The sequence below is a fragment of the uncultured Shimia sp. genome, assembly GCF_947498095.1.
In the GTDB taxonomy this organism is placed as follows: domain Bacteria; phylum Pseudomonadota; class Alphaproteobacteria; order Rhodobacterales; family Rhodobacteraceae; genus Shimia.
In genome coordinates, this window is record NZ_CANMJE010000003.1 from 169,102 (window position 1) to 283,205 (window position 114,104).

General features: G+C 57.2%; 103 protein-coding genes (2 of these 103 only partly in view). 62 read left to right on the plus strand and 41 right to left on the minus strand.

Annotated features, from left to right (window positions below; translation table 11 throughout):
* A protein-coding gene (locus Q0932_RS07095; protein WP_299350867.1) for an aspartate aminotransferase family protein crosses the window boundary here: on the plus strand, positions 1-267 show its 3' end. Its footprint begins 1,107 nt before the window's first position; 267 of the gene's 1,374 nt are visible here — the last part of the coding sequence; its start codon lies beyond the left edge, outside the window; its stop codon occupies positions 265-267.
* Positions 268-341: 74 nt separating this feature from the next.
* Positions 342-1,310 (plus strand): agmatinase, encoded by a 969-nt coding sequence (gene speB / locus Q0932_RS07100; protein ID WP_299350869.1) that lies wholly within the window; start codon positions 342-344, stop codon positions 1,308-1,310.
* A 24-nt stretch (positions 1,311-1,334) separates the two neighbouring features.
* On the opposite strand, the gene Q0932_RS07105 is transcribed toward speB, so the two are convergent.
* The 6 genes from Q0932_RS07105 to Q0932_RS07130 form a co-directional block, all read right to left on the minus strand.
* Positions 1,335-2,195 (minus strand): alpha/beta hydrolase, encoded by an 861-nt coding sequence (locus Q0932_RS07105; protein WP_299350871.1) that lies wholly within the window; start codon positions 2,193-2,195, stop codon positions 1,335-1,337.
* Positions 2,192-3,265: a branched-chain amino acid ABC transporter permease gene (locus Q0932_RS07110; protein WP_299350873.1), complete on the minus strand. Its 1,074-nt coding sequence runs from the start codon at positions 3,263-3,265 to the stop codon at positions 2,192-2,194. Before Q0932_RS07110 ends, Q0932_RS07105 begins: the two co-directional genes overlap by 4 nt.
* Positions 3,266-3,275: 10 nt before the next feature.
* Positions 3,276-4,268 carry a branched-chain amino acid ABC transporter permease gene (locus tag Q0932_RS07115; protein WP_299350875.1) on the minus strand — a complete coding sequence of 331 codons (993 nt, stop codon included), beginning with the start codon at positions 4,266-4,268 and terminating at the stop codon, positions 3,276-3,278.
* A 13-nt stretch (positions 4,269-4,281) separates the two neighbouring features.
* Positions 4,282-4,986 carry an ABC transporter ATP-binding protein gene (locus Q0932_RS07120; RefSeq protein ID WP_299350877.1) on the minus strand — a complete coding sequence of 235 codons (705 nt, stop codon included), beginning with the start codon at positions 4,984-4,986 and terminating at the stop codon, positions 4,282-4,284.
* Complete coding sequence (locus Q0932_RS07125) at positions 4,983-5,753, minus strand: ABC transporter ATP-binding protein (protein ID WP_299350879.1); 771 nt, start codon at positions 5,751-5,753, stop codon at positions 4,983-4,985. Before Q0932_RS07125 ends, Q0932_RS07120 begins: the two co-directional genes overlap by 4 nt.
* A 72-nt stretch (positions 5,754-5,825) precedes the next feature.
* Positions 5,826-7,022 (minus strand): substrate-binding domain-containing protein, encoded by a 1,197-nt coding sequence (locus tag Q0932_RS07130; protein WP_299350881.1) that lies wholly within the window; start codon positions 7,020-7,022, stop codon positions 5,826-5,828.
* Positions 7,023-7,131: 109 nt separating this feature from the next.
* On the opposite strand from Q0932_RS07130, the gene Q0932_RS07135 reads away from it, so the two are divergent.
* From Q0932_RS07135 to ureG, 9 genes are all read left to right on the plus strand, one after another.
* The gene (locus tag Q0932_RS07135) at positions 7,132-7,725 is read left to right on the plus strand and encodes a LuxR C-terminal-related transcriptional regulator (protein ID WP_299350882.1); all 594 of its coding nucleotides are present in this window, start codon (positions 7,132-7,134) and stop codon (positions 7,723-7,725) included.
* Between the two features lie 291 nt (positions 7,726-8,016).
* Entirely contained in the window at positions 8,017-8,784 is a 768-nt protein-coding gene (locus tag Q0932_RS07140) for an urease accessory protein UreD (protein ID WP_299350884.1), read from the plus strand.
* Between the two features lies 1 nt (position 8,785).
* Positions 8,786-9,088: an urease subunit gamma gene (locus Q0932_RS07145; protein WP_299350886.1), complete on the plus strand. Its 303-nt coding sequence runs from the start codon at positions 8,786-8,788 to the stop codon at positions 9,086-9,088.
* 14 nt (positions 9,089-9,102) lie between these two features.
* On the plus strand, positions 9,103-9,270 hold the full coding sequence (locus Q0932_RS07150) for a hypothetical protein (RefSeq protein ID WP_299350887.1): 168 nt from the start codon (positions 9,103-9,105) through the stop codon (positions 9,268-9,270).
* Positions 9,267-9,599, plus strand: a complete 333-nt coding sequence (locus Q0932_RS07155) for an urease subunit beta (RefSeq protein ID WP_299350889.1) — start codon at positions 9,267-9,269, stop codon at positions 9,597-9,599. The genes Q0932_RS07150 and Q0932_RS07155 overlap by 4 nt, the downstream gene beginning before the upstream one ends.
* Positions 9,574-11,334, plus strand: coding sequence for an urease subunit alpha (gene ureC, locus Q0932_RS07160; RefSeq protein ID WP_299350890.1), 1,761 nt, complete (start codon positions 9,574-9,576; stop codon positions 11,332-11,334). The genes Q0932_RS07155 and ureC overlap by 26 nt, the downstream gene beginning before the upstream one ends.
* A gap of 9 nt (positions 11,335-11,343) precedes the next feature.
* On the plus strand, positions 11,344-11,796 hold the full coding sequence (locus tag Q0932_RS07165) for an urease accessory protein UreE (protein WP_299350892.1): 453 nt from the start codon (positions 11,344-11,346) through the stop codon (positions 11,794-11,796).
* The gene (locus Q0932_RS07170) at positions 11,780-12,427 is read left to right on the plus strand and encodes an urease accessory UreF family protein (RefSeq protein WP_299350894.1); all 648 of its coding nucleotides are present in this window, start codon (positions 11,780-11,782) and stop codon (positions 12,425-12,427) included. The genes Q0932_RS07165 and Q0932_RS07170 overlap by 17 nt, the downstream gene beginning before the upstream one ends.
* Positions 12,424-13,044 carry an urease accessory protein UreG gene (gene ureG, locus Q0932_RS07175; RefSeq protein ID WP_299350896.1) on the plus strand — a complete coding sequence of 207 codons (621 nt, stop codon included), beginning with the start codon at positions 12,424-12,426 and terminating at the stop codon, positions 13,042-13,044. Before Q0932_RS07170 ends, ureG begins: the two co-directional genes overlap by 4 nt.
* A gap of 27 nt (positions 13,045-13,071) precedes the next feature.
* Here the strand turns inward: ureG and Q0932_RS07180 are convergent, their stop codons facing one another.
* Positions 13,072-15,597, minus strand: a complete 2,526-nt coding sequence (locus Q0932_RS07180) for an FtsX-like permease family protein (protein ID WP_299350897.1) — start codon at positions 15,595-15,597, stop codon at positions 13,072-13,074.
* Positions 15,594-16,277, minus strand: a complete 684-nt coding sequence (locus tag Q0932_RS07185) for an ABC transporter ATP-binding protein (protein ID WP_299350899.1) — start codon at positions 16,275-16,277, stop codon at positions 15,594-15,596. The genes Q0932_RS07180 and Q0932_RS07185 overlap by 4 nt, the downstream gene beginning before the upstream one ends.
* A 15-nt stretch (positions 16,278-16,292) precedes the next feature.
* On the opposite strand from Q0932_RS07185, the gene Q0932_RS07190 reads away from it, so the two are divergent.
* Both Q0932_RS07190 and Q0932_RS07195 read left to right on the plus strand, forming a co-directional pair.
* On the plus strand, positions 16,293-16,958 hold the full coding sequence (locus Q0932_RS07190; protein WP_299350901.1) for an arylesterase: 666 nt from the start codon (positions 16,293-16,295) through the stop codon (positions 16,956-16,958).
* Between the two features lie 48 nt (positions 16,959-17,006).
* Complete coding sequence (locus tag Q0932_RS07195) at positions 17,007-17,618, plus strand: SOS response-associated peptidase (protein WP_299350903.1); 612 nt, start codon at positions 17,007-17,009, stop codon at positions 17,616-17,618.
* Positions 17,619-17,674: 56 nt separating this feature from the next.
* Here Q0932_RS07195 and Q0932_RS07200 read toward each other — a convergent pair whose 3' ends face one another.
* A complete protein-coding gene (locus tag Q0932_RS07200; RefSeq protein WP_299350905.1) occupies positions 17,675-17,881 on the minus strand; it encodes a cold-shock protein in 207 nt (68 codons plus the stop codon).
* Positions 17,882-18,186: 305 nt separating this feature from the next.
* Here Q0932_RS07200 and Q0932_RS07205 point away from each other — a divergent pair, with 305 nt between their 5' ends.
* The 3 genes from Q0932_RS07205 to preA are packed head-to-tail and all read left to right on the plus strand — an operon-like array spanning position 18,187 to position 21,174.
* On the plus strand, positions 18,187-19,506 hold the full coding sequence (locus tag Q0932_RS07205) for an NAD(P)-dependent oxidoreductase (protein ID WP_299350907.1): 1,320 nt from the start codon (positions 18,187-18,189) through the stop codon (positions 19,504-19,506).
* Entirely contained in the window at positions 19,503-19,853 is a 351-nt protein-coding gene (locus tag Q0932_RS07210) for a hypothetical protein (RefSeq protein ID WP_299350908.1), read from the plus strand. Before Q0932_RS07205 ends, Q0932_RS07210 begins: the two co-directional genes overlap by 4 nt.
* A gap of 16 nt (positions 19,854-19,869) precedes the next feature.
* Complete coding sequence (preA, locus tag Q0932_RS07215; protein WP_299350910.1) at positions 19,870-21,174, plus strand: NAD-dependent dihydropyrimidine dehydrogenase subunit PreA; 1,305 nt, start codon at positions 19,870-19,872, stop codon at positions 21,172-21,174.
* 246 nt (positions 21,175-21,420) lie between these two features.
* Here the strand turns inward: preA and Q0932_RS07220 are convergent, their stop codons facing one another.
* Complete coding sequence (locus Q0932_RS07220; RefSeq protein ID WP_299350911.1) at positions 21,421-22,878, minus strand: pyridoxal-dependent decarboxylase; 1,458 nt, start codon at positions 22,876-22,878, stop codon at positions 21,421-21,423.
* 310 nt (positions 22,879-23,188) lie between these two features.
* On the opposite strand from Q0932_RS07220, the gene Q0932_RS07225 reads away from it, so the two are divergent.
* Positions 23,189-24,106, plus strand: a complete 918-nt coding sequence (locus Q0932_RS07225; protein ID WP_299350912.1) for a DMT family transporter — start codon at positions 23,189-23,191, stop codon at positions 24,104-24,106.
* Between the two features lie 125 nt (positions 24,107-24,231).
* Here the strand turns inward: Q0932_RS07225 and Q0932_RS07230 are convergent, their stop codons facing one another.
* Positions 24,232-24,855: a TetR family transcriptional regulator C-terminal domain-containing protein gene (locus Q0932_RS07230; RefSeq protein ID WP_299350913.1), complete on the minus strand. Its 624-nt coding sequence runs from the start codon at positions 24,853-24,855 to the stop codon at positions 24,232-24,234.
* Between the two features lie 59 nt (positions 24,856-24,914).
* Positions 24,915-25,547: a TetR/AcrR family transcriptional regulator gene (locus tag Q0932_RS07235; RefSeq protein ID WP_299350915.1), complete on the minus strand. Its 633-nt coding sequence runs from the start codon at positions 25,545-25,547 to the stop codon at positions 24,915-24,917.
* A gap of 134 nt (positions 25,548-25,681) precedes the next feature.
* On the opposite strand from Q0932_RS07235, the gene Q0932_RS07240 reads away from it, so the two are divergent.
* From Q0932_RS07240 to Q0932_RS07270, 7 genes are all read left to right on the plus strand, one after another.
* Entirely contained in the window at positions 25,682-26,932 is a 1,251-nt protein-coding gene (locus Q0932_RS07240) for a Zn-dependent hydrolase (protein ID WP_299350917.1), read from the plus strand.
* An 83-nt stretch (positions 26,933-27,015) separates the two neighbouring features.
* Positions 27,016-28,473 carry a dihydropyrimidinase gene (gene hydA / locus Q0932_RS07245; RefSeq protein ID WP_299350919.1) on the plus strand — a complete coding sequence of 486 codons (1,458 nt, stop codon included), beginning with the start codon at positions 27,016-27,018 and terminating at the stop codon, positions 28,471-28,473.
* A gap of 1 nt (position 28,474) precedes the next feature.
* Positions 28,475-29,173 carry an SDR family oxidoreductase gene (locus Q0932_RS07250; protein WP_299350921.1) on the plus strand — a complete coding sequence of 233 codons (699 nt, stop codon included), beginning with the start codon at positions 28,475-28,477 and terminating at the stop codon, positions 29,171-29,173.
* The gene (locus tag Q0932_RS07255) at positions 29,170-29,955 is read left to right on the plus strand and encodes an ABC transporter ATP-binding protein (RefSeq protein WP_299350923.1); all 786 of its coding nucleotides are present in this window, start codon (positions 29,170-29,172) and stop codon (positions 29,953-29,955) included. The genes Q0932_RS07250 and Q0932_RS07255 overlap by 4 nt, the downstream gene beginning before the upstream one ends.
* On the plus strand, positions 29,955-30,842 hold the full coding sequence (locus Q0932_RS07260) for an ABC transporter permease (RefSeq protein ID WP_299350925.1): 888 nt from the start codon (positions 29,955-29,957) through the stop codon (positions 30,840-30,842). Before Q0932_RS07255 ends, Q0932_RS07260 begins: the two co-directional genes overlap by 1 nt.
* Complete coding sequence (locus Q0932_RS07265) at positions 30,839-31,678, plus strand: ABC transporter permease (protein ID WP_299350926.1); 840 nt, start codon at positions 30,839-30,841, stop codon at positions 31,676-31,678. Before Q0932_RS07260 ends, Q0932_RS07265 begins: the two co-directional genes overlap by 4 nt.
* 46 nt (positions 31,679-31,724) lie before the next feature.
* Positions 31,725-32,714, plus strand: a complete 990-nt coding sequence (locus tag Q0932_RS07270) for an ABC transporter substrate-binding protein (RefSeq protein WP_299350927.1) — start codon at positions 31,725-31,727, stop codon at positions 32,712-32,714.
* 94 nt (positions 32,715-32,808) lie between these two features.
* Here the strand turns inward: Q0932_RS07270 and Q0932_RS07275 are convergent, their stop codons facing one another.
* Positions 32,809-33,960 carry a geranylgeranyl reductase family protein gene (locus Q0932_RS07275; protein ID WP_299350929.1) on the minus strand — a complete coding sequence of 384 codons (1,152 nt, stop codon included), beginning with the start codon at positions 33,958-33,960 and terminating at the stop codon, positions 32,809-32,811.
* An 89-nt stretch (positions 33,961-34,049) separates the two neighbouring features.
* Here Q0932_RS07275 and Q0932_RS07280 point away from each other — a divergent pair, with 89 nt between their 5' ends.
* Positions 34,050-34,448: an acyl-CoA thioesterase gene (locus tag Q0932_RS07280; protein WP_299350931.1), complete on the plus strand. Its 399-nt coding sequence runs from the start codon at positions 34,050-34,052 to the stop codon at positions 34,446-34,448.
* A gap of 49 nt (positions 34,449-34,497) precedes the next feature.
* Here the strand turns inward: Q0932_RS07280 and Q0932_RS07285 are convergent, their stop codons facing one another.
* From Q0932_RS07285 to Q0932_RS07300, 4 genes are all read right to left on the minus strand, one after another.
* Entirely contained in the window at positions 34,498-35,547 is a 1,050-nt protein-coding gene (locus tag Q0932_RS07285) for a 2-oxoacid:ferredoxin oxidoreductase subunit beta (RefSeq protein WP_299350933.1), read from the minus strand.
* Positions 35,547-37,427: a 2-oxoacid:acceptor oxidoreductase subunit alpha gene (locus tag Q0932_RS07290; protein ID WP_299350935.1), complete on the minus strand. Its 1,881-nt coding sequence runs from the start codon at positions 37,425-37,427 to the stop codon at positions 35,547-35,549. The genes Q0932_RS07285 and Q0932_RS07290 overlap by 1 nt, the downstream gene beginning before the upstream one ends.
* Positions 37,424-39,226, minus strand: coding sequence for an FAD-dependent oxidoreductase (locus Q0932_RS07295; protein ID WP_299350937.1), 1,803 nt, complete (start codon positions 39,224-39,226; stop codon positions 37,424-37,426). The genes Q0932_RS07290 and Q0932_RS07295 overlap by 4 nt, the downstream gene beginning before the upstream one ends.
* Positions 39,227-39,484: 258 nt before the next feature.
* Positions 39,485-39,859, minus strand: a complete 375-nt coding sequence (locus Q0932_RS07300; protein WP_299350938.1) for a hypothetical protein — start codon at positions 39,857-39,859, stop codon at positions 39,485-39,487.
* A gap of 148 nt (positions 39,860-40,007) precedes the next feature.
* Here Q0932_RS07300 and Q0932_RS07305 point away from each other — a divergent pair, with 148 nt between their 5' ends.
* Entirely contained in the window at positions 40,008-40,184 is a 177-nt protein-coding gene (locus Q0932_RS07305; protein ID WP_299350940.1) for a hypothetical protein, read from the plus strand.
* A gap of 195 nt (positions 40,185-40,379) precedes the next feature.
* On the opposite strand, the gene Q0932_RS07310 is transcribed toward Q0932_RS07305, so the two are convergent.
* Both Q0932_RS07310 and ettA read right to left on the minus strand, forming a co-directional pair.
* Positions 40,380-41,348: a hypothetical protein gene (locus Q0932_RS07310; RefSeq protein WP_299350942.1), complete on the minus strand. Its 969-nt coding sequence runs from the start codon at positions 41,346-41,348 to the stop codon at positions 40,380-40,382.
* Positions 41,348-43,003, minus strand: a complete 1,656-nt coding sequence (ettA, locus tag Q0932_RS07315) for an energy-dependent translational throttle protein EttA (protein ID WP_299350943.1) — start codon at positions 43,001-43,003, stop codon at positions 41,348-41,350. Before ettA ends, Q0932_RS07310 begins: the two co-directional genes overlap by 1 nt.
* Before the next feature lie 156 nt (positions 43,004-43,159).
* On the opposite strand from ettA, the gene Q0932_RS07320 reads away from it, so the two are divergent.
* Complete coding sequence (locus Q0932_RS07320) at positions 43,160-43,714, plus strand: hypothetical protein (RefSeq protein WP_299350945.1); 555 nt, start codon at positions 43,160-43,162, stop codon at positions 43,712-43,714.
* Between the two features lie 82 nt (positions 43,715-43,796).
* The gene (locus tag Q0932_RS07325; RefSeq protein WP_299350947.1) at positions 43,797-44,408 is read left to right on the plus strand and encodes a nicotinate-nucleotide adenylyltransferase; all 612 of its coding nucleotides are present in this window, start codon (positions 43,797-43,799) and stop codon (positions 44,406-44,408) included.
* Here the strand turns inward: Q0932_RS07325 and Q0932_RS07330 are convergent.
* On the minus strand, positions 44,405-45,241 hold the full coding sequence (locus tag Q0932_RS07330; protein WP_299350948.1) for a DMT family transporter: 837 nt from the start codon (positions 45,239-45,241) through the stop codon (positions 44,405-44,407). The genes Q0932_RS07325 and Q0932_RS07330 overlap by 4 nt on opposite strands.
* Before the next feature lie 152 nt (positions 45,242-45,393).
* Here Q0932_RS07330 and dacB point away from each other — a divergent pair, with 152 nt between their 5' ends.
* Positions 45,394-46,887, plus strand: a complete 1,494-nt coding sequence (dacB, locus tag Q0932_RS07335; protein ID WP_299350949.1) for a D-alanyl-D-alanine carboxypeptidase/D-alanyl-D-alanine-endopeptidase — start codon at positions 45,394-45,396, stop codon at positions 46,885-46,887.
* Between the two features lie 63 nt (positions 46,888-46,950).
* Here dacB and Q0932_RS07340 read toward each other — a convergent pair whose 3' ends face one another.
* Positions 46,951-47,373 carry a tellurite resistance TerB family protein gene (locus Q0932_RS07340; RefSeq protein WP_299350950.1) on the minus strand — a complete coding sequence of 141 codons (423 nt, stop codon included), beginning with the start codon at positions 47,371-47,373 and terminating at the stop codon, positions 46,951-46,953.
* A gap of 117 nt (positions 47,374-47,490) precedes the next feature.
* Between Q0932_RS07340 and Q0932_RS07345 the strand changes: the two genes are divergently transcribed.
* The 4 genes from Q0932_RS07345 to Q0932_RS07360 all read left to right on the plus strand — a co-directional run bounded on the left by Q0932_RS07345 (position 47,491) and on the right by Q0932_RS07360 (position 52,814).
* On the plus strand, positions 47,491-49,134 hold the full coding sequence (locus Q0932_RS07345; protein WP_299350951.1) for a lysine--tRNA ligase: 1,644 nt from the start codon (positions 47,491-47,493) through the stop codon (positions 49,132-49,134).
* 112 nt (positions 49,135-49,246) lie between these two features.
* Entirely contained in the window at positions 49,247-49,981 is a 735-nt protein-coding gene (locus tag Q0932_RS07350; protein WP_299350952.1) for a DUF4336 domain-containing protein, read from the plus strand.
* A 55-nt stretch (positions 49,982-50,036) separates the two neighbouring features.
* Positions 50,037-50,432 carry a DUF4864 domain-containing protein gene (locus Q0932_RS07355; RefSeq protein ID WP_299350953.1) on the plus strand — a complete coding sequence of 132 codons (396 nt, stop codon included), beginning with the start codon at positions 50,037-50,039 and terminating at the stop codon, positions 50,430-50,432.
* Between the two features lie 96 nt (positions 50,433-50,528).
* The gene (locus tag Q0932_RS07360; RefSeq protein ID WP_299350955.1) at positions 50,529-52,814 is read left to right on the plus strand and encodes a right-handed parallel beta-helix repeat-containing protein; all 2,286 of its coding nucleotides are present in this window, start codon (positions 50,529-50,531) and stop codon (positions 52,812-52,814) included.
* Between the two features lie 12 nt (positions 52,815-52,826).
* Here Q0932_RS07360 and Q0932_RS07365 read toward each other — a convergent pair whose 3' ends face one another.
* From Q0932_RS07365 to Q0932_RS07385, 5 genes are all read right to left on the minus strand, one after another.
* Positions 52,827-52,970, minus strand: a complete 144-nt coding sequence (locus Q0932_RS07365) for a glyceraldehyde-3-phosphate dehydrogenase (protein ID WP_299350957.1) — start codon at positions 52,968-52,970, stop codon at positions 52,827-52,829.
* Between the two features lie 103 nt (positions 52,971-53,073).
* Positions 53,074-54,072, minus strand: a complete 999-nt coding sequence (gene gap, locus Q0932_RS07370; protein ID WP_299350959.1) for a type I glyceraldehyde-3-phosphate dehydrogenase — start codon at positions 54,070-54,072, stop codon at positions 53,074-53,076.
* Between the two features lie 136 nt (positions 54,073-54,208).
* Entirely contained in the window at positions 54,209-55,615 is a 1,407-nt protein-coding gene (locus tag Q0932_RS07375; RefSeq protein WP_299350961.1) for a deoxyribodipyrimidine photo-lyase, read from the minus strand.
* 89 nt (positions 55,616-55,704) lie between these two features.
* Complete coding sequence (gene cueR / locus Q0932_RS07380; RefSeq protein WP_299350962.1) at positions 55,705-56,097, minus strand: Cu(I)-responsive transcriptional regulator; 393 nt, start codon at positions 56,095-56,097, stop codon at positions 55,705-55,707.
* A complete protein-coding gene (locus Q0932_RS07385) occupies positions 56,094-58,562 on the minus strand; it encodes a heavy metal translocating P-type ATPase (RefSeq protein WP_299350964.1) in 2,469 nt (822 codons plus the stop codon). Before Q0932_RS07385 ends, cueR begins: the two co-directional genes overlap by 4 nt.
* A gap of 182 nt (positions 58,563-58,744) precedes the next feature.
* Between Q0932_RS07385 and Q0932_RS07390 the strand changes: the two genes are divergently transcribed.
* The 5 genes from Q0932_RS07390 to Q0932_RS07410 all read left to right on the plus strand — a co-directional run bounded on the left by Q0932_RS07390 (position 58,745) and on the right by Q0932_RS07410 (position 65,084).
* Entirely contained in the window at positions 58,745-60,475 is a 1,731-nt protein-coding gene (locus Q0932_RS07390) for an ATP-binding protein (RefSeq protein ID WP_299350966.1), read from the plus strand.
* Positions 60,468-61,811 (plus strand): sigma-54 dependent transcriptional regulator, encoded by a 1,344-nt coding sequence (locus Q0932_RS07395; RefSeq protein WP_299350968.1) that lies wholly within the window; start codon positions 60,468-60,470, stop codon positions 61,809-61,811. The genes Q0932_RS07390 and Q0932_RS07395 overlap by 8 nt, the downstream gene beginning before the upstream one ends.
* 125 nt (positions 61,812-61,936) lie before the next feature.
* Positions 61,937-62,953, plus strand: coding sequence for a C4-dicarboxylate TRAP transporter substrate-binding protein (locus tag Q0932_RS07400; protein WP_299350970.1), 1,017 nt, complete (start codon positions 61,937-61,939; stop codon positions 62,951-62,953).
* A gap of 75 nt (positions 62,954-63,028) precedes the next feature.
* The gene (locus tag Q0932_RS07405; protein WP_299350972.1) at positions 63,029-63,664 is read left to right on the plus strand and encodes a TRAP transporter small permease; all 636 of its coding nucleotides are present in this window, start codon (positions 63,029-63,031) and stop codon (positions 63,662-63,664) included.
* A complete protein-coding gene (locus Q0932_RS07410; protein ID WP_299350974.1) occupies positions 63,657-65,084 on the plus strand; it encodes a TRAP transporter large permease in 1,428 nt (475 codons plus the stop codon). Before Q0932_RS07405 ends, Q0932_RS07410 begins: the two co-directional genes overlap by 8 nt.
* Before the next feature lie 43 nt (positions 65,085-65,127).
* Here Q0932_RS07410 and Q0932_RS07415 read toward each other — a convergent pair whose 3' ends face one another.
* Together Q0932_RS07415 and Q0932_RS07420 are read right to left on the minus strand one after the other, a co-directional pair.
* A complete protein-coding gene (locus tag Q0932_RS07415; RefSeq protein WP_299350976.1) occupies positions 65,128-66,177 on the minus strand; it encodes an NAD-dependent epimerase/dehydratase family protein in 1,050 nt (349 codons plus the stop codon).
* A gap of 72 nt (positions 66,178-66,249) precedes the next feature.
* On the minus strand, positions 66,250-67,248 hold the full coding sequence (locus Q0932_RS07420) for an AraC family transcriptional regulator (RefSeq protein ID WP_299350978.1): 999 nt from the start codon (positions 67,246-67,248) through the stop codon (positions 66,250-66,252).
* Between the two features lie 180 nt (positions 67,249-67,428).
* On the opposite strand from Q0932_RS07420, the gene Q0932_RS07425 reads away from it, so the two are divergent.
* Together Q0932_RS07425 and Q0932_RS07430 are read left to right on the plus strand one after the other, a co-directional pair.
* The gene (locus Q0932_RS07425) at positions 67,429-67,887 is read left to right on the plus strand and encodes a 2Fe-2S iron-sulfur cluster-binding protein (RefSeq protein ID WP_299350980.1); all 459 of its coding nucleotides are present in this window, start codon (positions 67,429-67,431) and stop codon (positions 67,885-67,887) included.
* A 3-nt stretch (positions 67,888-67,890) separates the two neighbouring features.
* Complete coding sequence (locus Q0932_RS07430; protein ID WP_299350981.1) at positions 67,891-70,131, plus strand: molybdopterin cofactor-binding domain-containing protein; 2,241 nt, start codon at positions 67,891-67,893, stop codon at positions 70,129-70,131.
* Positions 70,132-70,207: 76 nt separating this feature from the next.
* Here Q0932_RS07430 and Q0932_RS07435 read toward each other — a convergent pair whose 3' ends face one another.
* The gene (locus Q0932_RS07435; protein WP_299350982.1) at positions 70,208-70,666 is read right to left on the minus strand and encodes an Lrp/AsnC family transcriptional regulator; all 459 of its coding nucleotides are present in this window, start codon (positions 70,664-70,666) and stop codon (positions 70,208-70,210) included.
* A gap of 131 nt (positions 70,667-70,797) precedes the next feature.
* Between Q0932_RS07435 and Q0932_RS07440 the strand changes: the two genes are divergently transcribed.
* The gene (locus Q0932_RS07440) at positions 70,798-74,199 is read left to right on the plus strand and encodes an indolepyruvate ferredoxin oxidoreductase family protein (RefSeq protein ID WP_299350984.1); all 3,402 of its coding nucleotides are present in this window, start codon (positions 70,798-70,800) and stop codon (positions 74,197-74,199) included.
* On the opposite strand, the gene hpaH is transcribed toward Q0932_RS07440, so the two are convergent.
* The 4 genes from hpaH to hpaE form a co-directional block, all read right to left on the minus strand.
* Positions 74,200-75,000 carry a 2-oxo-hept-4-ene-1,7-dioate hydratase gene (gene hpaH / locus Q0932_RS07445; RefSeq protein WP_299350985.1) on the minus strand — a complete coding sequence of 267 codons (801 nt, stop codon included), beginning with the start codon at positions 74,998-75,000 and terminating at the stop codon, positions 74,200-74,202.
* A complete protein-coding gene (locus Q0932_RS07450) occupies positions 74,997-75,860 on the minus strand; it encodes a fumarylacetoacetate hydrolase family protein (protein ID WP_299350987.1) in 864 nt (287 codons plus the stop codon). The genes hpaH and Q0932_RS07450 overlap by 4 nt, the downstream gene beginning before the upstream one ends.
* Before the next feature lie 76 nt (positions 75,861-75,936).
* Positions 75,937-76,791: a 3,4-dihydroxyphenylacetate 2,3-dioxygenase gene (gene hpaD / locus Q0932_RS07455; RefSeq protein WP_299350989.1), complete on the minus strand. Its 855-nt coding sequence runs from the start codon at positions 76,789-76,791 to the stop codon at positions 75,937-75,939.
* A gap of 39 nt (positions 76,792-76,830) precedes the next feature.
* Complete coding sequence (gene hpaE, locus Q0932_RS07460) at positions 76,831-78,339, minus strand: 5-carboxymethyl-2-hydroxymuconate semialdehyde dehydrogenase (RefSeq protein WP_299350991.1); 1,509 nt, start codon at positions 78,337-78,339, stop codon at positions 76,831-76,833.
* 171 nt (positions 78,340-78,510) lie between these two features.
* Here hpaE and Q0932_RS07465 point away from each other — a divergent pair, with 171 nt between their 5' ends.
* The 12 genes from Q0932_RS07465 to Q0932_RS07520 all read left to right on the plus strand — a co-directional run bounded on the left by Q0932_RS07465 (position 78,511) and on the right by Q0932_RS07520 (position 93,133).
* The gene (locus Q0932_RS07465; protein WP_299350993.1) at positions 78,511-78,888 is read left to right on the plus strand and encodes a 5-carboxymethyl-2-hydroxymuconate Delta-isomerase; all 378 of its coding nucleotides are present in this window, start codon (positions 78,511-78,513) and stop codon (positions 78,886-78,888) included.
* Positions 78,889-78,980: 92 nt separating this feature from the next.
* Entirely contained in the window at positions 78,981-80,624 is a 1,644-nt protein-coding gene (locus tag Q0932_RS07470; protein ID WP_299350994.1) for a mechanosensitive ion channel domain-containing protein, read from the plus strand.
* A gap of 135 nt (positions 80,625-80,759) precedes the next feature.
* The gene (locus tag Q0932_RS07475; RefSeq protein ID WP_299350996.1) at positions 80,760-82,850 is read left to right on the plus strand and encodes a 3-hydroxyacyl-CoA dehydrogenase NAD-binding domain-containing protein; all 2,091 of its coding nucleotides are present in this window, start codon (positions 80,760-80,762) and stop codon (positions 82,848-82,850) included.
* 15 nt (positions 82,851-82,865) lie between these two features.
* On the plus strand, positions 82,866-84,041 hold the full coding sequence (locus tag Q0932_RS07480) for an acetyl-CoA C-acyltransferase (protein WP_299350998.1): 1,176 nt from the start codon (positions 82,866-82,868) through the stop codon (positions 84,039-84,041).
* 9 nt (positions 84,042-84,050) lie between these two features.
* The gene (locus tag Q0932_RS07485) at positions 84,051-85,247 is read left to right on the plus strand and encodes an acyl-CoA dehydrogenase family protein (protein ID WP_299351000.1); all 1,197 of its coding nucleotides are present in this window, start codon (positions 84,051-84,053) and stop codon (positions 85,245-85,247) included.
* Positions 85,248-85,256: 9 nt separating this feature from the next.
* Positions 85,257-86,348, plus strand: coding sequence for an acyl-CoA dehydrogenase (locus Q0932_RS07490; RefSeq protein ID WP_299351002.1), 1,092 nt, complete (start codon positions 85,257-85,259; stop codon positions 86,346-86,348).
* A complete protein-coding gene (locus Q0932_RS07495) occupies positions 86,345-86,761 on the plus strand; it encodes a PaaI family thioesterase (protein WP_299351004.1) in 417 nt (138 codons plus the stop codon). The genes Q0932_RS07490 and Q0932_RS07495 overlap by 4 nt, the downstream gene beginning before the upstream one ends.
* The gene (locus Q0932_RS07500; RefSeq protein WP_299351005.1) at positions 86,758-87,537 is read left to right on the plus strand and encodes an oxepin-CoA hydrolase, alternative type; all 780 of its coding nucleotides are present in this window, start codon (positions 86,758-86,760) and stop codon (positions 87,535-87,537) included. The genes Q0932_RS07495 and Q0932_RS07500 overlap by 4 nt, the downstream gene beginning before the upstream one ends.
* The gene (locus Q0932_RS07505; protein ID WP_299351007.1) at positions 87,538-88,323 is read left to right on the plus strand and encodes a helix-turn-helix domain-containing protein; all 786 of its coding nucleotides are present in this window, start codon (positions 87,538-87,540) and stop codon (positions 88,321-88,323) included. It abuts the gene before it with no gap.
* A 375-nt stretch (positions 88,324-88,698) separates the two neighbouring features.
* Positions 88,699-91,527, plus strand: a complete 2,829-nt coding sequence (locus Q0932_RS07510; RefSeq protein WP_299351009.1) for a molybdopterin oxidoreductase family protein — start codon at positions 88,699-88,701, stop codon at positions 91,525-91,527.
* Positions 91,527-92,261 carry a 4Fe-4S dicluster domain-containing protein gene (locus Q0932_RS07515; RefSeq protein WP_299351011.1) on the plus strand — a complete coding sequence of 245 codons (735 nt, stop codon included), beginning with the start codon at positions 91,527-91,529 and terminating at the stop codon, positions 92,259-92,261. Before Q0932_RS07510 ends, Q0932_RS07515 begins: the two co-directional genes overlap by 1 nt.
* Positions 92,261-93,133: a DmsC/YnfH family molybdoenzyme membrane anchor subunit gene (locus Q0932_RS07520; RefSeq protein WP_299351012.1), complete on the plus strand. Its 873-nt coding sequence runs from the start codon at positions 92,261-92,263 to the stop codon at positions 93,131-93,133. The genes Q0932_RS07515 and Q0932_RS07520 overlap by 1 nt, the downstream gene beginning before the upstream one ends.
* Before the next feature lie 3 nt (positions 93,134-93,136).
* Here Q0932_RS07520 and Q0932_RS07525 read toward each other — a convergent pair whose 3' ends face one another.
* The gene (locus Q0932_RS07525; protein WP_299351015.1) at positions 93,137-95,056 is read right to left on the minus strand and encodes a multiheme c-type cytochrome; all 1,920 of its coding nucleotides are present in this window, start codon (positions 95,054-95,056) and stop codon (positions 93,137-93,139) included.
* A 229-nt stretch (positions 95,057-95,285) separates the two neighbouring features.
* Here Q0932_RS07525 and Q0932_RS07530 point away from each other — a divergent pair, with 229 nt between their 5' ends.
* From Q0932_RS07530 to Q0932_RS07555, 6 genes are all read left to right on the plus strand, one after another.
* A complete protein-coding gene (locus tag Q0932_RS07530) occupies positions 95,286-96,824 on the plus strand; it encodes an arylsulfatase (RefSeq protein ID WP_299351453.1) in 1,539 nt (512 codons plus the stop codon).
* 145 nt (positions 96,825-96,969) lie between these two features.
* On the plus strand, positions 96,970-97,458 hold the full coding sequence (locus Q0932_RS07535; RefSeq protein ID WP_299351017.1) for an SAM-dependent methyltransferase: 489 nt from the start codon (positions 96,970-96,972) through the stop codon (positions 97,456-97,458).
* A 165-nt stretch (positions 97,459-97,623) separates the two neighbouring features.
* Positions 97,624-98,571, plus strand: a complete 948-nt coding sequence (locus Q0932_RS07540) for an ABC transporter transmembrane domain-containing protein (protein ID WP_299351019.1) — start codon at positions 97,624-97,626, stop codon at positions 98,569-98,571.
* A 164-nt stretch (positions 98,572-98,735) separates the two neighbouring features.
* Positions 98,736-99,584, plus strand: a complete 849-nt coding sequence (locus Q0932_RS07545) for a fumarylacetoacetate hydrolase family protein (RefSeq protein WP_299351021.1) — start codon at positions 98,736-98,738, stop codon at positions 99,582-99,584.
* Complete coding sequence (locus tag Q0932_RS07550) at positions 99,581-101,380, plus strand: IlvD/Edd family dehydratase (protein WP_299351023.1); 1,800 nt, start codon at positions 99,581-99,583, stop codon at positions 101,378-101,380. Before Q0932_RS07545 ends, Q0932_RS07550 begins: the two co-directional genes overlap by 4 nt.
* Positions 101,367-102,119 carry an SDR family oxidoreductase gene (locus Q0932_RS07555; RefSeq protein WP_299351025.1) on the plus strand — a complete coding sequence of 251 codons (753 nt, stop codon included), beginning with the start codon at positions 101,367-101,369 and terminating at the stop codon, positions 102,117-102,119. The genes Q0932_RS07550 and Q0932_RS07555 overlap by 14 nt, the downstream gene beginning before the upstream one ends.
* Before the next feature lie 21 nt (positions 102,120-102,140).
* Here Q0932_RS07555 and Q0932_RS07560 read toward each other — a convergent pair whose 3' ends face one another.
* The 3 genes from Q0932_RS07560 to Q0932_RS07570 are packed head-to-tail and all read right to left on the minus strand — an operon-like array spanning position 102,141 to position 106,776.
* On the minus strand, positions 102,141-102,815 hold the full coding sequence (locus tag Q0932_RS07560) for a TetR/AcrR family transcriptional regulator (protein ID WP_299351026.1): 675 nt from the start codon (positions 102,813-102,815) through the stop codon (positions 102,141-102,143).
* A 1-nt stretch (position 102,816) separates the two neighbouring features.
* Entirely contained in the window at positions 102,817-104,364 is a 1,548-nt protein-coding gene (locus Q0932_RS07565) for a trimethylamine methyltransferase family protein (protein WP_299351028.1), read from the minus strand.
* A gap of 3 nt (positions 104,365-104,367) precedes the next feature.
* Entirely contained in the window at positions 104,368-106,776 is a 2,409-nt protein-coding gene (locus tag Q0932_RS07570; protein WP_299351029.1) for an FAD-dependent oxidoreductase, read from the minus strand.
* A gap of 212 nt (positions 106,777-106,988) precedes the next feature.
* Between Q0932_RS07570 and Q0932_RS07575 the strand changes: the two genes are divergently transcribed.
* Both Q0932_RS07575 and Q0932_RS07580 read left to right on the plus strand, forming a co-directional pair.
* A complete protein-coding gene (locus tag Q0932_RS07575; RefSeq protein ID WP_366141395.1) occupies positions 106,989-107,150 on the plus strand; it encodes a hypothetical protein in 162 nt (53 codons plus the stop codon).
* Positions 107,151-107,159: 9 nt separating this feature from the next.
* Complete coding sequence (locus Q0932_RS07580; RefSeq protein ID WP_299351031.1) at positions 107,160-108,053, plus strand: 2-dehydro-3-deoxygalactonokinase; 894 nt, start codon at positions 107,160-107,162, stop codon at positions 108,051-108,053.
* Between the two features lie 75 nt (positions 108,054-108,128).
* Here Q0932_RS07580 and Q0932_RS07585 read toward each other — a convergent pair whose 3' ends face one another.
* Together Q0932_RS07585 and Q0932_RS07590 are read right to left on the minus strand one after the other, a co-directional pair.
* Positions 108,129-109,184: a saccharopine dehydrogenase C-terminal domain-containing protein gene (locus Q0932_RS07585; RefSeq protein WP_299351034.1), complete on the minus strand. Its 1,056-nt coding sequence runs from the start codon at positions 109,182-109,184 to the stop codon at positions 108,129-108,131.
* 10 nt (positions 109,185-109,194) lie between these two features.
* A complete protein-coding gene (locus Q0932_RS07590) occupies positions 109,195-110,718 on the minus strand; it encodes an aldehyde dehydrogenase family protein (protein ID WP_299351035.1) in 1,524 nt (507 codons plus the stop codon).
* 132 nt (positions 110,719-110,850) lie between these two features.
* On the opposite strand from Q0932_RS07590, the gene Q0932_RS07595 reads away from it, so the two are divergent.
* Positions 110,851-111,297: an Lrp/AsnC family transcriptional regulator gene (locus Q0932_RS07595; RefSeq protein WP_299351037.1), complete on the plus strand. Its 447-nt coding sequence runs from the start codon at positions 110,851-110,853 to the stop codon at positions 111,295-111,297.
* Positions 111,298-111,359: 62 nt separating this feature from the next.
* Here the strand turns inward: Q0932_RS07595 and betC are convergent, their stop codons facing one another.
* Both betC and Q0932_RS07605 read right to left on the minus strand, forming a co-directional pair.
* The gene (gene betC, locus Q0932_RS07600) at positions 111,360-112,880 is read right to left on the minus strand and encodes a choline-sulfatase (protein ID WP_299351039.1); all 1,521 of its coding nucleotides are present in this window, start codon (positions 112,878-112,880) and stop codon (positions 111,360-111,362) included.
* Between the two features lie 305 nt (positions 112,881-113,185).
* Positions 113,186-114,104: the 3' portion of an NAD(P)-dependent oxidoreductase gene (locus Q0932_RS07605; protein ID WP_299351041.1), read on the minus strand. It continues 44 nt past the right edge of the window; only the last 919 of its 963 coding nucleotides appear in the window; its start codon lies off the right edge, out of view; its stop codon occupies positions 113,186-113,188.

A 114,104-nucleotide genomic window follows, 5' to 3' on the forward strand; every position in this document is an offset into this window, starting at 1 on the left:
CATCCACATGTCGGCGATATCCGCGGCGAAGGCATGCTGTGTGCGGTCGAATTCGTAAAAAACAAGGACGATTGCCAGTTCTTTGATTCGGCTGACAAGATCGGGCCGCAAATCGCGGCAACCTTGTTGGACCAAAGCCGTGTGATCGCCCGCGCCATGCCGCAAGGTGACATTCTGGGCTTTGCGCCGCCTTTCTGTCTCAGCCGGGATGAAGCGGACATCGTTGTTCAGGCCACATTGCGCGCGGTGACATCGGTTCTGGGGTGATCCAGATTTAGGCGGCTATCCGGCGGGCGATTTGCTTGGTACCGTCCTTTGGAACGCGCAAAGGAGTGACGAAGATGTCCAGCCACGGGTATGCAGGCGGCAGGTTGAACCTGCCATTTGTTGGGATTTCCACCTTTGGAAAATCGCCATATGTCGAAGATTGGGACGCCATTGACGCGGATGTCGCAATCGTTGGCGCACCCTTTGATTTTGGCACTCAATGGCGTGCGGGCGCGCGGTTCGGTCCACGCGCCGTGCGCGAGGCGTCGACCCTGTTCAGTTTCGGACATGCCGGGGCCTATGATCATGAAGATGACGTGACCTATCTCGACAGTTCCGTTCGTATGGTTGACATCGGGGATGCCGATATCGTGCACACCCAGACCGAGACCAGCCACGCAAACATCGCGTTGGCGGTGCGCAAGATCTTGTCGGCCGGGGCGCTGCCTGTCGTGATAGGGGGGGATCACTCTATCAACATTCCCTGTATTGAGGCCTTTGAGGATGATTGCACGGCCAATGGGCCAGTCCACGTTGTGCAGATCGACGCGCATCTGGATTTTGTTGATGAACGGCACGGCGTCACAAGAGGCCACGGCAATCCGATGCGGCGGGCCATTGAGAAAACCTATGTTAGCGGCATGACCCAGCTGGGCATTCGCAATGTCTCGTCCACCGCCAAAGAAGGGTACGAGGACGCCCGTGCACGTGGGTCTGACATACTTTCGGTCAGGAACGTGCGCAAATTGGGTACAGAGGGCGTGCTAGCGCGTATCCCGGAAGGGGCCCGCTACTACGTCACGATCGATATCGATGCCTTCTGCCCCTCAATTGCTCCGGGGACAGGAACGCCAAGCCATGGTGGGTTCCTCTACTATGACGTCCTGGAAATTCTGCAGGGGCTGGCACAGCGCGGCGATGTGGTAGGGATCGATCTGGTCGAAGTCGCGCCCGCATACGATCCCAGTGAGAGCACCCAAATTCTGGCCGCGCAATTGCTGCTGAATTTTATTGGCTACATTTTCCACGCTAGGAACCGCTAGCGGTTTCCGGATTTTCCAAGGCGCCTAACTGCGAGCCCGGCTGTTCAGGTCATCCACAATGGCACGGACGATCGCGATGTCCCGGCTGTTGGCGAGCGCCGGTGCGTGACCGCAGTTTTCAAAAATGGTCGCTCTAGGCAAGGGGCCTTCCGCACGCATTCTGTCCAGAATTTCAGGGATCAGAATGTCCGACTCCGCGCCTGCCAGAACGTGCGTGGGCAAAGAAATCTTGGCGTATCGATCCCAGCTCAGCAACTCGTGTGCGAACACGTCAAATTGCACGATGATCCGTGGATCATAATGCAGGGTCAAACGTCCGTCCGCCCTGCGCCGTGTGGATGTCATGGCCATGCGGCGCCAGAACTCATCCGGGGCGTCACCAAATGGCGCATAGACCGTGCGTAACCAGGTCTCTGCCTCGACCAGGGTTCTAAAATCAGGCAACGCGCCTGCATAGGCCAGTATCCGTTCGATTGCGTCTTGGGGAACCTCGGGGCCGATGTCGTTGATAATGAGGTAGTTCAAGCGATGGGCCCGTGCCCCTGACGCAAGCCACATCCCAATCAGGCCGCCCATAGATGTGCCCAGCCACCCTGTCTGCGCTATCTCGAAATGGTCCAGCAGCGCTTCGGCTACGTCCGCCATATGGGCGACGGAATACTCTGTCTCGGGGCTTTGCGCCCAACTGGAAAGCCCGCGGCCAAACGTGTCGGGGCAAAGAACGAAATGGGTGTCACTCAAAGCCCTTGCCAGCTCATCAAAGTCACGTCCCGTACGTGCAAGGCCGTGCCACATGACAAGCGGTTTCTTGGCGGGATCCCCCCAGAGGGTCACATGTATCTCGTGACCCAGCGCCTGCACCCATTTGTGCCGTGGAACGCTCATGAACGCGCGCCCTTGTCCCAGATCGTGCCAGCGATGCCTTTGGGGAAAAAATAGACCAGCAGAATAAAGATGATGCCCAGCCAGAGCAGCCAACGGTCAGGCTCAAACAACTCAGGCAGCAACGGAATACCGTGCAAGGCGTCGGACGCGGCGCCCATCAGATCACGCAGATAGTATTGCGCCAGCACAAGCAACACCGCCCCAATGACAGCGCCGTACATCGTCCCCATGCCGCCAATGACCACCATCAACAGAATATCAATCATGATGGTGAAGCTCAGCGCCGTATCCGGGCCGGTATACTTGAGCCAGATGGCATAGATCGATCCCGCCAAAGAGGCCGCCACTGCGGCGATACAGAAGACGAAAGTGCGATAGGCAACGACACGGTAGCCAATTGCCTCAGCGCGCGCTTCGTTTTCCCGAATGGCTTTTAGGACCGTCCCAAGCGGGGACGCGACCATGCGCAGACAGAGGATGAACAGTACAAGGCAGCTGGTAAAGACAAAGTAATAGGCCGCCAGCTTACCATTGAGCTTGACCCCAAAGACCCGCGCAACTTTCCCGGCGTCATCCACCATCAATTTGTTTGCGGTTTTGAAGACCTGCGGCGCCTTGTATGTGATGCCATCTTCTCCGCCCGTCAGATCAGAAAGCTGTGAGGCAAGCACCAACACAACCGAGGCCGCAGCAAGTGTAATCATGGCAAAAAAGATCGCCTTCACACGCAGAGACAACAGCCCGATGGCAATGGCCACCACGATAGACACGGCAAGGCCGGCAAGGACGCCAACCAACACGGCGTCCCACCCCGGACCCATTTGCTTAAGCGCAATCGCCGCGCCGTAGGCTCCGAAACCAAAGAACATCGTGTGGGCGAAACTGACGATACCGGTGTAGCCGATCAGCAAGTCATAACTCGCCACCAGCACCACAAAGATACAGATACGTGCGGCCACCTCGAGTGAGCGTGTTTCCTGAAACAGGAACGGGGCAAACAACAAAAGCGCGCCGATGAGCAGTACGACCGATTTGATGAAAAGGGCACCTCTGGGAGATGAATGTGTCATTGTTCTCTCCTCACTTCACGGCCGGTTTGAGGCCGCTTGGCCGCCAAAGGAGTATGGCCATCATCAACAACATGTTGGACGCCAGCGCCAGTTTGGGAGCAAGAAAGCCGATGTAGTTTGCGATCAACCCCACCATGATGGCGCCCAAGAGGGTGCCTTCGACCGAGCCAAGACCACCAATGATGACAACGATGAAAACCACGATCATCATCTCGCCCCCCAAGGCGGGTGTGATCAGCGTTTCATACCCCGCCCACATTGCGCCTCCCAACGCGGCAAGCGCCGAGCCGACCATGAAGACCCCTACAAACAAGCGATTGATCTTGAACCCAAGTGCTTCGACCATTTCCCGGTTTTCAACCCCGGCCCGGATCAACAGGCCGATCCTTGTCCGCTTGAGGACAAAGTACAGGGCAATGTAGACCGCGAGACCAAGTGCAAAGGCAAAAGCGCGGTAGATTTCCACGGTCACATCACCAAACAGCCATGATCCCTCCAGGAAAGCAGGGCGCGGCACTGTTACCGGAGCCCCACCCCAGACCGCGAGGATGATCTGCTCAGAAACGATGAGGGCCCCCATCGTGATCAGGATCTGCCGCAAGTGATCGTGATAAACCGGCTTGATAATCACCACCTCAAAGAACCAGCCCGCGACCAGGCCAAAGGCAAGGGCCGCCCCAAAAGCCAGGAACAGCGCGATGAGATTAAGCGCGATGTTATCCGCGCCAAGCCAGCCAGACATATAGGCCAGCGCCGAAGCTGAGACGAAGGCGCCAAAGCTGATAAAGGCCGAATGGCCAAAGTTCAGCACATCCATCAACCCGAAAATAAGCGACAGCCCTGATGCCATGAGAAAGATCATCATGCCCATCGACAATCCGGCCACCGTCAGCGTGACCCAGCTTGATGGCGCGCCGATCAACACAAAGGCGATCAGACCGACAAAGACAGGCAGCAGGTAAACGCCACCAAAGCGTTCCAGAGTTTGGGAGAGTTGGTTCATCTGATCTGTCCCTTCACGACGACAGGCTTAATAGCTGTTCTTGCAAGGTGGTATCGGCCGCAAAATCAGCCATGCTGCCGGTATGCGCGATGTGGCCATCGTCAATCACGGCCATGCCCCGACCAAGCCGCTTGGCAAAGTTAAAGTTCTGCTCAACCAAGAGAATGGTTGTGCTTTGTCCGATCTCGGCAAAAGCCTCGGCCATCCCGTCGATAATTGACGGAGCCAGCCCCTTGGTTGGCTCGTCTATGAGAATAAGCTCGCGCGGTTCAATGATTGCGCGCGCGACGGCGAGCATCTGCTTTTGACCACCCGACAGCGACCAAGCCTGTTTGGTCCAAAACTGTTCCAAAGCCGGGAACAATTGGTAGATACGTTTGAGGCGCTGGGCATCAAACTTGCCGTTCGCGGTGGCAAGTACGAGGTTCTCTTCGACGGTCAGACCCCCGAAAACGCCCATGTTTTCAGGCACAAAAGCGATCCCCTTGCGGGCAATATCAGACGCGTGAAGCCCTGAGATTTCTTCGCCCTTGAAGTGCACCGATCCGGGGCTTGGTTTCCAAAGGCCCATAATGGACCGCAGAGTGGTTGTTTTGCCGGCGCCGTTGCGCCCCAAAAGGACAAAAACGCCGCCTTCGGGAACCTCAAAGGTCACATCATGCAGGACATGATACTGTCCGATTGAGGTTTTCATCTGGTTCAATGACAAGAGGCTCATGCGGCGTCCTCCCCTGAGGAACCCAAGTAGACATCGCGCACGATCTGGCTTTGCATCACCTCGTCAGGCGCGCCGTCGGCCAGCAGTTCGCCGTTATGTAAAACGATGATGCGATCTGCCAAGGCACGCACAACACTCATCTTGTGCTCAACCAGCAAAATGGTTTTTGTCTTGTCTTCCTTCAGCTTGCCAATCAGATCCAGTACGTCGGGCGTATGATCCAGGCTCATCCCTGCAGTAGGTTCGTCGAACATGTAGATGTCCGGCTCCATCGCCATCAAGAGGGCGACCTCAAGCTTGCGCTGATCCCCATGCGGCAAAGACGCGGCTGTCATGTGGGCTTTGTCGGCCAGTTTGGTCGCCTCGAGGTAATGCTGCGCCTCGTCTGTCAATGTCTTGAACTTCGTGACGGCGGAAAAGAACCGCCACCCGTGACCGGAACGTGCCTGAACGGCAAGCCGTATGTTCTCGAGAACAGACAGGGCAGGGAACAGATTGGTAAGCTGAAAGGCGCGCCCAATCCCACGGCGCGCACGGGCCGAGGGTGCAAGACCGCTGATGTCGTCATTGCCTTTTAGGAAAACGCGGCCTTCCGAAGCCGGAAGCTGACCGGAAATCAAGTTGAAATAGGTTGTCTTGCCTGCGCCGTTGGGGCCAACAATGACCGTCAGTTCACCTGGGTTGAACGTGCAACTGACATTGTTGACGGCAACATGGCCACCAAATCGGATTGTCAGGCCTTCCGTAACCAAAGATGGTTGCGACATGGGAACACTCATTTCAGTTGGGGGTCGATATGCTCTGGCGGAACGATAACCGCCAGAGCCAGTGGCGGCCGCTTAGTTTGTACGGCCGACGGGGATGTTCATCTCTTCGGGCTTGATCTCGCGGACAAGCTCAGGGATCGCCCAGTCGACAGTGTCATCGACTTTGATCTTGAAGTGATACATCGACTGAAGCGCCTGATGGTCTTCGGGGCGGAACGTCATGGTGCCCTTTGGGGTTTCCCAGCTCATGCCTTCCATCGCCGTGATCAGCGCTTCTGTCTCCAGTTCTTCAGCTGTTTGCAGCGCCTGTACGACAGCGAGTGCCGCAGCCATACCACCGGCCGTGAAGAAATCTGGTGGACCGTCAAAGCGTTCCTGGTGCGTGGCAACAAGCCAGTCGTTCACTTCATTCTTTGGTGCTTCATAGTAATAGTAGATCGCACCCTCCATGCCCGGCACCCGCTTATAGGTTGGCAATACGGGCAGGATATGCCCCCCGGTGGAAATTTCGATACCAAAACGCTCGGGCTGCATGGCTTTGATTTTGCCCATGGGATCACCTCCACCCGCGACGTAGATCAGGATCACCTTGCGGCCTTCTTTGTCTTTCAGCGCGTTGAACATGCGTTCGGTTGCGGCCGTAAAATCCGTGGTGCCTTGCGGAATGTACTCTTCGGCCTCAACCGTGGCGCCAGATCCGTCAAGGGCGGCTTTGAATGCGGCAATTCCGTCGCGGCCAAAGGCGTAGTCTTCTGCCAGTGTGGCCACGTGTAGATTTGCGTCAGGCTGCAGGGCGATCGCTTGCGCCTGCATGTCCATTGACGAGTTGCGCGAGGTTTTAAAGATATAACGATTGCTGTCCGGTCCGGTCAGGCTGTCGGCCACAGCGGGCTCAACAATGAGAATTTTCTCATATTCTTCGGCAATGGGCAGCAGACCCTTGGTCACCCCAGATGAGGTTGCGCCAACGGCCAGCAACACGTCGTCATCGCCGTAGGCCTCGGCCAGAACGGCACGGGCAACATCAGGTTTGAACTGCGTGTCTTTGTGAATAATCTCGATTTTGCGGCCTTTGACCATGCCAGTACCGCCTGTCGCGTATTCGATGCCAAGTTCAAAACCAGTTTGCGCCTGTTTTGAGAACACCTCAAACGAATGGCCCGAAATACCATGCACGAGCGCGATTTTGATCGGATCCTCTGCAAAGGCCGCGGTGGCCATAGCAAGGCCCGCCGCCGCACCTGTGAGGGCTTTAATAAGTGATTTCATTTCATCCTCCCTGAATGAACTATTGCGCCCCAAGCGTTGCCACGCTTGGATTGCTTCCGTAGAATCCTCTGCTGAAAGGGTCACCCAGGCGGTGTGGCAAATCAATATTGTGGAAACACTTATCGACCAAAGCTACCGAACCGGCGTCTTTGACGAGTTGGCTTTTACCTATGCGCCGATTGGCCTCGTGGTCACCGAAAATCGGGTCATTCGTGATTGTAATCGGACCTTTGCGACTATGTTCGGTTATGAGCGCAGCGAACTGCAGGGGCAGACTTTTGCACTGCTTTACCCCACGGATGAGGAGTTCTCCAACATCCGCGACCGCGGTATAACGGCTCTGCGCGAGAGCAATACCTATTGGGATGAACGCATCATGGCGCGTAAAGACAGCTCGCTGTTTTGGTGTCGAACCCGCGGGCACTCCTTTACGCCCGAAGAACCTCTGATGCGTGCGGTCTGGAGTTTCGCTGACCTGTCTGACGTGCGCCCATACCAGCCACTCACGCGCCGCGAACGCGAAATCGTGTCGCATTTGGCGGACGGTCTGACGAGCAAGGAAATCGCGTTAAAGCTCGAATTGTCCTACCGCACTGTCGAAGTCTATCGCGCGAAGATGCTCAAGAAATTTGGGGTTAGCAACACCTCAGCCCTGTTTCAATCGCTTGGCGCCATCGGAACAGAACATGTTGTGTCCCGCTAGCGCAAAGGCGCAAACTCAAACAGCGTGAAGAACAACGCATTGGCTGTGGTGTAGCCAGCGTTTAGAGCGCGCCGGCGAGCGGTTCTTGATCTGCCCAAAAAATCACAACATGCGCCTAAAAAGCAGGCAAACGCGAGCATCGCGGCCTCTATGACCGTGTTTGGCGTGGTCATTTTCTGCCGTCGGCGATGTTGTCGGGGGGAGAAAAGGAACGATTCAATCACCTATCTGGCCTCCATATCGCCGCCTCTCACATCGGCCACGCAGCCTCGAGCGCTGGGCGATGTTCAGATGCGTGTGAAACGGCGTGGCAATACGACGGTGCTTGACCACTTTCGCCAATCCGGGTCGCTCAAATGCTTGTACCCGAGGGTTACCGGTCACACGATGCAGGCCGTATTGGTCAACACAGCAGGGGGTGTCACGGGCGGGGATCAGTTTTGCACTACGGTCACGACGGCCCCTGAAACGGATTTGACCCTAACAACGCAAGCCTGTGAACGTGCCTATCGTGCGCAATCCGGCGAGGTCGGCGAGATCTGCACCCGACTTGGGGTGGCCCCGCGAGCAACCCTGAACTGGCTGCCGCAGGAGACGTTGCTGTTTGATGGATGCGCTGTGTCTCGCCAGCTTACCGTTGACCTGGCAGAGGGGGCTCGCTTCTTGATGGTCGAGCCGATGATCTTTGGCCGAGCGGCGATGGGCGAAAACCTTACAAATTGCACTTTTTCGGATCGGATCGAAATCCGGCGAGGCGGCGCGCCTCTTTATCTGGATGCGATGCGTTTGACGGGCGATGTCCGTGCGCATCTGGCGCGCCCGTTCATCGCCAACGGCGCCGGTGCCATGGCCAGTGTTGTGCTGGTGTGTAACAGCGCCGAGGCACATTTAGATCCGGTCCGGCACCTCTTGCCCGAAACCGCGGGTGCCAGCCTGTTGCAACCGGATGTGTTGGTCCTGCGCATGCTTGCAGAGGACAGCTATGCCCTGCGCCAATCTCTGATCCCGATTTTAACCCGCCTCAGCGGCGGTCCTTTGCCACGATGCTGGATGATCTGACATGAACCTGAGCCCGAGAGAAAAAGACAAACTGTTAATTGCCATGGCGGCTGAAGTTGCCCGCAAGCGATTGGCGCGCGGCGTTCGCCTGAACCATCCCGAAGCGATTGCCTTGATCACCGACGCCGTGGTCGAGGGCGCGCGCGAGGGACGTTCCGTTGCTGACCTGATGGAAGCCGGGGCCGAGGTGGTGCGGGTCGAGGACTGCATGGAGGGCATCTCAGAGATGATCCACGAGGTGCAGGTCGAGGCCACATTCCCTGATGGCACCAAACTGGTCACTGTGCACAACCCCATTCGTTAAAGGAGCCTAACCCAATGAAAAAGATGATCTTTGCCGCAGCAGCGCTGGCTGCTTCTCCCGCCTTGGCCCATTCCGGCGCACATTTGCATCCGCATGGGGCTGGCACGTGGCTGGTTGTGGCGCTCGCGGCGCTGACCGTGGTCGGCACGATGGTCGTGGTTCAAATTCGGGGCCGTAAATGATCCCCGGAGAGCTGTTTCCTGCCGAAGGCACCCTGACTTTGAACGCTGGGCGCAGCGCGCGGGCCGTCATGGTGGCCAACACAGGCGACCGCCCGGTGCAAGTGGGCAGCCACTATCACTTTGCCGAGGCAAATTCAGCCTTGGATTTTGACCGCTATGTCGCTCTCGGTATGCGGCTGGATATTCCGGCTGGCACCGCCGTGCGGTTTGAACCGGGCCAGCGTCGGCAGGTGATGTTGGTGCCGTTTATGGGGCGGCGGCACGTCTATGGCTTTAATCAACACATCATGGGAGCTCTGAAAGATGCCGGGCAAGATCAGTCGCAGTGACTATGCCGCCATGTTCGGCCCAACCGTGGGTGACAAGCTGCGGTTGGCGGACACCGACCTCATCATTGAAGTCGAAGAAGACCTGATCGTTCAGCGCGCCTCGGCTGCGCAGTTCAGCGCAACGGGGTTGCGCGAGGACGTCTATGGTGAAGAGGTCAAGTTCGGCGGCGGTAAAGTGATCCGCGACGGCATGGGGCAGTCTCAGGTCACCCGTGCCGGGGGCGCCGTGGATACGGTGATCACCAACGCGTTGGTGGTGGATTATACCGGCATTTTCAAAGCGGATATCGGTCTCAAAGACGGTCGGATTTCCGCGATCGGCAAGGCCGGGAACCCCGACACGCAACCGGGTGTGGACATCATTGTCGGGCCGGGAACGGAAGTCATTGCAGGCGAAGGCCGGATCCTGACCGCGGGCGGTTTTGACAGCCACATCCATTTCATTTGTCCGCAACAGATCGATGACGCGCTGCATTCTGGTCTGACCACGATGCTGGGCGGGGGCACCGGACCGGCACATGGCACGTTGGCCACCACCTGCACACCGGGACCTTGGCACATAGGGCGCATGTTGCAGTCGGCGGATGCCTTTCCGATGAACCTTGCCTTTGCGGGCAAGGGCAATGCATCGCTGCCCGCCGGACTCGAGGAACAGGTGCTGGGGGGCGCCTGCGCGCTCAAATTGCACGAAGATTGGGGTACAACTCCGGGTGCGATTGATTGCTGCTTGTCCGTCGCGGATGACATGGATGTGCAGGTGATGATCCACACTGACACGCTGAATGAGTCTGGATTTGTCGAAAACACTGTTGCGGCGATGAAGGGCCGGACGATCCATGCCTTTCATACCGAAGGCGCGGGCGGCGGCCACGCCCCTGACATCATCAAGATTTGCGGTGAAGAGCATGTGCTGCCGTCCTCAACAAATCCGACGCGCCCCTTTACCGTGAACACCGTGGATGAGCATCTGGACATGCTCATGGTGTGTCACCATCTGGACAAGTCCATCCCCGAGGATGTGGCCTTTGCTGAAAGCCGCATACGCCGTGAGACCATCGCTGCCGAGGATATCCTGCACGATTTGGGCGCGTTTTCGATCATTGCCTCGGACAGTCAGGCGATGGGACGTGTTGGCGAAGTTCTGATCCGCACCTGGCAGACCGCTGACAAGATGAAAAAGCAACGGGGCCGGTTGGCGGAAGAAACCGGCGATAACGACAATTTCCGTGTGCGCCGCTATATCGCCAAATACACCATCAACCCGGCCATCGCGCATGGGATCGGGCATGAGATCGGCAGTATTGAGGTCGGAAAACGTGCCGATCTGGTGCTATGGGACCCCGCGTTTTTTGGTGTGAAACCCGAGATGGTCCTGTTGGGTGGAACCATTGTCATGGCGCAGATGGGCGATCCAAACGCTTCGATCCCGACACCGCAGCCTGTCTATTCGCGCCCCATGTTCGGGGCCTATGGTCGCTCGGTTGAGAACTCTGCAGTGAGCTTTGTCAGCGCGGCGGCTCAGGATCATGGGATCAGGGAAACTTTGGGTCTGGCTAAGCAAACCGTCGCGGTCCGCAATACGCGCGAGATCGGGAAATCCTCGCTTAAACTGAATACAGCGACGCCTAAAATCGATGTGAACCCTGAAACCTACGAAGTGCGCGCGGATGGTGAGTTGCTCACCTGTCAACCCGCAGAGGTGTTGCCAATGGCGCAACGCTATTTCCTTTTCTGAGAGATGCTTATGACCGAAACCCTCACCGTTGCCCGAAGCTATCTGAACCACTGTCACGATGACCGGGCCGATCACATCGCCTTGAACTATGAAGACCGCTTCATGCGCCGCAAAGTTCTGACCACATACACGGGCCTGTCGGTTCTTGTTGACCTGCCCCAAACTACTTCACTCGATCACGATGGCGCGTTGGTGCTGGAAAACGGCCACGAGGTGCGCATTGTGGCCGCCGCCGAAGAGTTGTTTGAGGTAACCGGGGACTGCCTCTCGCGTATCGCCTGGCACATCGGCAATCGTCACACCCCGTGCCAGATTGAGAACACGCGTCTCTTGATCCAACGTGACCACGTCATGCGGGATATGCTGGGCAAGATCGGCGCACATGTGCGCGAGGTGGTTGAACCCTTTACACCAGAGGGTGGCGCTTATGGGCATGGACGAACGCATGGCCACGCCCACTGATATCCTGACACTGTCCCAGTGGTTTTCGCCTGCCTTTCCGGTGGGCGCATTTTCCTATTCCCACGGCTTGGAACACGCGATTGATGTCGGCGATGTTCAAAGCCTTAAGGATACGCTGGATTGGATCGAAGACGTTCTGAGGTACGGCGCAGGTTGGAATGATTGCCTCGTCTTGGGCGCGGCCTATCGCGCCGAGGATGCCCACACTCTTGCCGATATTGACGCGCAAAGTCGCGCCCTCGCGGCCTCTCGTGAACGTTTGCAGGAAACCGACCTGCAGGGGGCTGCTTTTTGTAGGGCAATATCAGCGCTTGCACAGATCGATTTGCATGGCCTGACCTATCCTGTGGCCGCCGGACGTGCTGCGAGGCTTGAAAACATACCTTTGGGTTTGACCACCCAGATGTTCCTGCAAAGCTTGCTCATCAACTTCGCGTCGGTGGCGATGCGTTTGGTGCCTCTTGGCCAGAGCGATGGCCAGTTGGTGATCCAAACCCTGACCCCGATCTGTATATCCATCGCCGACGCGGCCTTAGAGACAGATTTGGACAGCCTTGGTTCGACCGCATTCCTGTCCGACATCGCGGCGATGCGCCACGAAACACAATACTCAAGGATATTTCGCACATGAACAGAACGAACGGCCCATTGCGTGTTGGCATCGGCGGCCCTGTGGGCGCGGGGAAAACCACCCTGACCGCATCGCTCTGCGAGGCCCTGCGCAACGATTTCTCCGTCGGGGTCATCACCAACGACATCTACACTCAGGAAGATGCCGAAGAGCTGATGCGCCAACAGGTTCTGCCGCAAGACCGCATCATCGGCGTGGAAACCGGGGGCTGCCCGCACACCGCCATTCGCGAGGACGCCTCGATCAACCTTGCCGCTGTCGCTGAGATGCATGAACGCCATCCTGATCTGGATATCGTGTTGATCGAAAGCGGCGGAGATAACCTGTCCGCAACGTTCAGCCCGGAGCTCGCCGATATCACGCTTTACGTCATTGATGTTGCGGCAGGTGAAGAAATCCCGCGCAAAGGTGGCCCGGCGATCACCAAATCGGACTTGCTCGTCATCAACAAAACCGATCTTGCACCGCATGTTGGGGCCAGTCTTGAGGTGATGAAGACAGACGCCAAACGCATGCGAAAGGGCAAGCCCTTCGTGTTTTCCAGTTTGAAAAACCGTCAGGGACTGCCCGAAATCCTGTCGCACATGAGCGACATCGGCGGGCTCTCAACATCTTAATGGCCATCCGTTCGCTGGCGTCACCGGCTATTCCCGTGCCCGTAAAATCCTTGCGGGACGGGAAGCGAGTGGCGTGGTTGCGAACAACAAGCTGGCCAGCAGGGTGGCAAACACGCCCCCTGTTACAATGGCCAGAGCGTTGGGCCAGATCACCGCGAATTCTGTGTCCAGCACGAAATAGGTGACGGCCCAGGCCCCGGCTATCCCGGCAAAGAGCGCCACCGCGCCTGCCGCAAATCCGGTGAGAACGGCCCGCAAAGCAAAACTGAGCAGGATACTACGGCGCGTGGCGCCAAGCGTCTTTAGGATCGCGGCCTCATAGGTGCGGCTGGTCTGGTTTGCGGCCGCAGCACCAATCAGCACAAGGAACCCTGTCAGCAGCATGACACTCGCGCCATAAGACGTGGCATCGGCAAGGCTCGACAAAAGATCAGATACGCGGGCAATCGCGTCCTTCACCCGGATCGCGGTGATGTTCGGATAGGCGTTGGATAGATCGCGCAAGATTTGCGCCTCGGCTTTGTCGGCGGCGTAGACCGTTGAAATGAAACTGTGCGGTGCGGCCTCAACAGCCGAGGGGTTCATGACCATGATAAAGCCCATGCCCGCGGTTGAGAAATCAACCGCGCGAAAGCTGGTGATCGTGCCTGTCAGGTCGCGTCCGAGGATGTTCACGGTCAGGGAGTCGCCAAGGGACAGACCCATTTCTGCGGCCTCTTCGGCGGCAAAGCTGATCTGCGGCGGTCCACTATAATCTTCTGGCCACCAGTCACCTGCGGTGACGGTTGTGGTCTCTGGAACGACCGCGGCATAGGTCACGCCCCGGTCGCCCTCAAGCACCCAGTGATCTCCGGCAAACTCGGCGGCAGGCCGATCATTGATGCGCGTAATCACCCCGCGCAGCATCGGCGCGGTTTCTGTCTTTGACACATCGGGGTCAGAGGAAAGGCGTTGCAGAAACCCGTCGATCTGATCTTTCTGGATGTCGACGAAGAAATACGAGGGCGCGACTTCGGGTAGGTCCCGTGCGATGGCGTTGCGCAGATTGCCGTCGATTTGACCGACAGCGGACAACACCGAGAGGCCCAAACCCAGCGACAGGATCACTGGCAACGCAGGTTCGGATTGTGATGAGATCGCGTTCAAAGCCCAGCGCAGCACCGGAATACGCCGTGCACGCGTTGAGAGTTTGTGGGCCAGACCGCTGGTTGCCAGTGCCGCGAGGACCAAAAGGACCAAGGCACCCAGAATGCCGACAGCCGCCCAAAGCGTTAGGCGCCAAGATCCGGACAACCATCCTGCCAAGGCCAGCAACACCCCCAAAAGCGCCATGACCAGCCAGAAGAACCGCAGTGGTGGCAGTAACTTTGCTGCTCCCATTGCATCGCGAAACAGCGCCGCGGCCCTCACATCACCGACGCGGGACAAGGGCCAGAGCGTAAAGATCAGCGCTGTCAGAACACCATAAGCGGCGGCCTCGGCCAGAGGCACTGGATAGATCGCGAAAACCGTCGGCAGGGGCAGGGAAGATTGCAGTAAAGGCGCCAATGCCAGCGGCAAGGCGGCTCCGAGAACCAACCCCAAAGCGATGCCGGCGATAGACAAGATGCCAATTTGCAGGAAGTAGGTCAGGAACACTGTCCGCCGATCAGCTCCAAGGCTGCGCAGCGTCGCAATAACGGGGGTTTTCCCGGCCAGATAGGCACGAATGGCCGAAGAGACACCGATGCCGCCAACAGCCAGACCCGAAAGCCCCACAAGGATCAAAAAGGCGCCAAGTCGTTCAACAAACTCTGCAACGCCGGGGGCGCCGTTGCGGGAGTCGCGCCAGCGCAACCCTTTACCTTCGAATTGCGCCAAAGCGTCAGCTTTTAACGGTTCCAGCGCCGTGTTCTCAGGGAAATCCAAACGGTACTTAGTCGAAAACAACGTGCCGGGCGCCAAGAGACCACTGTCCGCGAGGGCGCTTGTGGTCACGATACTGCGCGGGGCCAGACCAAACCCTCCGGCATTGTCCGGTTCATTGGTCAGCTCGGCAGTCAATCGAAAGCGTTGCGACCCAAAGGCCACTTCATCGCCAATCGACAACCCCAATCGATCAATCAGGATCTTTTGCATCACCACACCGGGCAGGCCATCCTGATCCGCAAGCGCCTCGGCCAGGGGCATGTCCGGAGCAAGGCTGACCGAACCAACCAATGGGTACGCCCCGTCCACCGCCTTCATCTGCGTCAGGCCACGTTCAGTCTCAGACCCGCGGGTCACCACTGCCATCGACCGGAAATCCACGATCTCCGACAGCCGTTCGGAATTGGTGGCCATCCATGCGCGTTCCTCATCGGAAGCAAAACGGTAGGTGAAGTCCATCTCGGCATCCCCACCGAGAAGGGCCGCCCCTTCGGCGGCCAACCCGGCTTCAATGCTGGCGCGCACCGTGCCGATCGCTGCAATGGTCGCAACGCCGAGCAGCAGACAGCCGAGGAAAATCCGAAATCCGCGCAAGCCTCCGCGCAATTCCCGCCGGGCAAAACGCCACGCCAGCCCCAGGCTCATGCGGCCGCCTCATGAGTGTCCACATGGCCATCCCGCAACCGGACAACCCGGTCACAGCGCTGTGCAAGTGTGTTTGAGTGTGTGACCAGCACCAAAGTGGCCGCGTGACGATCACGCAGCTGGAACAACAGGTCCATGATCGCCTGACCGTTGGTCGCATCAAGGTTCCCGGTCGGCTCATCCGCCAGCAGGATGTCAGGGCGTGGCGCCACCGCGCGGGCCAAGGCGACCCGCTGTTGCTCACCCCCGGACATCTGGCGTGGGAAGTGATCGGCACGGTCTGACAGACCCACTGCGTCCAACTCGGCACGGGCGCGGTCAAACGCATCCGCCTGTCCGGCCAGTTCCAGTGGCGTTGCGACATTCTCTAGCGCGGTCATCGTGGGGATCAGATGAAAACTTTGAAATACGACGCCCATGTGATCGCGGCGAAATCGCGCCAAGGCATCCTCGTCCATGTTCGAAAGATCCTGACCCAGTGCCGAAATCGTTCCGCCCGTGGCCCTCTCAAGCCCGCCCATCAGCATCAACAAAGAGGATTTCCCCGATCCAGACGGCCCAACAAGCCCCAAAGTCTCGCCTTTTTGAACGTCCAACGTGATCCCATGCAGTATTTCTACACGTCCGGCATTGCCTTCCAGCGCCAGCCGGGCATCTTTGAGAGAGAGAACAGAAGTCATAAGGGTATCCGGGTTATGGGCGTTACGTCGCAATATGGGGGTCTCAGGGCTATGGGCAAGGCGCTGGTGCTGGTTTTGCTGACAGCTGTGCCGCTCAGGGCGCAGGATTTGGCGATCCTCGCATTCGGAGACAGCCTGACCCACGGGTACGGCCTCATTGAACAGGAGGGTCTTGTGCCGCAAATGCGCCTATGGCTAGACGGGCAAGGGGTAGACCTGCGGTTGGTTAATGCCGGGGTGTCCGGTGACACAACCGCCGGAGGCGCCGCCCGGATCGACTGGTCCTTAACCGAGGACATCGACGGCATGATCCTGGCATTGGGGGCCAATGATATGCTGCGCGGCATTGATCCCGCTTCGTCCCGAGAAAACCTCTCCAAGATCCTCGCGGCGGCCCAATCCCGCAACCTGCCCGTTTTATTGATCGGCTTTCAGGCCAGCGGCAATTTTGGCCCAGACTACAAGGCCGCCTTTGATGACATGTATCCAGAGCTTGCCGCCCAGTATGAGACCCTGTTTGTGCCTGACTTTTTTGGCCCCTTTGCTGACGTTCCCTTTGACCAGATCAGCACCGTCATGCAACCGGATGGCCTTCATCCGAATGCCGCGGGCGTGGCGATGATCGTCGAGGAGCTTGGCCCAAGCGTTCTGCAATTGGTCAAGGCAGCGACCTCCGAATAACCTTCGGGCCGGCTTTCTCTGATGGGCATTGCACGCTAAACTGGCCTCATGCCCGGTCGCCTTTTTCTCACAACACCGATGCCCGACATCGCCACCTTTGCTGGGTACGACGCCGATTGCGTCGCGGGTGAGCCACCCCGCCATAATATCCAACCCGGGCAAGAGATCGTCTGCCTCACATCAAAGGGGTTTGGCCGGATGCGGTGGGGGATTGTGCCTGTGGGACGCGTCAACGCCCGAGGTCGTCCCGTGATGGAGACCATTATCAACGCGCGGTCAGAAACGGTCTTTGACAAATCCGCTTTTGATGGCGTGGGTCGGGCTGTTGTGATTGTCGACGGGTGGTATGAATGGACCGGTGAGAAGCGCCGGAAAACCCCGTGGCGCATTTTTGGCCCCAAGCCCCTGATCTTTGCCGCCATCACCGACACATGGACCGCGCCGGGTGGTTTGAAAGTGCCGCAGGTTGCCACGATCACATGCGAACCCAACGCCGACATCAAACCGATCCACCATCGCATGGGGGTCTTACTGGCACCTGAGAACATCACGCTCTGGCTGAGCGGAGACGAAGACGCGATCACGCGCCTGATGACGCCCTGGCCCGATGGGCGCCTTACGGTAGAAGAGGCAAAGGGCGTGGATTGGAGCGCCCCATAGGCAAATAAAAAAGGGCACCCCGCGGCGCCCTTTCTGATCATCATGTATCGCGGGCCTTAGACCAGCGCGATATCCACGGCGCTTTCGCGGCCATCTCGGCCCGCTTGCAATTCGTAGGTCACTTTCTGGTTGTCAGCGAGACCGGTCAGGCCTGAGCGCTCAACAGCCGAGATGTGAACAAACACGTCATTGCCGCCATCTTCGGGTGCAATAAAGCCATAACCTTTGGTGGTGTTGAACCATTTGACGGTGCCAGTTGCCATCGTCGTTTCTCCTGTTTTTGCTGCCCGCGGAAGTGCGGCAGGTCGGCGTAGTCAGTGCAAGATCGAGAGACTGAGCCGAATGGAACAGGGGTCGATAGTGGTAACGTCGCGCGATTAATATTGGAGGCATCCCGTGAAAACTCAAGAAAAAATTCCTGCGGCGGCGAGAATCCACACAGCAGACACACCCGATCATTTTCGGGGGATATGGACAGTTTTCATTCTGCCTAAATTTTACCAGTTGATAAAAAAATGAAGATATGAGAGCCTGAACTCAATAGCCAAACGATGATATGGGGAGAGAGATGACCAATTCACCGTTAAGCCAAGGCGTAGTGTCCGGGCGATTGTCTTCAGCTGAACTGGCTGAGAATTTCGCGGACCTGCATGCGCCTCTGGATGACCACGAGGCACTGGTGGCAGCGGATCGCTGCTACTTCTGCCATGACGCGCCTTGCATGGAGGCCTGTCCAACCGACATCGATATTCCACTGTTCATTCGCCAAATCTCCACTGGCACGCCCGAGGCCGCGGCGAGGACCATTCTGAGTCAGAACATTCTGGGGGGCATGTGTGCCCGCGTCTGCCCGACCGAAACACTCTGTGAAGAGGTTTGTGTGCGCGAGGTGGCCGAAGGTAAGCCGGTCAAGATTGGCGAGCTTCAGCGCTATGCCACTGACACTTTGATGGCGGAAGACACGCATCCGTTCGAACGTGACGCGTCAACCGGCAAGAAGATTGCCGTTGTTGGGGCCGGACCTGCTGGACTTTCGGCTGCACACCGTCTGGCGATGTATGGCCATGACGTCACCGTCTTTGATGGTCGTGCCAAGCCGGGCGGCCTTAATGAGTTTGGCATCGCCTCGTATAAATCTGTCGATAACTTTGCCGCGCGCGAGGTGGAATGGCTCTTGCAAATCGGCGGGATCACGGTTGAGACCGGAAAACGTCTGGGCGAGAGACTGTCTCTTGAAACACTCAAGGCAGACTATGATGCGGTGTTCCTTGGTATAGGTCTGGGTGGCGTCAATGCGCTGGGCCTTGAGGGCGAAGATAAGGGCGGCGTGCTTGATGCGGTCGACTTTATTTCCAACCTGCGACAGGCCTCGGATCTTACCAACGTGGCAATTGGTCGGGACGTGGTGGTGATCGGCGGTGGGATGACCGCGGTGGATGCTGCAGTTCAAGCTAAACTGTTGGGCGCGCTGAATGTCAGCCTCGTCTATCGCCGTGGTCGTGATCGCATGGCGGCCAGCGTCTTTGAACAGGACCTCGCGGCATCCAAGGGGGTGCACATTATCTCCAATGCCTCGCCCAAAGCGGTGATCGGCAATGGTGCCGTTCGCGAGATTGAGTTCGAATATACCGACAACGACCTCAAGGCGACCGGTCAGACCGTGCGCCTACCTGCGGATCAGGTGTTCAAGGCTATTGGCCAAACCCTGTCCGGGGATGGGTTGCCCGACCTCGACGGCAGCAAGATCGCTGTTGATGGCACGGGCCGCACCAGCGTTGACTGGATCTGGGCCGGTGGCGATTGCGCCAGCGGCGGGGATGACCTCACGGTTACCGCCGTGGCCGAAGGCCGCGACGCTGCTGAAGACATCCACGCGTCGCTGTCGTGAAGTCCGCGCTCGCCATAGCATTGGCCACATGCCTGCCAACCGCCTTGCCCGCAGGGCAGGTGTTTGGCCTGTGGTGCAATGAGCATGGCGATCAGATGCAAATCGATGCCATAGGTATGCGCGGTGGAGAGCACCTCACATGCGACTGGCGAAGCCCGGTTGCAGATGGTGCAGAGATCCGCGCAGACCTTCACTGCAAAACCCTCAAACTTCTGGGCGGCCAATGGGTGCCGATCCACGAAGAAACCTATGATTTCATCGCCGAGCTGGCCGATGCGGACCACCTGCGGGTGGCTTACACCGATGGCCGCTTCAACCACACGCTCACGCGCTGTGAAGTGAATTAAAAAAGGAGAACGCACTATGGCCGATCTCACAAGTGACTTCATCGGGATCAAATCCCCCAACCCCTTCTGGCTGGCCTCCGCGCCGCCCACCGACAAAGAATACAACGTCCGCCGCGCCTTTGAGGCCGGCTGGGGCGGTGTGGTCTGGAAAACCTTGGGCGAAGAAGGCCCCCCCGTCGTCAACGTCAACGGCCCGCGCTATGGCGCGATCCACGGCGCTGACCGTCGTCTTCTGGGCCTCAACAACATTGAGCTCATTACCGACCGCCCGCTCGAAGTGAACCTCGAAGAGATGACCCGCGTAAAAAAGGACTATCCCGACCACGCGCTGATTGCCTCGGTTATGGTGCCTTGCGAAGAAGACGCCTGGAAGAAGATCCTCCCCCAGATCGCCGAAACCGGCTGTGACGGGTTCGAGCTGAACTTTGGCTGCCCGCACGGTATGGCCGAGCGCGGCATGGGATCTGCTGTGGGGCAGGTGCCAGACTATATCGAAATGGTCTCCCGCTGGGCCAAAGAAGCAACCGGCCTGCCGGTGATCGTCAAACTGACGCCCAACATCACCAACATTCTCTACCCGGCCGAGGCCGCCCTCAAAGGCGGCGCTGACGCGGTGAGCCTGATCAACACCATCAACTCGATCACGGGCGTGAACCTCGACGTTATGTCGCCGGAACCCATGATCGACGGCAAAGGCACACACGGCGGCTATTGCGGCCCGGCGGTGAAGCCCATCGCCATGAACATGGTGGCCGAGATCGCCCGCAACCCCGCCACCGCCAACCTGCCGATTTCTGGCATCGGTGGCATCACCACTTGGCGCGATGCGGCAGAGTTCATGGCGCTGGGCGCGGGCAACGTGCAGGTCTGCACAGCTGCCATGACCTATGGCTTCAAGATTGTGCAGGAAATGATTTCCGGCCTCAGCCAGTGGATGGATGAAAAAGGCTACACCAGCACCTCGGATTTTGTCGGCATGGCCACGCCCAACGTCACCGACTGGCAGTACCTGAACCTCAACCACATCACCAAGGCCGAGATCAATCAGGACGACTGCATCAAATGCGGCCGCTGCTACGCCGCTTGCGAGGACACCTCGCATCAGGCCATCGAGATGTCCGACGACCGCGTGTTCACTGTCAAGGACGACGAATGCGTCGCCTGCAACCTCTGCGTCAACGTCTGCCCAGTCGAAGGCTGCATCACAATGCGCACACTGGACGCGGGCGAGATGGATGAACGGACCGGCCAACCCGTGGCCGCTGGGTACGGTAACTGGACAGCGCACCCCAACAACCCATCGGTACAAGCTGCCGAATAAGGGCAACATCACGCGGAGGGGGTTTCTCTGTTGACCTTCCGCGAAAACGGGCCGATCGCCCCGCCCACCAAACCCCGTCGCGACGTCTTCCACGCGGCGGGGTTTTCTGTGCCATAAGAGCGGTTCCCCGTGTGGAGGTGATTTTGGCCAATGGCGGCAATGCGCCCAGAGTGAAAAATGCTGAGTTGCGGCCAAAGTCAGTTTTGAAGCGGCAGTATTAACCGAAGCCCCTCGGCGCAAGGCATTTCAGCCAGTCACCTCAGCACCGAGCCGTACCACCTCGGAGATCAGAAGGTCTAAATCTTCAGTCCGAGTACGGTGATTGTTTATTGCGACGCGCAAGCAATGTTGGCCGTGCACAGTGGTATCGGATAAGACAGCCGTTCCATCTTCTTGAAGACGCAGCATGATTTCCGTGTTGATCGATTTCAATCTGCCTTCGTCACAGCCACCCGGATCATATCGAAAACAAACAATGTTGATATTTGTGGGGAACAACAGTTCGACTTCGCTCGCTTGGTCTATCAGGTCTGTGAGATACGCTGCTTTTGCAATGTCCTGATCGATCAGCCTGCCAAACTTCTTGACGCCGTGTTCTCGCAACGACATCCAAACTTTGAGAGCACGAAAACCGCGTGATGTTTGAATGCCATAATCATGCAAAAATTCGGCGGCCGCCAATCCGCGTTGGGCTGGCTCCAAATACTCAGGGGTCAGCGAGAATGTCTTTAGATGCGCCGACTTGTCTCGAACTAACGCACATCCTACCTCAAAGGGCGCATGCAGCCATTTGTGCGGATCAAGTGCCACGGAATCCGCAAATTCGATCCCGGTAACACGCCATTTGTTTTCCGGAGCGATCGCAAGCAGTGCCCCTATGCATCCGTCGACATGAAACCAAAGGCCTTCGGTTTTGCAAAACTCTGAAATCGCCATGAGGTCATCAATTGCACCTGTATTTACAGTGCCTGCCGTCGCGATAACACAAGCAGGATTTAGCCCGGATTTCCGATCAGACTCCACTGCCGCACGTAACGCATCCACATCCATGCTCAAATCTGATTTCGAGGGAATGCGAACCAGCGCCCGGTTGCCCAAGCCCAGTGTTTCCATCGCTTGCTGGTGGCAGCTGTGTATCTGGTCAGAGCCGTAAAACCGCATCGGCTTGTCCATTGCGGCAACGCCTTCCTGGCGGATATCGATACCGGATTTGGTGTTTCGCGCAACGGTTAGCCCGATAAGATTGGCAACGGAGCCTCCAGATACCAATGTCCCGCTCGCGTAGTCAGGAAACCCAACCATTTCGCGGAGCCAACTTACAACTTGGTTATCTATCAGGGAAGCTGCGTGATTCCCGGCTCCGAGATTAGAGCCTTGGATCGCGGCTATGAAATCGGCCATAGCGCCAGTGAAATTACTGGTTCCCATGTACCATGCCCAAAACCTGGGATGGATGTTGCCCATCGGGTAACCAAGAACAGCTTCATTCACGTCGATCATGACGTTTTCCAGAACAGTAGGATCCTGAGGAAGCGGAGCCTCAAATCGTTCGCGAATATCTGAAGGCATGTCTCGCCAAACGGCGCGGTTCCTAACATCTCGCGTATGATCCACAGCCACATCAACCAACTTGTGGGCAAGCTTTCGTGTGTCGTCCCAGTCAGCCGGGTCCAGGCTTTCAAACTGCGGTTTTTGCTCATCCATCGGATTGCGCTCCCTGCATTGGTTTGAGTGTGGCACCAAAATTAACCTAACACAAACCTCGTCACCGAAAACCGAGGCACTGCATTTCACGGCCTTTTGTGAAAAGTGGCCGTTTGGCGGGGAGATGCCAACTACCGCTTCGTCCCGCTTAACTCCACTTGGACCTTGGCGAGCCAACTGTTTTCTGACGACCCGACACTAAGCGACCCAGCACACCCTCCCTGCCTAAACCCTCCCCCACTGTCGCTCTCCAACCCCCTTGTCGTTTTCAGAACAGACCGCCCCGCCACACCCCCGCATCCTCGCGCTCATGACTGACGTGCCTCTGTATATCGACAGCTTTGATGCAACCCGCCGCCGGGGCATGGCGCTGGTTTTTCTGGCGGGCGTGCTCTGGTCGACCATGGGTCTCGGCATCCGACTGATAGACGAGGCCGGTGTCTGGCAGATCATGTTTTATCGCTCAATCAGCCTGTCGCTGTTCCTTGGCACGGTGATTGTCCTGCGTACCGGACGCAACCCTTTTGCCATGGCGCGGGCCACCGGACTGCCGGGAGTGGTTGGCGCGCTTGGCCTGATCGCAGCCTACACCGGGGCGATCTACGCGATCCAGACCACTTCGGTTGCCAATGCCATGTTGCTATTTGCAGTGTCGCCATTTCTTGCGGCCGTGCTGGGGCGGATTGTTTTGGGCGAACGGGTGCGTGCCGCCACCTGGATATCAATTGCCGTGGCTTTGATCGGCGTCGGTGTCATGGTCTCGGACACGGGCGGGCAGGGCACGGTCTCGGGCAATCTGGCAGCCCTTGGCTCGGCCTTGGGGTTTGCGGTTTTCACTGTCGCTCTCAGACGTGGCAGATCAACCGAGATGCTGCCCGCGGTGTTTCTTTCGGGGCTTTTGGCGATCCTGTTAACCGGGGTGGTGTGTCTGTTGACTGGCGCGTCACTTGTTCTGACCGCTTGGGATGGGGGCATCGCCGTAACGATGGGCGTCTTCCAGGTCGGTCTGGGGCTGATGTGCTACACGATCGGTTCAAAAACTGTTCCCGCTGTGGAACTCACCCTCTTGTCACTAGCCGAGGTCGTGCTGGGGCCGGTATGGGTTTGGCTGGTGCTGGGTGAGACCGTCGGAACAACGACCCTCACCGGAGGTGCAATCCTTCTTGGCGCGATCATCGGTAACGCCATATCCGGCACCCGCCGCCGTACCCCGGTGCACATGCCTTAGGTGGAGGCCGACGCCGCATTCCTGACCTGAGCGTAAACAAATACACCTTTTCCACTTTGTACAAAACGCAACAACCCAGTCTCAGAGTTTGTACAATACGATCAATTTCCGCATTTCGCGATATCTTAAGGGGTCAGCAACTTTCTGAACATTGTCTCCAGATGGGTTCCAGCCCCATCCAGAACGCCCTTTTCCCCGGCCATCAGAACCCGCACCTGTGCGTCGAAATCTGCATAGTGCTGCGTGGTCGCCCAGATCGAAAAGATCAAATGACGCGGATCGGTGGCGGCTAGTGCGCCAGCTTGCACCCAGCGTTCGATCAGGGCGCATTTCTCGTCAAAAAGGGGCTTCAATCCGGCTTGCAAATGGGGCCCCATTCGGGGCGCACCTTGCAAGATTTCATTGGCAAACAGTCGGCTCTCACGCGGAAATTCCCGTGTCATTTCAAGTTTGCGTTGCACGTATTCGAGGATTTCCTGCAGGGGGTCTCCGGCGGGATCGAGCTGCTCTAACGGCTCAAGCCAGCTTTCCATTAACTGGTTCAGAAGATGGACGTGGATATCTTCCTTACCTTCAAAATAGTAAAGGATGTTGGGTTTCGACAGCCCGGATTCATCGGCAATCTGATCCAGCGTTGCGCCTCGATAGCCATGGCTGGAAAAAACCTCGAGCGCGGCTTCAAGAATGCGCTTTCGATTTCTCAACTGTATGCGACTGGGCTTACGCGCGCTTTGAGGTGAACTTGCCATTCGGACCGCCGGTTACTGAAGCTTGAGCTTAGGCGTTGTCGGCCATGTCGTCCAGCCCACTACATCGCGCCGATGCCACGTAGAATGATCTGTTTGACGCTGGACTTGGCGTCTTCCCATTGGGCGTCACTGAGGGGTTGGCCGGCGTTCAGAGTGTCAATCTGATGACCAAAATCCGCATAGTGCTGCGTCGTGGCCCACAGCATGTACAGCAGATGTCGCGGATCAATGGCATCCATGCGACCCTCTTCGATCCAGCGTTCGATCACCGCAATACGCCCTTCTGTCCACTCGGCCAAAGTGGTCTCGAGATAGTCCTGAATAACTGGCGCGCGGTGCATCACTTCGCTCGCCCAAACCTTGGAACCCGCCGGGTGACGGCGTGAGATTTCCATCTTGGCATCGATGTAAGCACCGATTCCCTCCTGTGGGCCGTCAGCGGCATCGAACACGTCTGCCGCCTGCAACCATATCTGAAAGATGTTTTGAACAACCTGCCGGTACAGCGATTCCTTGGTTGGAAAGTAATAGTGCAGGTTGGCCTTTGGCAGTCCCGCCACATCCGCAATCAGCTGCATTGTGGCGCCGCCAAACCCTGCTTCTGCAAAGACTTTTTCCGCTGCCGCCAAAATAAGCTTTTCGTTCTCTTGGCGACGTTCTTTCTTGCTATTCGGTTTTGACGCCTGCGACATGGCCGGATTGATCCCAGAATTTTCTTGACCAGATGGTCAGACTGTGGTGCGCTGACCTTGACCATACGGTCAGGATGCGCGCGAAAGCAAGAGGCCAAAGAAGGTCCGCACTGCGACGAACAAGGGAGAAGACGATGCCGGCACCCGGAGAAAACCTCAAGATCAACAGTGATCGTCTATGGGATAGCCTCATGGAAATGGCAAAGATCGGCCCCGGCGTTGCGGGCGGCAACAACCGTCAAACAGTGACAGATGAAGACGGCGAAGGCCGCGCGGTGTTCCAATCCTGGTGCGAGGCTGTTGGCTGCACTATGGGCCTCGACACGATGGGCAACATGTTCGCCGAGTACCCCGGTGCTGACCCGAACGCCTTGCCAGTCTATGTCGGTTCGCATCTGGATACACAGCCTACGGGCGGCAAGTATGACGGAGTTCTTGGTGTTCTGGGCGGGCTGGAAATCCTGCGAACAATGAAAGATCTTGGCATCAAAACCAAACACCCGATTGTGGTGACCAACTGGACCAACGAAGAGGGCACGCGTTATGCGCCAGCCATGCTGTCGTCGGGCGTATTTGCAGGCATTCACACCGAGGAGTGGGCCTATGATCGTGAAGATGCCGAGGGCAAAAAATTTGGCGATGAGCTGAAACGGATTGGCTGGCGCGGCGACGAGCCGGTCGGTGCGCGCAAGATGCATGCCATGTTTGAGTTGCATATTGAGCAAGGGCCCATTCTCGAAGCCGAAGGCAAGGACATCGGCGTTGTAACGCACGGGCAGGGCCTGTCGTGGACACAAGTCACCATTGAGGGCAAAGACTCGCACACTGGATCAACCCCAATGCCGATGCGCAAAAACGCCGGGTTGGGCATGGCGCGGGTGCTTGAGAAAGTTGACGAGATTGCCTGGAGCCATGCGCCCCACGCGGTGGGCGCGGCTGGGCATATTGATGTCTATCCCAACTCGCGCAACGTCATCCCGGGAAAAGTCGTTTTCACGGTGGATTTCCGCTCTCCTGAGCTGTCGGTGATCGAAGACATGGAGGCACGTCTGCGTACGGAGGGCCAAAAGATTGCGGATGACATGGGGTTGACCATTGCCTTTGAAAAGGTTGGTGGATTTGACCCGGTGAAGTTCGACGATGGCTGCGTCACGGCAGTACGTAACGCTGCCGAACGGTTGGGGTATTCGCATCGCGATCTGATCTCTGGAGCGGGCCATGATGCTTGTTGGATCAATCAGGTCGCACCAACCGCAATGGTGATGTGTCCTTGTGTCGATGGTCTGTCGCACAATGAAGCCGAGGAAATCTCGCGCGAATGGGCAGCTGCTGGCGCAGACGTGTTGATGCATGCGGTTCTGGAAACAGCAGAGATCGTGGAGTGATTGGGGGCCAGCCCCCAAACCCCCGAAGTATTTGAACCAAAATGAAGCAAGGGCATTCATCCTTGCACGCAGGGAGACAAGAGATGGGAAGCAAAGTGATCAAGGGCGGCACGGTTGTGACCGCAGACCTGACTTATGAAGCCGATGTGCTGGTCGAAGGCGGCGTCATCACCGAGATCGGCAAGGATTTGAAGGGGGATGAGGTGCTCGACGCCACTGGGTGTTACGTGATGCCAGGTGGGATCGACCCACATGTTCATCTCGAGATGCCGTTCATGGGCACCTATTCCACGGATGACTTTGAATCCGGTACGCGGGCGGGGCTCGCGGGTGGCACCACAATGGTGGTGGATTTCTGTCTGCCGAACCAGGGTGAGAGTCTGCTGGACGCGATCAAGCGCTGGGACAACAAATCGACACGCGCGAACTGTGACTATTCCTTCCACATGGCGGTGACCTGGTGGGGTGAGCAGATTTTCAACGACATGAAAACAGTTGTGGAAGAACGCGGCATCAACACGTTCAAACACTTCCTCGCCTATAAGGGCGCACTGATGGTGAATGACGATGAGCTGTTTGCCTCGTTCAACCGCTTGGCCGAGCTGGGTGGCATTGCCATGGTGCACGCGGAAAATGGCGACGTGGTGGCCGAGATGACCGCCAAATTGCTGGCCGAGGGCAATACCGGCCCCGAAGCGCATGCCTATTCGCGCCCTTCTCAGGTTGAGGGCGAGGCCACCAACCGTGCGATCATGATCGCTGACATGGCCGGTGTGCCGCTTTACGTGGTTCACACATCTTGCGAAGAGGCGCACGAAGCCATTCGTCGCGCCAAAATGCAGGGCAAACGTGTTTGGGGTGAGCCGTTGATCCAGCACCTAACGCTGGACGAAAGTGAGTACTTCAACAAGGATTGGGACCACGCCGCGCGCCGCGTGATGTCACCTCCGTTCCGCAACAAGCAGCATCAGGATTCACTCTGGGCTGGTTTGCAGTCGGGCTCGTTGAGTGTTGTGGCAACTGACCACTGTGCCTTTACGACCGATCAGAAACGCTATGGGGTTGGTGATTTCTCCAAAATTCCAAATGGAACCGGCGGTCTGGAAGATCGCATGCCAATGCTGTGGACCCAAGGGGTGGCGACGGGCCGGCTGACACCAAACGAGTTTGTCGCCGTCACCTCGACCAACATCGCCAAGATCCTAAACTGCTATCCCAAAAAGGGCGCAGTTCTTGTGGGCGCGGATGCGGACCTCGTGGTGTGGGATCCGGAAAAGGAAAAGACCATCTCGGCGAAGAGCCAACAATCGGCGATCGATTACAATGTCTTTGAAGGACACCACGTCAAAGGTTTGCCGCGTTACACGCTGACCCGCGGTCAGGTCGCCGTGAACGACGGGGCCATTCAGACACAAGAGGGCCACGGCAAGTTCGTGGCGCGCGAGGCCAACACTACGGTCAACAAAGCGCTCAGTACTTGGAAAGACCTGACTGCGCCAACACCTGTTGCGCGAACCGGTATTCCGGCAACGGGGGTATAATGTGACCAAGGTCGCACTCATCACCGCCGGGGGCAGTGGCATGGGGGCAGATGCCGCCCGCCGTCTGGCTTCGGATGGGTTCGAAGTGGGGGTGACGTCCCACTCGGGCAAGGGTGAGGCCTTGGGTCAGGAACTCGGCGGATTGGGGTTCACAGGTTCTAACCTTGAGCCAGATGATTTGTCGGCCTTTGTGGATGCGGCCATGCAGAAATGGGGCCGGATCGACGTTTTAGTCAATTCCTTTGGTCATGGGCCCAAGGGGGAATTGCAGGAAAAGACGGATGAGGAATGGCATCTGGGGCTGGATGTCTTCCTGATGCCGACCATTCGGATGGCGAGACTGGTGCAGCCAATCATGTCGGCGCAAGGGGGCGGGACGATCATCAACATCTCAACCTTTGCCGCCTTTGAACCGCGCCTTGCCTTTCCGGTGTCCAACGTGTTTCGGGCAGGTCTTGCCGCCTATACCAAACTGTTTTCGGATCGTTATGGTGGCGACAATGTGCGTATGAACAATGTGTTACCGGGGTTTATCGAGACCCTGCCACAACCCGAAGAACGGACGAAAAACGTGCCACTTGGGCGCATGGGAACAGCTGCCGAAGTGTCGGCGACTATCAGTTTTCTGGCGTCTGAGGGCGCCGCATATATCACGGGACAAAACATCCGCGTGGACGGGGGAGAGACGAGATCGGTATGACCGACCAGACAGTAATATCAGCCAAGGACCTGAGCCTGACGTTTGAAACAAACGACGGTCCGGTGCACGCGCTGCAGGACGTAACGCTTGATATCAACAAGGGCGATTTCGTCAGCTTCATTGGCCCCTCGGGCTGTGGCAAGACCACGTTCCTGCGTGTAATGGCGGACTTGGAAAAACCCACGGCCGGTGAGATCACCGTAAACGGCGTCAGCGCTGAAGAGGCGCGCAAGGCGCGGGCCTATGGCTATGTTTTTCAACATGCTGGGCTTTATCCATGGCGCACGATTGGTGGAAACATTCGCCTTCCACTTGAGATTATGGGTGTCAGCAAAGCAGAACAGGATGCTTCGGTCCAAGAAGTGCTTGAGTTGGTGCATCTGGATGGGTTTGAGAAAAAGTTTCCGTGGCAGCTCTCGGGTGGGATGCAACAGAGGGCGTCCATCGCACGTGCATTGGCGTTTCATGCCGACATCTTGTTGATGGACGAACCCTTTGGAGCGCTGGATGAGATTGTCCGCGATCACTTGAACGAACAGCTTCTGGAGCTTTGGGCGCGTACCAACAAGACAATTGGTTTCGTGACGCATTCGATCCCCGAGGCGGTGTATCTCTCGACCAAGATCGTGGTGATGTCTCCTCGTCCGGGGCGGATCACGGACGTGATTGAAAGCACGCTTCCCAAAGAGCGTCCGCTGGACATCCGCGACAGTGAAGAGTTCATCAAGATCGCGCACCGGGTGCGGGATGGGCTGCGTGCCGGCCATGAGGATGACGCGTAATGGGCGCCGTCTGGTATAGGATCGGCCCGATCATCACCGTGGTGATTGCCATATTCGTGCTCTGGTACGCGGGGGCCGTGGCGCTCAACACACCTTGGGCTTATGACAAGGCCAAACGCGCCGGCGTTGAGTTGACGACGTCTCAGTTGATCGCTGACACGATGAGCCAGAAAAAGCCAAAGTTGCCGCCGCCACATCAGGTGGGCGCAGAGATTTGGAAAACGACGGGCGCGATGGTTGTACGTGGCAAGGCATTCTCGAAGCGATCACTGATCTATCACAGCTGGATCACCTTGAGCTCTACGCTTCTTGGTTTTGTGCTGGGGACAGGGCTGGGCGTCGCCTTGGCCGTCGGAATTGTCTACAACCGCACGATGGATATGAGCATCATGCCTTGGGTGATTGCCAGCCAGACCATTCCGATCCTCGCCATCGCCCCGATGATTATTGTTGTGCTGAATGCCATCGGTATTTCGGGCCTTCTGCCTAAGGCGGTGATCTCGATGTATTTGTCGTTCTTCCCTGTGGTTGTTGGCATGGTCAAAGGGCTGCGCAGTCCGGATCACATGCAACTGGATCAGATGAAGACCTGGAGCGCGACGGGCAATCAAGAGTTCTGGAAGCTGCGGCTGCCATCGTCGATGCCTTACTTCTTTACTTCGCTGAAGATCGCCATGGCGGCGTCCCTTGTGGGGGCCATCGTGGGTGAGTTGCCCACTGGCGCCGTTGCTGGCCTTGGAGCACGCCTGCTGGGCGGGAGTTATTATGGTCAGACAATCCAGATCTGGAGCGCACTTTTGACCGCTGCGGCCCTTGCCGCGGCCCTGGTCGGGTTGATCGGGTTGATGCAAAACATCGTGCTGAAACGCATGGGGATGGTGCGATGATGTGGTTGCTTGCAGGAGTGATTTTTTGGCTGGCGGGGTGGGCCCTGAATGTATGGCTCGCCAAACAGCCCAAAACACGCTTCACACGGCTGGCCGTGCCGGTGATCTTTGGTGTCACGCTGATCGCGATCTGGGAATGCGTTGTGCAGGGGTTCAACATCAATGCGGTTCTCTTGCCGCCACCCTCGATGATTGCAGCGCGGTTTGCCACGTCAACGTCGATCCTGTGGGAAGACTTTGTTCAGACCGTAATCAAGGGCGCATTGTCAGGTTATGTCATCGGCTGCGGCGCCGCGTTCCTAACTGCAATCGTGATCGACCGGTTCCCGTTCTTACAGCGTGGCTTGCTGCCTGTGGGCAATTTCGTGGCCGCGCTGCCGATCATCGGCATGGCGCCGATCCTTGTCATGTGGTTCGGCTTCGACTGGCAATCCAAGGCCGCTGTCGTGGTGGTCATGGTCTTTTTTCCGATGCTCGTGAACACGGTGCAAGGCTTGCAGGCCACGGACCACATGCAGCGCGATCTGATGCGGACCTATGCCGCGAGCTATCCGCAGACATTGGTCAAACTGAGGTTGCCGGCCGCCATGCCGTTTATTTTTAACGGGCTTAAGATTTCAACAACGCTGGCGCTTATTGGTGCTATTGTGGCTGAATTCTTTGGATCGCCCATCAAGGGTATGGGCTTTCGCATTTCAACCGAGGTCGGACGGCTGGCTTTGGATATGGTTTGGGCCGAGATCGTGGTCGCTGCGATTGTGGGATCGGCGTTTTATGGCGGGGTTGCTTTGCTAGAAAAATCTTTGACGTTCTGGCACCCGTCACAACGAGGCTGAGTGTAATAAGTATAACAAAATCAAGTTCAACAAGGAGAGTGAGAGAATGAAAACCATCATGAAAACACTAAGCGTTGCTGCGCTGGGGCTAGCCGCCTCGATCGCGCAAGCGGCGGATGATGTGACACTGCAGTTGAAGTGGGTCACCCAAGCCCAGTTTGCTGGCTACTATGTAGCTTTGGACAAAGGCTTTTATGCTGATGAGGGGCTGAACGTTACCATCAAGCCGGGCGGTCCGGATATCGCACCCGCTCAGGTTATCGCTGGTGGCGGCGCTGATGTGGTTCTGGATTGGATGCCATCGGCTCTCGCAAGCCGTGAAAAAGGTTTGGCGCTGGTTAACATTGCGCAACCGTTCAAGTCTTCGGGCATGATGCTGACCTGCCGCAAGGACGCGGGCGTCTCCTCACCTGAGGATTTCGCGGGCAAGACTCTGGGCGTCTGGTTCTTCGGCAACGAATACCCATTCCTCAGCTGGATGAGCAAGCTCGGCCTTGCGACAGACGGCTCTGATGGCGGTGTGACCGTTCTGAAGCAGGGCTTTAACGTTGACCCGATCCTGCAAGGGCAGGCGGCCTGTGTGTCGACCATGACCTATAACGAATACTGGCAGATCATCGACGCGGGCCTGAGCGCAGATGACCTTGTGGTGTTCAAGTACGAAGATCAGGGCGTGGCCACACTCGAAGACGGTATGTACGTGCTGGAAGAGAACCTCGCTGATCCTGCGTTCGAAGACAAAATGGTTCGTTTCGTGCGTGCATCGATGAAGGGCTGGAAGTGGGCCGAAGAAAACCCAGATGACGCCGCTATGGTCGTTCTCGACAACGACGCCTCGGGCGCACAGACCGAAGAGCACCAGAAGCGCATGATGGGCGAGATCGCCAAGCTGACCGCTGGGTCGAACGGTGCCTTGGATCCTGCAGACTATGAGCGGACGGTTGAGAGCCTGATGTCGGGTGGGTCTGATCCGGTCATCACTGCCAAGCCCGAGGGTGCATGGACTCATGCGATCACGGACAAAGCTTTGAACTAAGCCAGTTTGACATTTACTGCACGAAAGGGCCGGGATCATCCGGCCCTTTTATTGTTGGATTGTGGGTAATTTGGACAGCTTGACCGACCTACGGTCAGCGTCGTAGCGCGGTTAGAAGATATCTTGGCAAACGCAGCAAAACGCGGCGAGCCAGCTCGGGATACTCGATTTCACCGGCCAACAAGCGCATATATTGTAGTCTGACTGTTCCGGAACGCCGAAAAGAGCGGGACAGTGTACTTTGCCAACGCGGCGCAAAAACGATGCGGCGAAGTGTTCGTGCGATACGCAAATTGCGGTGGATGGTTTTCAACTGTTCTTTGTAGAGCGGCAATGCGTCGTCGGGTGTGTCGCGCGCCAAAGCCTCAAGTGCCGCCTTTGCCGCCAGTTGACCGCTTTTCATGGCAAAGGCAATGCCCTCTCCGGTGATCGGATCAACCAGCCCTGCGGCATCTCCGGCTAAGAGGATGTTGCCGCGTCCAGGCGTGGTACGAAAGTCACCGAACGGTAGGTAATGACCCTTGATCCGGTTTGCATCAGAGGTAAGCCCAAGCCGGTCGAGATAAGCTGCGAATTTAGCCTTCATGTCGGTGTTTTCTGCGTGTAGCCCCCCTATGCCAATGGTGGTTGATCCCACTTTAGGGAAGGCCCAACCATAGCCCCAATCCGCCGCACCGAAATCAATGCGCAAGGGGTGCAGATCGGGGGAGCGGTCTTCTGATTTGGCCTCGATTTCTAATCCGAAACCGATTGTGTCCTTATCAAAAGGGGTTCCAAAAAGATGGCGTGCGACAATGGAGTTCACCCCATCAGCCCCAATCAAAATACGCCCTTCGATAACAGTGCCATTCCTGAAATGAACAGCGTTTGAGGCGACCTCAGAGATGGCCTGTCCACTAAAGTCTTGGGCACCGGCAGCGATCGTTTGAGAAAACAGCTGGTTGTCCAGATTAAGCCGCATGGTCAAATGTAACGGCGGCACATCTGTCACGCGCGCCAGCCTCGTGCCGTCTTGCCAGAACTCGATGTTCTTACGACTGACGATGCGTGAAAAATCCAATTCCTGATCGAAGATCTCGCGATAGTATCTGTGGCTGCGTTCTGTAAACAGCCCTCCGCAAAGCTTGTCACGCGGAAAAGACGCCTTGTCCACCAGTGCAACACTGGCCCCATGTCGCGCTGCCCAGCAAGCCGCGGCACTGCCCGCAGGGCCTGCACCGATCACGATGATGTCGAATGGCTGCATGAGGCACTCCAAGGATTCACGTGGTTCTACCAGCTTTCCCATACCGGTCCAGAGAGCTAGGGTGTTAGATAGCAAGAAAAGGACAGGTCATGACCGAAGATACTCCTCCGCAAGGCTCTGCGACGCTTCGCACTGTCGCGATGCCAGCAGATGTGAATGTGAACGGCGACATTTTCGGCGGTTGGGTGTTGGCACAGATGGACGTTGCGAGCGGAATTATCGCGGCAGAACGGGCTGGCGGACGAGTCACCACTGTTGCGGTGGATGCCATGAAGTTTATCCGTCCGGTTGGTGTCGGTGATATTTTGGGTGTCTGGGCCTGGGTTGAACGGGTCGGGCGCAGTTCAATGGCGATCAAGATTGAAGCCTGGGCCATTCGCTACCGCAAGGGCGTCTCGGAAAAGGTCACCGAGGGGCTTTTTACTTATGTTGCGATTGACGAAGACGGGAAGCCGCGCCCGGTTCCCGACCTACCAGACGCCCCATAAAGAAAGGCCGGCGAGAGTGCGCCGGCCTAAGCTTTTGTGTCTCAAAGCCTTAGCGCAGGCCTTCGTTGATGCTTTTCAGAACCTTCGATCCCGGGCAAAGCTCGTCCTTACCCAGCTCATTCAATGGCCGTGTGGCCAATTCAAGCTTGGTGTTGAGGTTTTGTGAGTTCGGGTCGAGGAACAGCAACCCGGTCAACACACGGTTCTCTGCGTTCGCCTGCTGAATTGTATTCAGCGCGGTCTGGCGGTTGTCAGTTTCATGGCCAGATATGGCTTTTTTCAGATGAATGGCTGACCCGTCGTGCAGCGTGACGCTCTTGGAAGTCCCCTCGTCATACTGCGCCTTGATCTCTTCGCGCATCGGGACGAAATCCAGCGGCATCATGTCGAGATGTGCACGGGTTTCTTCGTAACTCTTGGTCGAGCCCGAGTGGTTGTTGAAAGTGACACAAGGGCTGACCACGTCTATGAACGCAAACCCGTTGTGCGCCATTGCAGCACGGATCAAGGGAACCAGCTGTTCCTTATCGCCCGAAAAGCTGCGTGCCACAAAGCTGGCGCCTTGAAGGATGGCGAGGCTTGCCAGATCGATGCCATCAAAGCCGTTCACATCGCCATACTTGCTGACAGACCCTAGGTCCGCCGTGGCGCTGTCTTGGCCCTTGGTCAGGCCATAACAGCCGTTGTTGGCAACGATATACGTCATGTTGACGTTTCGACGAACCAGATGAACGAATTGCCCCATGCCAATAGATGCCGTGTCGCCATCGCCCGAAACGCCGATATAGGTCAGGTCGCGGTTGGCAAGGCTGGCACCGGTCGCCACCGACGGCATCCGGCCATGTACCGAGTTGAAGCCGTGGCTTTTGCCAAGGAAGTAGGTTGGCATTTTCGACGAACAGCCGATGCCCGAAACCTTGGCAATGCGGTGTGGCGGCAGTGAGGATTCAAAACAGGCGGAGCGGATCGACGCTGAGATCGAATCATGGCCGCAGCCTGCACAGAGCGTCGAGATCGCCCCGTCATAATCCGCAACCGTGAACCCCAGCCGGTTGGTGGGCAAGCGGGGGTGGCGGAACTTGGGCTTTACATAAGACATCAGGCGGTCTCCTTGTGCAGCGGCACGACCTTGGCGCTCTTGGTATCGAGGCCCTGTCGGATCTGGTTGGCGATGTCGCGCGCAGTGATCGGCGTGCCTGAATAGTTCAGTACCGATGTCAGCTTGGTCGGCGCGATCTGACATTCGTTCATGATCAACTGGCGCATTTGCCCATCGCGGTTCTGTTCGATCACGAAAACCACGTCGTGGTCGTGAATGAACTGATCCAGATCGGTGTGGAACGGGAAGGCTCGGATGCGCATGGTGTCGATTGGATAGCCTTCTTTCGCCAGCATCTCGACCGCCTCATAGGCAGGCGACGCAGACGTGCCAAAGAACAGCGCACCCAGCTTGAGCTTGGTCTTGGGTTTCTTTACCTCGATTGGCGGGTGCGTTTTGGGCTCCGGTACCAGCTTCTTGGCGGTGTCGAACTTGCGCAAAAGGCGGTCAACGTTCTGCACGTAATCCTCGCCGCTCTCGGAATAGACCGCCATTTCGTTCTTGGACGAGCCACGGGTGAAAAAGGCACCTTTGTCAGGGTGTGTGCCAGGCAGGGTGCGATAACAGATACCGTCGCCGTCCACGTCTAGGTAGCGGCCCCAGGTTTCGACGTTGTCCAACCCTTCGGCATCCAGCACCTTGCCGCGATCCATTTCATAGTCGTCGTCCCACTCCAAAGGCGGCGACATCCAGTCGTTCATGCCAAGGTCGAGGTCCGACATCATGATGACGGGCGTTTGCAAGCGCTCTGAGAGGTCAAAGGCCTGAACCGTCATCTCAAAACATTCCTGCGGCGTGGCCGGGAACAACAGTACCTGCTTGGTGTCGCCGTGGCTGGCATAAGCCGAGGCCAGAACGTCAGACTGTTGGCTGCGTGTTGGCATGCCTGTGGATGGACCAGAACGCTGCACGTTGATCAGCACAACCGGAATTTCGGCAAAATAGGCAAGGCCAAGGAATTCGCTCATCAGCGATACGCCGGGGCCGGAAGTTGCGGTAAAGGCGCGGGCTCCGTTCCAGCTGGCGCCGACGACCATGCCCATTGCGGCCAACTCGTCTTCGGCCTGCACGATGGCATAGTTCTTTTTACCGCTGCCCGCGTCGATACGAAGACGTTTTGCGTATTTTGCAAAGGCATCCACAACGCTGGTAGAAGGCGTGATCGGATACCAAGCAGCCACGGTCGCACCGCCATAAATAGCACCCAACGCGGCGGCTGTGTTGCCGTTCATCAGGATGTGCGGTGTTTCAAGAATGTGCGGTGCGACGTTGCCACCTTTTTCCAACCGGATCGGTAGCGGGCATTGGTAGTTTTCGGTCGCGTACTGATAGCCCATTTCCAACGCATGAACATTTGAGGAAATCAACTTTTCCTTGCCTTTGAACTGATCGTTCAAAAGCCCTTTGAGTACGGCGAAGTCGATGTCTAACAAAGCTGCCAAAGCGCCAACATACACCACGTTCTTGAGCAATTGCTGCAAGCGCGGAACCGGGAACTCTTTCATGCACATTTCGGTTAATGGGATACCGATAATCGTGATGTCATCGCGCTTGAGATGCGAAGCCAGAGGCTTGGTCGAGTCATAAAGGAAATACCCGCCCGGTTCGACGCTTGCGATGTCTTTCTCCATGCTCTGCGGGTTGACGCAGACCATCAGATCTACACCACCGCGACGGCCCAGGTACCCGTTCTTGCTGACCCGTACTTCGTACCAGGTGGGCAGGCCCTGAATGTTGGATGGAAAGATGTTGCGCGGGCTGACAGGGATGCCCATGCGAAAAATCGACTTGGCAAACAGGTGGTTCGCCGAGGCCGAACCGGTGCCATTCACGTTGGCGAATTTGACGACAAAGTCGTTGATACCCTTGATCTGTTTCATTCTGCGGCCTCCACCAGCAGGTCAGGCGTGGCTTTTGCCATCGTGTAGAAGAATTTCTGCATGTCCCAAGCGGCTGTCGGGCAGCGTTCCGCGCAAAGACCGCAATGCAGGCACACGTCCTCGTCTTTGACCATCACTTTGCCGGTCGGCAGTGTGTCAGACACGTAGAGGTCCTGTTCAGGGTTTTCCGCGGGAACCAAGAGTCGCGCCCGCAGATCGTCTTCGTCGCCATTTTCAATAAAGCTGATGCAGCTGGTTGGGCAAATGTCGGTACAGGCATCACACTCGATGCAGGTGCTTTCGGTAAACACCGTTTGCGCGTCACAGTTCAGGCAGCGTTCAGCCTGAACAAAAGCTGTGTCAGCGTCAAAGCCCAACTCAACTTCAAGCGTTTTGCTCTTCAGCGCTTCTTTGAGATCAACCAACGGAACTGCTTCGCGTTTGTCAGTCACCGGGATGCTGTCATAGCTCCACTCGTGAATGCCCATTTTCTGGCTGACGAGAGTGTGGTGCGGCGCGGGTCGGTCGACTTCGGGGTTCTTTCCGTTGCAATACATGTCAATTGACACGGCGGCCTTGTGACCATGGGCGACGGCAGTGATGATATTGGCCGGGCCAAAAGCCGAGTCGCCACCAAAAAACACTTCTTTACGGGTGGATTGGAAGGTCTCGTCATCGTTGATGATCGGGGTGCCCCAGCTGGTGAAACGCACGCCGGTCGATTTCTCGATCCAGGGGAAAGCGTTTTCCTGACCGATGGCGATAAGAACATCGTCGCAGTCGACATGGACCAGATCCTCGCCGGTTGGCACCAGCCTGCGCTTGCCTTCTTCGTCATAGACGGCCTTGACCTTTTCGAAGGTCATGCCGACCAGTTTGCCCTTTTTCACCACGAATTCTTTGGGCACGTGATTGTCGAGGATCGGGATGCCTTCGTGAATGGTGTCTTCTTTTTCCCAAGGGGAGGCTTTCATGTCCTCGAACGGCGAGCGCACGATGACTTTGACGTCTTCGCCACCCAGACGGCGCGAGGTGCGGCAACAATCCATGGCGGTGTTGCCCCCGCCCAACACGATGACGCGCTTGCCGATTTTTTTGGTGTGTTCAAAAGCCACGCTCGAAAGCCAGTCGATCCCCAGATGGATGTTGGCATCCGCTTCTTTTCGGCCCGGCAGGCTGGGCAGGTCACGCCCGCGCGGCGCGCCGCAGCCGACGAAGACGGCGTCGTAGTTCTTATCGAGGATGCTTTGCAGGCTGTCCACATAGGTGTTGAAGGTGGTGTGGATGCCCATGTTGAGCACGTAGTCCACCTCTTCATCCAACACCTCGTCGGGCAGACGGAACGCCGGGATCTGGCTGCGCATAAAGCCGCCAGCCTTGGCGTGCTCATCGTAGAGATGCAGCTCATAACCCAAGGGGGCCAGGTCGCGCGCCACGGTCAGCGAGGCCGGGCCACCACCAATCAGGGCAATCCTTTTGCCATTCTTCGGGCCAGCCTGTGGGATCAGATGCTTGACGTCATCCTTAAAGTCCGCGGCCACACGCTTCAGGCGGCAGATCGCGACCGGCTCTTCCTCGACCCGACCACGTCGGCAGGCGGGCTCGCAGGGGCGGTCACAAGTGCGGCCCAGGACACCGGGGAACACGTTGCTCTCCCAATTGATCATATAGGCGTCAGTATAGCGTTCCTGGGCGATGAGGCGGATGTATTCGGGCACCGGCGTATGCGCAGGGCAGGCGAATTGGCAATCCACGACCTTGTGAAAATACTCGGGATCTGCGGTGTTGGTCGGTTTCATGTCGCCTCCTTCATCGGCGAAATTCCAGCGTGTACGACGGTATACTCAACGTTTCAACGGAACTGTGCCCGTGTAAAGCGAGAATTGAAGTCAAAGAGGTCCTGTCGCGTTTTTTTGGTTAATCGTCGCTTTAGGGCCATAAGTGCCCCTAGACGCGCCCGCATTGTCCTAAGTCAAAAAAGGCTCGTTTTGTACATGTGTCAGGGGCGATTTTGTGCGTTTTGTAGAATTATCCGGGGCGGATTTGTTCAGACCTGGTTAAGATTTTCGCGGCGAGAGCATGACCGCGATCCCTGTGGTGATCCCCCCGGCCAAACTGGCCCCGGTGGCGATCCAGCCGAAGTACCACATCCGCCCAGCCAGCGCGTCCTCGGCATAAGAGGCAGCAAATTGCGTCTGGCCATATTTGGCAAAGGTCAGGGCCACAGCGGTGGCGAGGACAAAGCCAAAGAGGCCCGAGAGTGGGCGCGAGGTGCGGATGGCCAGCGCGGCGAGGATGAGGCCGATGGGAGTGCCGATCAGCAGGGACTTTTGCGACCACCACGGATGCGCACCAAGCGGTCTGGCGGCGTCGATGAACACCACAACGCCCATGACAAGAGCCCCAAGTGTAAGGACAGGAATGATACGCATGAGGTCTCCGATCTGGTCTGTTGACCAAGATGTGGACACCCCGTCGAAAAGGCCAGACCTGTTTCACAGTGATGGCGGGGATGTGAATTCTGCGAGAACCTTGGGGATGGCGCGTGACAAGACGGTTCCCGGCCGTTAGGCAAGGGGTATGAAACAAGTTCCCAAAGAAACCACCGATGACGCCCTCATTCAGGAATTTCTGAACAAGGGCGGCGAAATCACCAAGGGCGAAACCAAACCGCCCAAGCCCGAACTGGGCCTGAGCAAGAACGCCTGGAACGCCAAGCTGACCAAGGAAGAAAAAGCCGCCCGCGACGGGAAGTGATTTTCCGACAGCTGAGCCGGGGACGCCCGACCGAGGGTGGGCGACGTGGCGGCTATGGCTTGGTGGTTTATGGTGCCAAAGGCATCCGACGGTTTTGTGGAGGCTGACGGTGCAAAATTGCCCACCCTTGTGGGGCGGTCGGGCGATGCCAAGCGGCGAGCAAAGCGCGCTTTTTTTTCAGGCAAACAGTGAGGATTAGTCGAAGATCGCTAAGTCATTCAAACAAGTGGGCGCGCGATGACCATTCAAACTGTTTTCGACGCGAAATTTCTGAATCATTAGTAATTTTTTGACTGCTCTTTGTTCAGCGACCCAAGAGGGGCGAAAAAAGCTGTTTTCGATGTATTTGAGGCCAAGATTTAGCCAAAAATTGGGATTTTGAGAGTGTTCGTCCGTAATGCTGTTTAGAAACTTGGCACATTCACCGTGGCCGATGGTGGTAACAGTTGAAAGAAGTACAAAGTTGGAGCCGCCAAGGTTGCCGCAAAAAGCAAAGACACTACCCCATTCTTTGTCAGCGTCTGGCAGGATCGGTTCCTCAGTTACGGTAAATTCGGGGTTGAAAGCCCCAGTGAAGGCGAATGGCAACGGTTCCGCGTGTAATGCGGATACATGTTTGATCATAGAAAAGTCATTTTCGTTCAACGCGGTGTCAACTACAGCTTTGGCCTTGGCTAGCTCTGCCCCGGCAGCCTTCGCATTGCCGATAAGTTCTTCGTAGCCGCTGTCTCCAAGCCTCCTTTTGAAACCCTTTTGAACTGCGTCTTCAGTCCACATTCGGATTTGAGCAAGCTTGGTGAAGTACTCGCGTGAGATACTCCTTAACGTCAAAAGTGCAACAGTTCTGTCGCCGAAACTTTTGTAATCATCTTCAACATCGGCGAATAATTCGCTGTCATGTTTCTTACAGTAACCCGGAAACGTAGAAGCTTGCGAGTGCCCGATTTTTCTAAAGTCCCAATCGACCTTTTTAGGTGTGAACTTTGGCTGAATGGACATCACGTGTCCATTCTCGGCAATTTCTTTCAGAGCGCCAGATTTCTGCAGGGAGTGGGATTTGATGGGGGGATTTTTACATCCGACCCCATCTTGTGAAACGTACATGCATCTGCATACGGGTTTTTTAAACTTGGCAATTCGTTTTTGAAGCGCCGAAAAGTCCATTACCGCGTAAACTTCTTATGCTTCAACCGCTTGGGCTCAAGAGCATCTGCCCCCAGTCGACGTTTCTTGTCTTCTTCGTAGTCCTCAAAGTTGCCTTCGAACCATTCCACGTGGGCTTCGCCTTCGAAGGCGAGGATGTGGGTGCAGATGCGGTCAAGGAAGAAGCGGTCGTGGCTGATGACCACGGCGCAGCCCGCAAAGTCGACGAGGGCGTCTTCCAGCGCGCGCAGGGTTTCGACGTCGAGGTCGTTGGTCGGTTCGTCGAGCAAGAGGACGTTGCCGCCCTCTTTCAAGAGACGCGCCATGTGGACGCGGTTGCGTTCACCGCCTGATAAGAGGTTCAGCGGTTTTTGCTGATCGCCGCCTTTGAAGTTGAAGGACGAGCAATAGGCGCGGGAATTGACCTGCGCGTCGCCAAGCTCGATGATTTCCGCCCCGCCCGAGATCGACTCCCACACGGTGTCTTTGTCGTTGAGATCGTCGCGCGACTGGTCGACGTAGGACAGTTTGACGGTGTCGCCGTATTCAACCGTGCCTTCGTCGGGCTGTTCCTGACCGGTCAGCATGCGGAACAGGGTGGATTTACCCGCGCCGTTGGGGCCGATCACGCCGACGATGCCGCCGGGGGGCAGCGAAAACTCGAGGTTCTCGATCAACTGCTTGTCGCCGTAGTGTTTCGAGATGCCATTCACCTCGATCACCTTAGCGCCAAGCCGTGGACCGTTCGGAATGACGATCTGGGCACGGGCCAGTTTTTCGCGTTCGGACTGATTGGCGAGGTCATTATAGGCGTTGATCCGGGCCTTGGATTTGGCCTGACGGGCCTTGGCGCCCTGACGCATCCATTCCAGCTCGCGTTCCAGCGTTTTCTGCTTGGATTTGTCCTCGCGCGCCTCCTGTTCCAGACGTTTGGCTTTCTGCTCCAGCCATGCGGAATAATTGCCCTCGTAGGGAATGCCCTTGCCGCGGTCGAGTTCGAGAATCCAGCCGGTGATGTCATCCAGGAAATAGCGGTCGTGGGTGACGATCAGGATGGTGCCCTTGTAGTCGATCAGGTGCTGTTGCAGCCATGCGATGGTTTCCGCGTCGAGGTGGTTGGTCGGTTCGTCCAACAGCAGCATCTCGGGCGCTTCCAAGAGCAGTTTGCACAGGGCAACCCGGCGTTTCTCGCCACCTGAGAGATTGGCAATTTCGGCGTCATCGGGGGGGCAGCGCAGGGCCTCCATCGAGACGTCGATCTGGCTGTCGAGATCCCAGAGGTTCTCGGCGTCGATCTGGTCCTGCAGCGCGGCCATTTCCTCGGCGGTTTCATCGGAATAGTTCATGGCGAGATCGTTATAGCGATCAAGGATGGCCTTTTTACCCGCCACACCCAGCATGACGTTTTCGCGCACGCTGAGGCTCTCGTCCAGCTGTGGTTCCTGCGGCAGATAGCCAACCTTGGCCCCCTCGGCGACCCATGCCTCACCGGTGTAGTCCTTGTCGAGACCGGCCATGATCTTCATCAGCGTCGATTTACCGGCGCCGTTGACGCCGACCACACCGATTTTCACGCCGGGCAGAAAGCTGAGATGGATGTTCTCAAAGCATTTCTTACCGCCGGGATAGGTCTTGGAGACCCCCTGCATGTGATAGACGTATTGATAAGCGGCCATGATGCGCGACTCCGGTATGGGAATATTTGTGTTGCGAGATGTGATAGCGAAAGGCGGGCAGGGGGGCAATGAGCGTTCTGTCCGGCGTCATAGGCCCTGATGCGGATTTCGAACATGTGATTTTGTATGGCTGGTTGGGGGCAGTAGTCTTGTATCATGATGAGACTGACACAGCTTGTGATCGTGGCCCTAGCGTTGGCTTGGCCGGGGGGGAGCCTACTGGCAGAAACCGTGCCGCCGCCGCGAGACATAGGGTGCATTGAGATCAAGGATCTTGAGCCTGACTACACCGCACGCGAGCTGGCGGGCGCAGTGCGATCCTGTGTCGAAGCCGAACGCCATGGGGCTGCAGTGGGATTGTTCCTTGCCTACAACAGTACAGCAATGTTTGATCAGCAAAGAGTGCGGGACGAAACAGCACATGTCGTCGTCCAAGAGCTGAATGGTTGGATATTCTCGGGCTATTCGCGCGCGCAGATCGACGCTTTGAAACACTATGTCACCCTGTTCCGCAGCGGCGAGGGCGACTATTTCGAAACAGTCTGCAAAGGCCTGAGAGATGCGGATCCGCCGGACTATCGCCCCTCTTACATGATCGTGCGGGGCCAGATGCCGAGAAAACACGCTGAGGATTGGGCGGTTGAAGGCTTTGACCCGCAAGAGGCATGGAACGTGGCTGTCTCCGGGATCAACGGATGCCCGGCGTTCTGAACGCGATTTTCTTTCTGCATTCCTTTGACAAGATTGACTTTTCCGTCCTGCGCGTCAGAAAGTGAACGACACAAGGGACAAAATGACAATGCTGCCAACGCCAAATCATGTTGGGCAAAGCCAAACCATCGGCCTGCTGGGCGGTTCTTTTGATCCGCCTCATGGGGGCCATGTGCATATCAGCCGGGAAGCGCTCAAGCGGTTTGGGTTGGATCGGGTGTGGTGGTTGGTGTCTCCGGGCAATCCTTTGAAACAGCGAGGACCTGCAAAACTAGAGCGGCGGATGGCGGCGGCGAGACAACTTTTGGCGCATCCGCGCATTCATGTGAGTGATTTTGAGGCGCGCGCTGGGACGCGGTATACGGCCGAGACGATTGCGGCGCTGCAGGCGGCTTACCCACGGGCACGGTTCGTGTGGTTAATGGGGGCGGATAACCTCGCGCAATTTCATTTGTGGAAGGACTGGCAAGAGATTGTCGCGCGGGTGCCGATTGGAGTTTTGGCACGGCCCGGGGAGCGGGTTGAGGGGCGCACGGCAAAAGCGGCGCAGGTGTTCCGGCATGCGCGGTTGCATCCGCGGGCCAGTCATTTGCTTGGGGCCAGTGAGGCGCCTGCGTGGTGTTTTGTGAATGTACCGATGCGGGATATTTCTTCAACCCGGATCAGGGCCGAGGGGCGTTGGCCCAAGGGCTAACGGCGCTGTTGGCCTAGCGTGGCGGACGCGATGCCAGCGCCGATGATCAAGACCAACCCAAGGATGGCTATGAGATCGGGCAGCTCGCCAAAAACCGCCCAACCCAGGGCGATCGCGGCAAAGAGTTGCAAATACACGAACGGTGCCAGCGAGGATGCGGGCGAGCGGGCATAGGCAAAGAGCAACAGAAAGTTGCCAGCCATTGAGAATATCGCGCTGAGCACGGTAAGGCTTGCAACCTCTGTGGTGAGTGTCGGGGTTGAGGTCCAGCAAAACGGCGTCAACATGATGAAGCTCAGCGTCAATTGGGTGAACAGCAGACTGCCAGGACTTGCAATCGCTGAGAGCCACCGCGAGGACGTGAGGTACGCCCCATAGCACAAGCCCGCGATGACCGCATAGATCAGCCCGGGTGTCATGTCGAAGCCGGGGCGTACCACCAACAGGACACCAAAAAAGCCTAGGGCAATCAGCGCGTTGCGTGCCGGATTGACTTGTTCGCCGAGAAAGATGATGGACAGCACGTAGCTAAAGATCGGGCCGATAAAGAAGGCAGCAAAGACATCTGCCAACGGGGCCGTTCTCAACGCAATCTGGATCGACGTGATCCCGCCGGTCAGCAGCAAGGCGCGTAGCCAAATGCGCCAGTCTTTGAACAAACGCAGCGTTTCCGGCCGCAGCAAAGGCAACGCGATCAGCGCTCCGATGCCGAACCGTGACCAGGCCACGAATGCCGGGCTGGCCTCGTGCAATGAGGTCAAGAGCTTGCCAGCCGTGTCACCCGCAGGGATCATCGACATCGCGATCAGCATGATGAAAAGAGCCTGCCACATGCGAGTGCTTTAGCATGGCGGTTGTTGAAAGGCACGACGTGTGATCGGTGGGTGGCAAGCATTTGGAAAGTGATTGAGAAATCGAGGTTTTGTGACCTGATGCACCTCGCAGTGGCTTGTGTGATTGCACCAGCTTTGGTTAATCTCTGGGCATGGTTAAAGAGTTCTCACGACGCCTGTTCCTGACCTCGGTTGCGGCAAGTATTTCGACGCCAGTTTGGGCCAACCCACCGGCGACATCATTGCGCCCCAGGTTACGACCTGCCGGGTTGCGGCGCAGCTATGCGGCGGACTCTAACGATCTCATCAAAGCATCTGGCGTTAGTGGGAAGGTCGGGTATGCCGTGGCCGATGCCAAAACCGGGTTGCTTCTGGAAGGCTACGAAGCTGAAACGGGATTGCCTCCGGCCAGCGTGACCAAAGCCGTGACGGCGATGTATGCGCTGGACGTTCTGGGCGCCGCGCATCGGTTTGAAACGCGCCTGCTGGCGAAAGGTACCCTGTCCAATGGTGTGCTGAAAGGCGATCTTGTTTTGGTTGGCGGCGGGGACCCTACCCTGGACACCAACGCTTTGGCGGGTCTTGCCAAGGCGCTGAAACAGGCTGGCGTTCGCGAAGTCACTGGGCGGTTTCTGGTCTGGGGCAGCGCGCTGCCCAGTATCCGTGCAATTGATCCGGGTCAGCCGGATCACGTCGGCTATTCCCCAGCGATTTCGGGTCTGAGCCTGAACTACAACCGTGTGTATTTTGAATGGAAGCGCGCGTCTGGTGGCGGCTGGGCTGTCAGTATGGATGCGCGATCTGACCGCTATCGCCCCGAAGTCACCATGGCCAAAATGCGGATCGTGAAGCGGGACCTGCCGGTATATACTTATCAGTCTCGCGGTGGAACCGATCACTGGACTGTTGCCAGTGGTGCTTTGGGCAACGGCGGCGGCCGTTGGCTGCCAGTGCGTCAGCCCGAGATCTATGCAGGAGAAGTGTTTCGAACCATGGCGCGTGCGCATGGGATCGTGTTGAAAGCGCCGAAGAAAGCCAGCGCCAAGCCCGAGGGTGCGTCCTTGGCCTCGCATAAAAGCCCTCAATTGCGCGATATCTTAAGGGACATGCTTAGGTACTCGACCAACATCACGGCCGAGATGGTGGGTCTGTCGGCCACCCGCGCAAGGGGTGTGAAAGCTGGGTCATTGAAAGTTTCGGCAGGTGAAATGAACAAATGGGCCTCAGGTGCGTTGGGAATGCGCAACGCAGCGTTGGTCGATCACTCGGGTCTGGGTGGCGCTTCGAGATTGCGTGCCGGAGAAATGGCCAAAGCACTGGCCAACACATCACGGCAGGCTGTCTTGCAGCCCATACTCAAGGACATCAAATTGCGAGACGGGGACGGAAACGTCAAAAAGAACATCGCAACGCAAGTCAAAGCCAAAACAGGGACGTTGAATTTCGTCAGTGGATTGGCGGGGTACCTAAAGGCTCAGGACGGCACACAGCTGACGTTTGCCGTTTTTGTTGCCGACACAGCGGCACGTCGCGCCATTGCGGACAAAGACAAAGAACGCCCCAAAGGTGCGCGCGCTTGGAACCGCAAGGCCAAAAGGCTGCAGCAACGCCTCATTGAACGGTGGGATAGCCTCTACGGGGCTTGAACACTTGGTGCTTGCTCTGGCCGGATTTTCATGCGGCGGGCTGGAAACAACCACCAAATGCAATCAAATCATGTGACGCGCCCGAGAGCCGCGTTCAATTGCTGCGGCATGCAGGCGATCAATGTTCAACTCGTAGCGAATTTCTTCCAAGAGGCGCAGTTCGGGTTCTGCAAGGGACCCGTCCGCCGCTGCGACATCGCAGGCCAGCGCATATGCCGTTTCAAACAGGCGCTCTGGAAGACTGTCACGCACCAGTCCAAACAGGGCGGCCAGACCGTCTTCTTGCTCGAACAGGTCAAACACGGTCTGTGAAACAGTTTTCATCCGGTCAATGTCATAGTCGGCAAAGACAGGAAGGTTGTTCACCGTGGTTTGGATCTTGACCAATTCGGCTGTCCGGATGTTTTCGTCTGATGCCGAGATCGCCACCATAACGGCGACAAGACTGTCCTGAGGGGTCAGTGGGGTAGGGATATCCTGAGCCACGGGCGATTTCCTTGTTTGAGGTTTGTTGCAGTGCAGAATATTGACTGACAGGGCCTTGGGCAATAGGTAGCCTCGGATTAGGGCGTAAACCTGCGCCCAGAACTTCCGGAGATGGATATGTCTGACCTACGCGACGCCGCACTCGCCTCAAAAGCCTGGCCCTTTGAAGAAGCGCGTCGGGTTCTCAAACGGTATCAAAAGCAGCCGCCTGAAAAGGGGTATGTGCTGTTTGAGACTGGGTATGGCCCTTCGGGTCTACCGCATATCGGCACCTTTGGTGAGGTTGCGCGGACAACGATGATCAAAACGGCGTTCGAGGTGATCTCGGACATTCCGACCAAGTTGATCTGTTTTTCAGATGATCTTGACGGGATGCGCAAGGTTCCGGGCAACGTTCCGAACTCGGATAGTTTGACGGAGCATCTCCAATTGCCGTTGACCAAAGTGCCCGATCCGTTTGGAACGCACGAAAGCTTTGGCCATCACAACAACGCTATGTTGCGTCGGTTCTTGGATACTTTTGGCTTCGAATACGAGTTTTTTTCGGCGACTGAGTTCTATGGCTCGGGCGCGTTTGATGAGGTTTTGAAGCGCGCGGTCGAAAAATACGATGACATCATGGCGGTGATGCTGGCGTCATTGCGTGAAGAGCGTCAGCAGACCTATTCGATTTTCCTGCCGATCCACCCCGAGACAGGCCGGGTTCTGTATGTCCCGATGAAAGAGGTCAACGCGGCCGATCATACAATCACCTTTGACGACGAAGACGGCAAAGAATGGACCCTTCCGGTCACAGGCGGCAACGTGAAGCTGCAGTGGAAGCCGGACTTTGGCGCCCGCTGGGCGGCGCTGGAGGTCGATTTCGAGATGTATGGCAAAGATCACAGCACAAACACGCCGATCTATGACAAGATTTGCCGCATCCTTGGCTGGCGCGCTCCAGAGCATTTCACATATGAGCTGTTTCTGGACGAAAACGGTCAGAAGATCTCTAAGACCTCGGGCAACGGTGTGTCGATTGATGAGTGGCTGACTTATGCCTCAACCGAGTCGCTGGCCTATTTCATGTACCAAAAGCCCAAGACTGCGAAGCGGATGCATTTCGATGTGATCCCGAAGGCCGTGGATGAGTATCATCAACAGTTGCGTGCCTATCATGGGCAGGACCTTAAGGCGCAGCTGAACAACCCGGTGTGGCATATCCACAGTGGCGATGTGCCGCAATCGGATATGGTGGTGCCATTTGCGATGCTGCTGAACATCGCGTCGGTGTCGAATGCCGAAGACAAAGAAACGCTCTGGGGCTTCATCAATAAATATGCACCTGACGCAACAGCGGAAACACACCCCGGTCTGGACGCGGCCGCCGGTCACGCAGTGCGCTATTTCCATGATTTTGTGAAACCCGCCAAAGTCTATCGTGCACCGGACGATCAAGAGCGCAAAGCTTTGGAAGAGCTGGCGGCAGCGTTGAAATCCAGTGAAGTTGCTTTGGCTGCGATCGCCGCCAAAAACGCGATGATGGGTAACGACGACCCATTGCCCGAAGCGGATTTCGGCAACGAGGACTTTCTTCAGTCCGTGGTCTTCGCGATTGGCAAGAACAATGGATTTGAGCCTTTGCGCAACTGGTTCACCGCGATCTACGAAGTGCTGTTGGGCGCGTCTCAAGGCCCCCGTTTTGGCGGCTTCATTGCGCTATACGGCGTTGAAGAAACTGTGACGCTGATTGAGCAAGCTTTGGCCGGAGAGCTGTTTTAGTCGCTGGGCGTCCGCAAATCTTTTGAACGCGCGTCTTAACCGTCGCGCGTTTTTTTGATCCCAAGTCAGAGCTTTGCTTTGCTCGCTCGTCTTAACCGGTGCAGTATTGGGTATGGTGACCGGTTACGAGCCCTTAAACACATTGAAACCTGTTGGTGAGGACATCTGGATCGTAGATGGTCCCGCGATCCGGTTCTATGGAATGCCGTTTTCGACGCGCATGACGGTTGTCCGACTGCAAAACGGAGACCTCTGGCTGCATTCGCCTACCCAGTTTGATGACACGTTGGCGAATTCGTTAGGGTCTTTGGGTCGTGTCGCGTTTCTTATCGCGCCGAATTGGATTCATTATGCGCATATCCAAGCGTGGCAGGCGGCATTTCCGGATGCACAGGCTTACGCGGCACCGGGCGTTGCAAAACGGGCATTATCTCGCGGACTGGATATCTCATTCGACCACGACTTGCGCGTTGATCGGGCCGAGATTGGATGGATTGATCAGATCGATCAATTGGTCGTTCAAGGTAGCCGCATTCACCATGAGGCAGTATTTTTTCACAGGGCCTCGCGCACGCTTGTGCTGACCGATCTGATAGAGAATTTCGAAGCATCACACATCCCCTGGTGGATGCGATTGTTAGCGAAACCCGCGCATATTCTAGCGCCGGATGGCCAGATGCCACGCGACATGCGGGCGACGTTCCGAGGCCGCTATGCCAAACTTCGGGAAGCTGTTCAGCAAATGATTGAATGGGGACCGGAGCGCATAATCATCGCGCATGGCAGGTGGTTCGAAGAAGATGCCGAGCACGAGTTGCGGCGTGCCTTTTATTTCGTCCTGAAATAGCTAAATTTGACCGATTTTGCGGATGACCTACCTCTTAATGCAGGAGGACACGGACATGCGCGTTTGGATTGCAGGGGCTTTGATGGCTTGGGCGCCAGTTGTGGTTGCAGCTGAGACCGGAATAGAGAAGACCATCGAAACACAAATTGAGGCCTTTCAGAATGAAGACGCTATGGCAGCATTTTCTTTTGCCAGCCCCTCAATCCAGAAGTTTTTCGGCGCTCCAGACACGTTTGCCGAAATGGTGCGGCAGGGATACCCGATGGTTTGGCGTCCTGATGAAGTGCGGTTTCTGGATCGTCGCGAGATTGCGGGCAACCTTTGGCAACGCGTTCTCATTCGCGATGGCCAAGGCGTTTTGCACGTTCTTGATTATCAAATGGTTCGTATCGATGGCGCTTGGCGCATCAACAGCGTTCAGATTTTGGGTGCGCCGCGCGCCGGTGCCTGACCACCGTCACGGTGCTCTCGTACGCCATTAACAGGCGACTGATATTCCCCTTTTCATGAGGCGAAACCCGGCTCGGGTAGTTTGGAAAGGGATATCATGAACAAAGCGATTACGGATGGCGTGCTGCTGATGCCGCCAGTTTTTGCGAACGGTCTGGATGTATGGTCGAGCGGGGACGGGACTCCGGGGTCTGACACCTATGAAAATGCGATCAACGCAGCCTATGTGCCAGCGGATCAGGATTTCAGCGGATGTCTGGAAATGGTCAAAACAGAAAGCACGCAAAAGCTGCGTCATATGGGGCAGACGCCGATTTTGCCCGGCTGCTATTTGCGCGTGACGGCACGTGTAAAGGCCGTGAGCGGCAATTTACCCTCGGTTCGTATCGCAGCCTGGGCGGGCGATGGGTCCGGTAACTCTGTTACCGGGATCACCACAACCGGACCATCGCAGACGTTGACCAGCTACGGTGAGGTTGTCGAGATCAACGCCATAGTCGGTGCCGGAGACCGGGGCGGCGTGGACATGGTTTGGGGCAATGCGCCAGTCTATGGCCATTTCGGTCTTGATCTGACGGGGTCGAATGGCGGATTCGTCCGAATTGATGACATCGTGATTGAAGACATCACCTCAGCTTTTTTGCGCAGCATGATGAACTGGGTGGATGTACGTGACTATGGCGCCATTGGCGATGGTGTCACCAATGACGCGCCTGCCTTTGAGGCGGCGAATGCAGATGCTGGTGGGCGATCGGTGTTAGTATCCGAGGGCACGTATTACCTTGGCGACAACGTGACATTTGACACACGTGCGGTTTTCGAGGGCACCGTGGTCATGCCTGAAGACAAGTACCTGTCGCTGACCAAGAACTTTGATTTGCCCAGTTACATCGAAGCGTTTGGCGATGAGTCTCTGGTTTTCAAGAAAGCCTTTCAGTCGCTGTTGAACAATTCGGACCATGAAACATTGGATCTGGGTGGCCGCCGTGTCACGGTGACGGAACCGATCGACATGCAGGCGGCGGTCTCAAACAATTCCACCTACGCCCAACGTCGCGTCATTCGCAATGGTCAGTTCTATGTGGCAGGTGACACAGCTTGGGATCCAGAAGTCACCACATCTGTTGGCAGCTACAGCGTCAGCAATGACCGCACGCTGAGCAATGTGACCAACGTTGCCAACGTCCAAATCGGGTCGTTGGTGACGGGCAACGGTGTCGGGCGCGAGGTGTATGTGCGCGGTAAGAATGAAGCAACGCAGGAGCTGACGCTCAGCCAGCCATTGTTCGATGCGGTTGGGACACAGAACTATACGTTCACCCGCTATAAATATGTGCTGGATTTCAGCGGTTTTGCGAAGCTCAGCAGCTTTGTGATTTCTGACGTGGATTTCCTGTGCAACAGCAAGGCCAGCGGCATTCTGATGGCGATCAAGGGGTTGATCTTTCACGTCAAGGACTGCTTTTTCACCGAGCCAAAACACCGCGGCATCACCTCGCCCGGGGATGGCTGTAAGGGCATGCTGATCGACCGGTTCAACTTTACCACCGCCGAAGGTGGGACCCCGGCGCAGGATCGGGTTTCGGTGGCGATTAACTCAAACGCCAATGACGTGAAAGTGCGCAACAACCGGGCCAGCCAATTCCGTCACTTCTATGTATCAGGCGGGGCGAACTCGATCATCACGGGCAATCACTTTTTTCAAGGGGATGATGAAACAGCAGGATTGCGGACCGCCGGTATCATTCTGACTCAGTCCCATTGTTCGACCACCATTGACGGCAACTACGTCGACAACTGTTCGATCGAGTGGACCAACGAATACGATCCCGAACCTGACTTCACCAGCGGCTTTTCCTTTTCTGCGCTCAGCGTTACGGACAACGTGTTTTTGTCGGGTAACGTCGCTCCCTGGTTCTTTTATTTGGTGATCAAGCCGCATGGTGCGGGGCATTCCATCACCGGGCTTAGCGTAACAGGCAACAAGTTCCGGTCCATACAAGGCACCGCCATAGACCGCGTCGATCGTGTGGATACGAGCTATGGCGATCTGGGCATGAGCCGTGGCAAGCATGTTCTGGTAGAGGTCAACACATTCCATGCTGTTGAAACTCCGATCTACAACTCTCTTGTGATTGAACATGACCAGAACTCAACAGCGCAGACATGGGTTGTGGATAGCGATGATCGCCTGCCTTTTGGGGGGCATGCGCGAAGTGTTGAATCCGTTGTAATGATTGGGAAAATAAAAAATTCCAACAATGTAACTGAATACACCGTGCCCTATGTGACAACGGAACAAGGGTCGGGTGGAGACCAGCTTCATTTGACGTGGGAAAAGCCTGTTAGCGGAAATGTGGCTGTCAGGATGCGGATGGACTAGCGTTGCGGGTCATTACCGCCAAAAGGCCAACCATTCGACAAGCTCAAAGAACTTGCGCGCCAACATAAGGGTGGCCTGACCATTTAGCCAGATCAGGTCAAAACCTAGTCCGGCTAGAATCACGACAGCCAAGAAAACGGCGATCGGGTTGGTCATAAGGTAAGCTCCTCCGGCTGCGATGGGCTCAGGATATGCCCGCTCGCCCGGAGGCGCAAGATTTGTCGTTACTAGTTTGCTCGGAAGCGGGCGCTGATCTGGCTTAGATGTTGCCCATCTTGGCAGCGACATCTGCCATGCGGCAGGAAAAGCCCCATTCATTGTCGTACCAAGCCAAAACCCTCACCAGACGGTTTCCGGTGACTTTGGTTTGGTCTGCTGCAAAGATCGAACTGTCTTCGGTATGGTTGAAATCTATCGATACCAAAGGTTGGTCGTTGTAACCCAGAACACCCTTCATAGCGCCAACAGATGCTTCGGCCATGACGGCGTTTACGTCGGCTTCAGTAACATCTTTTTGTGCAATGAACGTCAGATCTACTGCCGAGACATTGGGGGTGGGGACGCGAATGGCAGAGCCGTCAAGCTTGCCCTTGAGGTCGGGCAGCACTTCGCCCAAGGCCTTAGCGGCGCCGGTTGACGTTGGGATCATCGACATAGCAGCAGCACGCGCGCGGTAGAGGTCTTTGTGGCGGCGGTCCAGTGTCGGTTGATCGCCGGTATAGGCGTGGATCGTGGTCATGATGCCCGACTCGATGCCAAAGGCGTTGTGCAGGACCTTGGCAACGGGTGCCAGGCAGTTGGTGGTGCAGGAGCCGTTCGAGATCATCGTGTCGGAGGCTTCCAGCATGTCGTCGTTGACACCAAATACGATGGTCTTGTCGACGTTCTTGCCGGGTGCAGACAACAGCACTTTTTTGGCGCCACGCTCAAGGTGCTTCTTAGCCCTTTCGCCGTCGTTGAACTTGCCGGTGCACTCCATGACGATGTCGATACCATCCCAGTCCAGCTCGTCCATGTCATAGGTCGAGTACATCTGCATTTCGCCAACACCCAAATCCATCGTGCCTTCGCCGATGGTGACGTCGTTGCGGAAGCGACCGTGGACTGAGTCATAGCGGATCAAGTGTGCTGCTGTGTCCAGCGGGCCAGTCGCATTTACTTTGACCACTTTGACGTCGTCACGCGCAGTTTCAGCGATGTGCATGAGAGTGCAACGGCCGATCCGGCCAAATCCGTTGATGCCTACTGTGACGGTCATGTCGTATCCTTCAGTCCTGAATTTGAGCGCGGTATAGAAGGTGTGTTTCCTATGGGAAAGCGCCAAACGACCGCCAAGTCGGTTTGTTAGCGATAAACGTGACGCCGTAGCATCTGATAGCGTTAACGCTTGTGACTTATGACGTTTCGGACGGGGGGGTCAGGGCTTTGAATGCCGCCAAAGCGCGGTGCCGCGATTCTTTGAGATCGGCAATCGGATGGGGATATGTCTCGCCCAAAGTTACATTTGCAGCCTTCAATACCAAAGCAGGGGTTTCCCAAGGGGCATGGAGCGACTTGTCTGGAAGCGCCGCGAGTTCCGGTACAAATCGGCGGATGTATACGCCTTGGCCGTCGAACTTTGTACTTTGCGTGACGGGGTTAAAGATGCGGAAATAGGGGGCAGCATCTGCACCTGATCCGGCGACCCACTGCCAGCTGGCGGGATTGTTGGCGGGATCAGCATCAAACAAAGTATCGTCGAACCATGCCAGCCCCCGACGCCAGTGCAGACCGAGGTTCTTCACCAGAAAAGACGCTACGATCATGCGAACACGGTTGTGCATATATCCTGTTTGCCACAACTCTCGCATCCCGGCATCGATGATGGGAATGCCGGTTTGCCCCCGCTGCCATGCCAGTTCGGCCTCGCATGCGTCCCGCCACGGAAAGGCGTCAAATTTTGCGTTCAAATTGCGGGTCGCGATGTCGGGGTTTTGAAAGAGTTGGCTATAGGAGAACTCTCGCCAACCCAGTTCGGACAGGAAATGCCCCCGATCCTCGGTGGCAGGCTGTGCACGGGCGGCTTGCCAGACAGAGTTTGGTGAAATCTCTCCAAAAGCCAGATGCGGTGACAGACGAGAGACATTCGTAAGTGATGGATGATCGCGACCTTGTCGGTACCCGTTGAGGCCATCTTCCAGAAAGTCGGATAAACGGGCCTGTGCACCGGCTTCGCCCGGTCTCCAGCCTGACAACACCTCCCAGTCCCAGCGGGGTGTTGGGGTAAGGTCAAGATCAACAGACGCCGGTGCTTTTTCATGGTTTGCAAAGGTCAGTGAGGGCGACGGTAGCGGATTTCTTGGGGGCGGTGCGGCCATGCAACCTTTGCGAAAGAATGGCGTGAAAACCTTGTAAGGTGTGCCATCTGGTTTGCGCACCTCCCAAGGTTCCCACAACAGACTGCCATTCGCGCTTATCACCTCCACACCTTCAGACTTTAGCGTTGTCTTAATCGCGGTGTCTGTCTCGGTCCCGGTCGCGTCGTATCGGCGGGTCCACGTCACAGTTTCTGCGCCAAGATCCCGCACAATAGCGGGCAGAACGTCGCGTGGGTCGCCAACACAGGTCACAAGGTGCCCACTGAGAGACTCATTCAGCGCGCCGAGGGAATGATGCAACCACGCCTTGGATGCGCCTCCAATTGGTGCGTCCGGGTCGTGAATGTAGAGCGGCAATACAGCTCCGGCTTTGGCAGCAGCAGTCAGAGCCGGGTTGTCGGATAGTCGTAGGTCTCGGCGAAACCAATGGATCGCTATGGGCATAGTCACTTCCTTATGTGACTGCCAAACTAGAACCCTTGAGGGCGCTGTCGAGGGCTGAGGCTATTTATGAGGACCATTCGGCAAGCCGGCTATTCGTGATGGCACGCCAGATCGTTCAGTATTGGGCAATCCGGGCGGTTGTCGCCCGCACATTCTGCCACCAGATGCGAGAGCGTGTCGCGCATGGATTGCAGCTGAGTTATCTTCTGGTCAATCCGTTCAAGATGTTGAGAGGCCACGGATTTGACATCAGCGCTGGCTCGCGAGTCGTCCTCGTAGAGCGCCATCAACGTGCGGCAGTCTTCAATCGAAAACCCCAAGGTGCGGGCACGTGCCAGAAAGGTCAGCTTGTGCAGGTCGCTGTCGCGAAATTGCCGATACCCGTTGTCAGATCGGTTTGGTGTCACCAAACCTATGTCTTCATAGTAGCGAATGGTCTTGGCCGGGAGACCGGATTTATCTGCGACTTCACCAATATTCATGAGGTTTCTCCAGCGAATGAAATAGGCGCGACGCTGCGCAGGCGTAGGGCGTTGCTCAAAACAAAGACCGAAGACAAAGCCATCGCGCCAGCGCCGAGCATTGGCGACAGTTGCCATCCCAGAAGCGGATAAAACACGCCTGCTGCGACTGGGATCAATGCCACATTGTAAGCAAAAGCCCAGAATAGGTTTTGGCGAATATTGCGCATCGTGCGACGCGAGATTTCAAGCGCGTTCAGAACCCCGTTGGGATCGCCAGACGCCAAAACCAGATCTCCGCTTTCGATGGCGATATCTGTCCCGGTGCCGATCGCGATGCCGACATCTGCGCGGGCCAATGCCGGGGCGTCGTTGATCCCATCACCGACAAAGGCAACCGACCCAAAGGTGTCTTGCATCGAGGCAATAACGTCGGCCTTGCCCGCTGGTAGGACTTCAGCCTCGACGTGGCTGATCCCAAGTTCGGCAGCGATGCTGCGGGCGGTGGCTTGGTTATCACCCGTAATCATCGCGACACCCACCCCGGCGTCGTGCAATTTGCGAATTGCGTCGCGGGCGCCCGGCTTGATTGGATCGCCAACTGTCAACAACCCAGCGGCTTGACCGTTCACGGCAATATAAAACGGCGTTTGTCCCTGATCTGCGGCTTGCGCTGCTTGAGCCCTGAAATGTGTTACGTCTATCCCATCGCGTCGCATGAAACGGTCGGCACCGATCATCACTTGTTGGCCTTCCACCGAGGCCATAACCCCGAAGCCACTGACACTGGTAAACTCCTGCGCGTCTGACAGTTTCAATCCCTTTTCCAATGCGGCGCGTTCAATGGCACGTGCTATGGGGTGTTCCGAGGCTTGCTCAACCGAGGCCGCAATGCGCAGAACTGCATCAGGTTCAAAACCATCCGCGACATGTAACTCGGCCAGTTCCGGCTTGCCCATGGTCAGTGTGCCGGTCTTGTCAAAGGCGACAAAGCGAACATCTTCAAGCCTTTGCAGCGCGTCACCTTTGCGGAACAAAACGCCCATTTCCGCCGCGCGCCCGGTACCAACCATGATGGAGGTCGGTGTTGCCAACCCCATCGCACAAGGGCAAGCAATGATCAGCACGGAAACACCGGCGACCAAAGCGTGGGATAGGCGTGGGTCAGGGCCAATTGTCAGCCAGCCGAGTATGGCCAGTAGCGCGATGACAATCACTGCGGGCACAAAGATCAAAACCACGCGATCCGCCAGCGCCTGCACGGGCAGTTTTGCGCCCTGCGCTTGCTCGACCATCGTGATGATCTGCGCCAGCATTGTGTCGCGCCCGACACCTGTCGCGCGGTAGGTGAGTGCGCCCTCGCCATTCACCGTGCCAGCGACGACCGGACTGCCTGGGGATTTCTCGACGGGTAAGGGCTCACCCGTGATCATGCTTTCATCAACCCAGGACCGTCCGGTTTCTACAGTGCCATCAACAGCCAGCCGTTCGCCCGGATAAAGGTGCAGGATGTCGCCAACATGCACCTGTTCGATGGGGCGTTCGATGATCTCTCCATCCAGTTCGACGCGCGCGGTTTTTGCCTGTAGGCCAACCAATTTGCGCACGGCGGCCCCGGTGCGCCCTTTGGCGCGGGCCTCCATCCAGCGTCCCAACAGGATCAGCGTCACGATGACGGCGGCTGCCTCGAAGTAAACGTTCTGTGCGCCAGCGGGCAAAAGCGACGGAAAGAACAAAGAGACTGTCGAGTACCCCCACGCCGATCCGGCACCCAAGGCTACCAGCGAGTTCATGTCCGGGCTGCGTTTCCACAATTGCGGCAGACCCTTGGTAAAGAACCCACGCCCCGGCCACAGCAAGACAACGGTAGTCAGCAAAAACTGCAGCATCCACGAGGTCTGCATGCCAATCGTTGCCATGATCCAGTGGTGAAACGGTGGAAACAGATGCCCCCCCATTTCAAGAACAAACACCGGCAAGGTCAAAATAGCGGCGACCATAAGATTGCGCCGCGCTGTCGTCTGCTTTGCGGTGTCTGCCAAATCGGACGAAAGCGAACTGTCTTTCGCGCGCACCGTGGCGCTATAGCCGGCGTCGGTTACGATACGTGCCAGATCGGATGCGCTCACGGCACCACGCAACAGGATGATTTGTGCGGTTTCAGCCGCAAGATTCACCGATGCGTCCAGAACGCCTGGGGCCGCACGCAGTGCCTTTTCCACCCGCGCCGAACAAGACGCGCAACTCATGTCAGAAATCTCGAGCGTCACAATATCCTGCCGCGCCGGGTAGCCAGCTGATTGCAGGGTGTCTCGAATGTCACATGCATTTGCACCCGAGAGGGTCACCAACCCGGTTTCATTGGCCAGATTCACAGACGCAGAACTCTGACCCGCCATGGATTGCAATGCGCGTTCCGCGCGCCCTGCACAACCTGCGCAACTCATACCATCGATTTCAAATTGCAAGGAAAGGTCTGCAGACATTGGGGCCTCTGGGTGTTGGTGCTCAAGATATAAGGGTTCCAGTAATGGGAAGGTCAAGGCATCGCAAGCCTTCCTGTGGCAGGAAGGTTGTGATTTTCTCAGTCAGATCGGGAAAGAGCGTTCACAGCCCAGACGCAATTGGGTAGCTTCGTCTGGATCGCAGAGGCCCACAGGTTGGTGACATGGTTTCAAGGCCACTTATCTTTTCTATTCTTGTCACGATCCTTGTCGGGATTTTCGTGAACAAGATTTCCTTGGGGTATTTCTCTGCCGAGGAAGGAGACAAGGCACTGGGCCGACTATCGCTCTATCGCAGTTCCGTGGTGGATGAAGTCGAGCGCTATGCGCACCTGACACACATTCTGGCGCGCGACCCTTACGTGATGTCGGCCGCCGCCGGGGGAGACACGACCGCGCTGAACCAACGGCTTCAGGGGTTTTCTGATCGCGCGGGATTGGACGCGATTTACCTCATGGATCAAAGCGGCGTTACGATTGCCGCGTCAAACCACGCAACGGCCTCCAGCTTTGTCGGACAGACCTATGCCTTCCGCCCTTATTTCAAGGATGCGATTGCGGGCGGGCAGGGGCGGTTTTATGCCATCGGTGCCACGACGGGCCTGCCTGGTTACTTTATTGCAGACGGTGTGCGTGGGCCGGAACAATCCATGCTTGGCGTGATCGCAATCAAAAAGAGCTTTGACGCGCTTGAGGAAAGCTGGCGCAATGCCGGTGAACAAGTGGTGCTGGCCAATGCCGATGGGGTGGTCCTGCTCGCGTCCTTGTCCGAGTGGCGTTACCGCACATTGTCTCCGCTCACCGAGTCCAAGCGTCACGAAATCACCGAGGCGCGCCAGTTTCCGGGAGAGCCGATGGAACCGCTCGACTGGCACCCGCGCGCAGGATCGCGGGCCACAATTGCCGGGGACGAACGTCTGCATTTGATTGCCGATGACCTACCCAACGATTGGCAGTTGCACTATTTTGCCGCCGATGACCGGGCGATCACGCAAAGCTGGCTCGCCACGGCTGGGGTGGTACTGGTGGCGGGGTCCTTGCTGATTGTCTTTCAGGTGCAGCGTGCGCGCCGGATCAGTCGACGATTGCAACGCTCGCAACGCGAGGAAGCCCAATTGCGTGAAACCAACGCCATGCTTGCGGTTGAGATTGGTGAGCGCAAGACGGCAGAGCAGCGCCTGCGCCGTGCCCAAGATGAGCTGGAACGTGCCAGTCGCCTTGCCGCTTTGGGTCAGCTTTCAGCCTCAGTAACACATGAGTTGGGGCAACCTATTGCCGCGATGCGCAATCATCTTGCCGCGGCAGAACTGCGCGGAGCCCCCGAACCGCTGAGCGCCAACATAGGCGGGTTGGTGGACCGGATGGAGGGCATCACGCGGCAGCTCAAGTTTTTCGCCAATCCTCATGCCGAAGCGTTTGAGGTGTTTGACCTTAGGTCGGCGATGACGGCGGCGCTCGAATTGTTGACGCCGAACATCGAAGAAACCGGAACCGAAGTTGTCTATTCTCCGCCATCCAAGGCCATTCTTGTCCGGGGCAGCCGTTTGCGGATTGAGCAGGTGATGACCAATGTTTTGCGCAATGCCGTTGATGCGGTGGAAGAGAGTGAAACCCCAATGGTTTGGGTGGAACTGGGAGGATCTGAAGATGCAGCTTGGTTCGAGGTCCGAGACAACGGGCACGGGTTAGGTCCGCAGGGGTTGCAGGAGTTGCAAGAACCTTTTGTCACGACCCGGGAAAGTGGGCGCGGCATGGGTCTTGGCTTGTCAATTTCAGCCGGGATTATAAAGGACCACAAAGGTAAGATGACCGCCCAGAATGGAAAAGATGGGGGCGCCGTATTCCGCGTCACGATCCCGGTCGCGCCGGATGCAGAGGACAAGAGTGATGAGTAAACCGCAGCCCTACCGCATTCTGATCGTCGATGACGACAAAGCCATGCGTCAGTCTCTCGTTGAACTTTTGACTGCGGCGGGTTGGGTGGCCGAAGCTGTCGCTCGAGCCGAGTTGGCGCTTGAGCGGCTGTCGGATCTGGCGCCTGATGTCGTGCTGTCTGATGTTCGCATGCCGGGCATGTCCGGATTGGAGTTGTTGACGGATTTGGTGCAGCGCCGTGCCGCGCCGCCGCTGGTTTTGATTTCGGCGCATGGTGACATTCCGATGGCGGTGCAGGCCATGCAGGATGGCGCCTATAGTTTTGTTGAAAAGCCGTATGAGCCACGCCGGCTGCTCTCGATTTTGTCTCATGCCGCCGATCAATGCCGCATGCAGTTGTCGAATGCGCGGCTCAAAGAACGATTGTTTCAGCTTTCTGGACTGGATCGAATTTTGCTGGGCGACACGCCGGTTGTGCGAGAGTTGCGCGAAACAATCCTTGATCTCGCTGCGATGGAGGCAGCCGTTTTGATTGAGGGTGAAACCGGCACTGGCAAAGAAGTGGCGGCAAGGGCGCTGCATGATTTGAGCCCACGCGCGGGTCGCCCTTTTCTGGCATTGAACTGTGCGGCATTGAATGCAGACAGTTTTGAAGCCGAGATGTTCGGCGTTGAAGGGCAGACCGAGGGACGTCTTCTGGCGGCTTCGGGGGGGACTTTGTTTCTGGACGAAGTCGGCACCTGTTCGCTTCCGGTGCAAGCTAAATTGTTGCGTGTCATTGAAGATGGCCAGATTTTACCCGTGGGGGCATCGCGTCCGGTATCGGTCAATCTGCGAGTGGTTTCCGCCACCAACGTCGATGTTGATCAAGCGGTGCGGGACGGCGTGCTGCGACAGGATCTGTTGTTCCGGCTGAACACATTTGTTTTAACTCTCCCTCCTTTGCGACAAAGGCGAGATGACGTCACCTTGCTGGCCTCGCATTTTTTGAGCGATTACGCCCGTGTGTTGGAGACACCCGCGCCGGAATTGGGGCATGACGATCTGGCAGCGCTGATCGGCCATGACTGGCCCGGAAACGTCCGCGAGTTGCGCAATGTGTGCGAGCGGCGAGTTCTGGCCGCGCGGCGGGGTGCGGGATCTATGGCCGAGGCGATCCGCAGTGATCTTTTGCCAGAAGACGTGCCAGACACGCTGCGGGAAGCCGTGGCTTCGTTCGAGCGCGAGGTGATTGGCAAGGCCATAAAAGCGCACGAAGGTCGAATGGATGCAGCAGCTGAAGCGCTGGGCATAGGGCGGCGAACGCTAAACGAAAAAATCGTCAAGCTCGGCCTCGACAAAAGCGCAATTCTGTAACCGTAACGCGCCCTGCGGAAATCCGCAGGGCCTTGTTTCGCCGACAGGCAAAATCCCTCATAGCCAGCGGTTTTAGGCTGCGTCATACTCCGACCATGTTTGAAAACGCATCGGGGAGGAAAACTATGCGTAAACTTATGAGCCGGACTGCCGTGGCAGCCCTGTCACTGGCCTTTGTAACCGAAGCCATGGCGACGGAATGGAATGTATCTGTTTGGGGCAAGCGCCGCGCCTTTACTGAGCATGTTGAAAAACTGGCCGAACTGGTTAGCGAAAAGACAGGTGGCGAATTCACTTTGAACATCAGCTATGGTGGCCTGTCGAAGAACCGCGAGAACCTGGATGGTATCTCGATCGGTGCTTTCGAGATGGCACAGTTCTGTGCCGGTTATCACCGTGACAAGAACCGCGTAATCACGGTTCTCGAGCTGCCGTTCCTGGGTGTGTCCAACCTTGCTGAAGAAGTGGCCGTGTCCAAGGCCGTCTATGCGCACCCTGCCGCAGCAGAGGAAATGGAGCAGTGGAACGCCATGCTTCTGATGACCTCGCCTATGCCACAGTACAACCTTGTAGGCACCGGTGAGCCGCGTGACACATTGGCAAAGTTCGATGGCATGCGTGTCCGGGCCACCGGTGGTCTTGGCAAAGCGTTTGAGGCTGTGGGCGGCGTGCCGACCTCGGTCACCGCGACCGAAGCCTATCAGGCCATGGAGAGCGGCGTTGTGGACACCGTTGCCTTTGCGCAGCACGCGCACCTGTCGTTTGGTACCATCAATCAGGCAGACTGGTGGACGGCGAACCTGAACCCCGGCACAGTGAACTGCCCGGTTGTGGTCAACATCGACGCCTATGACGCCCTCAGCGACGATCACCGTGCGGCGCTTGATAGTTCGGTTGACGAAGCGCTGGAGCACTATGTCACCAACTACGGCACCCTTCTGGAGAAGTGGGACAGCGTCCTTGCCGAAAAAGGCGTTGAAAAGGTCATGATCAGCGACGCCGTGCTGGAAGAGTTCCGCGCGACAGCAGCCGATCCTATCCGCGAAGCTTGGATCGCCGATATGGAAGGTCAGGGCCTGCCCGGTCAGGAGCTTTATGATCTGGTCGTAAAAGCACTCGAAGATCACCGCGCCTCGAACTAAGCGCGATACTTAGGAATTGGCCCCGGTTCATCCTGGGGCCAATTCTTTCATAATCATACCACTGGGGGGATGAACATGGCCGGTAGTTCTGCCGTGCTTGAAGACGACAGCTTGCTCTCGCGGCTGGATCGTCACCTGCTCAAGCTTGAAACTTTCTTTGCACTGCTAAGCGGCCTTGCCGTTTTTAGCCTTATGTTCCTCGCCGCCTATTCTGTCGGAGGTCGACAGTTCTTTGCGTCGCCTTTGTCAGGCTATGTCGACTACATCGAGACACTGATGCCGTTGATTGCCGTTATGGGCATTGCCTATGTCCAACGAGACGGCAGTCACATTCGCATGGATATGCTCATCGGTCAGCTGAAGGGCCGCGCGCTCTGGGGGGCTGAGTTGTTAAGTGTCATCCTGATCCTGCTTTTGATGATCGCGCTGACCATGGGTGCTTGGGCACATTTCGAACGCTCTTTTGACTGTGCCCGTCCGCTGTGTTCGCGAGACAGTTCGATCGACATAGGCATTCCGATTTGGCCGTCAAAACTGATCGTGCCGCTTGCATTCGGGGTCATGTGCCTGCGTCTGGCCTTGCAAGTCGTTGGCTACGGTCGCGCATTCTTCCTGAACCTGCCGTCGCCAGTTGCCGTGCCCCTGGTGCTATCCATCGAAGAACAGGCCCGTGCAGAGGTCGAACATCTCGGAGACGAGCAAAATGGATAATATCACCATCGGCCTTTGGGTCACTGGCGGGATGCTGGTGCTTGTCGTTCTGGGAATGCGCGTGGCGTTCGCCGCGGCATTGGCGGGCTTTATCGGCATCGTCTGGATTTTCTGGGCCAAGTTCGGCTATGCGCCTGAAAAGTTTTTGTACTGGAATGAGCGACGAGAAATCTGGGACGGGGCGCTGGGCAAGTCCATCGCCATCGCGGGGTCTGTGCCGCATTCCAAAGTGTCCAGTCAGGCGCTGAGCCTGATCCCCACTTTCATCCTGATCGGCTACCTTGCCTATCACGCCAAGCTGACCACCGCGCTTTTTGAAGCGGCCAAACGCTGGATTGCATGGGTGCCGGGCGGTCTTGCCGTATCCACCGTCTTTGCCACCGCTGGTTTTGCAGCGGTCTCTGGCGCCTCGGTTGCCACGGCCGCTGTCTTTGCCCGCATCGCCATCCCGGAGATGCTGAAAGCCGGCTATAACAAGCAATTCGCAGCCGGAGTTGTGGCCGCGGGGGGTACGCTTGCGAGCTTGATCCCACCCAGTGCGATCCTCGTGATCTACGCGATCATCGTGGAACAAGACGTGGGCAAGCTGTTGCTTGCAGGCTTTATCCCGGGCGCGTTCTCGGCGATTATCTATGGGCTTATGATCATCGGTATTGCCGTGATTTTCAAAACGGTCGGCCCGCCCGTCACCGGATTTACGTGGCGCGAACGCTTTGCCTCATTGCCGCCTGCGCTGCCCATCGTGGCCGTCGTGGTGATTATCATCTTCTTTGTCTACAACCCGTTTGGAGACGCTTGGGGAACGCCGACCGAAGGCGGCGCGGTGGGGGCCTTTATCGTGTTCCTGATGGCGCTCTATCAAGGTATGCGCTGGAAAGAGCTGAAGGTCGCGCTTTTGGACACCGCCAAGCTGACGGTGATGATCTTTACCATCATCTGGGGCGTGCTGATCTATGTGCGGTTCCTTGGGTTTGCGGATCTGCCGGGCGCGTTCTCGGACTGGATCACGTCGCTCACGATGTCACCTTGGCTGATCCTGATCTGCATCCTCTTGGCCTATGCTGTGCTGGGCATGTTCATGGATGCCATCGGGATGCTGCTCTTGACCCTTCCGGTCGTTTACCCGGCCGTGATGGCGCTGAACGGTGGTGAAGCCGTGTCAGCCGCAGAAAGCACCTTTGGGATGAGCGGCACCATGTGCGCGATCTGGTTCGGGATCCTCGTGGTGAAGATGGCCGAGTTTTGCCTGATCACGCCACCAATTGGTCTGAACTGCTTTGTGGTGGCCGGCGTCCGTGACGACCTGAGTGTTCAGGACGTGTTTAAGGGGGTAACGCCGTTCTTTATTGCGGATGGTATCACCATCGCGCTTTTGGTGGCCTTCCCGTGGATTGTTCTCTGGCTGCCAAGCCAAGTCTAGCGTGAAAAATGGAGGAGGCTCTGGCCTCCTCCAATCCGTTTGTTCACTGGAAGACGCCGTCCTTAATCATCTGGTCGAACATGTCTTCCATAGTGGCCTTGAGCGGACGGTATTCGAGGCCCAATTCACGACGTCCCTTACTGTTGTCAGCCTTCCATTCCACGTTCACGTTTCTGGTCACGGTTGTTCGGGAAATGCCTGAGAAGGGACCTACAAGCCAGACCAGCCACTTGGGAAGCGCGCGTTTTGGCAGCGGATAATCGGCGCCGTATTTGTCCTGCAGGGCGAGGCCCATTTCCAACAGGTTCGTGTTTTGGGCTGAAATGATGTTGCGTCCGTTGGCCTCTGGCATAAACGCAGCCGCGATGTGGGCTTCTGCGAGATCGCGAACGTCCACCGCTCCGATTCCAAAGCGCGGCGCCCCGGCTTTCATGTTGCCGTCGCCCAATTGCTTTACCAACCGGAAGGTTTCGGAGGTCGGGGCTTTGTTCAATGCCGGACCGATCACGAACGATGGATTGACGACAACCAGATCCCACTGTGTCGTGGCGCCGGCAATCTTCCAAGCTTCCTGTTCAGCCAGCGTCTTAGAATAGGAATACGGCTGATACTCCAGCGAGGCTGTGGTGTTCCACACGTCCTCGTTTAAGGCACCGTTTGGTGCAGACGCGCAATCGATGGCGTCGGTATACATGGCTGCACAAGAGCTGGTGAGAACCACGCGTTTCACGCTCGAGGTTTTTTCGGCCTGGTCCAACACATTGCGCGTGCCTTTGACGGCCGGGTCGATCAACTCGGTCTGAGCATCCTTGACGTTCAACGTAAAAGGCGAGGCCGTGTGAAACACGACAGAACAGCCTTGCATGGCATCTGCGTAAGACCCATCAGACAAAAGATCAGCCTGAAAGAACCGGATATCCCCCGAGGATGCCGCGGCGATGTCGATCAGATGCTGTACCTTGGCCACGTTGCCTGGATCGCGGACCGGGGCATGCACCGTCAGGCCAGCGTCAAGCAGTTTCTTGACGATCCAGCCTGCGACGTAGCCTGTCGCACCCGTCACCATGACGGGGTTCTTCGTGTCGATTTGCATCGTGTTTCCTTTCAGGTCTCCGAGGATGACCTCGAGTTAAGGTGCTGTTCGTGGTTGGCCCCGCGTGCCGCCCTAGTGCACCGGGGCGCTGCGTGCCTGCATGGGGGTCATGCCGGTCCAGCCATGGAAGGCGCGGTAAAAAGAATTCGGATCACGATAGGCCAGAAGATATGAGATTTCTTCGATCGTCATGTCGTCCTGTTTCAAATAGTGCATCGATAATTCAGACCGCACCGATTCCAGCACCGTTTGATAGGTCGTGTTTTCGTCTTTGAGCTTGCGCTGTAGGCTGCGTTTGGACATGGCCAGTCGGTCACAGGCATCTTCGACACTGGACTGGCCCGAAGGCAACATTTCTACCAGCGCACTACGCACCCGGTCCGACACGGGCTGCCCGGCTTTGCGACGAGCAAGCTGGCGGTTGAGGTCTTCGGTCACGTTTTTCAGCATTTCCGCGTTTTGCGAGATGAGCGGACGTGTGGCATCTTCGATTGTAAGATGAATGGCTGGATGAGCGGCCTGAGACGTCTGAATGCCAAAATAGGTGGTTTCATCTTCGGTAGCGTTGGCGTCGCCCGGCAGATCGATCTGAAGCGGAACGATATGCTCAGCTGTGAACATGCGGCAGCATTCAACAAAATAGATCAATTCGAACATGGTCATGCAGTGCGGTAAGGGCACGGCGGGATCGGCCGAGTGAAAGGTCAACACCACCCGGTCATCATGCCGTTGAACATCCAGACGCAGCGGCGCCAACAGCGGCTTGAACACTGCAAGGCGTGCCAGACCTTCCTCGACGTTTCGACTGCAAGAGAACGCAAAGATCGCAGGAACAAAGGGGCCATGCGCATAGAGCTGGCCCATGTGCAAGGAAAGGTCATCCCGCTTGGCCTCTTCATAGACCGCTTCAAAGATCGCAAAGAACTGTTCGGCCGTGCTGCCGCGGCCTTCGTGCTCGGAGTAGTCCCGTGGCAGCCCAGCCCGGCGCATCACCCGTTCCGGCGATATCTTCAAAATTTGGCAGGTCTGCGCAATCTTATGCGCAACCGGATAGAGCGTGCGTTGGGACATCGGTCGTCCTTCATGACGGTAGTCTTGAGACAAGAATGCGGTCGGGCCGACAGTGATACCAGTCTCTGAAAGTGACTTGGCGTCATCAGAATGAAGATTGGCACGATTTGCAAGTTGAAATCCGTTTGATGGTGCTAATCTTGAAGACAGCAAAACAATTCGTAAGACGGGAGAGTAGGCGTGCAACTGGTTGTAGATGGTAAAACTCACGAAGTGGATGTCGAAGATGACATGCCGCTGCTTTGGGTTCTGAGAGACGAGCTAAACATCAAAGGTGTCAAATATGGTTGCGGAATTGCAGCCTGTGGTGCGTGTACCGTCCATATCAATGGCGAGGCCGTCCGGTCCTGTCAGACGTTTGTGTCGGATGTCGAGGGGCCAGTGACCACGATCAACGGGCTTGGAACACCAGACCTCATGCATACAGTGCAAGAGGCGTGGACCGAGACACAGGTCGCGCAATGCGGCTATTGCCAGTCGGGGCAGATCATGCAGGCGGCATCCCTGCTTAATGAGAACCCAAATCCAACTGATGATGAAATTGACGAAGCCATGTCCGGAAATCTTTGCCGGTGTGGGACCTATCCACGCATCCGCGCCGCCGTGAAACTGGCCGCGACCAAAGCACAAGGGGTCTGATCCATGGGAAAAGTTGGAAAAATTGCACGCCGCACATTCCTGATTGGTTCGGCTGCCGTGGTCGGCGGCGTGGCGTTTGGCGTTTATAAGGTCAAGACACCGCATGCGAACCCATTGGAACAGGATCTTGCGGGCGGAGCCGCGACGTTCAACCCGTGGGTGGTGATTGACGGAGACACAATCACCCTGATCGGGCCGCATGGCGACAAGGGGCAGGGGGTCGCGCACTCGCAGGCCGTCCTGATCGCTGAAGAGATGGATCTTGAGCTCGGTCAGTTCGAGGTCAGTTTCGGCAAACCGGACAAGGCCTATTGGAACACTGCCATGGCGGATGAGTCCGTACCTTTCATGTCGACTGATGAAAGCTTTGCCGCGGAAACCATGCGCGGTGTTATGGGGGGCGTTCTGAAGCTTATGGGGCTACAGGGCACCGGCGGTTCAACGACGATTCCCGACAGTTTTGACAAGCTGCGCAAGGCTGGGGCGGTGGCGCGCGAGACCCTGAAAGCCGCCGCAGCACAGAAATCTGGCATCAACACCACGGCGCTGAGAACCGAAGCCGGCCATGTCATTCTGCCGGATGGGTCACAGCTCAGCTATCAAGAACTGGCGCCAATTGCCGCCGGGCTAGATCCAGTCACCGAGGTAACCTTGCGTGATCCCAGCCAGTGGCGATTGATCGGCAAGCCGATGAAACGGCTGGATATTTTGGCAAAATCCACTGGCACTCAGACCTACGGCATTGACGTGGAAGTGCCGGGTGCCGTGCATGCCGCAATCAAGGTGAACCCGCGTCAGGGCGGCGTGCTGAACGGTTATGACGCCACCGAGGCGCTGGCCATGCGCGGCGTGTCGAAGGTGGTTGAGATCACTGGTGGCGTGGCCGTTGTCGCCGACAACACGTGGCGCGCGTTCCAAGCGGCGGACGCCATTGAGTTTGACTGGGGAGACGCGCCCTATCCAGCCGAGATGGAGGACCATTGGAAGGCGTTGGGTGCGTCGTTCAAGGATGAATTGCTCGACAAAGAGTGGCGCAATGACGGTGACGTCGAAACAGCAATTGCTGAAGGCAAGGCCTTGGAGCTTGAGTATCGCGCGCCCTATGTCGCGCACGCGCCGCTCGAACCTCTCAATGCAACCGTGCTGGTGGAAGAGGACGGGGTGATTGTCTGGACGGGCCATCAGGTGCCGCGTCAGCTGCAACTGTTGGTGGCGGGTATCACCGGGCACGAACAGGAGCAGGTGACGTTCCACAACCAGTTTATGGGCGGCAGCTTTGGCCACCGACTAGAATTTGAGCATATCAAGCAAGCCACCGAGATTGCCAATCAGATGCGCGGCACGCCGGTCAAGTTGACCTATTCCCGCGAAGAGGACATGGCGCATGATTTCCCGCGTCACCCCGGCGTTGCTCGGGCCGCTGGTACCGTAAAGGACGGCAAGGTCGAGGCGTTGGATTTGCAGGTGGCGATGCCTTCGGTGATTGCGTCTCAGATGGGCCGCGCCGAGATTTCATTGCCCGGACCGGACAGTCAGATTGCTGCCGGGTCGTGGAACAATCCATATAGTTTGCCGAACTATCGCATGCGGGCTTATCGCGCACCGGAACTGGCGCCGGTGTCGTCCTGGCGCTCGGTCGGGGCTTCGGCGAACGGTTTCTTCTTTGACAGCGCATTGGATGAATTGATCCATGCGGCGGGCGCAGACCCGATGGAAGAACGCATTCGTCTGATGGAACATGATGTCAGCCGCAAAGTTCTTGAGGCTGTGGCCGAGATGTCATCCTGGGGCGGTCAGCTGCGACCGAACCAAGGTCGCGGCGTGGCCTTCATCGAAAGCTTTGGCGTGCCGACGGCTGAGGTGATCGAGGTCACCAATACCGAGGATGGTATCCGCATCGACAAAGTCTGGGTGGCTGCGGACGTGGGGACAGTTGTTGACCCGGTCAACTTTGAGAACCTTGTGCAAGGCGGCGTTGTCTTTGGCTTGGGCCATGCGATCAACTGCGAGATCACCTATTCCGACGGTATGGCTGAGCAGTCGAATTTCGACAGCCACGAAGGCATGCGGCTTTATCAGTGCCCTGAGATCATCGTGAAGGGTCTGGAGAATGGTGCCAAAGTGCGTGGGATCGGCGAACCACCCGTCCCGCCCGCCGCGCCGGCCCTCGCAAACGCAATCTTTGCCGCCACCGGCCAGCGTATCCGCGAGATGCCGTTTTATAAGCACATCAGCTTTGTCTGAACAAGGCCGGGGGCGCTGCCTCCGGACCCCCGAAGTATTTGAGCCAAAATGAAGAGGGGGCTCTGGCCCTCTTTTTCTATGGTGCGATGGCCTCGGCGCGTTTGATCTTGCGCAGGACCACATTGGTCTGTGCACTGGCCACCGCCGGCAGGCGAAACAAGGTGGTTTCCAGAAACGTGTTGTAAGCAGCAATGTCCGGAAACAGGACGTGCATGTGATAATCGGCCTGACCGGTTGTGGCGAAGCATTCCAACACCTCGGGCCGCCGCTCGATCACGCGCACGAGGTCTTGCAGTTTGTCCGGGTCGTGGCGCGTGAGTTGCACCAGAACAATGGCTTCGAACTCCAGCCCGACATTCTCAGGATTCAGGACTGCGCCATAGCGCGCGATGATCCCGGAGTCCTCAAAGGCGCGCACCCGACGCCAGCAGGCCGACGCAGACATGCCGACTTTGGTTGCCAGATCCGCGTTTGAAATCCGGCAGTCAGCTTGCAGAAGCGCCAGAATGGCTCTGTCGCGAGAGTCGAGTTGCATGGGTGAGTAAACCGTAATTTCGGTATATTTTGGTAATTTTATCCGAAAAATTGGCGCGCAGCAATGTATATTGGTCAATTTTACCATCTGTTCCGGCGTAAACTGGAGTGACGCGCACGGGAGATACATCGATGACTCGGATCAACACGGACTTTGAGACCTACCAATTGGAGGATCGTTATAGCCGCGAGTCAGGGCGCGTTTTCCTGACGGGGACACAGGCGTTGGTTCGGATCATGTTGGATCAGGCGCGACGTGATCGCGCGGCCGGAAATGACACAGCGGGGTTCATCTCAGGGTATCGTGGATCACCTCTGGGTGCGTTTGATCTGGAGCTGTGGCGCGCCAAGGACAGAGTGGAAGATAACCGTATCACCTTTATGCCTGCGGTCAACGAAGACCTGGGCGCCACGGCCGTTCTGGGGGCGCAGCAGGCCAGTTTGGACCCGCACGCTGAGGTCGAGGGCGTGTTTTCCATGTGGTATGGCAAAGGTCCGGGTGTGGACCGATCTGGCGATGCATTGAAACACGGAAATGCTTATGGCTCGGCACCCAAAGGCGGAGTGCTGGTTGTCGCAGGCGACGATCACGGCTGTGTGTCGTCGTCGATGCCGCATCAATCCGATGTTGCGTTCATGTCGTGGTTCATGCCGACGCTGAACCCAGCCTCGGTGGCCGAGTATCAGGCTTTTGGTGAATACGGATTTACACTGTCGCGCTATTCCGGCACTTGGGTTGGCTTCAAAGCGATCTCCGAGACGGTGGAAAGCGGCCAATCGGTGGACCTGCACCAGGATCGTAGTTTTGTGCTTCCCACGTTTGAAGGCCCGGCAAACGGGCTGCACGTGCGGCTCGCGGATCTTCCAAGCCCTGAGATAGAAACACGCATTGGCCACAAGCTGCGCGCCGTTGAGGCCTTTGTTGAGGCCAATCCTATTGACCAGCGGATCTATGATCTGCCCGACGCCAGTTTCGGGATTGTCACAACCGGTAAGGGTCATCTTGACCTGATGGAGGCATTACGTCTTTTGGGGCTGGACGAGGCGCGTTGCCGGACACTGGGCATCGACATTTACAAGGTTGGCATGGTTTGGCCTCTGGCCCGGCGGGATGCACTGGCCTTTGTGCGCGGCAAAAAAGAGGTGCTTGTCGTCGAAGAAAAGCGCGGCATCATAGAAAGCCAGTTCAAAGAATACTTTTACGACTGGCCGGGAGACAAACCCGAAAAAATGGTGGGCAAACATCGTGCGGTCGGTGATCCGCTGATCCCTTGGACCGGTGAGTTAAGCCCGCTGTCTTTGGTACCCATCGTGGCAGAGCGGCTGAACGCCTTTTTCCCGGATGAAGATCTCCTGAGCAAGGCGCGGGCTTTGACCGACACGCCGCCCGTCTTGTTGCAGGTGCCGGGCGCCAACCGTACGCCCTATTTCTGTTCGGGATGTCCGCATAACAGTTCAACCAAAGTGCCTGAAGGTTCCAGAGCCGCCAGCGGCATTGGTTGTCACGTCATGGCCAGTTGGATGGACCGCGAGACCTCGGGTTATGCCCAGATGGGCGGCGAGGGCGTACCGTGGGTTGTGGCGTCGAAGTTTAACGGCGGCAAGCACATCTTTCAGAACCTTGGTGAAGGCACATGGTATCACTCTGGCTCACTAGCGATCCGGCAGGCTGTCGCCGCGGGCACAAACATCACCTATAAAATTCTCTACAACGATGCTGTCGCCATGACGGGCGGACAGCCCGTGGATGGGCCGGTGAGCGTGCAAGGCATTGCACAGACCTGCCGCGCCGAAGGGGTCGATCGTATTGCTCTGGTGTCGGATGACATTGGCAAGTTCAGCCACGGTGATTTTCCGGCGGGCACGATGTTTCGACCCCGCGAAGAGTTGGACGCGGTGCAGCGTGAATTGCGCGAGGTGAAAGGCGTCAGCGTTCTGATCTACGAACAGACCTGCGCCACCGAAAAACGCCGCCGCCGCAAACGAGGCACGATGGAAGACCCTAAGCGGTTTGCCGTAATCAACCCGCTGGTCTGCGAAGGCTGCGGTGACTGCTCGGTCGAGAGCAACTGCCTGAGCGTTGAGCCACTTGAAACCAAATACGGACGCAAACGTAAGATTAATCTGTCCAGCTGTAACAAGGATTTCTCTTGCCTGAACGGGTTTTGCCCGTCCTTTGTGACCGTCGAAGGCGCCGAGAGACGAAAGAAAGCTGGTGTTGAAATTGACGTGGCGGGGTTGGTTGCCGATTTGCCAGCACCCACTTTGCCGTCGCTGACGCAACCCTTTGACTTGTTGGTCACGGGCGTCGGTGGCACCGGCGTTGTGACTGTCGGTGCTCTTGTGACGATGGCCGCGCATTTGGAAGGGCGCGGTGCGTCAGTGCTGGACTTCACCGGCTTCGCGCAAAAATTTGGCACGGTGCTGAGCTATATTCGATTGGGTCAAACACCGGAGGACATCCATCAGGTGCGCATCGATCAGGGCGCCGCGGACGCCGTGATCGGTTGCGATATTGTGGTCTCTTCTTCGCCGCGGGCTTCGGCGCATTATCGTAAAGGGTCTCAAGTCGTTTTGAACCGCGCCGAGATGCCCACGGGCGACCTTGTTTTGCATCGTGATGCCGATCTCGAAGTCGATCAACGCGAAGCGGTCATCCACCAGGCTGTTGGCGCCGAACATGTCAGCGGATTCGATGCCAATGATGTGGCTGAGACGCTTTTGGGTGACAGTGTTTTTGCCAATGTGATGATGCTTGGCTTTGCTTGGCAGTCGGGGCTGGTTCCGGTCAGTGAAACCGCGCTGAAACAGGCGATCCTGTTGAATGGTGTTGCCGTAGAAAAGAACGCGCGCGCGTTTGATTTGGGGCGGGTTATTTCCGCTGACCCATCAGCTTTGGATCTGGCTGATGATCCGGTTGAAGAAGATAACTTTGACACCGTTCTGACCGATCGGATGCGCTTTCTGACCGCCTATCAGAACGCGGGCTATGCAGAGCGCTATCGCAACACTCTGACACCTTTGCATGAGACTCTGGGCGATGATCTGGCAATTCTTGCCGCGAAGTCCTTGTTTAAGCTCATGGCCTATAAAGATGAATACGAAGTTGCACGATTGCATACGCAAACCGGGTTCAATGAGACTTTGAAAGACATGTTTACTGGGGACTTCAAAGTTCAATTCCATATGGCACCGCCGATCTTTCCGACCGGAAAGGACGCGCGCGGACGGCCACGCAAACGTGCCTTTGGGTCATGGCTGACGCCTGTTCTGCGTGGATTGGCAGGCCTGAAACCCTTGCGTGGTACGCTGTTTGATCCGTTCGGTTACGCGCAGGAACGACGTCAGGAGCGCGCCCTGATCGGTTGGTTCGAAGCGATCATCGCAGAGGTGCAGACCCTGCCAAGTACTGACCGGGACACGCTCGCAGGCATCCTTTCGGCGCCCATGGACATTCGTGGCTATGGCCCGGTGAAAGAGCAGGCCATCTCTGACGTGAAAGCGCGCGTAGAAGAGTTGCGCGGCAGCCTGTGATCAGTCGAACTGGATGCTGACGGCACCAAAGTCACCGAAATCAGCCTCGATTTGGCTGCCGGGTGGACATTCGATGGGGCGGATGAAACTGCCCGACAGGATCACCTGTCCGGCTTCAATCCGTTGCCCATACTGTGCCATACGACGGGCCAGCCAAACGACGCTTTCAACAGGGTCGTTCAACACACCAGCCCCAAGGCCGGTTTCCTCGATCTCTCCATTGCGGAAGGTCAGCGCGCCGACCCACCTCAGATCAAACGCATCGGCTGCATGTCTTTGATTGCCAAGAACAATACCTGCATTGGCGGCATTATCGCTGATCGTGTCATAGACGTTGCGTGCACGGCCTGTTGCCGGATCTTGCCGTAGAATACGCGTGTCGAGAATTTCAAGCGACGGCGCCACGTAATCTGTTGCGGCCAACACGTCTTCGCGGGTGACAGTTTCCCCGGCGAGCGAAGACTTCATGACAAAGGCAATCTCGGCCTCGACGCGGGGCTGGATAAACCGTCCTTTCGGTACGCTGCCACCGGTGTCAAACGCCATGTCGTCAAACAGGATGCCGCTGTCGGGGATATCGATGTTCAGGGCATATTGCATCGCCTTCGACGTCAGCCCGATTTTCCAGCCAATGACCCGACGCCCCCCCGCCAGTTTCTGGGCGGCAAGCGCTGATTGGATCGCATATGCGTCGTCCATGCCGATGTCGGGATATTGAAGCGAAAGCAAGCCTATCTGCGTGCCCGTGGCCTCTGCCTCTAACAACGCGGCGGCGGCAGCGGAATGGTCTTCGGGCGTCATGCCACCACCTCGTCCTCGATGCCGTTGCGCAAAGTTCCAATGCCCTCGACCTCGATTTCAACCACGTCTCCGGGTTTCAGATAACGCGGTGGATCAAACCGCGCGCCTGCCCCGGTGGGGGTGCCGGTGACGATGATGTCGCCAGGCTGAAGAGTCATGAAGGTCGAGATATAGGCGATCTCTTCGCGGATCGGAAACATCATCCGGTTCAATGTATCGTCTTGGCGAACCTCTCCGTTCACGCGGGTGACAATGCGGGCGTCATCCAACTGAGCAGGATCGGTGAAAGGTACAAGCCAAGGTCCGATGGCGCCGGACTTGTCCCAGTTTTTGCCTTGCGTGACGTTGAACTTTGCATGACGAACCCAGTCGCGGATCGTGCCCTCGTTACACAAGGTCAGCGCCGCAATGTGGTCATAGGCATCTTCGGACTTGATACGGCGTCCGCCTTTGCCGATCACAATGGCGACTTCGCCTTCGTAGTCCAGCGTGTGGTTTTCAGGCGGGCGCACGAGATTACTGTTATGCCCGGTAAAGCCGCTGACAAATCGTGGGAACAGCGACATGTACTTTGGCTGTGCGCTTCCATCCTTGTACTCAGCATTGCGGTCGGGGAAATTCACGCCCACGCAGAGGATACGCGCCGCGTTGGGAATGGGCAGGTCATAGGTAAAGGTGCCATCAGGATGGCTTACCGACTTTTGCTCGGCGGCGATGGTCAAATCGGGCAGGGCGCCTGCCTCGATCACATCGCGCAACGTTGGCCATTGGTGGAACGCGTCCGAGAGTTCAATGAACCCGCCCTCTACTATCGCCCCATAAAGCTGTACATCGCCCACGCGTACGGTCGCAAATTTCATTCTAAACCCCTGCTTCGTATTGCCAAAAATACTCAAAAATCCACCCGCCGTCACCACGGTCGCCGGGTGTAGTTCTCTATTGAACCGGGAAGATCACGTTGGTCTGCCCGGTGCCGGACGATGGAAAATACTCGGTCACAACCTCGCACTTTGCATCATAGGTGTCCCACCCGAGCGCGCCATAGAGCATGGCCGTGTCATGCATGGAGCCTTCGCCGCAGCAGAAATTGGCATAGTCGCCCAGCATCTTCAGAAAAGTCGCATGATCGCCGTTCTTCCACATTTCCAGAACGTGCAGATCCACTTGGCGGTTGAACTCGCTTGAGATGGTGAAGGTGCCGTTGTTGGGCGCGTACTCTTTGTTCGACCAAATCTTGTGGCTGAGCGAACCGGACGCCACCAGCAAAACCTTGCTGTCGCTGGCTTCTACAGCGGCGCGAATGGCCTCGCCGATGACGCGGCTTTCGTCGTGGCCGTGCACAGTGCACCAGGCGGCGACTGAGACCACTTTCATGTCATGCTCACGGCTCATGAAGCGCATGGGCACAAGTGAGCCGTACTCCAGTTCCAGCGAGTCCAGCCGGTGCGAGAGCGTATAGACGCCCATGTCGCTGGCCGTGGCGGCGATGGCGTCGCCCAGCTCCGGGTTGCCCGTGTATTCATAAGGCAGGTTCTGGATGAACTGCGGAAACTCGTTGGACGTGAACAACCCTTCAAAACGGCTGTTGCTGTTGATGTGAAAGCCGGCGTTGATCACCCAATGCGTGTCACAGATCACCACGGTGTCGGCCCCCAGCTCTTTGGCGCGGCGGGCAATCTCACGGTGACCGTCGATGGCGGCTTGGCGTTTGCCTTTGACAGGGCCGTCCTGCTCGGACATGAGCATGGTCGGTACGTGAGTCATCTTGGCGGCGAGAACAATCTCTCCCATAGGTATTCCTCCCAAATGTCGCGCGTTTCCAGTGGTTTGTTAAGCGCCTAGGCGCGGAATACGGTGTTCGCCCAAGGCAAACCCAATGTGTTTCTGTTCCATGTAGAACTCGAACGACCAATCTCCGCCGTCCCGACCAATGCCGCTGGCCTTGACCCCGCCAAAGGGCGTCGGCAAGTGGCGGACGTTTTCCGAGTTCACCCAGATCATGCCTGCCTCAAGTGCATCGGTAAAGCGCAAGGCGCGCGTCAGGTCGTTGGTCCAGAGATAGCCCGTCAGGCCATAATCGGTGTCGTTGGCGATCTCGAGCGCCTCTGCCTCGGTCGTGAAAGGGATCGAGGTCAAAACAGGGCCAAAGATTTCCTCTTGGGCGATGCGCATCTTGTTGTGGGCGCCCGTGAACAGGGTGGGGCGCACGAAATAGCCCTCATCGCCGACGGTTACACCACCTGCGGCCACCGTGGCGCCATCCTCTTTGGCAATGTCAAAGTAAGAGGTCACCTTGTTGAAATGCTCTTCGCCGACAAGCGGGCCAATCACGGTCTCGGGGTCCAGCGGGTGACCCACCTTGATGTTGTTGACCCGTTCGATCAGGCGCGCCTCGAACTCTTCGCGGACCGTGTCCTGAACCAACAGGCGCGAAGAAGATGTGCAGCGCTCGCCGTTGATCGAGTAAATCATGAAAATCACCGCATCCAAGGCGCGCTCCAGATCCGCGTCTTCAAAGACGACAACCGGGTTCTTGCCGCCCAGTTCCAAGTGGCAGCGTTTCAGCGTGTCAGCGCCCTGTTTCTGGATCAGGCTGCCAGTGCTGCTTTCTCCCACAAAGGCGATTGCCTTGATGGCCGGATGTTCACAGAGCGCGCGGCCTGCGTCTTCGCCAAAGCCGTTGACCATATTCCACACGCCCGGCGGCAGGCCGGCTTCTTCGGCAATTTCCACAAGGATACGGGCCGAGAGAGGCGAGAGTTCGGCAGGTTTGTGAACGACCGTACAGCCCGCAGCGAGCGCCGGGGCAATCTTCCATGTCGACAGCATAAAGGGTGTGTTCCATGGGGTGATGACCCCCACAGGCCCAATTGGCTTGCGGGTGGTCACGTTCATAAGCGTTGGTGATTGCAGATTCTTACCGTCGCGCGATGACGTCACCAGATCGGCGAAATAGCGAAAGTTCTCCGCCCCTCGAATGGCGGCCTTGGACATAAAGCGCAGGGCCTGGCCCGTGTCCCAGCATTCGCACAGCGCGATTTCTTCGGCGCGGGCCTCGATGCCCTCGGCAATCCGAATGAGGATTTTCTTACGCTCCAGCGCGGGCATGTCTCGCCACGCGGGAAAGGCGTCTTTTGCAGCTTTGGCAGCGGCATCAATGTCGCTGGCGTCCCCGCGTGCCACGTCGCAGATCAGCGATTTGTTGACGGGTGAGGCGTTCTGAAAGGTGCCTTTCGCGCCGGCGCGATCCTCGCCGCCGATGCGGTGCATGATGCCGGTCGTGCGGAACCGGCTCAGGTATCCGTTCAGTTTCTCAACGTTGCTTGCGAGGTCAGACATGGGACGCTCCTTCAAGGGCCGCGATGGGTCGCGGGAACTTCTTTTCATGGAGGTTAGGGGGAATATACTTAACATGTCAAGTAATTTTTTCCACCTAGATCTGGCGAAAGATTTTGACAGACGTGGGATGAGAAACTTAATTTATTAAGCATATTGTCCAGAGGTCAAGCCATGCCGCATTTCATTATCGAATACTCCGCAAATCTGGAGGATGTGGTGGACATGTCGGCGTTCTGCGAGGAAATCCGCAGCTCAGCCGCCGCAATTGACACCTTTCCGATGCCAGGGATTCGGGTGCGGGCTTTCCGGGCGGATCACTACGCTATCGCAGATGGCGACCCCAAGCACGGCTTTATCGATATCTCCATCCGGCTGCGGGAAGGGCGGCCCCAAACGGTCAAAGAGCAAGCGTCTGCACAGATTTTTGAGGCCGCAAAAGGGTTTCTAAAACCGATTCTGGCGCAGCGTTCCCTCGCACTCTCGCTGGAAATGCGTGACATTGATGCCAGCCTGTCCCCGAAGACCGGGACCATCCGCGAACACCTCTGAGACTCAATTGTTGAGTTTATGACATTCCACTGTAGCATTGACGGTAAGGTGGGGCGCGATGCAAAGGACTCTGCCGTTTTGGGAGGATCCTGATGACCTTGGTATTCCGCACGCTCACGCTGTGCCTGTGTGTTCTATTGACTTGCCCCCTGGCCACACTTGCGCAAACGGAAACCGAGACAACGTCCCGGTCGGCTGCAGACGATCCTGAATTTGCCCAACCAGTAGTATTTGAAGGCGAAGAATTGTTCACGGTGCGTGGGTCCTCCGCTCTTCCTGCAGACGAACGTGCCGAACAAATCTCCCAGCGTATTCTGGAGGTTGCTAAGTCCAGCACAGCCAAAATCGTCACGATGACCTCAAACGAGGTCGCAATCGGTATCGAGATCGTAGCAGATGGCCTGCTCGTGAGTACGGCCACCCGCGCTGATGCCGAGTTGGAAAAGATGGACATGGCCGTGGTTGTCGATCTGCAATCAAATGCCATCTACGATGCGATCCTTAGGTATCGGGAAAGCCGCACCGATGAGGCCATTGCGCAAAGCACAACAATGGCGCTGGTTTGGACTGCGGTCTTTGTAGGTTATTGCGCCGTTATCCTGTTTGTCCGGAACAGGTTGCCCTCAGTGGTGGGAAGGATCGTGCGGCGCCGGTTCCACGCGGTTCAGGAAGCGACCAAAGAGATGGTGCAAAGCCAGGCGGTGGCGCGGCTGGCTGAATACGTGATGCGCATGTTCCTGAACCTCATATTGTTTATCGGGTTTTATTACTTTTTGTCTTTTGTGTTGTTGGCCTTTCCTGAAACACGCCCCATTGCATCGTTGCTGATCACCTATGTGACCGACCCGATCGTGAATCTGGGCAAAGGCGCGCTAAGCTATGTACCGAACCTGATTATCATCGGGATCATCTCGTGGATCACCGCCTTTACAATTCGCGGCGTGCGCCTGTTCTTCGAGAACGTCGAACAGGGTACGATTGCCCTTAAGAATTTTGAGCCGCACTGGGTGTGGCCAACCTACTCACTCATTCGTCTGGCTCTGATCCTGATGGCGATCGTGCTGAGCTTTCCTTACATTCCCGGTTCAGACTCGGCGGCGTTTCAGGGGCTGACGATCTTTCTGGGTCTGATGGTCTCGCTGGGGTCAAACTCGGTGATTGCCAACTCGTTGGCGGGTCTGTTTGTGTTGTACAAACGCAGCATGAAGATCGGGGACCGCATTTTGGTCGGTGAGTTCTACGGGGACGTCATCCAGATCAAGTTGATGGAGACCTATCTGCGCACCGTAAAGAATGAGCTGGTCAGCATTCCAAATGCCAAGTTGTTGGCCTCGGAAGTTAAGAACTTCTCCGCCAAGCTGGATGGCAAGGGGCTGCTTTTGCACACCACGGTCGGGATTGGTTACGAAGAGCCGCGCGAAAAGATTGAAGCCATGCTGCTAGAAGCAGCGGCGCGCACGACCGGGCTTAAGAAAACGCCGGCGCCGTTTGTTTTAATGGAGGCGCTGGCGGATTATGCGATCAACTATCAGGTCAATGCCTTCACCACACGCGGCTCGTATTTGCCGCGCATGCTGAGTGATCTGCACAAGAACATTGTCGATGTGTTCAATGAAAACGAAGTGCAGATCATGACCCCGTCTTACGAGATGGATACGCCCGAAGCCAAGATTGCAGAGACAGTTTGGCAGGGAGAGTTGGCGCCCAACGCCCGCTCAGACACTGAAGAGGCCTGATACAGGGGCGGCGACGGTCTGACGCGCCGTCATTTCGGAAACTGTTTGTACGCTGCAAATTTTACATAGTAAAATTTCCCAAAGACCGGCGCCGAATCCGTGCACCGGACAGCAGACATGTTTCGGGAGGACATCATGAGCGAACCGGTTCGCACGACAGTGGAAGACGGCATTGCCGTTATTGAGATCGACAACCCACCAGTAAACGCGTTGAGCCAAGCGGTTCGCCAGGGGTTAGTTGAGGCCGTTCAGGCGGCGGATGCGGACCCTGCGATCAACGCCATCATGATCTATGGTGCTGGGCGCACCTTTATTGCCGGGGCGGATATCCGCGAGTTCGGCAAGCCGCCCCTGCCACCCAGCCTGCCGGATGTCATCAACGATATCGAAGATGTGTCCACCCCGACCGTTTGCGCGTTGCATGGAACGGCGCTGGGCGGTGGATTGGAAACCGCATTGGGAACGCATTACCGTGTAGCGCTGGCGTCGGCGCGATTTGGATTGCCCGAAGTGAACCTGGGCATTCTGCCGGGCGCAGGTGGAACCCAGCGTCTGCCGCGGATCGTACCGATTGCCAAAGCGGTCAAGATGATCACAGGCGGTGGCATGATCGGTGCCAAGGAAGCTCTTGAGTTGGGCCTGATTGATGAGATTGTCGAGGGCGATGACGTTCGTGCTGCGGGTGTTGCGATGGCCAAGCGGTTGGTGGCCGAAGGCGCTTCGGCGCGTCCAACAAGTGCTCGCGCGGCCAACACCGTGTCTGCCGAGGATTTCGCGCAAATGATGGCGATGGTCTCAAAGAAAGCGCGCGGGCTGAAAGCTCCGATCAACTGCATGAAAGCCATTGAGGCCGCAATGACCCTGCCGTTTGAAGAGGGCATGACGCGTGAGCGTGAGCTGTTCACAGAACTGTTCACAGACCCCCAAAGCCCAGCAATGATCCACGCCTTTTTCAGCGAACGCGAAGTGGCCAAAATTCCCGAAATGAAAACCGGCACGCCGCGTGACATTCGCAAAGTTGGCGTGGTTGGCGGCGGCACGATGGGTGCTGGCATTGCGACCTCGGCGCTGTTGGCGGGATTGGATGTGACTCTTGCCGAACGCGACACAGAGGCGGCCGAGAAGGCTGCGGCAACCGTCAGCAGCCATCTGGCCGGAGCCGTCAAAGTCGGCAAACTTGCGCAGGCCAAATATGACGCGATCATGGGCGGCGCTTTCCGAACCACCACGGACTACGGCGACTTTGCCGATGCAGATCTGGTGATCGAGGCGGTTTTTGAGAGCATGGAGGTCAAAAAAGACGTCTTTGGTCAGCTCGACAAGATCTGCAAACCCGGCGCGATCCTTGCGTCGAACACCTCTTACCTGAATGTCGATGACATCGCAGCAATGACCAGTCGGCCGCAAGATGTGATCGGCCTGCACTTTTTCTCTCCTGCGCATATGATGCGGCTGCTTGAGGTCGTGGTTGGGGCGAAAACCTCGCCTGACGTCGTTGCATCTGGCTTTGCGCTGGGCAAGCGGATGAAAAAGATCGCCGTGCGGTCCGGTGTTTGTGACGGGTTTATCGGCAACCGCATTCTCAATGCCTATGCCCGGGCTATCAACGGCGCGGTTCTGGCGGGTGCCAGCCCCTATGATGTCGACCGGGCCATGCAAGAGTTCGGATTGGCGATGGGCCTGTTCCGCGTGGCCGATCTGGCTGGATTGGACATTGGCTGGGCCAACCGCAAGCGCATGGCAGAAACACGCGATCCGCGCGAGCAGTACTCAGAGTTCGCGGACCGTATCTGTGAGCTGGGCCGCTTTGGTCGCAAGACGGGGCGCGGGTTTTACATTCATGACAAAGACAAAGGTGAGCTGCCTGACGACGAAGTGCTGGCAATCATCGCGAACGAGCGTGCTGACAAAGGCATCGCTGCGCGGGACATCAGCGATCAGGAGATCATCGACCGTTACATGGCCGCGATGATTAACGAGGCCGCCAAGATTGTCGGTGAAGGCATTGCATTGCGCCCCCTCGACGTCGATATCACGCTGCTGAATGGCTATGGCTTTCCACGCTGGCGGGGTGGCCCGATGCACTACGCGGACGCAGTAGGACTTGAGAAGATTCTGAACGACATCAAGACTTTCGCGGAAGAAGACGACTATTTCTGGCAACCCGCCCCGCTGCTGGAGCAGTTGGTGGCCGAGGGCAAAACCTTTGCCTCATTGAACCGCTGAACAAGGAAACGCACCATGAAACAAGCAGTTATTGTCTCCACCGCCCGCACCGGGCTGGCGAAATCCTTTCGCGGGTCGTTCAACGCCACCCACGGCGCCACGATGGGTGGCCACGCGGTTGAGGCCGCTGTTCAGCGCGCCGGCCTTGAGGGGGGCGAGATTGAGGATTGCGTCATCGGTTGTGGCCTGCCCGAAGGTGAGACTGGCGCCAACATTGGCCGCCAGATCGCGATCCGCGCGGGCCTTCCGGTGACTGCCTCGGGCATGACCGTGAACCGGTTCTGTTCATCAGGCCTACAGGCGATCGCTTTGGCCGCCAATGCCATCACCCAAGAAGGCGCGGGCCCAATGGTGGCGGGCGGCGTCGAAAGCATCTCGCTGGTGCAATCCAAGATGCGCCCGGCGCCAGATCCTTGGATTCTTGAGCACAAACCCGCGATCTACATGTCGATGATCGAAACTGCGGATATTGTGGCGCAGCGCTACGATATGGAGCGCGAATATCAGGACGAATATGCCCTGCGCAGCCAGCAGCTGATCGCCAAGGCGCAGGCTGAGGGTAAGTTCGACAATGAGATCGTGCCGATGCAGGCAACCATGGCTGTGAAGGACAAGGAAACCGGCGAGATCTCGATGAAAGAGGTCACCGTGGACCGCGATGAGTGCAACCGCCCAACCACTACGTTGGAAGGATTGGCGGGTCTTGACCCCGTACGTGGTCCCGGCAACCACATCACTGCCGGCAACGCCAGCCAGCTTTCTGATGGCGCCGCTGCCGTGGTGGTGATGGAGGCGGGTGAAGCAGAACGTCGGGGGCTGGAGCCTCTGGGTGCGTTCAAGGGCTTTGCCGTAGCTGGCTGTGAACCGGATGAGATGGGGATCGGACCGGTGTTTGCCGTGCCGCGCCTGCTGGAGCGTCATGGCCTGAAAGTCGATGACATCGATCTCTGGGAACTCAACGAAGCCTTTGCCAGCCAGTGTCTCTATAGCCGCGACCGTCTGGGCATTGATCCTGAGAAGTACAATGTGAACGGCGGCTCGATCGCCATCGGTCACCCATTTGGCATGACCGGCGCGCGGATGACCGGGCACCTGATGCTGGAGGGGAAACGCCGTGGCGCCAAGCTGGGCGTCGTCACCATGTGCATCGGTGGCGGCATGGGGGCTGCGGGCCTGTTCGAGATTTTCTAGGAGGTCGGCATGGATCTGAACTACACCGATGACCAGCAAGCCTTTCGCGCCGAAGTGCGCGAGTGGCTTGCCGAGACTTTGCCGCGTGAGATGTCGGAAAAGGTTCGGCTTGGCAAACGCCTGACCAAGCAGGACAGCGAGAGCTGGCACACCATGCTGAACACGCGTGGGTGGCTCGCGCCTAATTGGCCTCGTGAGTATGGCGGGGCAGAGTGGGACGCGGTTCAGCGCCAGATTTTCGAGGATGAATGCTGTCGCGCCCACGCGCCGCGCGTTGTGCCATTTGGCCTGTCGATGCTCGCGCCCGTGTTGATGGCTTTTGGCTCGGAAGAGCAGCGCCAGCGCTTTCTGCCGCGTATTCTGAACGGCAAAGACTGGTGGTGTCAGGGCTATTCCGAGCCGGGCGCCGGGTCTGATTTGGCAGCCGTAAAAACACGCGCGGAACGGGAGGGCGATCACTATGTGGTCAATGGCCAGAAGACATGGACCACGCTGGGTCAGCACGCCAACTGGATTTTCTGCCTCGTGCGGACCGATCCGGATGTGAAGAAGCAAGAGGGCATCTCTTTCTTGCTGATCGACATGACCACGCCGGGCATCACAGTGCGACCCATCGTACTGGTCGATGGCGGTGCCGAGGTGAACGAGGTGTTTTTTGACAATGTGCGCGTGCCCGCCGAGAACCTTGTCGGCGAAGAAAACAAGGGCTGGACCTATGCCAAATATCTTCTGACGCATGAGCGCACGAACATTGCCGGGGTCGGCTTTTCCAACGCCGCGCTTGAGACCGTGAAAGAGGTTGCGTCCAAGGTGCAGGCAGGCGGTGCTCCACTGATCCAGAACCCACATTTTGCCGCCCGCTTGGCGCAGGTGGAGATTGACTTGATGGCGATGGCGACGACCAATCTGAGGGTGGTCTCAGCGGCAGCCAAGGGGCAGGCGCCTGGTGCGGAAAGCTCAATGCTCAAGGTCAAAGGCACGGTGATCCGACAGGAACTCACATCGCTTTTGCGCCGTGCGGTTGGACCGGACGCGCTGCCATTTCAAGCGGATTACCTTGAAGGCGGAGACAACGCCGAAATGATGGGGCCTGAACATGCGGCAACCTCTGCGCCGAGCTACTTCAACAATCGCAAGCTGTCGATCTTTGGCGGATCGAACGAAGTGCAGCGCACCATCATCACCAAAGCCATCATGGGACTGTAAGGGGCGGACATGGATTTCAATCTGACAGACGAACGTCGCATGTTGCAGGACAGCCTTGGGCGGTTTCTGCAAGACAAATACAGCCACGAACACCGGCGCGGAGTGATCGCATCTGGCCTCCCATATGACGCAGAGGTTTATGCTGGCCTGGCTGAGTTGGGAGTGCTGGGTGCTCTGTTCACAGAAGAACAGGGTGGTTTTGGCGGCAAGGGTTTCGACATTTCAGTGGTCTTCGAGGAATTGGGGCGCGCTGGGGTGATCGAGCCGGTATTGCCAGCGGTGCTGGCCGGTGCCTTGCTGGGGGATTACGCCGATCTCATCGACGGGATCATCGGCGGAGAAACCATTGCTGCACTCGCCACTTCTGAGGCAGAGGCGCGGTATGATCTGAACCATGTGTCAACAAGCGCAAAGAATGGCGTTTTGAACGGCACCAAGGTGCATGTCTTGAATGGGGCACAGGCCACACATCTGGTCGTCTCTGCCCGTGAAAGCGGAGAGGTGGCAGATGAAAGTGGTATTGCCCTTTTTGTTGTGACACCCGACGCCGAGGGCGTGACCCTTGTCGATCACGTCAACAACGACGGCACCTCTGGTGCGACGCTGATCCTTGAGAATGTGACTCCGATGGCGCGCCTCAACAGCAGCTACGAAGACCTTGAACGCGCAGTGGCCCATGCGATCTTGGCAGTTTCGGCTGAAGCCTTGGGTGCGATGGAAGCGGCCAAAGCTTTGACGCTCGACTATCTTAAGGAACGCAAACAGTTCGGCATCCCCATCGGCAAATTTCAGGCCCTACAGCACCGTATGGCGGATGTTTTGATCGAGGTTGAGCAAGCGCGCTCAGCTGTGATCAATCTTGCAGGTCATCTTGAAGCAGACCGCACCACCCGCGAACGCCATGTTAGTGCGACCAAGAACTTGGTCGGGCGGGTCGGAGCCCTGGTGGTCGAAGAGGCGGTGCAGATGCACGGCGGCATTGGTATGACCGATGAATATGCGCTCTCGCACTTTGCCCGACGCATCACCATGATCGACCATTGGTTCGGCGATGTGGATCATCACCTTGCGCGGTTTATCGCGCTTTCGGGGGCTGCATGACGGCACCTATCCGAAAGCCACTTCCTCTGGCAAAGCTGATCGGCTTTGCCGTCGAAGTCGATGGCGCCGCGCGCGAGGCGCATTGCGTGCTTAAGATGCAAGACGTGCATAGAAACCGTCACGGTGTGCTGCACGGTGGGATCATCTCGACCTTGCTGGACACGGCGAGCGGCGTGACCGCCAGCCTGACCGTTGATGATCTGGGCCTCACACCTTTTACGACCGTGTCGCTGAACATCAACTTCATGGCTCCGGCAACTTCAGGAACCCTGCGCGCGACGGGCCGAGTGACCGGCGGGGGACGGAGCATGAGTTTTGTTGAAGCCGAGTTGGTCGACGAAAACGGCACGCGCATTGCGACCTCAACTGGTGTCTTCAAGCGGGTGCGCACCCAGCAAGAGGGCATGTCATGAACAAGCACTGCCGCATAGATGTGGCGCAGGGCGTCATGACGATCTGGAACTGCAATGCTGGCCAGCGCAACGCGCTGACGCCGGAGTACTATGCGGGTATCAATGCAGGTTTGGAGCGGGCAACGAATGACGCGGCGATACATGCGGTCGTACTCGCCGGAGAAGGCGGGTTTTTCTGCTCAGGTGGGAACCTTAACGCGCTGAAACTGCGCCGCGAGCTCAGCATGCCGGATCGTCGGGCCAAAGTGGACGAGTTGCATGCCATTATCTTAGGGATTCGGGCCTGCCCCAAGCCGGTTATCGCCGCTGTTGAGGGCGGCGCGGCAGGCGCTGGACTGTCGCTGGCGATGGCTTGCGATCTGATCGTGGCGGGTGAGAGTGCCAAGTTCACTCTGGCCTATGTCAAAGCGGGCCTGACACCCGATGGCGGAGCAAGTTACGCATTGATGCAGGCCATGCCGCGAGCGACCGTTGCCCGTATGGCGCTTTTGGGAACCCCTGTTGCGGCCGCGCGCATGTATGCACTGGGGGCAATCAGCGATCTCGTTGCTGATGACGCTGTCTTGGGGCACGCACGGGATCTGGCTCTGAAGCTGGGCGCAGGTCCTGAGCAGGCCATTGCCAACATCAAAAGTCTTTTGAACGCGGCGGAAACCTCGGATCTTGAGAGCCACCTGATCGCAGAGCGTGACGCTGTTTGTGACGCGCTTGGTGGTGACGAAGGGGCCGAGGGCATTGCTGCTTTTCTGGACAAGCGCAAACCGGTGTTTCGGTGAATGCCTGACGCGCAACGGGATATGCGATTTTCGTCGACACTGGCCCGTGGATTGGCCGTGTTGCGAGCCTTTCGACCCAGCGATGACGGGTTGGGAAATCAAGAGATTTCGCTGCGCACAGGTATCCCGAAACCAACTGTCTGCCGGTTGACCCACACGCTTTGTGCCGATGGGTATCTCACACAAGGCCGTCGCAATGAGAAATACCGTCTCGGCCCGTCGGCACTGGCCCTCGGGCAGATTGCGGGCGCGTCGTTTGAATTTGTGGAAGACGCCAGCCCTGTGATGCAGGCCTTGGCAAACGCGAGCGACACGTTGGTCGGCATTGCCATCCAGGATGGCGATCAGATGTTGATGTGCAAAACCTGGACGCCGGATGATACCGGGCGCGATTGGATGGAAGTGGGGTATCGCATGCCGATTTTGTCCTCGTCCTCGGGGCGTGCCTATCTCGCGGAACTAAGACCCGAAGGCGTGATGGCTTTGAGCGAAGTGATTGGCGGCGACGTGGGCGCGACGGCCGAGCGAGCGCGGGGCGAAGCGCTTAAGGAAATTGCCGATGCTGGCTTTACCTGCGTGACCGGAGAGGCGCGCTACTCGCAAACCATCAATGCGGTTGCTGTTCCCTATTGGCCAGCAGGCATGGGTGCGCCGGTCGCGTTTCTGGCCGGTGCTGCAGCTAGCGCGGTAGATGCGCAGGATATGCGGACGCTGATTGGACCGGCGCTTGTAAAAGCTGTTGCACAGCTAAGATATGGCGAAACATCATCCGTTTCTCGGCGATAACGCAAATAATTGATACCATTGGTATCAAAAATGATGATTTTTTGCAAAATCTGTTCTAGACTGCCACAATGCCTTGCCGCATCTCGCACCACATTGGCGCGCTTTCGCGGCTGGATAGTTGAAGGGGAGACGCCAGGGGATCTCAAAATCGCACGAAGCAAACAGGATTAGGCATTCAGACCTCAGGTGTCAGATTAGATCGATGCCCAAGGGTCTTTCTGACCAATTCTGCCCTGACCCATGGGCAGGGCTTCTCGCATTTTGGGCTTGGTTGGAACAGAATCGAAACTGGGTTGGTATGGCGCAGAATTCTGGACTTATGATCGGCGGCCGTGAAAGGCTACACCGTAGGTCTGGCAGGGAGGACACCAGAGCGTGACAAAGGTTGGAAAAATTGAGGCGCGGCCCTCACCGAAAGTATCGGACGAGGTGCGTCAAACCACTTGTTATATGTGTGCCTGCCGCTGCGGGATTAACGTGCATTTGCAGGATGGCAAGGTCAAATACATCGAAGGTAACCGGGATCACCCGGTGAACAAGGGCGTGTTGTGCGCTAAGGGTTCCGCGGGGATCATGCAGCACTATTCGCCTGCGCGCCTCAAGGCACCGATGAAGCGGGTTGGCCCGCGTGGGTCTGGTGAGTTTGAGGAAATCAGCTGGGACGAGGCCTATGACATGGCCGTTGGCTGGATGGGACCTTTGCGTGAGACGTCGCCTGAAAAGCTGGCGTTTTTCACCGGTCGTGACCAGTCGCAAAGCTTTACGAGCCTCTGGGCACAGTCCTATGGCACGCCAAACTATGCCGCGCATGGTGGCTTTTGTTCGGTCAATATGGCGGCCGCTGGGATCTACACGATGGGCGGAGCGTTCTGGGAATTTGGCCAACCCGACTGGGACCGCACCAAGCTGTTCATGATCTTTGGCGTCGCCGAAGACCACGATTCAAACCCCATCAAAGCGGGTATTGGCCGCATGAAGGCCAACGGCGGTAAGATCATTGGGGTGAACCCGATCCGCTCAGGATATAATGCCGTTGCGGACGAATGGATTGGCATCACGCCAGGCACAGATGGGTTGTTCATCCTGTCCATCATCCACGAATTGCTGCGCGCGGGCAAAGTCGATCTGAACTATCTCTGCCGCTACACCAATGCCGGTTTCCTCGTGTCTTCGGATGAAGGGGCTGAGGATTTCGGCCTGTTCCTGCGTGGCGACGACGACAAAGCGCTGGTGTTGGACCGCGAAACCGGAAAGCCGGTGGCCTATGACACGCCGGGTACCACTCCGGATTTGGCAGGTCATCTGCGCCAAGGCGGACAAACCTATAGACCGGCCTTTCAGCTTTTGGCCGAGAAATACATGTCCGACGACTACACGCCCGAAGCGGTGGCTGAACGTTGTGGCCTCACCCCCGAAAAAATTCGGGCCGTGGCCGCAGAACTGGCGCGTGTCGCGTTTGAAGAAGAGATCGTGCTGGATCAGCCCTGGACCGACTGGAAGGGTGAAAAGCACGACAAGATGATCGGGCGCCCGGTCAGCTTCCACTCGATGCGCGGAATTTCGGCCCATTCGAACGGGTTCCAGACCTGTCGTGCGCTGCACATCCTGCAAATCCTGTTGGGCAGCGTCGAAGTTCCGGGTGGTTTCCGATTCAAACCACCGTACCCCAAGCCCCCCGAGGCGCATCCGAAACCGCACTGCATTGATGAGCCCGGTCAACCTATTCCGGGACCGCATCTGGGGTACCCGATGGGGCCAGAAGATCTTTTGATCGATGATGAGGGCAATCCCAAACGCATCGACAAGGCGTTCTCTTGGGAAAACCCGTTCTCGGTGCATGGCCTTATGCACATGGTAATCTCGAACGCCCACGCGGGTGATCCCTATAAGATCGACACGTTGTTCCTCTATATGGCGAACATGGCGTGGAACTCGTCGATGAACACATCCGAGGTGATGCGTATGCTCACCGACAAGGATGACAATGGCGACTATGTGATCCCGCACATCATTTACTCGGATGCCTATTCCTCCGAGATGGTCAGCTATGCCGACCTGATCCTGCCAGACACGACCTATCTGGAGCGGCATGACTGTATCTCGCTTCTGGATCGTCCGATTTGCGAGGCCGAGGCCGCAGCAGATGCGATCCGCTGGCCAGTGGTCGAACCTGATCGCAATGTGCGCGGCTTCCAATCAGCGCTGTGTGATCTTGGCGCCCGTCTGGGCCTGCCCGGTTGGGTTAATGAAGATGGCGGCCAGAAATATGCCGACTATGCCGACTACATCGTCAACCACGAGCGTCGTCCCGGTGTTGGCCCGCTTTCGGGTTTCCGCGGCAAGGATGGCAAAGGCGTTGGCCGGGGCGAAGTGAACCCAGAGCAGCTGGATCGCTACATTGAAAACGGTGGATTCTGGGTTGAGCATATCCCGGAGGACGCGCAGTTCTACAAACCGTGGAACGCGGGTTATCAGGACTGGGCTGTCAAGATTGGCCTGTTCGACAAGCCGCAGCCTTATGTCTTCAACCTCTACCTTGAGCCGATGCGCAAAATGCAGCGCGCCGCCGAAGGCATTGGCGACCGGCAGCCGCCTGAAAACATGCGCGAGCGCATCAAGGCGGCCTTTACGCCGTTGCCGGAATGGTATCAGCCGTTCGAAGATGCCGCTGTTAGCCATGATGAGTATCCGACCCACGCGCTGACCCAGCGTCCGATGCACATGTATCACTCGTGGGGGTCACAGAATGCCTGGCTGCGTCAGATCACCAATGTCAATCGACTGTATATCCCTGGAAAGATTTGGGATGAACAATCCTTTGAAGAGGGCGACTGGGCCTATGTCACGTCTGTTCATGGCAAGATCAAAGTGCCGGTGGCGCGTATGGATGCGCTGAACCCCGACACGGTCTGGACATGGAACGCGATTGGTAAGAAACGCGGCGCATGGGGCCTGTCCGAGGACGCGCCCGAGGCGACCAAGGGGTTCCTTTTGAACCATCTTATCAATGAGTTGCTGCCCGAAAAAGGGGACGGTCAACGCTGGGCCAATTCGGACCCTGTCACCGGTCAAGCCGCTTGGTTCGACCTGCGTGTCAGGATTGAAAAGGCACCGCCGGGCGGACCTTCGGAGCCTGCCCATGACGCTTTGAAATCACCTGTGGGACGCGGCCCGCAGGATGTGGCCTACGGGGAGGGCTTCTGATGACTGCACTGCCCGAAACCACTGAAAAGAAACTGGGACTGGTCATTGACCTGGACACCTGCGTTGGCTGTCACGCTTGCGTGGTGAATTGCAAAGAGTGGAACACTTCGAACTACGGAGAGCCGCTGTCTGATATGGATGCTTACGGGGCGGAGCCCGAGGGTACATTTCTGAATCGTGTGCATTCCTATGAGGTGACCCCCGCGTCCGGATGTGCCCAGACCGTGCATTTCCCGAAATCCTGCCTGCATTGCGAAGACGCACCCTGCGTCACCGTCTGCCCGACAGGCGCGAGCTACAAGCGGGTCGAGGATGGCATTGTGCTGGTCAACGAAAACGACTGCATGGGATGCGGCCTGTGCGCGTGGGCCTGTCCTTATGGCGCGCGCGAGTTAGACTCACTGGCTGGCATCATGAAAAAGTGCACGCTCTGCGTCGATCGTATCTACAACGAGAACCTGCCCGAAGAAGACCGCGAGCCTGCCTGTGTGCGGACCTGTCCTGCCGGGGCGCGCCATTTTGGTGACCTTGGTGACCCGGACAGCGATGTGTCGCAACTGGTGGCAGAGCGGGGTGGTATGGACCTGATGCCCGAGATGGGCACCAAACCGGTGAACAAATATCTGCCACCGCGTGAGAAAGACACGTTGTTGGCCGACATGGCGCTGGCGCCGACATCCGAAGAGCCCAAGGGCTTTTTGAAATGGCTTGATAAAGCACTGGAGGCGCTCTGATGCATCCCGCACCTTCTGTTATCGTATTCACCACACTCAGCGGATTGGGCTTTGGCCTGTTGGCATTCCTTGGCCTGGGGATGCCGGATGTGACTGGGGGCGTGGCATTCTTGTTCTTTGCGCTCGGCTATGCGCTGGCGGTGGGCGGCCTTTTGGCGGCGACATTCCACCTAGGCAACAAAAAGAACGCGACCAAGGCGTTCAGCCAGTGGCGCACAAGCTGGCTTAGTCGCGAAGGCGTCGCCTCTGTCGCGGCACTTTTGGTCATGGCGCCCTTTGCAATTGGTCGGATTTTCCTGGGGGTCGATCTGACCGCGCTGGGTTGGATCGGGGCACTGCTGAGCCTTGGCACCGTTTTCACCACCTCGATGATCTATGCTCAACTGACCACCGTGCCCCGCTGGAACATGCGCTGGACACCAGTCTTGTTTCTGACCCACGCACTGGCCGGGGGTGCTTTGCTTGCCGGTCAAATCACCGCTGCCGCGATCCTGTTGGCTGTATTGGGCCTGATTTTGATCCTGTCATGGCGTCAGGGCGATGCGCAGTTTGACGAAAGTGGCGCTTCGCTGGAAACAGCCACGGGGCTGGGGTCAATCGGAACCGTACGCCAGTTGGAGCCTCCGCATTCCGGTCAGAACTATCTCTTGAAAGAGATGGCCTATCAGGTGGGGCGCAAACACAGCGCCAAGCTGCGTGCGATTGCGTTGGGCTTGGGTGTGGTCCTGCCGGTTCTGTGTCTCACGGTTCTGCCATTCTCGCATATGATCGCATTGGTCGCCGTGCTTTCGCATATCGCCGGAGTGGCAGCAGGCCGCTGGCTTTTCTTTGCCGAGGCCAAGCATGTGGTCTCACTGTACTACGGACGCTGACCCTTAGGGTAATTGTGCCCTGAGTGACAACAGAAACTGATCTCCGGGATTGGCAGCCAGGGCCTCTGACAAGGCGGCCTTGGCAGCATCGGTTTCGCCGAGCGCTGCATTCAGCCGTATGATCATTGACCAAGCCTGAACCATCTGAGGGTCAAGACGCGCAGCCTCGCTAAATGCGGAAACCGCGTTTGGAAAGTTGCGTGTCGCAAGCGCCATACCACCCAATTGCATATGGGTTTCGGGGAAATCCATTTTTGTCTGCAGCGCTGTGCGCAAGTCTCCCATAGCCGCAGAAAAAGCTGGGCGATCCGCTTCGGGCAGCAGGTTCGGAGGCAGGCCAAGCATTTCGCGTACGGCAGAAATCCTTACCGCGCGCATGTCATCAGACAGAAGTGGCGCAAGTCTTTCAACGGCGGTTGCTGGCTCTGCCGCTCTTTGCAACGGAGCGGCCGTGGATCGGATAAGCGGCTCGGGATCAGTAAGAAGATGGGCCAACTCATCTGCCAAACGTGGCGAGGCATAGCCTTGCAACATCTCCAGCGCCGTTGCGCGCACGATTGCGGGCAGTTCGTTGTAAGCTGCCAAATCACGCAGGGCGGTCCCAACCTCTGGCGCGCCACTCTGGGCTTGGGCAAAAACGTCAGAGAAGTGCGTGCCGCGGTACTCCGACTGGGGATACCAGCGGTCTACCTGACGCGAGGCCCACTGTGGACTGCGATCGTTGTGACAATCGTTGCACGCGTTCGGGCTGCCGGTTCGGACTGTCAGGTCCGGGCGCGGAACGCGGAACGAATGGTCGCGACGCCCATCGATGCCCATGTAGACACGTTCGATCATGTGGCAGCTTTTGCACTCGGCGCCTTCTGTGCCCGCTTCGTGGAAATGGTGACTGGGGTCGTCATAAAGGGCCTTTTGCAGGGTCGGAAACTCTCCATTCCCGGATTCTGAGTGGCATTGTGTGCAAACGGCGTTGCCGGTCTGCTCAAGGTCTGCGGCGTGAACATCATGGCAGTTTTTACAGGTTACGCCCTCGGCATACATTTTGGACTGCAGGAAGGATCCATAGACATAGACCTCGTCCAGAATCTGACCGTCAGGGTGATAAAGGCCCGGGCGCAGCGTGGAGAGCCGGTAGGCGTCATGAAACGCCGTTCCCGGTTCCGGAGAGCCGCTCAGAAATGGTTCACGGCGTGAATGGCAGCTGGCACATTGCTGGATCAGCAATTCCTGTCCGCCATTGGCATAGTCCACGGTCAACCCGGTGTTGCCAGTGCCATCGCTGACCGCATTCGAGGCCTCTTGTGCCCAATCCACATGTGACGAACCGGGGCCGTGGCAGGCCTCGCACCCGACTCCAATTTCGGCTTGGGTGCTGGAATAGGTTCGCGTCACAGCATCATAATTACGTGTGTAATCGGTCGCGTGACATTCGGCGCAGCGGGCGTTCCACGTTTTGTATGGCCCGGTCCAGTGCAGCGCGTCCCCGGACTGCAGACCTTGATCCGGGTAGATGTGATACCATTCCTCTTTGACAGCATCCCAAGGCACGTCAAAGCTTTGCAATCGACCCGGCGCTGTTTCCAGCGCGTATTGCTGCAGCGGTGCAATTCCAATCACATCTTTCACCGGATACTTTGTGCTGGCGCCATCAGGCCCGTCACTTTCGATGAAATAGGCACCATCTTCTGTCGTAAAACGAGATGTCACGCCGTTTAGTGTGAACTCGGACCCCGAAAAGTCGCCCAAAACCATGCCTTCGTCGGGGCGAGTCCATGCAAGATCGTGATGCGAGCCACGCCAAGCCTCGGCTTCTTCCTCGTGGCAATCGATGCAGGTTTCACTGCCAACATACGTTGGACTGGCCAGCAAGACGGTTGGTATGAACAAAACTGCCAAGACAACAAGTACGCGTGCGTGAAACATAAAGGCCCATCCGCAGTAAGAATTCAGGCTTCTATGTAGCGCGTTATTCCCGTCTGTCTCCAGCGAAATTCCTGTCTGGGTTGTTCAACTTTTTTTCTGGGCACTAATTCGCTCGTTTCTTTTGCGTTTTTCTGGGGCTGAGCTACATTGCGCTATAGGTTTATTAATAGGGAGTTTTTTGATGAGGCCAATCTCACGACTAACAAAGGTATTCACGGTTGCCGTCTCAATGACGTTGATCGCGGTGCCGGTATTTGCAGATACGGACAAGCCAAACATTCTTGTGGTTTGGGGCGATGACGTCGGCCAGTCCAACATTTCCGCTTACACGATGGGAATGATGGGCTATCGCACGCCAAACATCGACCGGATCGCCGATGAGGGCATGATTTTTACCGATTATTATGGTGAGCAGTCCTGTACCGCTGGTCGCTCTTCCTACATCATGGGGCAATCGGTGTTCCGCACAGGACTTTCCAAAGTTGGCTTGCCTGGTGCGAAAGAAGGCATGCAGGTCGAGGATCCCACCATTGCCGGGATGCTTAAGGCCGAAGGTTACATGACCGGCCAGTTCGGCAAGAATCACCTTGGTGATCGTGACGAACATCTCCCGACCAACCACGGTTTTGACGAGTTCTTCGGCAATCTGTACCACCTCAACGCAGAGGAAGAGCCGGAAAACGAAGACTATCCCGGTGATCTGCTGATGGCCGACGGCCGCACCTTCCGTGAAACCTTTGGTCCGCGCGGTGTGATCAAGTCATCGGCCGATGGCAGTATCGAAGACACTGGTCCTCTGACCAAAAAGCGCATGGAAACGGTGGACGACGAAACCGTGGCAGCCGCGGTTGATTTCATCAAGCGCGCCCATGAGCAGGGCAAACCCTTCTACGTCTGGTGGAGTGGGACACGCATGCACTTCCGTACGCATGTGCGGGACGATATGCGCGCAAAAGCCAACGAGATCGTGGGTCGCAATGTGGATGAATACACCGCGGGCATGATTGAGCATGACCTGCATATCGGTATCTTCCTTGATCTGTTGGACGAGTTGGGCATCGCGGACAACACCATCGTGCACTATTCGACCGACAATGGTCCGCACTACAACACCTGGCCTGATGCCGCGGCGACCCCGTTCTTTGGCGAGAAAAACACCAACTACGAAGGTGGATGGCGTGTGCCCTCGATGGTGCGCTGGCCCGGCCAGATTGCCGAAGGGTCGATCTCGAACGAGATCATGCACCATATGGACTGGTTGCCAACCTTGCTGGCCGCTGCCGGCAACGACACCATCAAAGACGATCTGATGAAAGGTGGCGTTCAGGCCATTGGACGCGAGTACAAAGTGCATCTGGATGGCTACAATTTCCTGCCGCACCTGACGGGTGCCGAAGCCAAGGGTCCACGTGACGAGATCTTCTACTTCTCGGATGATGGCGATCTCACCGCTCTGCGCTGGCGTGAGTGGAAGTTGATCTTCATGGAGCAGAAGGAATACAAGACCTTCCGCGCTTGGATGGAGCCCTTTACTCCGCTGCGCGTGCCGTTGATCTTCAACCTACGTCGTGATCCGTACGAGCGGGCTTACCAGACCTCCAACACCTACTATGACTGGCTGTTGGATCGCGCCTATCTCTTGGTGCCTGCGCAGGCTTATGTCGGTCAGTTCCTGGCCACTTTCCAAGAGTATCCGCCGCGTCAGAAAGCGGCGAGCTTCAGCCTGGAACAGGTCATGGATAAGCTTACGGCACCGACCCACAACTAAGGGTTCGCACAGTTGAACAGAAAATGGGCTGCCTGAGAGGCGGCCCATTTTCAGTTTTGGGGGCGCAGTGCGCGCGTCGTTTTGGTCTTTGACAATAATGATTTGGCCGGGCTTGATGGAGCCAAAAAAATGAAGGGACCCATAGATGACAGATCGCTTTGCGACCCGCGCCGGAGAGGTGGAACTGGGATTTGATCCTGCGGATCACACTGACGCTGGCGTGCATTTCATTGGCGAGATTCACACGCCTTGGTCCGTTGGGGATTGCCCCAGAAATGTGCGCGCGGCACGCGAGAGCGGAAAGGGCGCAGAGATCGTCCTAAAGCCAGATTTTGTCCCCGGACTTGAGGGGTTAGAGGTCGGGCAGGCGGTGATTTTAATCTACTGGATGTACGCCGCCCGACGCGACCTGATCCGGCAATCGCCAAAACACGTCGAGGAAACGCGCGGGACATTTGCCCTTCGCTCCCCCGTACGGCCCAATCCCTTGGCGATGTCTGCGGTGCGGATCACCGGCATTGATCTGGAGACGGGCAGGGTTGAGATTGATGCGATCGACTGTTTTGACGGTACGCCGCTCGTAGATATCAAGCCGTGGGTTGAAACGATCGACGTGCCACCAGTGTCCTGTTAACCGCGTGGAGCTGGCGAGATCAAAAGATCAACCGGCTGCCAACCTACCCATATTTCAAACAAGACAGACCAAACCACGTGCCAAGAACCGCAATTGGGGTGCCATGGTGCTTGCAGTGGTGCCTTAAGCGCATCACTATGAACGCAAAGCCGATTGGATCCTGATATGCTGAAATTCTATGCAGCCATCTGGCGTGTCAGCGCGGGCCGCCAAGTTGTCTTGATAATACTGTCGTTGATTGTTGCCGCTTTGGCAGCCGCACCGCTAAACTTTCAAAGAGAAATTGTGAACGGCCTCACCGAGGCCACGGCAACGGCAGAAGACTTGATTTGGCTCTGCATCGGTATGATGGCGGTGATCCTTCTGTCCCTATCCCTGAAATGGTTGATGGGGTTTCGCGCCAATATCCTTGGCGAGGATATCATCCGGTTTCTGCGGCGGTATATTTTCGGGGCGTATCTCAGAGCCGGGGCCAAGTCCGAGGATACCGGGCAATCAGCGGCAATGATCGCTGCCGAAGCTGAAGAGTTAGGTAAGTTCGTTGGCAGCGCCTTTTCCGAGCCAGTCGTACAATTGGGAACCTTGATAAGTGTGATTGGCTTCATTGCGTCCACGCAACCAAAGCTGGGCCTGATCGCTCTGTTGATCATTCTTCCTCAGGTGGTGATCGTTCTTTACACCCAATCGCGCGTGAATGCGTTGGTTTCGGCCCGTGTCAAGATTTTACGCAGGGCTACAGGGCATGTGACGGGCAGCGATGCGCGCGCCCTTGAAGAGCAGGTCCTGCAGGAGTTTGATGAGATCTATGACACCCGTCGCCGGGTGTTTCACTGGAAACTCTCCACCAAATTCCTGCTGAGTGCGATCAACGGGGCCGGAACGGTCGCGGTGCTCATGCTGGGCAGTGCGATGGTATTGCGCGATGTTACGGACGTCGGAACCGTTGTGGCAGCCGTCATGGGGCTAAGCCGCCTGCAGGCGCCCACGGCGTTCCTCATCGCGTTCTACAGGCAGGTGAGCGCGACGCGTGTAAAATACGAACTGTTGCGCGATGCCTTTCCCGAAGGTGATCGCCAAGCGGTCTTGGAAAAGCTGAGAAATCGCTCTGGCTAGGGCTCTCTTGTACTCAGAGATCAGCCGCAGACTGTTGGCTTCACAAAATCAAGGCGAACTTGCCTCTTTTACGTCGCGCCTGCGCATGATTGTATGACATCGACGCGATCTTTGACCGGATGTGATGCGTCACCAGCCGACACGCAATACAAGGACCCCACTGCATGAAACTGATGCGATACGGTGATCGCTATGGCACCAAAACCCCCTGTATCCTTGACGCGGAAGGTGTCGCCCGAGATGCATCTGCCATCGCGGCAGACTATGCGCCGGACATTCTGACAGAAGAAGTGATTGCCGCGCTCACGTCGATAGACCCGACCAGTTTGCCAGTTGCCGACATTGCAGGGAAGCGGGTAGCCCCTCCGATCGCGCAGCCGCGTAACATCTATTGCATTGGCTTGAACTATTCCGATCATGCCGCCGAGGCGGGACTGCCGGTGCCGGATCAGCCGATCCTGTTCAACAAGTCCTCGGGCGCTTTCTGCGGGCCGAATGATGATATCCTTTACAGCCCCAAGATGGCCAAGCTGGATTGGGAAGTCGAGCTGGGTCTTGTCATTGGCAAGCGTGCGCTGAACATCTCCAAAGATGAAGCGCTGGATCATGTGCTTGGTTACACCCTGGTCAATGATGTCTCGGAACGCGCTTGGCAGATGGAACGAGGTGGACAGTGGTCCAAAGGCAAGTCTTTTCCGAATTTTTGCCCGACAGGCCCGTACCTGGTCAGCGGAGATGAAATCGGCGATGCACTTGGGCTGGACATGTGGCTGGACGTGAACGGGAACCGCATGCAGACCGGCAATACCGACACGATGATTTTTGATTGCGCGGCAATTGTCAGCTACCTGAGCGAGTTCATTCAGCTTGAGCCCGGAGACCTGATCTGTACCGGAACGCCTCCGGGTGTTGGTGCCGGCAAAGACCCGCAGGTCTTTTTGAACGTTGGGGATGAGGTGCATCTGGGCATTGAAGGCCTGGGCTCTCAAACACAGAAAGTCGTCGCACTATGACCAAGGATTCCGGTATGAAACTCCGCTCGCAACACTGGTTCGATAACCCTGATAATCCGGGCATGACGGCGCTTTATATTGAACGCTATCTGAACTTTGGCATCACGCGCGAAGAGCTGCAGTCTGGTAAGCCGATTATCGGGATTGCCCAAACAGGGTCTGACCTTAGCCCCTGCAACCGTCACCATATCGAATTGGCAAAACGCGTGCGTGACGGGATCACTGCGGCGGGTGGCATTTGTTTTGAGTTCCCGGTGCATCCCATTCAGGAAACCGGCAAACGCCCGACAGCAGCACTGGATCGCAACCTGGCCTATCTTGGTTTGGTCGAAAGCCTCTATGGATACCCCATCGACGGCGTGGTTCTGACGATTGGATGTGACAAAACCACACCCGCGCTCTTGATGGCTGCGGCGACGGTCAACATTCCAGCGATTGCCTTGTCAGTCGGCCCAATGTTGAACGGTTGGCACAAGGGCAAGCGCGCCGGGTCAGGTACGGCGATCTGGCAGGCCCGAAAAGAGCTTGCCGCGGGCGACATTGACTATGACCAATTCATGGATGTCGCCACCGCGTCGGCGCCTTCGGTTGGCTATTGCAACACCATGGGCACCGCGAGCACGATGAATGCGCTGGCAGAAGCCTTGGGCATGCAATTGCCCGGCAGTGCGTCGATCCCGGCGCCCTATCGCGAACGCGGTCAAATCTCCTATGAGACGGGGCGCCGTATCGTTGAAATGGTGCATGAGGATTTGAAACCCTCTGATGTCATGACGCGCGAGGCCTTTGAGAACGCCATTGTCGCCAATTCCGCCATCGGGGGCAGCACCAATGCGCCGATCCACCTGAACGCGGTTGCGTCACACTTTGGGATCGAATTGACCAACGATGATTGGCAAAAGGTCGGGCATCAAATTCCGCTCTTGGCGAATGTGCAGCCTGCTGGTGACTACTTGTCTGAAGATTTCCATCAGGCAGGGGGGGTGCCGGGCGTTATGGCCGAGTTGATTGCCAACAATGCCCTGCCGCATCCGCACGCCGTCACCGTAACCGGGACGTCCATGGGCGAGGTTTATGCCGGGGCCTCGGTCAGCAATGCAGATGTGATCAAACCCTATGCCGCGCCAATGAAAGAGGCCGCAGGGTTCCTTCACCTGCGTGGCAATCTATTTGACAGCGCAATTATGAAAACCTCGGTGATTTCAGAGGCGTTTCGCGCCCGATATCTCTCAAACCCGGAAGACCCTGAGGCCTTTGAAGGGCGCGTGATCGTCTTTGACGGTCCCGAAGACTATCACGACCGCATCGAAGACGACGCGCTGAACATCGACGAAAGCTGCATTCTGGTGATCCGTGGCGCGGGCCCGATTGGCTATCCGGGCGGCGCCGAAGTGGTCAATATGCAGCCTCCGGCCAGCCTATTGAAAAAGGGTATAACCGAGCTTCCCTGCATCGGTGATGGCCGCCAATCTGGCACCTCGGGCAGCCCTTCGATCCTGAACGCAAGCCCCGAAGCGGCGGCCATGGGAGGACTTGCGTTGTTAAAGACAGGTGACAGGGTGCGCATAGATCTGAACAAGGGGCAGGCGGATATCCTGATTGGCGACACTGAATTGGCAGAGCGGCGTCAGGCTCTAATTGAGGCGGGCGGCTATGCCTATCCCGATCATCAAACACCGTGGCAGGAAATTCAGCGCGGTATCGTGGATCAATTTGACAAGGGTATGGTTCTGAAGCCCGCGGTCAAATATCAGAGGATCGCTCAAACCAAGGACTTGCCCCGTGACAACCACTAACGCAGAGCGTCTGGCGGGCAAGGTCGCCGTTGTGACCGCTGCGGGTCAGGGGATCGGTCGCGCGGTTGCGGAGCGTCTGAAAGCCGAGGGGGCGCAGGTCTTTGCGACGGACCTGCAAGCGGATTTGCTGTCAGACGCTGAAGGCATGCAGACAGGTCAGTTGGATGCCACCGACCATGCGGCCGTGCAGGCGTATTTCGCGGGCTTTGAGCGCGTCGACGTACTGGTGCATGCAGTAGGTTATGTTCATCAGGGTACAATTGAAGACTGCAGCCCCGAAGACTGGCGCCGGTCTATGAGCATCACGCTCGACAGCGCCTATAATGTGCTTGCTGCGGCCGTGCCGAAAATGCGCGGAGCTGGCGGCAGTATCGTGACGATTGCGTCGGTGGCCGGATCGATCAAGGGCCTGCCAAAACGCGTGGCCTATGGTGCTGCCAAGGCAGGGGTCATTGGTCTGACCAAAGCTGTGGCTGCGGACTATGTAGCCGAAGGCTTGCGATGCAATGCGGTGTGTCCCGGCACCGTCGACACGCCTTCAATGCGCGAGCGCGTCACCGAGTTAACAGAACAATTCGGCAGCTATGAGAAGGCGTGGGAGTTCTTTATCAGCCGGCAGCCAACAGGTCGATTGGGAACAGCGGACGACGTGGCTGCGGCCGTAGCCTTTCTTGCCTCAGACGAATCCTTGCTATTTACCGGGCAGACCTTGCAGCCGGATGGCGGCATTACGATTTGAGGCCTGGTGCGAGATGGTCGCTCAGCCGTGGCTGTCGATTGATTGCGCAAAATCTATAAAGGTCTTTAAAGCTTCGGGGTCCGGCGCCACGCCGGTGAACCCCAAGAGATACCCCTCAAGCCGACCCATCCGGGTTTTCATCGACTCGCGCACTTCCAATGCGTGATAGCCCAACTGCATGAAATAGATGATGCGTGCGCGGGTGTCCGACTCGTAGTCTGAATAGCCGTGGCGCTGGAACATGCGCACCACAGCTGCAATCCGCGCTGTGTCTGCCGCGTCAATGCGAAGGCGGACAGAGGTTTCACGTCTGGACCATTCGCGCACCGCGAAATCCAGCCCCTGATCAAACTGACTTGGATCAACGAAACAGCGAAAGAAATTGCAGGCAGCTTCAGTGATGTTAAGTGCAGGCAGTTCAGTATTGGTGATGATCAACTGGGTATTGCGTTGCTCCCAATCATCCAGCAGCGCCTCGAGCAAATGTTTGCGGCTCTTGAAATACCAGTAAAAGCTGGACCGAGAGACGCCCAGTCGCTCACCCAAGGTCAACACTTTAACCTCGCCGACGCCATCATTGACCAAGGCATCTCGGGCCACGTTCAGCCAGTCTTCGCGCGTGACTTTGACATGGCCGTGCAATGGGGCCTTGTCCGGATCGTCGCGGTGCAGAACAGGATTTGCGCGTTTGTTCATGTCAGCTTTCGGGTGGCGCGCCGCCCTCGGCGCTCCGTTTGGCGATAAAATCTTGCAGAGATGCTAGTTTTTCTCCGTCTATCCCAAGGTCGGGCGTGCTGGCAACGATGTCTTTCCAGACCTCTGTTGCGCGGGTAGACGCATCCTTGGCGCCGCGTTCTGTCCATGTGCCGAAATTGGCATAGTCATGCACGACCGGTTCATAAAACTCGGTGTTGTAACGTGCCATAGTTTGCGGCGCCGAAAAGAAATGGCCGCTCGGGTCGACGGCGCTGAGTGCACTGTCAAAACCGATCTCATCCTCGCCGGCCTTCGCGCCCGCGCAGAGTTCCGCCACCATGTTCAGCACTTCGGCATCCGTCACCAGTTTTTCGTAAGACACGGTAAGGCCACCTTCGAGCCATCCGGCAGAATGGATGATCACGGTGGCACCCGCCATCAGGCACCCCCAAAGACCGAATTGGTTCTCGTTGGCGGCCTGCACATCGTTGCTGGTTGAGGCCGACCCTGCCGCCGAACGCCATGGCAGGCCGATATGTCGTGCCAGCTGTCCCGCCGCGAGCGAGGCCTGAAAATGCGCGGGTGTTCCAAAGGCGGGTGAGCCGGTTTTCATGTCCACGTTTGATGTAAACGTTCCATAACACACCGGTGCACCGGGATTGGTGAGCTGCGTCAAGGTGATCGCCGCGAGCGCCTCGGCATGGCTGAGCGTGATCGAGCCGGCCACGGTGATTGGCGCCATTGCCCCCATGAGCGTGAAGGGGGTTACAATCGACATTTGCCCATGTCGGGCGAAATCAATCAGGCCTTGGGCCATCGGAATGTCCAACGTGCGCGGGCTGTTGGTGTTGATGATCGTGTAGCAGTGCGGCCCTGCCTGAAACGCCTCATCCGACAGCCCACGGAAATCCCGGACCATCTCGAAGCAATCCATCACCTGCGGCGTGCCACGGGAAAAGACAAAAGGGAACTTGTCGCTGTGTGTCACCTGTGCCTCGGTCGTGAAGTAATGGCGCAAGTGCGGCGCGACGTCCTGGGGCTCGACTTGCGGCGAGATCATCTGGAAGACGTCAAAGTGATGGGTCAGTTTCAGGTATTCGATGTAGTCGCGCGCGGAACCGGGGCGGCGGCCCCGCTCCAGATCCGTCGCGTTGGGTGCGCCAGCCCCCGCCTGAAACACGAGACTGCCCAGTTCCAGAACAAAATCCCGTTGGGAGTTGCCCGCATGACAATGGATCGACTTGGGTGCCGAAGTGATGGCAGCCTCGACCATGTCGCGGCCAATCCAGACCATTTCGCTGTCTTCATCGACACGCGCGCCGCCTTTGGCGAATAGCGTACGCGCCTCGGGCAACAGCACCTTCATTCCCAACTCTTCCAACGTGCGCAGCGCTGTCTCATGCATCTGGGCAATCCGGTCCGCCGGAAACACATCCATTGGTGGAAACAGATTGCGCAACTGACGGTAGTTCACGTCGCGTTTGGGTGCCTCAGAGGGGCCGCGCCCACGTCGTCGCCTACCGCTGCGTGCGGGTTCATCCATGCTCATGAACTACCCTCTCATTGCCTTGCCCTGTGGATCATAGGGAGACGCTGCAATGACTTTGGCTGGGCGTTCCTCTCCAACGATATGCACGCTCAACTCAGTGCCTTCTTGCGCGACAGCGCGGTCAATCATGGCCATTGCCAGTGATTTACCCGTTGTATGGCCATAGCCGCCTGAGGTCACAAATCCGACGCGCTGATCGCCATTCCAAACTGGTTCATACCCGCTGGCATCGGCGTCAGAGGCATCGATCTCCATAGTAACGACCAGCTGATCTGGCCCGTTTCCATCACGTTCCTGTATCGCCGCGCTACGGCCGACAAAGTCGCCCTTCTGCCAATCAATCCAGCGATCCATGCCGGTTTGCCCGGCTGTGTAGCCTTGGGTGAACTCGGCGCTCCAGATACCGAAACTCTTTTCAAGTCGTAGGCTGAGCAGAGCGTTAAAGCCGACCTCTTTGATGCCCAGATCAGCGCCCGCCTGAAGCAGTGTTTCGCGCAATGTGATGTGTTCTGCAGCGGAGCAATGGATTTCGTATCCAAGCTCTCCGGTGACTGACAGGCGCCCCACTTTGCCGCGGATCAGGCCGATGTCAAAGGTTCCGCATCCCATAAACGGCAGGTCGCCAATGGCGCCTTCCGTCAGTTTTTCCATCACTTTCAGGCTATTCGGCCCCGACAAGCTAAAGCCGACTGTTGCATCACCAATGTCGCGCAACGTGACGCCATCCGCCATGTGATCGTTGAACCAGCGCATGTGCCATTCACGCAGGTAGTAGCTGCCCATGATCCACCATGTGCCGTCGCCCCAGTTGAACACCGTCAGGTCGCCCTTCATGCGTCCCTCTTCGGACAGCATCAGGGCAAGTCGTGCGCGTCCGGGGGCGGGCAGTTTCGAGGCCATGATTTTGTTCAGCCATGCTTCTGCCCCTTTGCCCGAAACCTCGAAGCGCGAAAAGCCTGAGATATCCAGCAGCCCAACAGAGTTGCGCACCGCTTTGCATTCCTCGGCCACAATCTCGAGCGCGTTTGAGCGTTTCAGCGTGTGGCCCTCAATGAAATCTTCGGATGGGGCAAAATACAGGGGCACTTCCAGGCCCCAGGATGCACCCCAGCGACAACCAGCAGCGGTCATGTCCGAGTAGGCCGGTGCCATTTTCAAGGGACGCCCGGCGGGCAGTTGTTCGTTGGGATAGGTCATTACAAAGCGGCGTGAATAGAATTGGCCGGTGGTTTCCTTGATGTAGCGTTTGTTTTGCGCATAGTCGCCATAGCGGGCCACATCCATACAGAAGACATCCGCTTCGGGTTCGCCGTGGATCATCCATTCGGCCAGCGATTTGCCAACGCCGCCCCCTTGGAGGAAGCCAGCCATCACGCCGCATGCCGTCCAGTAACCGCGTTTCCCCGGAACGGGGCCGACAAGCGGGTTGCCGTCGGGCGAGAAGGTGAATGCACCGTTGACCCAGGTCTTGATGCCAACGTTTTCAAGCGCCGGATAGCGATCATAGGCGCACATCAATTCGTTTTCGATCCGGTCGGTCTGTTCCTTGAACAACTCCTGACCATAATCCCAAGGTGCCCCGTCCATGGCCCAATGCTCATGGTTCAGCTCGTAAATGCCGACCATCAGGCCTTTTTGGTCCTGACGAGTATAGGTAAACCCTTCAAGGTCCACGGTCATTGGCACCTCAAAATCCAGCGCTTCGATTTCGGGCACGCTCTCCGTGACAAAGTAGTGGTGTTTGAGTGGGCTCACCGGCAATTCAATGCCTGCCATACGTCCCAGTTGCTTAGCCCAAAGGCCACCCGCATTCACGACATGGTCGCAGGTGACGGTGCCTTGTTCGGTGACCAGCTTCCAACCGTCGGGCGTTTGATGAAGTTCCAGAACACGGTTGCGCAACACGACATCGGCGCCGCGTTTCTTCGCTGCCGTTGCATAGGCCACCACGGTTGATGTTGTGTCGAGATACCCTTCGCGATCTGCCCACATCCCGCCAAGTATGCCCTTGGTCGACATGGCCGGGTTCAGCTGCCCCGCTTCCTCGGGAGTAACAAGGCGACAATCGTCAATGCCGATGGACTGAAACGTGCGATAAGCCGATTGCAGCCATTCCCAGCGCTCAGGAGTGCCGGCAAGTGTCAGTCCGCCTGTCATATGCAGGTTGATGTCTTGCCCTGACTCTTCCTGAACGTCGGACAACAGATCAATGGTATAGGCTTGCAACGCGGCCATGTTTGGATCGGCGTTCAGTGCATGAATGCCTCCGGCCGCATGCCATGATGAGCCACAGGCGTACTCGCCGCGTTCAATCAGACAAACGTCCGTCCAGCCGAATTTCGCCAAGTGGTACAACACCGAGGCGCCGACAACGCCGCCCCCGATCACAACGGCACGATAGTGCGATTTCATGATGTTTCTCCCCGAAAGTATGGCTGATGAGAAGCAGCAAAAGCCGACTCATCACAAGCATTGGACATTTCTGTCTAATTGTATGGAAGGGCCTGGACAGTCTTGTCCAGAATTTTTTTCTCGCTGGTTTGGGCGGTCTAAACTAAAGTTGCGTGAATGGTGACGCCACCTTGAAAATTTGGCGGCCTCGAAAACAGCTGGACTTGTGGTCAATGCCCGAAGCTTTAGAAGCGCATCTGGGGCGTCAATGCCGGAAAGAGCACCGGGCGCCTGACGATTTTGTCGCGCCGACCTTGTTTCTTGCGTCTATGGCGAGCCGTATGATGACGGGGCATTGTGTGGCTGTTGATGGCGGCGTTGTGGTTTCGGGATAGGTGACAAGCATGAAAGCAGATTGGATTGCGGTGGATTGGGGCACTTCACGCCTGCGCGCTTGGGCAATGCAGGGCGAAACCGTTCTGGCCGAGGCCAGCTCGACAAATGGGATGGGACGCCTTTCACAAGACGCTTTTGAACCTGCGCTTTTGAACCTTGTCGAAGATTGGCTGGAAGGCGGCCCCATAGACGTTGTGGCTTGCGGCATGGTCGGTGCTCGACAGGGGTGGGTTGAAGCGCCTTATAGTGCGGTGCCTGTCTCGCCTTTTCCGGAACGGTTGTTCCAGGTGCAGGGCACGGACCCGCGGCTGCGGGTGTATGTTGTGCCGGGCTTGAAACAAGAACGGCCTGCCGATGCGATGCGCGGAGAGGAAACCCAAGTCGCTGGTTTCCTCGCGCGCCATGAAAACTGGGATGGCGTCGTTTGTTTGCCGGGGATCCATACCAAATGGGCGCACGTCAGTGCCAATGAAGTGGTGAGTTTTCAAACATTTATGACGGGCGAAATGTTTGATCTCTTGTCCGAAGCTTCAGTCTTGCGCCATTCGGTTGGCGAGGGGGGGGATCAGGAAGCATTCGTTGATGCGCTTGGGGATAGCATGTCGCGCCCAGAAAGCTTGGCGGCACGCCTGTTTGGGCTCAGGGCGCAGGATCTCTTACACGGACAGTCCAAGGCAACGGCACGGGCGCGTTTGTCGGGGTATTTGATTGGCGCAGAACTGGCCGCGGCCCGCCCCTATTGGCTGGGCCAGAAAGTGGCTTTAATTGGTGCGTCCGGATTGGCTGGCCACTATGCTGCGGCACTTAAGCTGCAAGGCGTTCCGGCGCAGGTATTCGAGCGTGATGAGATGACCCTTGCGGGATTGGCCGCTGCGCATGCCAGTCTGGTAGATCGAAAATAAGAAGAGATCTGTTGCTTGTTATTCTCCGGAACACTAGCCCAATGCTCAGAAGGTGGAGAGGCCGGTACGCTTGGCTTAGGCGTAAAGTGACCCGGTGCGGGTTTTCAGGAACATCTCCAAGGGGATGTCTTCCTGTTTCAGAAATCCGCGATCCGACAACAGCCCATCGCGCACCATCTCGATGACGGCAACAACCGAGGCAGACGTCGTCCACGAGATGGCCGTCCGCATCTGGCCGGCAATCTCAATTGGGCGATAGGCGCGCACAAATTCTTCGCGGTGCAAACGCCCGGCGATTTCGCCTTCCGAGGCGACGTGGATGTACACCACGTCATTGTCCGTGGGGGGCTTGGCATTGACCAAAATGTCTCCGGCCTCTTCTTTGCGGTCGCGCATCAAAAGCTCATGAAAGAAGAAGTTCATCAGATTGGCGTGACCGGGGTAACGCATTGTTTTATAGTCGATATTATCGACGGATCCGAGGTATGTGTCACACATGGTGCCCAAGCCCCCTGACGTGGTGAAGGCTTCGAGTTTCATGCCATCGATATAGAGCGTTTCCAGCCACTCCATCGGTGAGACCCATTTTTGCACGCCCCCTTCGATCACTTCGCAATCGTTTAGGTATTCATTCACGACCCCATCTGGTGACCAGTTGAACGCATAGCCCATCAGCCCCGTTGGATTCTGGGGCAGGGCACCAACGCGCATGCGGCACGATCGGCAATGGTCGAAATCGGCAATCTGCTTGGCACCTACGATTCCCACAAAGCCCGGCGCCAGACCGCATTGCGGCGCCATGACACCCTTGGCCGTCTTGCTCAGCTCAAGAATGGCTTGGGTGGTCGGGACGTCTTCGGTCAGGTCGAAATAGTGAATACCTGCTGCATGCGCGGTCTGCGCCACGGCAATGTTCAAGTGGTAAGGCAAACAGGACAACACCCCGTCATGTTTGGCAAACAATGCGGCCAAAGCGGATTGATCTGTCACGTCAGTCGACAAAACTGGAAACGGCATCTCTTCGCGGGGCGCATGTAAATCATGTCCCGTGACATCAAAACCGGACTCGTGCAGCAGGCGTGCGGCCAGAGCCCCGACCTTACCCAGGCCGAGAATAGCAATCTTTTTCATGTGTTTATCCTTAGATGTCAAACTTGATGCCTTGCGCGAGAGGCAATTCGCGCGAGTAGTTCACGGTGTTGGTTTGACGGCGCATGTAACCTTTCCAGGCGTCCGAGCCGCTTTCGCGTCCGCCGCCGGTTTCTTTCTCTCCGCCGAACGCACCGCCAATCTCTGCACCCGAAGGGCCGATGTTCACATTGGCAATGCCACAGTCCGAGCCTTCGGCTGACAAGAAGGTTTCAGTCTCGCGGACATCGGTAGAAAAGATGCAGGAACTCAGCCCCTGCGGAACGGCGTTTTGCAGTGCAATCGCCTCGTCCAGTGTGTCGTATTTGACGACATATAGGATCGGCGCAAAGGTTTCGTGATGCATGATGGCTGTTTGTGCAGGCATCTCGACAATGGCCGGGTGCACATAGGCCGCGTTGGGATGCGTCGCACCCAAGGCTTGCTGGCCACCATGCACAGTACCACCCTCGGCGGACGCGGTCTCAAGCGCACTGATCATCGCCGTCAGCGCTTGTGTGTCGATCAACGGGCCGACCAACGCGCCATCGCTCAGCGGGTCGCCAATTGGAAGGGTTTCATAGGCTTTGATCAGGCGCGGGATCAGCGCGTCATAAACGTCATTGTGCACGATCAGGCGGCGCAGTGTGGTGCAGCGTTGACCGGCGGTACCAACGGCGGAAAACACAATCGCGCGCAAGGCCATTTCCAGATCCGCAGACGGGGCCACGATCATGGCGTTGTTGCCGCCAAGTTCGAGAATGTTCCGGCCCAGACGGTCTGCCATGTCACGCGCCACGTTGCGCCCCATCGGCACGGACCCTGTGGCAGAAATGATCGCCACATCCGTGGAAGCGGTCATGGCTTGCCCAAGGTCACGTTCACCAATCAGCGTCTGAATGAGGCCCTTGGGCGCATCGTCGCCAAACTTGTGCATGACGGTTTCGCAGATTTTCTGCACAGCCAAAGCGGTCAGCGGGGTTTTCTCGGAAGGTTTCCACAGGACTGGATCACCGCAGACAAGCGCCAGCGCTGCGTTCCAGCACCACGGGGCGACAGGAAAGTTGAACGCGGTGATGACACCGCAGGTGCCCATTGGATGCCAGGTTTCACGCATCGAATGACCGGGGCGTTCCGAGGCAATGGTCAAGCCATAAAGCTGGCGGGAAAGACCAACGGCAAAGTCGCAGATGTCGATCATCTCTTGTACTTCGCCCAGACCTTCTTGATAGATTTTACCGCATTCCAGCGTCACGAGCCGTCCGAGATTTTCCTTTTCGGCGCGCAATTCTTCACCCAACAGGCGGACCAGTTCACCGCGGCGGGGTGCCGGGACTTTGCGCCAAGAATGGAACGCGTCTTTGGCGCTGGCGATCATCGTTTGCGCGTCGGCGACGCTGTGCATCTTGAGGGCCGCAATCTCGCTGCCGTCCACAGGCGTCGTGACCACCAGCTCACCGCCTTGGGTGTCGGCATCGGTCAGGCCGCAATTGGATAGGATTTTGCGAAAGTCGTGTGCGGAGGGGGCTGCGGTCATGGGGGCGTTCCTTGGGTGTCCGAATTTGATGAGCCAAGTGTTCTCTGCAGAAGCGTCAATCAAAATGCTAATTTTTCTATCAATTCGGGAAATTTATGTCATTTAGGGAAAGTGCGATGTAGGGAGGGACGCATGGACGATCTGGATCATCGACTATTGCAATTGTTGACCAAAGACGCGCGAACGTCGGTCACGGATCTATCTGTTGATTTGGGTGTGTCGCGTGGCACGGTTCAAAACCGCATCGACAAACTTTTGCACACACGCGTGATTCAGCGGTTCACCGTCGAGTTGGGATCGTCAGAAGACGATCATCAGGTCAGTGCGTTGACCATGATCCGACTTAAGGCCGACGATGGTAAAGTCACCATCGCGGCGCTCAAGCGTATTGAGGAAATATTTGAAATACATACGCTTAGCGGGAATTTTGATATGGTGGTCGAAGTTCGCAGCGCCTCGTTGAAGAGGCTGGAAAAGACACTGGATCGAATCCGCTCATTACCAGATGTTGCCGAAACTCAGAGCCACATCAAACTGTCTACGATCAGCAGCCGTAAAACCGAGCTTCGTCGCAAGTGACTGTCGGTCTCACCGCGCAAAGACTGCACGGTGAGCCAATGTCCTAACGATACTGGGCGTATCTAGTGCCCTTCACCCGGTGCCGGATACTGCATGCGGTGCAACACGTCGTCCCATGATACGTGATTGCGCACAAACTCATTAGCCTCATCGCGTGGAGGCGCATAGTCCCACGAGGTCATCTTACCTTTGACCATCGCCGCGTGTACGGCACGTCGTTGCTTCTGCGTCGCCAGCACGTCCGCTCTTACTTGTTCTGCATCCCAGTAATTCTCGGCTTCCTGTGCGAACTCGGATGCCAGCGCTGCATGTTCGGGATCTGTTGCCAGATTGACCTGTTCCAACGGATCGTCATGAACATTGAAAAGTTGCGGTGGGTCGACCTCGCAGTGGATGTATTTATGGGCGCCTCTTCGGATCATCAGAATGGGATGAGACGCCATTTCGGCACAGTATTCGGCATAGGTGGTGCGATCTCCGGCGGCCTCACCTTTGGCCATCGCCCAAAGACTTTCGCCGCCAACCGGCATGCCCATCTCTGGCGCGTCCTGTCCCGTCGAGGCGGCTATGTCGACGAATGTCGGCAACAAATCAACCAATGAGACCGGTGCATCCTGCGTGCCCGTGGCAACGCCGGGGCCACACATAATCAATGGCACGCGCGCCGAGTGTTCAAAGAAGTTCATTTTGTACCAAAGACCGCGCTCGCCCAGCATGTCGCCGTGGTCGGCTGTGACAATGACGATGGTATTGTCGAACAGGTCGGCCTCTTTCAAGGTTTGCACAATGCGCCCGACGTTGCTGTCAAAGTAACTTGTGTTGGCGTAATAGCCATGCCGCGCATTGCGGATGTCCTCATCGGACAAATCAGCCTTATCCGCCTCGATCCCAGCGCGCAGGCGTTGCGTATGTGGGTCATCCCCCGGTCCGGTGCTGGGCATGTCGATGTCATCCGGGTCATAGAGGTTCCAGAATTCCGGTCGTGCGACATAGGGGTCATGGGGATGGATCAGGCTGACCAGCATCGCAAAGGGGGCAGTTTTCTGCATGGCGTATTCAAAGATGCGACGTCGGGCCAGAAACGTGACCTCTTCGTCGTATTCATACTGAAACGTCGTCATGGCCTGACCGGCTTGGCGCACCGCGTCCATGTTGTGATACCAGTGGTCGATCCGCTCGTCGGGTTGTTCCCAGTCCGGGGTCCAGGCGTGATCTGAGGGGTAGATGTCTGTGGTCAGACGCTCTTCGAAACCATGCATTTGATCGGGGCCGACGAAATGCATCTTGCCGGACAGGCACGTGCGGTATCCCATCTGGCGCAGGTAGTGCGCGAAAGTGGGGATCGAGGCCTTGAATTCGGCGCCGTTGTCGTAGCCGGCGATCTGGCTCACCTGTTGACCTGACATAAAAGAAAATCGCGACGGGGCGCAGAGGGGTGAGTTGCAATAAGCCGCGTCAAAGCGCATGCCCGACTGGGCCAAGGCGTCCATGTTCGGGGTTTGCACAAGCGGGTGGCCATAGGTGCCGGTAAATTGCGGCGCCAGTTGATCGGCCATGATGATGACGATGTTGGGTTGTGTCATAAGACAGACTCCTGAGTTTGTTGGGAAAATCTACTCAGAAGCCTCCCGGAGGGGGCTGGTATTGCATGCGTTTTTTGTGCGTGCACATCATTTCATCAAAGCCTGACATCCAGTTTTGATCCGCGCTGGATCACGTCAAAAACTCTGTCTTGCTTGCCTCAATCCGTCAAGAAAAGACTGCAAACGCGTCCAGGTCCGGGATTTACACAGTTCTAGAAAACTCTGACGGCAGCGCCGTTTTGTACTGTTTTGTGTATGGTTCTTTGGCGTCGACGCACAATATTACGCGCCAACGCCAGAGAGCCTTATTCAGCGGCGCGGGCAGAGCCTTGGGGGATCACTTCATATCCCGGTTCTTCTGGCTCATCATCCAGCATTTCGGGTGGAAAACCGGGCGCGCGAATGTCGAGACCGGTGGCGTCCTCCAGACGTTTGATGATGTTGGGCGACAACTCGCGGTCGCCATAGCGTGCAATGCCATCGTCAAAGATGTCGACGATCAGCGGTGAAACCTCGAGCGGTACATTGTTGCGGTCTGCGACTTCCTGAAACAGGCCGACGTCCTTTTTGACGAGATCCATGGTGAAAGAAATGTCGCGCGAGCCGTTCAGGATGACCTGACTTTCGGTGACATGGCTGAACGAGTTGCCCGAAGAGATTTTGATCGCCTCGTAGGTGGTGTTGAGGTCCATGCCGGCGGCCTTGGCGGTGACCAGCGCCTCGGCATTGGCAACCAGATGCACGGTAGCAAGGTAATTGGTCACCACTTTCAGGATCGAGGCCGATCCCAACTCGCCGGTGTGGAGGATGCGCCGCCCCATTGTGGTGAGGAAGGGTAGAATGCGCTCGAACGTGGCGCGGTCACAACCTGCGAAGATCGCAATGTTGCCGGTGTCGGCCCGGTGGCATCCGCCAGAGACTGGACAGTCAACGGCAGCACCGCCGCGTTCCATGACCATAGCTCCCAGGCGTTTCACTTCGGCCTCATCCGTGGTGGACATCTCCATCCAGATTTTGCCGGTGGTCACTTCGGGCAGCATCTCTTGCATGACCGCGTCCGAAGCGGCAGGCGAGGGCAGGCAGGTGATAACCGCATCGCAGTCGCGCATCAGCTGGGCGGGGCCGTCCGCTTTCTTGGCGCCCTTGGCGACAAAAGCCTCGACCAGATCATCGTTCAGGTCGTGCACGGTGAGGTCAATGCCGTTGCGCAAAAGCGATCCGGAC

What these genes read in the sequence shown, in the direction of transcription:
- speB (WP_299350869.1), top strand. Translation starts at nt 342, where the DNA reads ATGTCCAGCCACGGGTATGCAGGCGGCAGGTTGAACCTGCCATTTGTT.
- Q0932_RS07105 (WP_299350871.1), bottom strand. Translation starts at nt 2,195, where the DNA reads ATGAGCGTTCCACGGCACAAATGGGTGCAGGCGCTGGGTCACGAGATA.
- Q0932_RS07110 (WP_299350873.1), bottom strand. Translation starts at nt 3,265, where the DNA reads ATGACACATTCATCTCCCAGAGGTGCCCTTTTCATCAAATCGGTCGTA.
- Q0932_RS07115 (WP_299350875.1), bottom strand. Translation starts at nt 4,268, where the DNA reads ATGAACCAACTCTCCCAAACTCTGGAACGCTTTGGTGGCGTTTACCTG.
- Q0932_RS07120 (WP_299350877.1), bottom strand. Translation starts at nt 4,986, where the DNA reads ATGAGCCTCTTGTCATTGAACCAGATGAAAACCTCAATCGGACAGTAT.
- Q0932_RS07125 (WP_299350879.1), bottom strand. Translation starts at nt 5,753, where the DNA reads ATGTCGCAACCATCTTTGGTTACGGAAGGCCTGACAATCCGATTTGGT.
- Q0932_RS07130 (WP_299350881.1), bottom strand. Translation starts at nt 7,022, where the DNA reads ATGAAATCACTTATTAAAGCCCTCACAGGTGCGGCGGCGGGCCTTGCT.
- Q0932_RS07140 (WP_299350884.1), top strand. Translation starts at nt 8,017, where the DNA reads ATGCGTGTGAAACGGCGTGGCAATACGACGGTGCTTGACCACTTTCGC.
- Q0932_RS07145 (WP_299350886.1), top strand. Translation starts at nt 8,786, where the DNA reads ATGAACCTGAGCCCGAGAGAAAAAGACAAACTGTTAATTGCCATGGCG.
- Q0932_RS07150 (WP_299350887.1), top strand. Translation starts at nt 9,103, where the DNA reads ATGAAAAAGATGATCTTTGCCGCAGCAGCGCTGGCTGCTTCTCCCGCC.
- Q0932_RS07155 (WP_299350889.1), top strand. Translation starts at nt 9,267, where the DNA reads ATGATCCCCGGAGAGCTGTTTCCTGCCGAAGGCACCCTGACTTTGAAC.
- ureC (WP_299350890.1), top strand. Translation starts at nt 9,574, where the DNA reads ATGCCGGGCAAGATCAGTCGCAGTGACTATGCCGCCATGTTCGGCCCA.
- Q0932_RS07165 (WP_299350892.1), top strand. Translation starts at nt 11,344, where the DNA reads ATGACCGAAACCCTCACCGTTGCCCGAAGCTATCTGAACCACTGTCAC.
- Q0932_RS07170 (WP_299350894.1), top strand. Translation starts at nt 11,780, where the DNA reads ATGGCCACGCCCACTGATATCCTGACACTGTCCCAGTGGTTTTCGCCT.
- ureG (WP_299350896.1), top strand. Translation starts at nt 12,424, where the DNA reads ATGAACAGAACGAACGGCCCATTGCGTGTTGGCATCGGCGGCCCTGTG.
- Q0932_RS07180 (WP_299350897.1), bottom strand. Translation starts at nt 15,597, where the DNA reads ATGAGCCTGGGGCTGGCGTGGCGTTTTGCCCGGCGGGAATTGCGCGGA.
- Q0932_RS07185 (WP_299350899.1), bottom strand. Translation starts at nt 16,277, where the DNA reads ATGACTTCTGTTCTCTCTCTCAAAGATGCCCGGCTGGCGCTGGAAGGC.
- Q0932_RS07190 (WP_299350901.1), top strand. Translation starts at nt 16,293, where the DNA reads ATGGGCGTTACGTCGCAATATGGGGGTCTCAGGGCTATGGGCAAGGCG.
- Q0932_RS07195 (WP_299350903.1), top strand. Translation starts at nt 17,007, where the DNA reads ATGCCCGGTCGCCTTTTTCTCACAACACCGATGCCCGACATCGCCACC.
- Q0932_RS07200 (WP_299350905.1), bottom strand. Translation starts at nt 17,881, where the DNA reads ATGGCAACTGGCACCGTCAAATGGTTCAACACCACCAAAGGTTATGGC.
- Q0932_RS07205 (WP_299350907.1), top strand. Translation starts at nt 18,187, where the DNA reads ATGACCAATTCACCGTTAAGCCAAGGCGTAGTGTCCGGGCGATTGTCT.
- preA (WP_299350910.1), top strand. Translation starts at nt 19,870, where the DNA reads ATGGCCGATCTCACAAGTGACTTCATCGGGATCAAATCCCCCAACCCC.
- Q0932_RS07220 (WP_299350911.1), bottom strand. Translation starts at nt 22,878, where the DNA reads ATGGATGAGCAAAAACCGCAGTTTGAAAGCCTGGACCCGGCTGACTGG.
- Q0932_RS07225 (WP_299350912.1), top strand. Translation starts at nt 23,189, where the DNA reads ATGACTGACGTGCCTCTGTATATCGACAGCTTTGATGCAACCCGCCGC.
- Q0932_RS07230 (WP_299350913.1), bottom strand. Translation starts at nt 24,855, where the DNA reads ATGGCAAGTTCACCTCAAAGCGCGCGTAAGCCCAGTCGCATACAGTTG.
- Q0932_RS07235 (WP_299350915.1), bottom strand. Translation starts at nt 25,547, where the DNA reads ATGTCGCAGGCGTCAAAACCGAATAGCAAGAAAGAACGTCGCCAAGAG.
- Q0932_RS07240 (WP_299350917.1), top strand. Translation starts at nt 25,682, where the DNA reads ATGCCGGCACCCGGAGAAAACCTCAAGATCAACAGTGATCGTCTATGG.
- hydA (WP_299350919.1), top strand. Translation starts at nt 27,016, where the DNA reads ATGGGAAGCAAAGTGATCAAGGGCGGCACGGTTGTGACCGCAGACCTG.
- Q0932_RS07255 (WP_299350923.1), top strand. Translation starts at nt 29,170, where the DNA reads ATGACCGACCAGACAGTAATATCAGCCAAGGACCTGAGCCTGACGTTT.
- Q0932_RS07260 (WP_299350925.1), top strand. Translation starts at nt 29,955, where the DNA reads ATGGGCGCCGTCTGGTATAGGATCGGCCCGATCATCACCGTGGTGATT.
- Q0932_RS07265 (WP_299350926.1), top strand. Translation starts at nt 30,839, where the DNA reads ATGATGTGGTTGCTTGCAGGAGTGATTTTTTGGCTGGCGGGGTGGGCC.
- Q0932_RS07270 (WP_299350927.1), top strand. Translation starts at nt 31,725, where the DNA reads ATGAAAACCATCATGAAAACACTAAGCGTTGCTGCGCTGGGGCTAGCC.
- Q0932_RS07275 (WP_299350929.1), bottom strand. Translation starts at nt 33,960, where the DNA reads ATGCAGCCATTCGACATCATCGTGATCGGTGCAGGCCCTGCGGGCAGT.
- Q0932_RS07280 (WP_299350931.1), top strand. Translation starts at nt 34,050, where the DNA reads ATGACCGAAGATACTCCTCCGCAAGGCTCTGCGACGCTTCGCACTGTC.
- Q0932_RS07285 (WP_299350933.1), bottom strand. Translation starts at nt 35,547, where the DNA reads ATGTCTTATGTAAAGCCCAAGTTCCGCCACCCCCGCTTGCCCACCAAC.
- Q0932_RS07290 (WP_299350935.1), bottom strand. Translation starts at nt 37,427, where the DNA reads ATGAAACAGATCAAGGGTATCAACGACTTTGTCGTCAAATTCGCCAAC.
- Q0932_RS07295 (WP_299350937.1), bottom strand. Translation starts at nt 39,226, where the DNA reads ATGAAACCGACCAACACCGCAGATCCCGAGTATTTTCACAAGGTCGTG.
- Q0932_RS07300 (WP_299350938.1), bottom strand. Translation starts at nt 39,859, where the DNA reads ATGCGTATCATTCCTGTCCTTACACTTGGGGCTCTTGTCATGGGCGTT.
- Q0932_RS07305 (WP_299350940.1), top strand. Translation starts at nt 40,008, where the DNA reads ATGAAACAAGTTCCCAAAGAAACCACCGATGACGCCCTCATTCAGGAA.
- Q0932_RS07310 (WP_299350942.1), bottom strand. Translation starts at nt 41,348, where the DNA reads ATGGACTTTTCGGCGCTTCAAAAACGAATTGCCAAGTTTAAAAAACCC.
- ettA (WP_299350943.1), bottom strand. Translation starts at nt 43,003, where the DNA reads ATGGCCGCTTATCAATACGTCTATCACATGCAGGGGGTCTCCAAGACC.
- Q0932_RS07320 (WP_299350945.1), top strand. Translation starts at nt 43,160, where the DNA reads ATGATGAGACTGACACAGCTTGTGATCGTGGCCCTAGCGTTGGCTTGG.
- Q0932_RS07325 (WP_299350947.1), top strand. Translation starts at nt 43,797, where the DNA reads ATGACAATGCTGCCAACGCCAAATCATGTTGGGCAAAGCCAAACCATC.
- Q0932_RS07330 (WP_299350948.1), bottom strand. Translation starts at nt 45,241, where the DNA reads ATGTGGCAGGCTCTTTTCATCATGCTGATCGCGATGTCGATGATCCCT.
- dacB (WP_299350949.1), top strand. Translation starts at nt 45,394, where the DNA reads ATGGTTAAAGAGTTCTCACGACGCCTGTTCCTGACCTCGGTTGCGGCA.
- Q0932_RS07345 (WP_299350951.1), top strand. Translation starts at nt 47,491, where the DNA reads ATGTCTGACCTACGCGACGCCGCACTCGCCTCAAAAGCCTGGCCCTTT.
- Q0932_RS07350 (WP_299350952.1), top strand. Translation starts at nt 49,247, where the DNA reads ATGGTGACCGGTTACGAGCCCTTAAACACATTGAAACCTGTTGGTGAG.
- Q0932_RS07355 (WP_299350953.1), top strand. Translation starts at nt 50,037, where the DNA reads ATGCGCGTTTGGATTGCAGGGGCTTTGATGGCTTGGGCGCCAGTTGTG.
- Q0932_RS07360 (WP_299350955.1), top strand. Translation starts at nt 50,529, where the DNA reads ATGAACAAAGCGATTACGGATGGCGTGCTGCTGATGCCGCCAGTTTTT.
- Q0932_RS07365 (WP_299350957.1), bottom strand. Translation starts at nt 52,970, where the DNA reads ATGACCAACCCGATCGCCGTTTTCTTGGCTGTCGTGATTCTAGCCGGA.
- gap (WP_299350959.1), bottom strand. Translation starts at nt 54,072, where the DNA reads ATGACCGTCACAGTAGGCATCAACGGATTTGGCCGGATCGGCCGTTGC.
- Q0932_RS07375 (WP_299350961.1), bottom strand. Translation starts at nt 55,615, where the DNA reads ATGCCCATAGCGATCCATTGGTTTCGCCGAGACCTACGACTATCCGAC.
- cueR (WP_299350962.1), bottom strand. Translation starts at nt 56,097, where the DNA reads ATGAATATTGGTGAAGTCGCAGATAAATCCGGTCTCCCGGCCAAGACC.
- Q0932_RS07385 (WP_299350964.1), bottom strand. Translation starts at nt 58,562, where the DNA reads ATGTCTGCAGACCTTTCCTTGCAATTTGAAATCGATGGTATGAGTTGC.
- Q0932_RS07390 (WP_299350966.1), top strand. Translation starts at nt 58,745, where the DNA reads ATGGTTTCAAGGCCACTTATCTTTTCTATTCTTGTCACGATCCTTGTC.
- Q0932_RS07395 (WP_299350968.1), top strand. Translation starts at nt 60,468, where the DNA reads ATGAGTAAACCGCAGCCCTACCGCATTCTGATCGTCGATGACGACAAA.
- Q0932_RS07400 (WP_299350970.1), top strand. Translation starts at nt 61,937, where the DNA reads ATGCGTAAACTTATGAGCCGGACTGCCGTGGCAGCCCTGTCACTGGCC.
- Q0932_RS07405 (WP_299350972.1), top strand. Translation starts at nt 63,029, where the DNA reads ATGGCCGGTAGTTCTGCCGTGCTTGAAGACGACAGCTTGCTCTCGCGG.
- Q0932_RS07410 (WP_299350974.1), top strand. Translation starts at nt 63,657, where the DNA reads ATGGATAATATCACCATCGGCCTTTGGGTCACTGGCGGGATGCTGGTG.
- Q0932_RS07415 (WP_299350976.1), bottom strand. Translation starts at nt 66,177, where the DNA reads ATGCAAATCGACACGAAGAACCCCGTCATGGTGACGGGTGCGACAGGC.
- Q0932_RS07420 (WP_299350978.1), bottom strand. Translation starts at nt 67,248, where the DNA reads ATGTCCCAACGCACGCTCTATCCGGTTGCGCATAAGATTGCGCAGACC.
- Q0932_RS07430 (WP_299350981.1), top strand. Translation starts at nt 67,891, where the DNA reads ATGGGAAAAGTTGGAAAAATTGCACGCCGCACATTCCTGATTGGTTCG.
- Q0932_RS07435 (WP_299350982.1), bottom strand. Translation starts at nt 70,666, where the DNA reads ATGCAACTCGACTCTCGCGACAGAGCCATTCTGGCGCTTCTGCAAGCT.
- Q0932_RS07440 (WP_299350984.1), top strand. Translation starts at nt 70,798, where the DNA reads ATGACTCGGATCAACACGGACTTTGAGACCTACCAATTGGAGGATCGT.
- hpaH (WP_299350985.1), bottom strand. Translation starts at nt 75,000, where the DNA reads ATGACGCCCGAAGACCATTCCGCTGCCGCCGCCGCGTTGTTAGAGGCA.
- Q0932_RS07450 (WP_299350987.1), bottom strand. Translation starts at nt 75,860, where the DNA reads ATGAAATTTGCGACCGTACGCGTGGGCGATGTACAGCTTTATGGGGCG.
- hpaD (WP_299350989.1), bottom strand. Translation starts at nt 76,791, where the DNA reads ATGGGAGAGATTGTTCTCGCCGCCAAGATGACTCACGTACCGACCATG.
- hpaE (WP_299350991.1), bottom strand. Translation starts at nt 78,339, where the DNA reads ATGTCTGACCTCGCAAGCAACGTTGAGAAACTGAACGGATACCTGAGC.
- Q0932_RS07465 (WP_299350993.1), top strand. Translation starts at nt 78,511, where the DNA reads ATGCCGCATTTCATTATCGAATACTCCGCAAATCTGGAGGATGTGGTG.
- Q0932_RS07470 (WP_299350994.1), top strand. Translation starts at nt 78,981, where the DNA reads ATGACCTTGGTATTCCGCACGCTCACGCTGTGCCTGTGTGTTCTATTG.
- Q0932_RS07475 (WP_299350996.1), top strand. Translation starts at nt 80,760, where the DNA reads ATGAGCGAACCGGTTCGCACGACAGTGGAAGACGGCATTGCCGTTATT.
- Q0932_RS07480 (WP_299350998.1), top strand. Translation starts at nt 82,866, where the DNA reads ATGAAACAAGCAGTTATTGTCTCCACCGCCCGCACCGGGCTGGCGAAA.
- Q0932_RS07485 (WP_299351000.1), top strand. Translation starts at nt 84,051, where the DNA reads ATGGATCTGAACTACACCGATGACCAGCAAGCCTTTCGCGCCGAAGTG.
- Q0932_RS07490 (WP_299351002.1), top strand. Translation starts at nt 85,257, where the DNA reads ATGGATTTCAATCTGACAGACGAACGTCGCATGTTGCAGGACAGCCTT.
- Q0932_RS07495 (WP_299351004.1), top strand. Translation starts at nt 86,345, where the DNA reads ATGACGGCACCTATCCGAAAGCCACTTCCTCTGGCAAAGCTGATCGGC.
- Q0932_RS07500 (WP_299351005.1), top strand. Translation starts at nt 86,758, where the DNA reads ATGAACAAGCACTGCCGCATAGATGTGGCGCAGGGCGTCATGACGATC.
- Q0932_RS07505 (WP_299351007.1), top strand. Translation starts at nt 87,538, where the DNA reads ATGCCTGACGCGCAACGGGATATGCGATTTTCGTCGACACTGGCCCGT.
- Q0932_RS07515 (WP_299351011.1), top strand. Translation starts at nt 91,527, where the DNA reads ATGACTGCACTGCCCGAAACCACTGAAAAGAAACTGGGACTGGTCATT.
- Q0932_RS07520 (WP_299351012.1), top strand. Translation starts at nt 92,261, where the DNA reads ATGCATCCCGCACCTTCTGTTATCGTATTCACCACACTCAGCGGATTG.
- Q0932_RS07525 (WP_299351015.1), bottom strand. Translation starts at nt 95,056, where the DNA reads ATGTTTCACGCACGCGTACTTGTTGTCTTGGCAGTTTTGTTCATACCA.
- Q0932_RS07530 (WP_299351453.1), top strand. Translation starts at nt 95,286, where the DNA reads ATGACGTTGATCGCGGTGCCGGTATTTGCAGATACGGACAAGCCAAAC.
- Q0932_RS07535 (WP_299351017.1), top strand. Translation starts at nt 96,970, where the DNA reads ATGACAGATCGCTTTGCGACCCGCGCCGGAGAGGTGGAACTGGGATTT.
- Q0932_RS07540 (WP_299351019.1), top strand. Translation starts at nt 97,624, where the DNA reads ATGCTGAAATTCTATGCAGCCATCTGGCGTGTCAGCGCGGGCCGCCAA.
- Q0932_RS07545 (WP_299351021.1), top strand. Translation starts at nt 98,736, where the DNA reads ATGAAACTGATGCGATACGGTGATCGCTATGGCACCAAAACCCCCTGT.
- Q0932_RS07550 (WP_299351023.1), top strand. Translation starts at nt 99,581, where the DNA reads ATGACCAAGGATTCCGGTATGAAACTCCGCTCGCAACACTGGTTCGAT.
- Q0932_RS07560 (WP_299351026.1), bottom strand. Translation starts at nt 102,815, where the DNA reads ATGAACAAACGCGCAAATCCTGTTCTGCACCGCGACGATCCGGACAAG.
- Q0932_RS07565 (WP_299351028.1), bottom strand. Translation starts at nt 104,364, where the DNA reads ATGAGCATGGATGAACCCGCACGCAGCGGTAGGCGACGACGTGGGCGC.
- Q0932_RS07570 (WP_299351029.1), bottom strand. Translation starts at nt 106,776, where the DNA reads ATGAAATCGCACTATCGTGCCGTTGTGATCGGGGGCGGCGTTGTCGGC.
- Q0932_RS07575 (WP_366141395.1), top strand. Translation starts at nt 106,989, where the DNA reads ATGCCCGAAGCTTTAGAAGCGCATCTGGGGCGTCAATGCCGGAAAGAG.
- Q0932_RS07580 (WP_299351031.1), top strand. Translation starts at nt 107,160, where the DNA reads ATGAAAGCAGATTGGATTGCGGTGGATTGGGGCACTTCACGCCTGCGC.
- Q0932_RS07585 (WP_299351034.1), bottom strand. Translation starts at nt 109,184, where the DNA reads ATGAAAAAGATTGCTATTCTCGGCCTGGGTAAGGTCGGGGCTCTGGCC.
- Q0932_RS07590 (WP_299351035.1), bottom strand. Translation starts at nt 110,718, where the DNA reads ATGACCGCAGCCCCCTCCGCACACGACTTTCGCAAAATCCTATCCAAT.
- Q0932_RS07595 (WP_299351037.1), top strand. Translation starts at nt 110,851, where the DNA reads ATGGACGATCTGGATCATCGACTATTGCAATTGTTGACCAAAGACGCG.
- betC (WP_299351039.1), bottom strand. Translation starts at nt 112,880, where the DNA reads ATGACACAACCCAACATCGTCATCATCATGGCCGATCAACTGGCGCCG.